The 115,343-nt window shown below is 59.9% G+C and carries 98 protein-coding genes, 6 tRNA genes and 1 pseudogene (1 of these 105 running past the window's edge); 52 read left to right on the top strand and 53 right to left on the bottom strand.

The genetic code is table 11. The features are described 5' to 3' along the window. Positions 1-2,776: the 5' portion of a nitrate reductase subunit alpha gene (locus tag IEX57_RS16405; protein ID WP_188705536.1), read on the bottom strand. The gene continues 977 nt to the left of window position 1, outside the view; the window shows 2,776 of its 3,753 coding nt (coding positions 1-2,776); it begins with the start codon at positions 2,774-2,776; the stop codon falls past the left edge of the window. Between the two features lie 136 nt (positions 2,777-2,912). Continuing rightward, the gene (locus IEX57_RS16400) at positions 2,913-4,313 is read right to left on the bottom strand and encodes a NarK family nitrate/nitrite MFS transporter (protein WP_229709069.1); all 1,401 of its coding nucleotides are present in this window, start codon (positions 4,311-4,313) and stop codon (positions 2,913-2,915) included. A 480-nt stretch (positions 4,314-4,793) separates the two neighbouring features. On the opposite strand from IEX57_RS16400, the gene IEX57_RS16395 reads away from it, so the two are divergent. After that, the gene (locus IEX57_RS16395) at positions 4,794-5,654 is read left to right on the top strand and encodes a DMT family transporter (protein WP_188705532.1); all 861 of its coding nucleotides are present in this window, start codon (positions 4,794-4,796) and stop codon (positions 5,652-5,654) included. Here the strand turns inward: IEX57_RS16395 and IEX57_RS16390 are convergent, their stop codons facing one another. The 3 genes from IEX57_RS16390 to IEX57_RS16380 all read right to left on the bottom strand — a co-directional run bounded on the left by IEX57_RS16390 (position 5,655) and on the right by IEX57_RS16380 (position 8,900). Then, complete coding sequence (locus IEX57_RS16390) at positions 5,655-6,194, bottom strand: methylated-DNA--[protein]-cysteine S-methyltransferase (protein ID WP_229709068.1); 540 nt, start codon at positions 6,192-6,194, stop codon at positions 5,655-5,657. 8 nt (positions 6,195-6,202) lie between these two features. Beyond that, on the bottom strand, positions 6,203-6,634 hold the full coding sequence (arsC, locus tag IEX57_RS16385) for an arsenate reductase (glutaredoxin) (RefSeq protein WP_188705529.1): 432 nt from the start codon (positions 6,632-6,634) through the stop codon (positions 6,203-6,205). A gap of 79 nt (positions 6,635-6,713) precedes the next feature. Beyond that, a complete protein-coding gene (locus tag IEX57_RS16380) occupies positions 6,714-8,900 on the bottom strand; it encodes a prolyl oligopeptidase family serine peptidase (protein WP_188705527.1) in 2,187 nt (728 codons plus the stop codon). 369 nt (positions 8,901-9,269) lie between these two features. Here IEX57_RS16380 and IEX57_RS16375 point away from each other — a divergent pair, with 369 nt between their 5' ends. The 5 genes from IEX57_RS16375 to IEX57_RS16355 all read left to right on the top strand — a co-directional run bounded on the left by IEX57_RS16375 (position 9,270) and on the right by IEX57_RS16355 (position 14,566). Next, on the top strand, positions 9,270-10,610 hold the full coding sequence (locus tag IEX57_RS16375) for an NHL repeat-containing protein (protein ID WP_188705525.1): 1,341 nt from the start codon (positions 9,270-9,272) through the stop codon (positions 10,608-10,610). A 400-nt stretch (positions 10,611-11,010) separates the two neighbouring features. Continuing rightward, positions 11,011-11,085, top strand: a tRNA-Arg gene (locus tag IEX57_RS16370). A 210-nt stretch (positions 11,086-11,295) separates the two neighbouring features. Further along, positions 11,296-12,735 (top strand): pyruvate kinase, encoded by a 1,440-nt coding sequence (gene pyk, locus IEX57_RS16365; RefSeq protein WP_188705523.1) that lies wholly within the window; start codon positions 11,296-11,298, stop codon positions 12,733-12,735. A 116-nt stretch (positions 12,736-12,851) separates the two neighbouring features. Further along, entirely contained in the window at positions 12,852-13,493 is a 642-nt protein-coding gene (locus tag IEX57_RS16360; protein WP_188705521.1) for a DUF1007 family protein, read from the top strand. Next, positions 13,493-14,566 (top strand): nickel/cobalt transporter, encoded by a 1,074-nt coding sequence (locus IEX57_RS16355; protein ID WP_188705520.1) that lies wholly within the window; start codon positions 13,493-13,495, stop codon positions 14,564-14,566. Before IEX57_RS16360 ends, IEX57_RS16355 begins: the two co-directional genes overlap by 1 nt. Before the next feature lie 11 nt (positions 14,567-14,577). Here the strand turns inward: IEX57_RS16355 and IEX57_RS16350 are convergent, their stop codons facing one another. From IEX57_RS16350 to IEX57_RS16295, 12 genes are all read right to left on the bottom strand, one after another. Continuing rightward, entirely contained in the window at positions 14,578-15,171 is a 594-nt protein-coding gene (locus IEX57_RS16350) for a hypothetical protein (RefSeq protein ID WP_188705518.1), read from the bottom strand. After that, positions 15,164-17,362: a RelA/SpoT family protein gene (locus tag IEX57_RS16345; protein ID WP_188705516.1), complete on the bottom strand. Its 2,199-nt coding sequence runs from the start codon at positions 17,360-17,362 to the stop codon at positions 15,164-15,166. The genes IEX57_RS16350 and IEX57_RS16345 overlap by 8 nt, the downstream gene beginning before the upstream one ends. Positions 17,363-17,511: 149 nt before the next feature. Continuing rightward, a complete protein-coding gene (locus IEX57_RS16340) occupies positions 17,512-18,123 on the bottom strand; it encodes an ABC-type transport auxiliary lipoprotein family protein (RefSeq protein ID WP_188705514.1) in 612 nt (203 codons plus the stop codon). Then, positions 18,120-19,172 carry an MlaD family protein gene (locus IEX57_RS16335; protein WP_188705512.1) on the bottom strand — a complete coding sequence of 351 codons (1,053 nt, stop codon included), beginning with the start codon at positions 19,170-19,172 and terminating at the stop codon, positions 18,120-18,122. Before IEX57_RS16335 ends, IEX57_RS16340 begins: the two co-directional genes overlap by 4 nt. Further along, a complete protein-coding gene (locus tag IEX57_RS16330) occupies positions 19,169-19,912 on the bottom strand; it encodes an ABC transporter ATP-binding protein (RefSeq protein ID WP_188705510.1) in 744 nt (247 codons plus the stop codon). Before IEX57_RS16330 ends, IEX57_RS16335 begins: the two co-directional genes overlap by 4 nt. Then, entirely contained in the window at positions 19,913-21,019 is a 1,107-nt protein-coding gene (locus IEX57_RS16325; protein WP_188705507.1) for an ABC transporter permease, read from the bottom strand. Positions 21,020-21,036: 17 nt separating this feature from the next. Beyond that, a complete protein-coding gene (locus IEX57_RS16320) occupies positions 21,037-21,930 on the bottom strand; it encodes a MinD/ParA family ATP-binding protein (protein ID WP_188705506.1) in 894 nt (297 codons plus the stop codon). Further along, complete coding sequence (flhF, locus tag IEX57_RS16315; RefSeq protein ID WP_188705504.1) at positions 21,923-23,470, bottom strand: flagellar biosynthesis GTPase FlhF; 1,548 nt, start codon at positions 23,468-23,470, stop codon at positions 21,923-21,925. Before flhF ends, IEX57_RS16320 begins: the two co-directional genes overlap by 8 nt. 228 nt (positions 23,471-23,698) lie before the next feature. Further along, positions 23,699-24,721 carry a lipopolysaccharide heptosyltransferase II gene (waaF, locus tag IEX57_RS16310; RefSeq protein WP_188705502.1) on the bottom strand — a complete coding sequence of 341 codons (1,023 nt, stop codon included), beginning with the start codon at positions 24,719-24,721 and terminating at the stop codon, positions 23,699-23,701. A gap of 137 nt (positions 24,722-24,858) precedes the next feature. After that, on the bottom strand, positions 24,859-25,065 hold the full coding sequence (locus IEX57_RS16305) for a zinc-finger domain-containing protein (RefSeq protein ID WP_188705757.1): 207 nt from the start codon (positions 25,063-25,065) through the stop codon (positions 24,859-24,861). 11 nt (positions 25,066-25,076) lie between these two features. Further along, complete coding sequence (locus IEX57_RS16300) at positions 25,077-26,000, bottom strand: branched-chain amino acid transaminase (RefSeq protein WP_188705500.1); 924 nt, start codon at positions 25,998-26,000, stop codon at positions 25,077-25,079. A 150-nt stretch (positions 26,001-26,150) separates the two neighbouring features. Further along, positions 26,151-26,768: a hypothetical protein gene (locus tag IEX57_RS16295; protein WP_188705498.1), complete on the bottom strand. Its 618-nt coding sequence runs from the start codon at positions 26,766-26,768 to the stop codon at positions 26,151-26,153. Between the two features lie 519 nt (positions 26,769-27,287). On the opposite strand from IEX57_RS16295, the gene IEX57_RS16290 reads away from it, so the two are divergent. Then, on the top strand, positions 27,288-28,694 hold the full coding sequence (locus IEX57_RS16290; protein WP_188705496.1) for a DEAD/DEAH box helicase: 1,407 nt from the start codon (positions 27,288-27,290) through the stop codon (positions 28,692-28,694). Positions 28,695-28,698: 4 nt separating this feature from the next. Further along, entirely contained in the window at positions 28,699-29,145 is a 447-nt protein-coding gene (locus IEX57_RS16285; protein WP_188705494.1) for a YiiD C-terminal domain-containing protein, read from the top strand. A 19-nt stretch (positions 29,146-29,164) separates the two neighbouring features. On the opposite strand, the gene IEX57_RS16280 is transcribed toward IEX57_RS16285, so the two are convergent. After that, a complete protein-coding gene (locus IEX57_RS16280) occupies positions 29,165-29,893 on the bottom strand; it encodes a GNAT family N-acetyltransferase (protein ID WP_188705492.1) in 729 nt (242 codons plus the stop codon). An 89-nt stretch (positions 29,894-29,982) separates the two neighbouring features. Between IEX57_RS16280 and pdxR the strand changes: the two genes are divergently transcribed. After that, positions 29,983-31,419, top strand: coding sequence for a MocR-like pyridoxine biosynthesis transcription factor PdxR (gene pdxR / locus IEX57_RS16275; RefSeq protein WP_188705490.1), 1,437 nt, complete (start codon positions 29,983-29,985; stop codon positions 31,417-31,419). A gap of 368 nt (positions 31,420-31,787) precedes the next feature. On the opposite strand, the gene IEX57_RS16270 is transcribed toward pdxR, so the two are convergent. From IEX57_RS16270 to IEX57_RS16245, 6 genes are all read right to left on the bottom strand, one after another. Continuing rightward, positions 31,788-32,678, bottom strand: a complete 891-nt coding sequence (locus IEX57_RS16270; RefSeq protein WP_188705488.1) for a metal ABC transporter solute-binding protein, Zn/Mn family — start codon at positions 32,676-32,678, stop codon at positions 31,788-31,790. A gap of 16 nt (positions 32,679-32,694) precedes the next feature. Continuing rightward, entirely contained in the window at positions 32,695-33,564 is an 870-nt protein-coding gene (locus IEX57_RS16265; RefSeq protein ID WP_188705485.1) for a metal ABC transporter permease, read from the bottom strand. Further along, a complete protein-coding gene (locus IEX57_RS16260) occupies positions 33,561-34,277 on the bottom strand; it encodes a metal ABC transporter ATP-binding protein (protein WP_188705483.1) in 717 nt (238 codons plus the stop codon). Before IEX57_RS16260 ends, IEX57_RS16265 begins: the two co-directional genes overlap by 4 nt. After that, a complete protein-coding gene (locus IEX57_RS16255) occupies positions 34,278-34,448 on the bottom strand; it encodes a hypothetical protein (RefSeq protein WP_188705481.1) in 171 nt (56 codons plus the stop codon). It abuts the gene before it with no gap. 430 nt (positions 34,449-34,878) lie between these two features. Continuing rightward, a complete protein-coding gene (locus IEX57_RS16250) occupies positions 34,879-35,574 on the bottom strand; it encodes a helix-turn-helix transcriptional regulator (protein WP_188705479.1) in 696 nt (231 codons plus the stop codon). A 12-nt stretch (positions 35,575-35,586) separates the two neighbouring features. Further along, on the bottom strand, positions 35,587-35,970 hold the full coding sequence (locus tag IEX57_RS16245) for a VOC family protein (protein ID WP_188705478.1): 384 nt from the start codon (positions 35,968-35,970) through the stop codon (positions 35,587-35,589). Between the two features lie 925 nt (positions 35,971-36,895). Between IEX57_RS16245 and IEX57_RS16240 the strand changes: the two genes are divergently transcribed. Next, positions 36,896-37,096: a helix-turn-helix domain-containing protein gene (locus IEX57_RS16240; protein ID WP_229709081.1), complete on the top strand. Its 201-nt coding sequence runs from the start codon at positions 36,896-36,898 to the stop codon at positions 37,094-37,096. Positions 37,097-37,995: 899 nt separating this feature from the next. Here IEX57_RS16240 and IEX57_RS16235 read toward each other — a convergent pair. The 3 genes and pseudogenes from IEX57_RS16235 to IEX57_RS16225 all read right to left on the bottom strand — a co-directional run. Next, positions 37,996-38,175: pseudogene (locus tag IEX57_RS16235) on the bottom strand (IS21 family transposase); the annotation flags it as partial. Positions 38,176-38,496: 321 nt separating this feature from the next. Continuing rightward, entirely contained in the window at positions 38,497-39,327 is an 831-nt protein-coding gene (locus IEX57_RS16230) for a hypothetical protein (protein ID WP_188705474.1), read from the bottom strand. Positions 39,328-39,899: 572 nt separating this feature from the next. Then, positions 39,900-40,538: a TetR/AcrR family transcriptional regulator gene (locus tag IEX57_RS16225; RefSeq protein WP_188705472.1), complete on the bottom strand. Its 639-nt coding sequence runs from the start codon at positions 40,536-40,538 to the stop codon at positions 39,900-39,902. Between the two features lie 85 nt (positions 40,539-40,623). Here IEX57_RS16225 and IEX57_RS16220 point away from each other — a divergent pair, with 85 nt between their 5' ends. After that, on the top strand, positions 40,624-41,505 hold the full coding sequence (locus tag IEX57_RS16220; protein WP_188705470.1) for an aldo/keto reductase family oxidoreductase: 882 nt from the start codon (positions 40,624-40,626) through the stop codon (positions 41,503-41,505). A gap of 79 nt (positions 41,506-41,584) precedes the next feature. On the opposite strand, the gene IEX57_RS16215 is transcribed toward IEX57_RS16220, so the two are convergent. After that, positions 41,585-42,196 (bottom strand): putative pterin-binding protein, encoded by a 612-nt coding sequence (locus IEX57_RS16215; RefSeq protein ID WP_188705468.1) that lies wholly within the window; start codon positions 42,194-42,196, stop codon positions 41,585-41,587. A 249-nt stretch (positions 42,197-42,445) separates the two neighbouring features. Here IEX57_RS16215 and IEX57_RS16210 point away from each other — a divergent pair, with 249 nt between their 5' ends. Then, the gene (locus tag IEX57_RS16210) at positions 42,446-43,831 is read left to right on the top strand and encodes a NarK family nitrate/nitrite MFS transporter (protein ID WP_188705466.1); all 1,386 of its coding nucleotides are present in this window, start codon (positions 42,446-42,448) and stop codon (positions 43,829-43,831) included. A gap of 65 nt (positions 43,832-43,896) precedes the next feature. Here IEX57_RS16210 and IEX57_RS16205 read toward each other — a convergent pair whose 3' ends face one another. Next, the gene (locus IEX57_RS16205) at positions 43,897-44,091 is read right to left on the bottom strand and encodes a hypothetical protein (RefSeq protein ID WP_188705464.1); all 195 of its coding nucleotides are present in this window, start codon (positions 44,089-44,091) and stop codon (positions 43,897-43,899) included. 258 nt (positions 44,092-44,349) lie between these two features. On the opposite strand from IEX57_RS16205, the gene IEX57_RS16200 reads away from it, so the two are divergent. Beyond that, positions 44,350-45,213, top strand: a complete 864-nt coding sequence (locus IEX57_RS16200; protein ID WP_188705462.1) for a hypothetical protein — start codon at positions 44,350-44,352, stop codon at positions 45,211-45,213. On the opposite strand, the gene IEX57_RS16195 is transcribed toward IEX57_RS16200, so the two are convergent. Beyond that, entirely contained in the window at positions 45,210-46,811 is a 1,602-nt protein-coding gene (locus IEX57_RS16195; protein ID WP_188705460.1) for a phospholipase D family protein, read from the bottom strand. The genes IEX57_RS16200 and IEX57_RS16195 overlap by 4 nt on opposite strands. Positions 46,812-47,074: 263 nt before the next feature. On the opposite strand from IEX57_RS16195, the gene IEX57_RS16190 reads away from it, so the two are divergent. From IEX57_RS16190 to IEX57_RS16150, 9 genes are all read left to right on the top strand, one after another. Next, positions 47,075-50,770, top strand: a complete 3,696-nt coding sequence (locus tag IEX57_RS16190; protein WP_188705458.1) for a nitrate reductase subunit alpha — start codon at positions 47,075-47,077, stop codon at positions 50,768-50,770. Beyond that, complete coding sequence (gene narH / locus IEX57_RS16185) at positions 50,767-52,323, top strand: nitrate reductase subunit beta (RefSeq protein ID WP_188705456.1); 1,557 nt, start codon at positions 50,767-50,769, stop codon at positions 52,321-52,323. The genes IEX57_RS16190 and narH overlap by 4 nt, the downstream gene beginning before the upstream one ends. Continuing rightward, positions 52,320-52,979: a nitrate reductase molybdenum cofactor assembly chaperone gene (gene narJ, locus IEX57_RS16180; protein ID WP_308433877.1), complete on the top strand. Its 660-nt coding sequence runs from the start codon at positions 52,320-52,322 to the stop codon at positions 52,977-52,979. The genes narH and narJ overlap by 4 nt, the downstream gene beginning before the upstream one ends. 15 nt (positions 52,980-52,994) lie before the next feature. Beyond that, positions 52,995-53,672 carry a respiratory nitrate reductase subunit gamma gene (narI, locus tag IEX57_RS16175; RefSeq protein WP_188705454.1) on the top strand — a complete coding sequence of 226 codons (678 nt, stop codon included), beginning with the start codon at positions 52,995-52,997 and terminating at the stop codon, positions 53,670-53,672. Positions 53,673-53,823: 151 nt separating this feature from the next. Beyond that, complete coding sequence (moaA, locus tag IEX57_RS16170; protein ID WP_229709080.1) at positions 53,824-54,798, top strand: GTP 3',8-cyclase MoaA; 975 nt, start codon at positions 53,824-53,826, stop codon at positions 54,796-54,798. Beyond that, complete coding sequence (mobB, locus tag IEX57_RS16165; protein WP_188705450.1) at positions 54,798-55,307, top strand: molybdopterin-guanine dinucleotide biosynthesis protein B; 510 nt, start codon at positions 54,798-54,800, stop codon at positions 55,305-55,307. Before moaA ends, mobB begins: the two co-directional genes overlap by 1 nt. Positions 55,308-55,378: 71 nt before the next feature. Further along, positions 55,379-57,304 carry a type IV pili methyl-accepting chemotaxis transducer N-terminal domain-containing protein gene (locus tag IEX57_RS16160; RefSeq protein WP_188705448.1) on the top strand — a complete coding sequence of 642 codons (1,926 nt, stop codon included), beginning with the start codon at positions 55,379-55,381 and terminating at the stop codon, positions 57,302-57,304. Beyond that, positions 57,297-57,971, top strand: a complete 675-nt coding sequence (locus tag IEX57_RS16155) for a response regulator (protein ID WP_188705447.1) — start codon at positions 57,297-57,299, stop codon at positions 57,969-57,971. The genes IEX57_RS16160 and IEX57_RS16155 overlap by 8 nt, the downstream gene beginning before the upstream one ends. A gap of 97 nt (positions 57,972-58,068) precedes the next feature. After that, entirely contained in the window at positions 58,069-59,400 is a 1,332-nt protein-coding gene (locus IEX57_RS16150) for an NCS2 family permease (protein WP_188705445.1), read from the top strand. Between the two features lie 105 nt (positions 59,401-59,505). Here the strand turns inward: IEX57_RS16150 and IEX57_RS16145 are convergent, their stop codons facing one another. The 4 genes from IEX57_RS16145 to rluD all read right to left on the bottom strand — a co-directional run bounded on the left by IEX57_RS16145 (position 59,506) and on the right by rluD (position 62,423). Continuing rightward, a complete protein-coding gene (locus IEX57_RS16145; protein ID WP_188705443.1) occupies positions 59,506-60,153 on the bottom strand; it encodes a peptidoglycan DD-metalloendopeptidase family protein in 648 nt (215 codons plus the stop codon). A 275-nt stretch (positions 60,154-60,428) separates the two neighbouring features. Beyond that, positions 60,429-60,617 (bottom strand): Lar family restriction alleviation protein, encoded by a 189-nt coding sequence (locus tag IEX57_RS16140; RefSeq protein WP_188705441.1) that lies wholly within the window; start codon positions 60,615-60,617, stop codon positions 60,429-60,431. 29 nt (positions 60,618-60,646) lie between these two features. Beyond that, positions 60,647-61,384, bottom strand: a complete 738-nt coding sequence (gene pgeF / locus IEX57_RS16135; protein WP_188705440.1) for a peptidoglycan editing factor PgeF — start codon at positions 61,382-61,384, stop codon at positions 60,647-60,649. Further along, complete coding sequence (gene rluD / locus IEX57_RS16130) at positions 61,371-62,423, bottom strand: 23S rRNA pseudouridine(1911/1915/1917) synthase RluD (protein WP_188705438.1); 1,053 nt, start codon at positions 62,421-62,423, stop codon at positions 61,371-61,373. Before rluD ends, pgeF begins: the two co-directional genes overlap by 14 nt. Between rluD and IEX57_RS16125 the strand changes: the two genes are divergently transcribed. From IEX57_RS16125 to IEX57_RS16085, 9 genes are all read left to right on the top strand, one after another. Beyond that, the gene (locus IEX57_RS16125) at positions 62,422-63,222 is read left to right on the top strand and encodes an outer membrane protein assembly factor BamD (RefSeq protein ID WP_188705435.1); all 801 of its coding nucleotides are present in this window, start codon (positions 62,422-62,424) and stop codon (positions 63,220-63,222) included. The two genes, rluD and IEX57_RS16125, sit on opposite strands and share 2 nt — an antisense overlap. 70 nt (positions 63,223-63,292) lie before the next feature. Beyond that, positions 63,293-63,368: transfer RNA gene (locus tag IEX57_RS16120), tRNA-Ala, on the top strand. 59 nt (positions 63,369-63,427) lie between these two features. After that, positions 63,428-63,503, top strand: a tRNA-Glu gene (locus tag IEX57_RS16115). Between the two features lie 84 nt (positions 63,504-63,587). Next, positions 63,588-63,664 (top strand) — tRNA-Arg (locus IEX57_RS16110). Positions 63,665-63,702: 38 nt separating this feature from the next. Beyond that, positions 63,703-63,778: transfer RNA gene (locus tag IEX57_RS16105), tRNA-Glu, on the top strand. A 6-nt stretch (positions 63,779-63,784) separates the two neighbouring features. Continuing rightward, positions 63,785-63,860, top strand: a tRNA-Ala gene (locus tag IEX57_RS16100). A gap of 505 nt (positions 63,861-64,365) precedes the next feature. Further along, positions 64,366-66,663, top strand: a complete 2,298-nt coding sequence (locus IEX57_RS16095; RefSeq protein ID WP_229709067.1) for a hypothetical protein — start codon at positions 64,366-64,368, stop codon at positions 66,661-66,663. Positions 66,664-66,799: 136 nt separating this feature from the next. Beyond that, positions 66,800-68,173, top strand: coding sequence for a cytochrome-c peroxidase (locus IEX57_RS16090; protein ID WP_188705434.1), 1,374 nt, complete (start codon positions 66,800-66,802; stop codon positions 68,171-68,173). 68 nt (positions 68,174-68,241) lie between these two features. Continuing rightward, positions 68,242-68,892, top strand: a complete 651-nt coding sequence (locus IEX57_RS16085; protein WP_188705432.1) for an SEN1982 family lipoprotein — start codon at positions 68,242-68,244, stop codon at positions 68,890-68,892. Between the two features lie 69 nt (positions 68,893-68,961). Here the strand turns inward: IEX57_RS16085 and IEX57_RS16080 are convergent, their stop codons facing one another. The 6 genes from IEX57_RS16080 to IEX57_RS16055 all read right to left on the bottom strand — a co-directional run bounded on the left by IEX57_RS16080 (position 68,962) and on the right by IEX57_RS16055 (position 75,017). Beyond that, positions 68,962-69,837 (bottom strand): 2OG-Fe(II) oxygenase, encoded by an 876-nt coding sequence (locus IEX57_RS16080; RefSeq protein WP_188705430.1) that lies wholly within the window; start codon positions 69,835-69,837, stop codon positions 68,962-68,964. A gap of 99 nt (positions 69,838-69,936) precedes the next feature. Further along, positions 69,937-70,344: a YkgJ family cysteine cluster protein gene (locus IEX57_RS16075; RefSeq protein ID WP_188705429.1), complete on the bottom strand. Its 408-nt coding sequence runs from the start codon at positions 70,342-70,344 to the stop codon at positions 69,937-69,939. 139 nt (positions 70,345-70,483) lie between these two features. Continuing rightward, on the bottom strand, positions 70,484-72,136 hold the full coding sequence (gene ettA / locus IEX57_RS16070; RefSeq protein WP_268238363.1) for an energy-dependent translational throttle protein EttA: 1,653 nt from the start codon (positions 72,134-72,136) through the stop codon (positions 70,484-70,486). 454 nt (positions 72,137-72,590) lie between these two features. Beyond that, positions 72,591-74,066, bottom strand: a complete 1,476-nt coding sequence (locus tag IEX57_RS16065; RefSeq protein WP_188705427.1) for a multicopper oxidase family protein — start codon at positions 74,064-74,066, stop codon at positions 72,591-72,593. A gap of 73 nt (positions 74,067-74,139) precedes the next feature. Further along, the gene (locus IEX57_RS16060; RefSeq protein WP_188705426.1) at positions 74,140-74,574 is read right to left on the bottom strand and encodes a DUF411 domain-containing protein; all 435 of its coding nucleotides are present in this window, start codon (positions 74,572-74,574) and stop codon (positions 74,140-74,142) included. A 104-nt stretch (positions 74,575-74,678) separates the two neighbouring features. Continuing rightward, the gene (locus IEX57_RS16055; RefSeq protein WP_188705424.1) at positions 74,679-75,017 is read right to left on the bottom strand and encodes a hypothetical protein; all 339 of its coding nucleotides are present in this window, start codon (positions 75,015-75,017) and stop codon (positions 74,679-74,681) included. Positions 75,018-75,164: 147 nt separating this feature from the next. Here IEX57_RS16055 and IEX57_RS16050 point away from each other — a divergent pair, with 147 nt between their 5' ends. The 5 genes from IEX57_RS16050 (at position 75,165) to IEX57_RS16030 (ending at position 79,011) form a co-directional block, all read left to right on the top strand. Further along, complete coding sequence (locus tag IEX57_RS16050; protein WP_188705422.1) at positions 75,165-77,510, top strand: heavy metal translocating P-type ATPase; 2,346 nt, start codon at positions 75,165-75,167, stop codon at positions 77,508-77,510. A 13-nt stretch (positions 77,511-77,523) separates the two neighbouring features. Continuing rightward, complete coding sequence (locus IEX57_RS16045; RefSeq protein ID WP_188705420.1) at positions 77,524-77,730, top strand: heavy-metal-associated domain-containing protein; 207 nt, start codon at positions 77,524-77,526, stop codon at positions 77,728-77,730. Then, the gene (locus IEX57_RS16040) at positions 77,717-78,046 is read left to right on the top strand and encodes a metal-sensitive transcriptional regulator (RefSeq protein WP_188705418.1); all 330 of its coding nucleotides are present in this window, start codon (positions 77,717-77,719) and stop codon (positions 78,044-78,046) included. The genes IEX57_RS16045 and IEX57_RS16040 overlap by 14 nt, the downstream gene beginning before the upstream one ends. A gap of 10 nt (positions 78,047-78,056) precedes the next feature. Next, a complete protein-coding gene (locus IEX57_RS16035; protein ID WP_188705416.1) occupies positions 78,057-78,365 on the top strand; it encodes a hypothetical protein in 309 nt (102 codons plus the stop codon). 130 nt (positions 78,366-78,495) lie between these two features. Then, complete coding sequence (locus IEX57_RS16030; protein ID WP_229709079.1) at positions 78,496-79,011, top strand: YgjV family protein; 516 nt, start codon at positions 78,496-78,498, stop codon at positions 79,009-79,011. Here IEX57_RS16030 and IEX57_RS16025 read toward each other — a convergent pair. Next, on the bottom strand, positions 79,008-80,159 hold the full coding sequence (locus IEX57_RS16025) for a methionine aminotransferase (RefSeq protein ID WP_188705412.1): 1,152 nt from the start codon (positions 80,157-80,159) through the stop codon (positions 79,008-79,010). The genes IEX57_RS16030 and IEX57_RS16025 overlap by 4 nt on opposite strands. Before the next feature lie 199 nt (positions 80,160-80,358). Between IEX57_RS16025 and IEX57_RS16020 the strand changes: the two genes are divergently transcribed. Further along, positions 80,359-80,958, top strand: a complete 600-nt coding sequence (locus IEX57_RS16020) for a short chain dehydrogenase (RefSeq protein ID WP_188705410.1) — start codon at positions 80,359-80,361, stop codon at positions 80,956-80,958. 80 nt (positions 80,959-81,038) lie between these two features. Here the strand turns inward: IEX57_RS16020 and lpdA are convergent, their stop codons facing one another. From lpdA to zwf, 7 genes are all read right to left on the bottom strand, one after another. Then, positions 81,039-82,814: a dihydrolipoyl dehydrogenase gene (gene lpdA / locus IEX57_RS16015; protein WP_188705408.1), complete on the bottom strand. Its 1,776-nt coding sequence runs from the start codon at positions 82,812-82,814 to the stop codon at positions 81,039-81,041. A gap of 111 nt (positions 82,815-82,925) precedes the next feature. Beyond that, positions 82,926-84,578 carry a dihydrolipoyllysine-residue acetyltransferase gene (gene aceF / locus IEX57_RS16010; protein WP_229709065.1) on the bottom strand — a complete coding sequence of 551 codons (1,653 nt, stop codon included), beginning with the start codon at positions 84,576-84,578 and terminating at the stop codon, positions 82,926-82,928. Between the two features lie 115 nt (positions 84,579-84,693). After that, complete coding sequence (gene aceE, locus IEX57_RS16005) at positions 84,694-87,354, bottom strand: pyruvate dehydrogenase (acetyl-transferring), homodimeric type (RefSeq protein WP_188705406.1); 2,661 nt, start codon at positions 87,352-87,354, stop codon at positions 84,694-84,696. A gap of 174 nt (positions 87,355-87,528) precedes the next feature. Then, complete coding sequence (pgi, locus tag IEX57_RS16000; protein WP_188705405.1) at positions 87,529-89,175, bottom strand: glucose-6-phosphate isomerase; 1,647 nt, start codon at positions 89,173-89,175, stop codon at positions 87,529-87,531. 173 nt (positions 89,176-89,348) lie between these two features. Beyond that, positions 89,349-90,194, bottom strand: coding sequence for a transcriptional regulator HexR (gene hexR, locus IEX57_RS15995; protein ID WP_184102198.1), 846 nt, complete (start codon positions 90,192-90,194; stop codon positions 89,349-89,351). Positions 90,195-90,304: 110 nt separating this feature from the next. After that, positions 90,305-91,003: a 6-phosphogluconolactonase gene (pgl, locus tag IEX57_RS15990; RefSeq protein ID WP_188705403.1), complete on the bottom strand. Its 699-nt coding sequence runs from the start codon at positions 91,001-91,003 to the stop codon at positions 90,305-90,307. 134 nt (positions 91,004-91,137) lie between these two features. After that, entirely contained in the window at positions 91,138-92,589 is a 1,452-nt protein-coding gene (gene zwf, locus IEX57_RS15985; protein WP_188705401.1) for a glucose-6-phosphate dehydrogenase, read from the bottom strand. Positions 92,590-93,102: 513 nt separating this feature from the next. Here zwf and edd point away from each other — a divergent pair. From edd to IEX57_RS15940, 9 genes are all read left to right on the top strand, one after another. Further along, positions 93,103-94,938: a phosphogluconate dehydratase gene (edd, locus tag IEX57_RS15980; RefSeq protein WP_188705399.1), complete on the top strand. Its 1,836-nt coding sequence runs from the start codon at positions 93,103-93,105 to the stop codon at positions 94,936-94,938. Between the two features lie 126 nt (positions 94,939-95,064). Further along, positions 95,065-95,688 carry a bifunctional 4-hydroxy-2-oxoglutarate aldolase/2-dehydro-3-deoxy-phosphogluconate aldolase gene (locus IEX57_RS15975; RefSeq protein WP_184102194.1) on the top strand — a complete coding sequence of 208 codons (624 nt, stop codon included), beginning with the start codon at positions 95,065-95,067 and terminating at the stop codon, positions 95,686-95,688. A gap of 251 nt (positions 95,689-95,939) precedes the next feature. Then, positions 95,940-96,938 (top strand): glyceraldehyde-3-phosphate dehydrogenase, encoded by a 999-nt coding sequence (gene gapA, locus IEX57_RS15970; RefSeq protein ID WP_188705397.1) that lies wholly within the window; start codon positions 95,940-95,942, stop codon positions 96,936-96,938. A 686-nt stretch (positions 96,939-97,624) separates the two neighbouring features. After that, entirely contained in the window at positions 97,625-98,710 is a 1,086-nt protein-coding gene (locus IEX57_RS15965; protein ID WP_188705395.1) for a porin, read from the top strand. Positions 98,711-99,021: 311 nt separating this feature from the next. After that, on the top strand, positions 99,022-100,107 hold the full coding sequence (locus IEX57_RS15960; protein ID WP_188705393.1) for a porin: 1,086 nt from the start codon (positions 99,022-99,024) through the stop codon (positions 100,105-100,107). Between the two features lie 384 nt (positions 100,108-100,491). Beyond that, positions 100,492-101,736, top strand: a complete 1,245-nt coding sequence (locus tag IEX57_RS15955) for an ABC transporter substrate-binding protein (protein WP_188705391.1) — start codon at positions 100,492-100,494, stop codon at positions 101,734-101,736. 148 nt (positions 101,737-101,884) lie between these two features. Then, complete coding sequence (locus tag IEX57_RS15950; protein WP_188705389.1) at positions 101,885-102,790, top strand: carbohydrate ABC transporter permease; 906 nt, start codon at positions 101,885-101,887, stop codon at positions 102,788-102,790. Then, positions 102,783-103,637, top strand: a complete 855-nt coding sequence (locus IEX57_RS15945) for a carbohydrate ABC transporter permease (protein ID WP_188705387.1) — start codon at positions 102,783-102,785, stop codon at positions 103,635-103,637. Before IEX57_RS15950 ends, IEX57_RS15945 begins: the two co-directional genes overlap by 8 nt. Positions 103,638-103,758: 121 nt before the next feature. Next, positions 103,759-104,850, top strand: coding sequence for an ABC transporter ATP-binding protein (locus IEX57_RS15940; RefSeq protein ID WP_188705385.1), 1,092 nt, complete (start codon positions 103,759-103,761; stop codon positions 104,848-104,850). Between the two features lie 134 nt (positions 104,851-104,984). On the opposite strand, the gene recR is transcribed toward IEX57_RS15940, so the two are convergent. From recR to IEX57_RS15915, 5 genes are all read right to left on the bottom strand, one after another. Continuing rightward, positions 104,985-105,587: a recombination mediator RecR gene (gene recR, locus IEX57_RS15935; RefSeq protein ID WP_188705383.1), complete on the bottom strand. Its 603-nt coding sequence runs from the start codon at positions 105,585-105,587 to the stop codon at positions 104,985-104,987. An 87-nt stretch (positions 105,588-105,674) separates the two neighbouring features. Further along, entirely contained in the window at positions 105,675-106,004 is a 330-nt protein-coding gene (locus IEX57_RS15930; RefSeq protein ID WP_188705380.1) for a YbaB/EbfC family nucleoid-associated protein, read from the bottom strand. Positions 106,005-106,082: 78 nt separating this feature from the next. Further along, positions 106,083-107,987, bottom strand: a complete 1,905-nt coding sequence (gene dnaX, locus IEX57_RS15925) for a DNA polymerase III subunit gamma/tau (RefSeq protein WP_188705378.1) — start codon at positions 107,985-107,987, stop codon at positions 106,083-106,085. A 106-nt stretch (positions 107,988-108,093) separates the two neighbouring features. Further along, positions 108,094-109,026 carry an acetylglutamate kinase gene (gene argB / locus IEX57_RS15920; RefSeq protein WP_188705376.1) on the bottom strand — a complete coding sequence of 311 codons (933 nt, stop codon included), beginning with the start codon at positions 109,024-109,026 and terminating at the stop codon, positions 108,094-108,096. An 11-nt stretch (positions 109,027-109,037) separates the two neighbouring features. Beyond that, the gene (locus IEX57_RS15915) at positions 109,038-109,493 is read right to left on the bottom strand and encodes a PTS sugar transporter subunit IIA (RefSeq protein ID WP_188705374.1); all 456 of its coding nucleotides are present in this window, start codon (positions 109,491-109,493) and stop codon (positions 109,038-109,040) included. Positions 109,494-109,813: 320 nt separating this feature from the next. On the opposite strand from IEX57_RS15915, the gene IEX57_RS15910 reads away from it, so the two are divergent. The 6 genes from IEX57_RS15910 (at position 109,814) to IEX57_RS15885 (ending at position 114,991) form a co-directional block, all read left to right on the top strand. Beyond that, positions 109,814-110,008: an oxidoreductase-like domain-containing protein gene (locus IEX57_RS15910; protein ID WP_188705372.1), complete on the top strand. Its 195-nt coding sequence runs from the start codon at positions 109,814-109,816 to the stop codon at positions 110,006-110,008. A 112-nt stretch (positions 110,009-110,120) separates the two neighbouring features. Continuing rightward, positions 110,121-111,581, top strand: a complete 1,461-nt coding sequence (gene dacB, locus IEX57_RS15905) for a D-alanyl-D-alanine carboxypeptidase/D-alanyl-D-alanine endopeptidase (RefSeq protein ID WP_188705370.1) — start codon at positions 110,121-110,123, stop codon at positions 111,579-111,581. A 52-nt stretch (positions 111,582-111,633) separates the two neighbouring features. Continuing rightward, positions 111,634-113,190 carry a glutamine-hydrolyzing GMP synthase gene (gene guaA, locus IEX57_RS15900; protein ID WP_188705369.1) on the top strand — a complete coding sequence of 519 codons (1,557 nt, stop codon included), beginning with the start codon at positions 111,634-111,636 and terminating at the stop codon, positions 113,188-113,190. Positions 113,191-113,334: 144 nt separating this feature from the next. Continuing rightward, a complete protein-coding gene (locus IEX57_RS15895; protein WP_229709064.1) occupies positions 113,335-113,715 on the top strand; it encodes an ArsR/SmtB family transcription factor in 381 nt (126 codons plus the stop codon). Continuing rightward, a complete protein-coding gene (locus IEX57_RS15890; RefSeq protein WP_188705367.1) occupies positions 113,712-114,200 on the top strand; it encodes an SRPBCC domain-containing protein in 489 nt (162 codons plus the stop codon). Before IEX57_RS15895 ends, IEX57_RS15890 begins: the two co-directional genes overlap by 4 nt. A 113-nt stretch (positions 114,201-114,313) precedes the next feature. Further along, positions 114,314-114,991, top strand: a complete 678-nt coding sequence (locus IEX57_RS15885) for a 2'-5' RNA ligase family protein (RefSeq protein WP_188705365.1) — start codon at positions 114,314-114,316, stop codon at positions 114,989-114,991. Positions 114,992-115,343 lie beyond the last annotated feature (352 nt).

Genomic DNA, 115,343 nt, shown 5'->3' with positions numbered 1-115,343 from the left:
CATCAACCTCATGCTCGGTGTTCCAGTTGATGCCCTTGCCGCCATTGCCCAGCTTTTTCATCAAAGGGCCCAGGGCGGTGAAGCGCTTGTAGACGTTGGGGTAGTCGCGTTCGACCACCACCATATTGGGTGCGGTTTTGCCGGGGACCAGTTCGCACTCGCCCTTTTTCCAGTCCAGCACGTCAAAGGGTTGCGCCAGTTCGCCCGGGGTGTCGTGTTGCAGCGGGACCAGCACCAGGTCTTTTTCCAGACCCAGGTGGCCGGGGACGAGTTCTGAGAATTTCTTCGCGAAACCCTTGTAGATTTCCCAGTCGCTACGGCTTTGCCAGATCGGGTCAACGGCGGCTGACAGCGGGTGGATAAACGGATGCATATCGCTGGTGTTGAGGTCGTTTTTCTCATACCAGGTGGCGGTGGGCAGCACGATGTCTGAATAAAGACAGGTGGTGCTCATGCGAAAATCCAGCGTGGTGATCAGGTCCAGTTTTCCTTCTGGCGCCTTGTCGTGCCAGACCACTTCTTCCGGTTTTTCGCCGCCGGTTTCGCCCATGTCACCTTGCTGGATGCCATGCTGCGCGCCGACAAAATGCTTGAGGAAATACTCGTGCCCCTTGCCCGATGAACCAAACAGGTTGGAGCGCCAGACAAACAGGTTGCGCGGGAAATTCTCCGGCGCATCCGGGTCTTCGCACGCCATGCGGGTCTGGCCGGATTGCAGTTGTTGCACCAGCCAGTCTTTGGGCTCGACCCCGGCCGCGGCGGCTTTGGCGGCCACGCTGAGCGGGTTGGTGTTGATCTGCGGCGATGAAGGCAGCCAGCCCATGCGTTCGGCGCGCACGTTGCAGTCGATCAGCGTCTTGCCATAACGGCCGGTGTCGGCCAGCGGCGAGAGCACTTCGGCCGTGGTCAGGGTCTCGTAACGCCATTGATCGGTATGGGCGTAAAAGAACGACGTGCTGTTCATATGGCGTGGCGGGCGGGCCCAGTCCAGCGCAAACGCCAGCGCGGTCCAGCCGGTTTGCGGGCGCAGTTTTTCCTGGCCCACGTAATGCGCCCAGCCGCCGCCGCTTTTGCCAATACAACCGCACAGCATCAGCATGTTGATGGCGGCGCGGTAGTTCATGTCCTGGTGATACCAGTGATTCATGGCCGCGCCGATGATCACCATGCTGCGGCCTTCGGTTTTCTCGGCGCTCTGCGCAAACTGGCGGGCGACTTCGATCACTTTTTCCGGCGGGACACCGGTGATCTTTTCCTGCCACTTCGGGGTGTAGGCAATGTCATCGTCGTAGCTGCCGGCGGCCTGGCCACCCAGACCCCGATCCACCCCGTAATTGGCGCACATCAGGTCAAACACCGTGGTGACCAGGGTCTCGCCCACGCGTTTGACCGGCACATGCCGCACCAGGACGTCGCCACCCTGATCGTTGTGGGTAAAGTATTCGTGTTCCTGTGCGCCAAAGTAGGGGAAGGCCACGCCAAGGACGTCATCCCTGTGCGCCTGCAAACTCAGCGCCAGTTTTACCTCGGCCCCGGCGCCGTCTTTTTGCTCCAGGTTCCATTTGCCCAGATCGCCTTCTACCTGCTGACCCCAGCGATAACCAATCGAGCCTTGCGGCGCGACAAAACGCTGGCTGGTTTCGTCAAAACCGACTGTTTTCCAGTCCGGGTTATTGGCCTGGCCCAGATGATCAGCAAAATCAGAAGCCCGCAAGAAGCGGTCTGCCACCCAGTGTTCGCCCTGTTTTTTTAGCTGCACCAGCATGGGCAGATCGGTCAGGCGGCGGCAGTAGTCATCAAAGTAGGGCACGGTCCGCTGCACGAAAAACTCGGTCAGGATGACATGACCCATGGCCATGCCCAGCGCGGCATCCGTGCCTTGTTTGGGGTGCAGCCAGATATCAGACAGCTTGGCGACTTCAGAGTAATCCGGCGTCACCGCCACAATCTTGGTGCCGTTGTAGCGGGCCTCGACAAAGAAATGGGCGTCCGGCGTGCGCGTTTGCGGCACGTTGGAACCCCAGGCAATGATGAAGGCAGAGTTGTACCAGTCGGCCGATTCCGGCACATCGGTTTGCTCGCCCCAGGTTTGCGGGCTGGACGGCGGCAGGTCGCAGTACCAGTCGTAAAACGACATCAGCGTGCCGCCCAGCAGGCTCAGGTAACGGCCGCCAGCGGCATAGCTGACCATGCTCATGGCCGGAATGGGCGAGAACCCGACAACCCGGTCTGGCCCCCAGGTCTTGATGGTGTGGATATTGGCGGCGGCGACGATCTCGTTGGCTTCTTCCCACGTTGCCCGCACAAAGCCGCCCCGCCCGCGGATTTCCTTGTATTGCTGCGTTTTGGCCGGGTCTTCCACGATGGATTTCCAGGCCTCTACCGGCGCCAGTGTTTTGCGCGCCTCGCGCCACAACCGCAGCAAGCGGCCACGGATCATGGGGTATTTGATGCGGTTGGCGCTGTACAGATACCAGCTGTACGACGCCCCGCGTGAGCATCCGCGCGGCTCGTGATTGGGCATATCCGGGCGCGTGCGCGGGTAGTCGGTCTGCTGGGTTTCCCACGTCACAATCCCGCCCTTGACATAGATTTTCCAGGAACAGGAGCCCGTACAGTTCACGCCATGGGTAGAGCGCACGATCTTGTCGTGCTGCCAGCGCAGGCGATAGGCCTCTTCCCACTGCCGGTCTTCGGCACGCAACTCGCCATGGCCATTGGAAAACGGCTCGCGCTTCTGGCTGAAATAGGTCAGGCGATCAAGAAAATGACTCATGACTTGCCCCGGTAGAACAGTGGGTGGGGAGTGTGAAAAGCCGGTGTGAAGGGTGAACAATGAACCGGAAAACCGCGCATGCACGGGTTTGCTTTTCACCGTTCACATTTCACGTTTCGCTTTTCGCAGCTCCTGTTCAGCACGGCATGGCTGCGCCCTTGCGGGCGTAGCGCCACCAGCACAGCAACACGCAGGTGATGTAGAACACGATGAAGGCGTAAAGGGCTGCTTCGGCCGAGCCGGTGGCATCCATCGACACCCCGAAACTTTGCGGGATGAAATACCCGCCATACGCGCCGATCGCGCTGATAAACCCGCCGGCAGCGGCCGCTTCGACTGCACCATCCAGCAAGGCTTTTTTCTGCGCGGCTTCGTCTTTGCCTTCGGCCGCTTTTTTGGCCAGGCGCGGAAAGATCACCGGGATCATCTTGTAGGTCGAACCATTGCCAATGCCAGAGAGCAGGAACAGCGCCTGGAACATCAGGAAAAAACCCCAGAAACTGCCACCGACCGGGTTGCCATCGGCCCCGGTGTGCGGCAGGAAAGACAGCACGCCAAAAATGGCGGCGGCCATCAGCACAAACACCCACATGGTCACGCGCGCGCCGCCGCCCAGTTTGTCGGACACCGTGCCGCCCACCGGGCGGATAATGGCGCCGATCAAGGGGCCGATAAAGGCGTAGTCGGTGACGTTGATCTCGGGGAACTGGGTTTTGGTCAGCAAGGCAAAGCCAGCGGAAAAGCCGATAAAGCTGCCGAACGTACCCAGATACAACCAGCACATCAGCCAGTTATCCAGCCGTTTGAAAATGACCGCTTGCTCAGCCACCGTGGCTTCTGCCACGGCCAGATCATTCATGCCGAACCAGGCCGCCAGCGTGGCGGCAATCACCAGCGGTACCCAGATGAAACCGGCGTTCTGCAGCCACATCTGATGCTCGGCGCCGTTCTGGGTATACGTTTGCGGCTGGCCGCCCAGCGCGCCAAAGATGCCCATGGTGATGACAATGGGCACCAGAAACTGCATGACCGACACCCCCAGATTACCCAGGCCCGCATTCATGCCATTGGCCCAGCCTTTGCGCTCTTTGGGGAAAAACCACGCAATGTTGGCCATGGAACTGGAGAAATTGCCGCCGCCAAAGCCGCACAACAGCGCAATGATCAACATGACCGAGAACGGCGTGTTCGGATCTTGCAGCGCAAAACCCAGCCAGATCGAGGGGATCAGCAAACTGGCGGTGGAGAGGGTGGTCCACTTGCGCCCGCCAATGAGCGAGGGCATAAAGCTGTAGAAAATCCGTAGCGTGGCGCCAGACAGATTGGGCAGGGCAGTCAGCATGAACAGCTGGTTTTTGGTGTAGTGAAAGCCCACTTGCGGCATTTTCAGGACCACCACGCTCCACACCACCCAGGTGGAAAACGCCAGCAACAGACAGGGGATGGATATCCACAAATTGCGCTTGGCAACGCGTTCGCCTTCGCTTTCCCAGAAGGCGGGGTTGTTGGGTTCCCATCGCGTGATCCGGTGTGCCACAGCGCCCCCTGTCAGAAGTGTCAATGTCAGCCAAAGCGTTTCTAACAATAGCCAGCATTACCCTGATTGCAAGCTGGCAAGTGGCATGGTGTTGGCACTTGCAAGCAGCGGTCAGACTCTTTGCCTGCAGGATTGCACCGACAGCGTTGCACAGGGGTTGAACCGCCACGCCGGAATTCTGTTAGCATAAGCGCACTGGATTCATCCCCGTTTCAAGAGACTTCTTCATGTTTGCAACCGCCCAGCGCATCGCAGCACAACCGGCCCCGCAGCCGGCGCATGCGCTTGCGCGTGTGAACATGTCCCCGCCGTCTGCAGTGGCTGTCGTTGCAGTGGCCGCAGTGCTTGCCCTGGCACCACCACGTGCCGTGGCAGTGCGCTGATCCGCGCCGCTTCTTTCCCCTGACCCTTGTGTTGTTCTAACAGCGCCCGCTGTGGCGCGGTCTGGGGCTATCCGACTTTTTGCAGACGGGATTTCCCATGAATATCCGTACTTTGTCCTGGGCCGCGCCCATGACTTTCTTTGTGCTGCTCTGGAGCAGTGCACCCCTGTTTACCCGTTGGGGGCTGAATCATGCCTCTGTGATGGCCTTGCTGGCGCTGCGTTTTGCGCTGGCGCTGGGCGCTTTGCTGGTACTGGGCTGGCGCGACAGGCGCTGGCTGCCGGCGCCAGGCACGCGCTGGCGGGTAGCCGGTGGCGGCTTGCTGATGATGAGCTGCTACTCGGTATGTTATTTCCAGGCCATGGCCCACGGTATGACGCCCGGGGTGCTGGCCACCGTGCTGGGCACGCAACCCGTGCTGACTTTGCTGGTGACCGAACGGCATTTTGCGCCGGCACGGCTGGCCGGCTTGCTGCTGGCACTGTCCGGGCTGGCGCTGGTGGTGTGGCAAAGCCTTATCGTGGCGCACTTGTCTGCGGCGGGCGTGGTGTTTTCACTGGGCGCGCTGGCATGCATGACCCTGGGTGCGCTGGTGCAAAGCCGGGTCAAGCAATCGCCGGGTGTGGTACTGCCCTTGCAATGCGCCATGAGCCTTGGCGTGTGCCTGATACTGGGTGCCGTCCAGCCCATGCATGTTCAATGGCACTGGACGGTGCTGGTCTCGGTGCTGTGGTTGGGGCTGGTGGTATCGGTCGGGGCGCAGATGCTGTTGTACCGCATGATGGCCAGCGGCAATCTGGTGAACGTGACCAGCCTGTTTTATCTGGTGCCCGTGGTGACTGCATTGCTGGATTACCTGGTGCTGGGTAATGCGCTCACCGGATGGGCCATGCTGGGCATGGGCATCATCATTGCCGGTTTGCTGGTGGTGTTCCGGGTGAAAAAGCCGGGCGGTTGATCAGCGCTGAATTTGCTGGCGCGCCAGGCCGCTTGCCTCGTGCGCCAGCAACCAGCGTTTGCGTTCAATACCGCCGCCATAGCCGGTCAGATTGCCATTTTTGGCAAACACCCGGTGGCAAGGCACGATCACCGCCAGCCGATTCTGCCCGTTGGCGGCGCCCACTGCACGGGCGGCATCGGGCCGGCCGATCCGTTCGGCCTGTTGCTGATAACTGGCCGTGCTGCCAAAGGGCAGGGCCAGCAGGGCTTGCCAGACCTGCTGCTGAAACGCGGTGCCAGGCATATCCAGCGGCAGATCAAAGTCCAGCCGCTGGCCGGCAAACCAGGCGTTGATCTGCTGTTCTGCTTCTCGCGTGTAGTCGTGCGGGGCGTCGATCACCGGTGCGGTCAGCAGGCGGCTCAGGTCCGCGTATTCTTTGGCCAGCGTCGGGCGCTCGATGAATTCCAGCAAGCACAAACCGCGGTCGGTCGCGCAGGCGATCATCGTGCCCAGACGGGTTGCAAAGGTGTGACGCGCAATCGGCCCGTGCTGACCCATGCGGACAATCAAGCTTTAGGGGCCACGCGGCGGCCGTCGGCGTCGATGACCACTTCGCCATCTTCTTTGGCAAACGGCCCTTGTTGCGCGGCGGGCAGGATATCAAGCACGCGTTCAGAGGGCCGGCACAGCCGCGTGCCCAGCGGTGTGACCACAATCGGCCGTTCAATCAGGATCGGGTGCGCCAGCATGGCGTCCAGCAATGGGTCGTCGCCAAGGGCCGGGTTGTCCAGTTGCAGCGATTCGTACACCTCACCCTTTTTGCGCAGCAAGGCGCGCGGTGTCATGTCCATGGCGGCCAGCAGCGCAGTCAACTGGGCGCGGTCCGGCGGGGTTTGCAGGTACAGGATCACTTCGGGTTCGATCCCGGCGTTGCGGATCAGCGCCAGCGTATTGCGTGAGGTACCGCAGGACGGGTTGTGATAAATGGTGACGGTCATGCTGCGGTTACCCCGGTAGAAATGAAAAACGCCTGCCAGGCATTACACCGGCAGGCGTGGGTGATGCTACCGCAACTCGTCAACCTTTGCGTGGCTGGAACGCCTTCACGCCGGTCTGCCAGAAGATAAAGGCGTATTCGTCGGCCATTTGCTCATCAATCTGTTTGCGCGACGACCCCAGGCCATGGCCGGCATCGTAATCCACACTCAGAATGACCGGCTTGCCGGAGGTTGTCGCTTTTTGCAGGCGCGCCGCCATCTTGCTGACTTCCCACGGTGCCACGCGTGGATCATTCACACCCGTGGTCAGCAGCACCGCCGGGTATCTGACGCCGTTTTTCACATGCTGGGTGGAATCCATGGCCAGCAAGTCCTTGAAACCGGCTGCGGTTTTGATGCTGCCAAATTCGTCGATATTGTCCGGCCCGTTGGGCGAGAACTCCATCCGCACGGGATTGGATGAGCCGACATCAGACACCACCACGGCAAACAGCTCCGGTGCTTCGGTCATTGCTCTGCCCACTGTAATGCCACCGGCAGAGCCACCCTCAATCGCCAGATGCTGCGGGTCTGTCCAGCCATCCTTGATCAGGCTTTTGCAGCAATCGATCAGATCGCGCCAGGTATTGGGTTTGTTGGGGCCCTTGCCGGCTTGCCACCAGCGTTTGCCGTACTCGCCACCGCCACGCACATGCGCGGCCGCCATCACGCCGCCTTGCTCCAGGAAAGAGATAAACCGGGTAGAGAAATACGGCGAACTGACGATCTGGTAAGAGCCATAAGCCTCTACCCGCGTCGGGTTCTTGCCATCGCGCTTCAGACCCTTTTTCGACACGATCGACAGCGGCACGCGCGTGCCGTCGCGGGCGATGGCAAAGGTGCGGTGGGCCTCATAAGGCGAGAGATCGACATCCGGCTGCGATACGAGGCCGGTATCGCTGGTCTGGCCCGTCGCGGGGTCGTAACGGAACACGGTGGGGGGCACCAGCCAGCTGGAGCCGAGAAACCACGCGCCATCCATGGTTGAGAGTGTACTCAGGCCATCAACCGAGCCCTCGTACGGCAGCTTGATTTCCAGACTCTGGCCGGCATCATCAATGCGGATCAGGGTGTTGTAACCGCCATCCATCAATTGCAGATACAGGCCATCCCGCGCCAGGGTCATGGCGCTGACAACCACATCGCCAGCGGGGCGGACAACCTCGGCGGCCTTGATATCCGGCGCTGCTGCGCTGGTGCTGAGAATCTGGCCGTTCTGCGCCGCACCGTGCGTGCTCAGCATATACAGTCGATCACCGCGCTGGATCACGTTGTTCACGTCGTCGCCGACATCGCAGACCTTGCGCCAGCCCGGGTTGCCAGCCAGCACATCTGCCAGTTTTGCGCAGTACCAGGGATTGGCCAGGCGCACACCCCCCATCGACGCCGCTAGTACATAGTCAGAGGCCGGATCAGTCTGAATGAACGGGAACTCGATCGGGTCCACATCCACCCCCGGCCATTGCTGGCCAGCCAGCATGCGTTGATCGCTGCTGACGGGCGTGCCCAGTTTGTGCAGCCAGTTGGCGCTGTCTTGCTGGTAGTTCAGATCAGTGGGCTGGCGACCTGGCGCAAAGCGGTTATAGAAAAAGCCGCTGCTGTCGGGCAACCAGCTGGGGCCGGCCTGGTGCGTGCGGTCTATTTCTTCCGGCAGATCGGTGTGGGTCTCGATCTCCAGCACGCGCAGCACAGAATTTTCTGAACCGGCTTTGGAAATGCCATAGACCACGTATTTGCCGTTGGGGGAGGGCAGCCACCAGTCCAGCGCCGCGTGCGAGCCTTCAATCTGGATGGTGGTCGGGTCAATCAGCAAATGCTCGGTGGCGTCCCCGTCATTGCGCATGAACAGTTTGAAGTTACTGCCGTTTTTGGGGCGCTTGGAATAAAAAAGCCGGCCTGCCGCAGGAATGATCGCTTCAGGCGCTTCCGCCCCCGCGGATAGTTCAGATAAACGCAGCGCCAGCGCCGCCCGGCCCGGAATCCCATCCAGCACCTGCCGCGCGTATTGCGCCTGACCCTTCAACCACTGTTGCCATTCCGGGGAGGCGGTGTTTTCCATCCAGCGGTACGGGTCGGTGATGTGCTGACCCCACAAGACTTCAGTCACCGGCTTGACCCGCGCCGCAGGCGGCCGCGCAATGGCGGCCCACGTCGGCAAACTGGTCAGCAAAGGCATCGCGCCCAGGATTTTCAGAACGTCTCTACGCTGCCAGCCTTGACTTGCCATTGTGTACTCCTGGGTGACGGGGTGTGCGTATCGGGGAAGACCGGATAAATAAAGCAAAGCAATGCTTGCGGTATGCCATTAACGGGCAAGGCGTGGCAAGGATGACGGCGATGCCACTCAGACCACTTGTTTTCAATGACAACGGTATGTGTGCCGCTGTGTTTTGCCCTGGATCTGCCCGTCACCGTGCCGTCCTGACAACGATTTCATACATAAATCGATACAACCCCCGTACGCGTTGGATTCAAACACCCGTTTACTGCTAGCGTTACCGCCTTGTTACGCAAGGGTAGGGAGCCCGCTGCCTCCGGCACAACTGGAGAGCGGCCGTGACAAATAAATACATCACCAGATAAAACGGATTGAGCAATGATGAAAACAATAAAAAAACGCACACGGGTTTTTTGCGTTGTCAGCCTTGCGGGCTTGCTGGCGGCTTGTGGCGGTGGAGGTGGTGCCGACACGCCGGCACCAGCGTACAAGATAGGCGGCACCATCAGCGGTTTGCCGGACGGCGAACCGGTGATCTTGCAGAACAGCAATGGCGACACCACTACGGTATCGGCCAACGGCGGTTTCAGTTTCCCGGCGACCATGGGTAAAGGCGCGGGTTATGCAGTGACAATCACCAGACAACCGGTCTGGGCCAGTTGCAGCCTTGGCCAGCAAAGCGGTACGGTCAATGCGGATGTCAGCAGTATCCAGCTAAGTTGTGTTGCGGCCAGGGCGCAGGTCTCTACCCTGGCACCGCAATATGCCATGCAAAATCCGGTTGGTATTGTGAGCGCAACGGATGGCACGTTGTATATGTCTGATGCAACGGCCAACACCATCATGTCGCTATCCGCGGGCGGTTCGGTGCAACTGTGGGCCGGCGGGTATCAGAACTACACCTATATCCAGCCGGGGGTCATGGGCTGGACGAACAAGGGTTTGATCAACGGTCAAAGACTTCAGTCCCAGTTTTCTTTCCCGGTGGAGATCGCGCTGGACAAGCAGGGCAACATCTATGTTGCTGATGACGGCAATCAGGTTGTCCGAAAAATTGCGGTCGACGGGACAGTGTCTACGCTGGCGGGCAGCGGCGCCTCGGCCTATCAGGACGGACCGGCTAGCAGCGCTGCGTTTGCCTGGCCCCACGGCGTTGCGGTTGATGACGCTGGTAACGTCTATGTTACTGATCCTGGCAATTTTCGTATTCGCAAAATCGGCGTGGATGGCATGGTCAGCACGGTCGCCGGGTCTGGCACTTCGGCCAGCCAGGATGGCACCGGTGCCGGCGCATCGTTTATCTATCCCAAAGCCATTGCCATCGGGCCTGACGGCAATCTGTATGTTGGTGATACGTCAGCCTCGCAAGTACGCAGGGTGACCCCGGCGGGCGTGGTGACCACATTGGCTGGCAGCGGAGTGAACGGTTTTTCTGACGGGAACGGAACCCAGGCCACATTCAATGGTGTGACGGGCGTGGCGGTGGACCAGAACGGCACTGTTTATGTCTCGGATTACGGCAACAATGCCATCCGCCGTATCTCGCGCAATGGCGTGGTCACTACACTTGCTGGAGGCACGACTGCAAGCACCGTGGATGGGATTGGCAGCGCCGCAACCTTCAACGGCCCGCAGCAGCTTACCCTTGATGCACAAGGTAATTTGTATGTGGTCGAGAGCGGCAGTGGCGCCGTGCGCAAGATTTCGCCGGTGCAGTAATAACGGCCGCCTCACCTGATACGCAAAAAACTGAAAAGCCCGGCATGTCTCCCGGGCTTTTTTCATGGCTGTTTCATGTCATCGCGGCCCGCATCACGCGTGCTCAACAGATTGCCTTTCTGCAAGGAACCCGGCATTTGCCACGGGGTTGGCTGCCTGAAATCACAATCCGGCAGCTTTGACCCTTGTACTTGTACGTCTTTTTGGCCCATGTCGGTATAATGCGGGCCATCGCCGGGTGCTGCGGCATGGATAACACGCCAGTACGCAGCGCGCGATATGAGGAAACGACCAGAAAACGACGGGTGGCAAAGATTGGCAATGCCCCCGCAAGCATCCCCGTTTTATCTGCTTTTTGCCTGAAAAATGATGGAGATAGCGGGTTTTGGTTGTCTGGCATGTCTCCATAGTTAAATGGATATAACGAGCCCCTCCTAAGGGCTAGTTGCAGGTTCGATTCCTGCTGGGGACACCACCTGACCATTGATCGCGCCGATATGCGGTGCGTGCCCACACGCCACAAGCGACATAAATCAATATGGGTATTGCATACCCCTTCAGCTTCGTATTGACTAGCCATGCCGGACAGGGGTGCCAAACCTGTCCCAGCGGCTAGCCTGACTATCCCGATTGCAACAGCAGCAGAACAACAGTGATCTCTCGATCAGAGACAGGAGTGAATTGCATGCAACGCAGCACAAAAATCGTGGCCACGCTGGGCCCGGCTTCCAACGACGCAGCCACGCTGGGCCGCCTGGTCAACGCCGGTGTGAACATGGTCCGGCTCAACTTCTCTCACGGGACGGCGCAAGACCATATGGATCGTGCCGATCTGGTCCGCCAGGAAGCCGCCAAGGCCAATTCGCCGCTCGCCATCCTGGTTGACCTGCAAGGCCCCAAGATTCGCGTGCGCAAGTTTGAAGACAACAAGGTGGATCTGCAGAATGGCGCCGCGTTCATTCTGGATGCCGCTTTTGACGGTCTGGGCAACATTGACCGCGTCGGTCTGGATTACAAAGAGCTGCCCAACGACGTATCGCCGGGCGCCATCCTGTTGCTGGACGACGGCCGCATTGTGCTGGAAGTCACCGAAGTCTTGGGCAGCGAAGTGCACACCCGCGTGAAAGTGGGCGGCATTCTGTCCAATAACAAGGGCATCAACCAGCAAGGTGGCGGCCTGACCGCGCCGGCGCTGACAGCCAAGGATATGGAAGACATCAAGACCGCTGCCGTGATCAAGGCGGATTACGTTGCTGTGTCTTTCCCCAAGAGCGGTGCTGACATGTACATGGCCCGCACCCTGCTGCGCGCTGCTGGCAGCAAGGCGTTGCTGATTGCCAAGATCGAACGGACCGAGGCCATCACCAACCTGGAAGAAATTCTGGATGCATCGGACGGTATCATGGTTGCCCGTGGTGACCTGGCTGTTGAAGTGGGCGACGCTGCCGTGCCGGCCCTGCAAAAGAAGATGATCAAGGCTGCCCGCCGCAAGAACAAGCTGACCATTACTGCCACGCAGATGATGGAGTCCATGATTTCCAGCCCGGTGCCGACCCGTGCGGAAGTCTCTGACGTCGCCAACGCGGTACTGGATGGCACCGACGCCGTGATGTTGTCGGCCGAATCGGCCAGCGGCAAGTTCCCGGTTGAAACCGTGGAAGCCATGGCACGTATCTGTCTTGAGGCAGAGAAATCCCAGGATACCCGCATCAGCGATGAAGTTCTCAAGCAAGGCGACTTCACCCGTATCGACCAGTCTGTGGCCATGGCTGCGCTGTTTGCTGCCGGTCACCTCAAGGTCAAAGCCATTGCCGCGCTGACCCAGTCGGGCGCTTCGGCGCTGTGGCTGTCGCGCTTCATCAGCGGCGTGCCGGTGTATGCCCTGACCCCGGAAGCCGACACCTACGCGCGTCTGGCGCTGTTCCGTGACGTCTACCCGTTCATCATGTCGTACGAAAACGCCAATCAGGAAGCATTGCTGATTCGTGCCGAGCTGGAACTGATCCAGCGTGGCGTGGTCCAGCAGGGCGATCTGGTGGTGTTCACTTATGGCGATGTGGTTGGCCTGGGTGGTAGCACCAACAGCCTGAAGATCGTGAAGGTGGGCGAGCGCCGTACCCGCTAAGGGCCTGGCATTGCACGCAAAAAAGCGGCCTTCGGGCCGCTTTTTTATTGGCCCGCGCCCGATGGCGCTACACTGGCGCGCCGGTTGTGTCATCGCCCGGCGCGACTGGCCGTTAAATGCCCACCGCTTGCGGTTTTGTTGATGTTCTCTGGTTGATCAAACACGCCATGTTGCACTCGTTCCGTTGCTGGCCGCTGGCCACCTTGTTGCTGCCTGCGCTGGCCCAGGCCCATCCGCATGTCTGGGTAACTTATGACGTTGCCGTGCAGTTCAGGCAAGGCAAGATTGAATCGCTCAAAGAACGCTGGGTGTTTGATGAAGACTTCACCACGGCGGTGCTCAGTGATGTCGCCAAAGACCATAAGGCTGGCAAACCACTGACCCGCGCAGAAGCGGCGAAGGTGAAGAAGGGCGGTTTCGATAATCTGCAGAACTACGGTTACTTTCAGCACGTGTTTATCGAGAAAACGCCCGTCAACGTCAAAGCCCCCACAGACTTCGTGGCAAAGCTGGAAGGCAACAAGATGGTGTACGAGTTCACGCTGCCGCTGGAACGCCCGGTCGATCCGCATCAGGGCCGCGTGACGCTGGGGTTTTACGATGAGTCGTTCTTTGTGGATTACGAGCCGACCAGGCCGACCTCGGTCAGCCTGACCGGCGACGGGGTGGGCAGCTGCAAGCTGGAATCTTTTGAAGACCACGCCCACCCGATCTTTTACGGCTCGGTAAACCCGCTGGTATGGAAGGTGATTTGCTGATGTCCGCGCTCAAACCCATGTACTGGCTGCTGACCTTGCTGGCGCTGTGTGCGATCACCCTGGCGCAGCCAGCCATGGCGGTGGATTACTTTGGCCGGCCGGTGGTTCAGGCACAGGCGGCATCTGCCCCTGCGGCCAGCGCGGCCGCCGCCGTGGCGGCGCCAAGCCCGACACAGACGCTATCTGCCTTGCCGGCGCCGGTGCGGGCGGTCATCGGCCAGCTGGTGGTGTGGCAAAGCAAGCTCAACGCCATCCTGCGGGATGCCTTGCAGCAAAGCCGGCAGGGCAGTCATTCGACTGCGCTGTGGCTGATCGTGCTGGTGTCTTTTGTCTACGGCGTGCTGCATGCCGCCGGGCCAGGCCACGGCAAGGTGGTGATCGGCAGTTATTTTCTGACGCAGCGCGCGCGCATTTTGCATGGGGTGGCGCTGAGCGCCTGGGCCGCTACGGTGCAAGCGCTGTGCGCGATTGTGCTGGTGGGCGGACTGGCGGCGCTGCTGGGGAATACCTCGCTGGCGATCCTGAACCACGCCGCCACGCTGGAAACCGTCAGTTACGCCATTCTGGGCGGCATGGGCCTGCTTATGCTCTGGCGGCTGGCGCGCGGTCTGGATACCTGCGGTTGTGAACCAGACCAGCCGCAGGCGCCCAAGGCCGGCGCCATGCATGCGCCGCTGCGGCGCAAAACGGGTGGGGCAGCCCATGGCAAAGTGACCTATCGCGCGACCGGGCAGGCCCGGGCGGCCCGCAACTGGCGGCAAATGGCGCTGGCTGGTGCGGCCGTGGGGTTGCGGCCGTGTACCGGGGCAATCCTGGTGCTGATTTTTTGCCTGGCCAACGGTATTTTCCTGACCGGCGTGTTATCAACCTTTGCCATGGCGGCGGGCGTGGCCATCACGGTCTCGCTGATCAGCCTGGGCGCCATGGGGGTGAACCGGCTGGCGCCGGCACATGGCCGGCGCAGTGGCTGGCAACGGGGTTTGTCCTGGGCGGGCGCGGGGGCGATTGCGTTGTTCGGGGTACTGCAGACGGTGCTGCTGGTGACGGGCGTCATCAGCCCGACCCTGGGCTAAGCACGCTGGCCTTATCGGGACGTCACAACGCGGTTGGCATCAAACCGCAGCGCGCCATCGGGCAGTGCGCTTAAACGGTACTCGTCATTACCATCCTGGACCGTACTGGTTTGTTCCGTGGCCATGCCGCGCATCAACTGGACAGCCAGTTTCTTGATGTCGTCGCTGTTGCGTTCCGGATGAAAGAAACTGATGGTCCACATCACCGCCGGCGCAACCCGGCCCGGGCCCAGTTGTGCTGCGTTGATCGGCGTTTCAATGGTGACGTGGGTGAGCGGCGAGTCTGGCGTGGCTGCCGTCAGTGTCACGCGGTCACCATCGCCACAGCGCGCCAGCCAGGCGCTGTCCTTGCCGCCGGCTTCTGGCGTCATTTCACCCAGCATCAGCGTTTCACCCAGTTTCTGGGCCTGGTCCGCACTGCCCATGGCGGCGATCTGGCTGACCACCCCGTTCCAGCTATTCCTGAATTTCACCGGCGTCAGCGGCCCGGAAGCCGCCAGTTGCTGCGCAGCAGTGGCCGGGGCCGATGCGGTATCGGCAGCCCCTGCGGCCACGGGCAGCAGGGCGGTGATGAACAAAGCCAGGGTTGCGAGTGGTTTAGACACGTTCCACCTTCAAGACGCCGGGGACATCAGACAAGCGCACAAAAATGCGCGGCAGGTCGGCAACGCCCCTGATTTCGACGGTAAAGCGCATGCGCGCGAGGGTGTTTTTCGAGAGCGTGTTCACGCCGGTGACGTTGATTTTCTCGCGTGACATCACGTCAGAGAGGTCGCGCAGCAAGCTGGGCCGGTCATGCGCTTCCACCATGATATCCGTGGCGAACACATTGCCGGTCTGCTTGCCCCAGTCCGCCTTGATCAGGCGCTCGGGGGAGGCCGCGGCAAGGCGCTTGAGCGTGATGCAGTCAGAACGGTGAATCGAAATCCCCCGGCCCTTGGTCACAAAGCCGACTACCGCATCGGGCGGCACCGGTTTGCAGCATTTGGCCAGCATGGTCATCAACTGGTCCACGCCTTCAATCAGGATGCCTTCGCCGTGCTGGTCGGCACGGGCGCGCTTGACCACGTCTTCCGGCGCAACCGGCTCTTCCACAGGCTGCGGGTGCACCACAAAGGCGTCGGCCAGTTGCCGCAGCGAGACATCATCGTGCCCCAGCGCCACGTACAACTCGTTGACGGTCTTGTAGCCCAGCCGTTGCGCTACTTCGTCCTGATTGGCTTGCGTGGCGCCAGCGCGGGCGGCTTCCTTGTCATACAAGGATTTGCCCTGGGCCACGACGACATCCAGGTTTTGCTGCCGCACCCAATAACGGATTTTCTGCGCGGCGCGGTGGCTCTTGACGTAGCCCTGATGCAGCCAGTCCAGACTGGGGCCACCTTCCTTGGCGGCCAGGATTTCCACGCGCTGGCCGTTTTCCAGCGCGGTGTTCAGCGGCACGATCTGGCCGTTCACCTTGGCGCCGCGGCAGCGATGCCCCAGATCACTGTGCAAGTGATAGGCAAAGTCCACCGGCGTAGAACCCTTGGGCAGGGCGATCACGCGGCCCGCCGGGGTCAGCACATAAATGGTGTCGTCGAACAATTCTGCCTTGAAGGCATCGGCCAGATGCGCTTCTTGCGCCATGTCTTCGCGCCAGTCCAGCAACTGGCGCAGCCAGGCGATTTTCTCTTCGTACTTGCTGTCGCCCTTGCCGCCTTCCTTGTAGCGCCAGTGCGCGGCTACGCCGAATTCGGCATGCTCGTGCATGTCGAAGGTGCGGATCTGGACCTCCACCGCCTTGTCGCTGGGGCCGATCACGGCCGTGTGCAAGCTGCGGTAGAAGTTGCCCTTGGGGTTGGCAATATAGTCGTCAAACTCGCCGGGAATGGGCTGCCACAGGTTGTGGATGATGCCCAGCACCGTGTAGCAATCCTTGACGTCATCGACCAGCACACGCACCGCGCGGATGTCATACAGCTCGGAGAAATCCAGCTTCTTTTTCTGCATCTTTTTCCAGATGCTGAAAATGTGCTTGGGCCGGCCCATCAGGTCGACGTGCTTGATACCGGCGGCGGTCAGTTCGGTGCGCAGGGTGGCCAGCACGTTGCTGATGAAGTTCTCGCGATCAACGCGGCGCTCATCCAGCAGTTTGGCAATCTTCTTGTAGGTTTCCGGCTCCATGTAGCGGAAACCCAGGTCTTCCAGTTCCCACTTGATCTGCCAGACGCCCAGCCGGTTGGCCAGCGGGGCGTAGATATCCAGCGTCTCCCGCGCAATGCGGCGGCGGTCTTCGTCAGGCACCTTGCCCAGCGTGTGCATGGTTTGCGTGCGCCAGGCCAGGTTGATCAGCACCACGCGCATGTCTTCGACCATGGCCAGCAGCATTTTGCGCAGCGCTTCAATCTGCTCGGCGTGATCGGCACCGCGGGCTCGGCCTTGCGCCAGCGAACGGATCTTGCGCACGCGCCAGACGCCTTCGACCAGTGTGGACACCGCTTTGCCGAAATGCGTTTCAATGGCGACTTCCGCATCCGCCAGGCTGTCGGGGATCGCAAACAACAGGGTGGCGATGACCGCGTCTGCGTCCAGATTCAGATCAGCGACGATCGAGGCCGCGGCAACTGCGTGCGGGAACAGCGGCTCTTGGGTGTCAGGATGGGTCTTGCCCTGGTACAGCGAGGCAGACCACTCCAGCGCCTGCTCAAGGCGGCGGACATGCTCGGCCGGATAGCGGCTGGAGAGCGCGGACAGCCAGCGCGCCGGATCGGCGGCTTCGGCAATGGACTGGGCAAGCGGGCGGGTAACGGCGACCATATCTTTCTCGAAATACGCAGTGCTGATTTTGCCTCAACCAGCCTTGGCTTGCTGGCGGATAAATTCAAAATCAGGCTTATTTTAAGAAAAGAAAGGGCAGCGTGGGTGGCAATGCTGCCTGTTCACCGGGCAAAGGGCGGCGCGCACGCTTATTGCGCCGGTATTTGCACCTTGCGCAGCGCGGTTTCCAGTTGCGTCAGGGCCTCGCCCAATGCTTGCGATTGCGCGGCGGCAAAACTGTCGCCATTGGCCGGATCAGCCACGCGCGCAGCGCCGGCCACTTCACCATCGTAAACAAAGGTGTTGGTTTCGGTGTCACGCACCCGCGCGCCCAGGCGCACCTGCGCGGTACGCGGTTGATCCGGGCGCAGGTCTATGTAGAACGCGCGGATATCACTTTCCAGCACGTAACGCGTGCCCCACGGCGAGCGGCCCGGAATGACGTGTGTGAACAGGTTGCTGCGATTCAGCCAGTCGGTCATGCGGTCTGACACAAACAGCGGAATCGGGGAGGTATAACCACGATACGGATCGCGTGCATAGCGCTGCGCGGTTTCCCGGTAGATAAACCGCGTGCCGTCCAGCCCGGCGACTGCATTGGGCAGCATGACCTTGAGCGTGTCGGCAAAGCGCGGCGCAGTGGTCGCGCTCTCGGGCCGGTTGGCATCCAGTTCATAGCGCGATTCCGCCGGCGGCGGGCTGGAGCAGGCCGCCAGGAGCGCAAACAGCGGGGCAATCAACAGATACGGGGCTCTGATCATGGCGTGGGCAGCGGGTAAGGGGTAGGCATGCTGCCAAACAGCAGGCTACCGGGGTTGTTGTTGGCGCGATCGGTCAGCCGGCGCAGGTCTTCGCTGGCCGAGTGCAGGTTCATCAGCGTTTCAGACAACTGGCCTTCATTGCCGGCGGTCAGGCGGTCCAGACGGGCCATGGTCTGATCCAGGTGTTTGATCGAATCAGCCAGTTGCGGGTCGTCCAGCAAGGCACGCAGTCTTTCTGTGCTGGCCGCCAGGTTGGCCGGGGCGCTGGCCATACCCGGAGCGTTAAGCATGGCGTGCAGGCTGGCGGACGTGGCGCGCACTTCGTTGACCATGGCACTTGTGTCATCGGCCAGCCGGCCGACCTGGATCTTGTCCAGCTTGGCCGCCAGGCTATCGATGGAACGGGCAATGTGCTCGACTGGAATGGCGCTGAGCGCGTTATCGGTGGTGGCCAGCAGGTGATTGAGTCGATCCACCGTGGTTTCGATATCCAGCTTTTGCATACGCGTGATGACGTCCTGGGTGGCGTTCATTAGTTGCGATACCGCGCTGTGGGCCGACGGGATGTACAGATCCTGCGGTTTCCAGTTGATCACCAGCGGCTTGTTGGCATACGGGTTGTAATAATCGATTTCCACGTAGCTGGTGCCGGTCAGGCCTTGCGGTGTCAGCCGCACCCGCAAACCGCGGTCGATTTCACGCTGCAGGTTTTCCTGGCTGGGAATCTGCATGGCGCGGCCGCCAAACACATCGGGCCGGAAGCGCATTTCCACCAGCACGTACTGCAAACGCTCGGACGGCGGTGAGTCTTGCTGGTATTTGGTATAGGTAAACGAAATCTTGCTGACTTCGCCCACCGTGACGCCGCGATAGCGCACCTTGGAGCCGACATCGAGCCCCTGCACGGATTCGTCAAAATACGTTTCCATGGTGACGCGCTTGCCCAGCCAGCGGTTGGCGCCAAAGGCCACAAACAGGATGGCGGCGGTGACGACGGCCAGCACCACAAACAGGCCAAGGCGGAAATAATGTCGGTTGTGAGTCGTCATACGGCTCCACGTCTGAAAAACCGGGTTACGCGTTCATCCGGATGATGATCGCGCAAATCGGCGGGCTTGCCTTCGGCAATGATGCCCTTGTTCCTTTTATCCAGCATGATGGCCCGGTCGGCAATGGCAAAGATGCTGGCCAGTTCGTGCGTGACCACCACAAAGGTCAGCCCCAGTACGCGCGCCAGCCGGATGATCAACGCATCCAGCTCGGCCGAGGTGACCGGGTCCAGCCCGGCGGAGGGCTCATCCAGAAACAGGATGGCCGGGTCCAGCGCCAGGGCGCGGGCAATGGCGGCGCGTTTTTGCATGCCGCCCGACAACGCCGACGGCAGATAATCGGCAAACTGCTCCAGCCCCACCTGCCGCAGCTTGAGCCGGGCGACCAGGTCTTGCGCATCCGGTGTCAGATGCGTGTACGACTGCAGCGGCAGCATGACGTTTTCCAGCACGGTCATGGAGCCAAACAGCGCGCCAGACTGATACGCCACCCCGAACTGCGACAAAATGCGGCGGCGTTCATCGCCGGCGGCGCGCATCAGGTTCTCGCCTTTGATCAAGACATGCCCGGTGCGCGGTTTTTCCAGCCCGATCATATGCTTGAGCAGCGTGGATTTGCCGCAGCCAGAGCCGCCCAGAATGGTCAGGATTTCGCCCTCGTGCACCGAGAGGTTGATGTCCTTGAGCACCACATTGCGGCCGTAGGCGCAGGTCATGTTGTCTACCTGGATGACATCCATTTACCACCCCAGATAGTAAAAGGCGACGGCGAACAGACCATCCGCCACCACCAGCATGACAATACTGCTGACCACTGCCTGTGTGGTACTGGCCCCCACGGCGCTGGCGCCCGCGCCCGTGTTGAGCCCGCGCCGGCAGCCAATGACCGCAATACCAAAACCGTACACGGTGGCTTTGGCCAGACCGCCGATATAGTCCGCGAAACCGACCGAATCCATCACCTGGGTGGCGGTGGTCTGCAGCGGAATATTGAATGTGAGCAACACAAGGCCGGCACCGAGAATGCCAATGACTTCGGCCAGCACGGTCAGCAGCGGGGCCATCAGCGTGACGGCCAGAATGCGCGGCAGCACCAGAAAGCGCACGGGCTCCAGACCCAGCGTGATCAGCGCGTTGATTTCTTCATTGACCTTCATGGTGCCGATCTCGGCGGCAAAGGCCGCACCGGTGCGGCCTGCCAGCAAGACGGCGGTCATCAGCGGCGCCAGTTCACGCACCAGCGACAGACCGACGAGGTTGGCCACAAACAGTTCTGCGCCAAACTGCCGCATTGGCACGGCGGACTGGAACGCCAGGATCACCCCGAACAAAAACGCCACCAGCAGCACGATCGGCGTGGCGTTCACACCGGCCTTGATGCATTGCTCCAGCATGTCGCCCCAGCGCATGATGCCGGGCTTGCGCAACCACACGCCCCACGCGGCGGTCAGTTCGCCGGTGAATGACATCAGGTCATAGAACGAGGTCCAGATCGCTGCGGCACGCGCACCCAGGCGGATCAGGAAGGCCGGCCGTTTCTCTGGCGGCGTGGTTTGCAGGGCCTGGGTGGGGTTGAGCTCATTGAGCAGTGCGCCGTAGCGCTGCGGCAGGTTCTGCACCTGGGCGCCTTGCTGGATCAGCGCGTAGATCAGCGCCAGACCGGCGCCGTCGCAATAGTCCACCGCGGCGGCATCGACATGCAGATCGTGCCGGGCGAGCTGGCGCGCTTTGTCCCAGATGGCGGCCGTGCCGTCTGCATCCAGCCGGCCGGCCAGATACAGGTGCTCGCCCTGGGCGTCCTGGCGAAGGTCAGCAACGGCAGTGATCGGCGGCTCGGTGTGGGCCATGGGCGGGTGTGGTCGGCTCAGTTCTGCAGTCGGTCAGTAAGAATGCGGCTGGATTCAACCAGCCGGTAAACAAAGTGGCCAGGTGTTTCGTGCGACTGGCTGGGTCGCTTCCAGCGTAGCATGGCATCGGCCAGTTGCCGGAACGCGTGGCTGGCTTCGGCATCCGGAAATGCGTCGATCACCGTGCGTCCCAGGCGCGTAGCACGCTTGAGTTTGTCGTCTTCCGGCACATAACCCACCAGCCGCAGCTGGATTTGCGTACCCAGATACTGCATGGCCACGCTGCGGATGCGCTCGAACAGTTGCGTAGCGTCTTCCAGGCTGTTTACGCGATTGACCAGAATGCGGAAATCGCGGCGCGCGTATTCGTTATGCAGCACCTTGATGGTGGCGTAGGCGTCGGTCATCGACTCTGCATTGTGCGAAACAATAATGAGTACGTCATCGGCCGCCAGAGAGAGGGACGGCACACCGGCCAACGTGGTCGGACGCGTATCAAGCAGCAGAAAATCAGTACTGGTGACGAGGTTCTCGAACTCCTGGGCCAGCCAGGTCAGTTCACGTTCATTGAGATTGGCCAGGATGGTGGGGCGCGCTGACACCGGCAGGATGGAAAACCCCGCATCGGTCTGGACCAGCGCGTCATGCAGAGTGACTTCACGCCGCAGCACGGACTCGAAATGCCAGGCCTGGTTGCGGCGCAGCCGGTGCAATGAGTTGGACAAGCCTTCAAACTCATCCAGCAGCAAGACTTCACGCTGGCGTTCGGCCAGCGCGGCGGCCAGGTTGATGGCCAGTGTGGTGGCGCCTGTGCCGCCACGCCCGCCATTCAGGCTGATGCTGCGACACGGCGTGGGGCTGAGCAGGGCACGTAACCCGGCGGCCTGATCCAGCCGGCCCTTGTTAGCCACGACGATCTCTCACCGACAAATCCAGCGGGACATCACTGGCCGAGTTTTGCGAGCCCATATAAAGCGGGTATTCGTCCTTGCGCAACTGGTACACCGGGTTGTCGCCGGCGGCGGTGCGGAAGGCGCGGTCGATCAGGTAATCCACATTGGCGTGGTGCAGGTCTTCCGGCACGCGCTGCCCGTTGGTCACAAACTGCAGGGCCAGCCGGTGGCGGATGGCCACATCCAGGCAACCGCCCTGGCTCATGGCTTCGTCCAGCTTGGTCAGAATGCAGCCGGCCAGCGTCGGGTTCTTGTAGCGGCGGGCGACGTCATCAAGCGTCGCGGGCGCGGCATTGGCGGCCAGCAGCAAGATGGTTTGCACGCGGTCACGGCCAAACAGCGCCAGTTGTTCGGTAATGCGTTGATCGCGCTGACCCATGCCGACGGTATCAATCAGCACCAGATGGCGGTCAGAGAGGTCTGCCAGCGTCAGTTCCAGATCAGTCTGGTCTTTGACGTCATGTACCGGAATACCAATGATGCGGCCGTAAATACGCAGTTGATCCTGCGCGCCGATCCGGTAGCTGTCAGTGGTCAGCAATGCCACCGAATCCGGGCCATGCAGCAAGGCACAACGCGCCGCCAGCTTGGCGACGGTGGTGGTTTTGCCCACGCCGGTAGGGCCGATCAGCGCGTAGGTGCCGCCGCGTTCAATCAGGTCGCCCGCGCTGGAAGGCAGGTTGTGCACCAGCGCGGCCTTGATCCAGCGCATGCCGGCATCCAGCGCCAGGTCTGGCATTTTTTCGACCAGCTGGCGGCTCAGCGCGGGGGAGAACCCACCGGCCAGCAACTGGCGCAGGACTTCCAGTTTTTCCGGCTTGTGGCGTGACAACTCGCCCCAGGCCATGCCGGCAATCTGGCTTTCCATCAGGCCGCGCAGCAGGCGGATTTCCCGGGCGATGTCTTCCATCACCTCTTTGTTGGCCGAGGGCTGTTTTTGCGGCTGGCCCAGATCATCTTCGTAGCGAAAATGCGTCGCGGTGTGCAGCGGTTCTTCGCGGCGCGGTGCCGGGGCAGTTTGTTTGAGCCCCATCGACGGCAACGCCGGTGGGGCCGGTTGCGGTGCGGGCTGGGCGGTCGCGGACTGGCGCGGCATGGGCTCGTCCAGCAGGCTGGTATAGCCGGGTGCGGGCGCCGGCGGATCATAAGCCGGCGCGGGCGGATTGATGTCGGCCAGCGAGGGTTCGCTGTCGTCATCTTCATGTTCTTCGTCGGGGATAGCGTAAGAGCGTTCCAGCGCGCGCGTGGCCGGGGAGTTGTTATCCGTATGGATGTTGCGCATCAGGCGTGCGCCGTTGGCACGCGAGGGCGTGCGCGAGCTGCTGGGGCTGGGGACGCCCGTCAGCGAGGCCACGTCAGAGTCGGCCACTGCCATGATTTCCACGCCGCCGCCCGCAACCTGGCGGTTGGACAAAATCAGGGCATCCGGGCCCAGTTCGTCCCGCACCTGCCGGAGCGCGTCCCGGGTGGTGGCGCCGTAGAATTTTTTGACAACCATCGCGGTGGCGTTTCTTCTTAAAGTGACTTGTTAATAACGCTCATTATGCGGGCACCTGGGTATTCAGCCAAGTCGGTGCAGCGGATCACCCCGCTGTCAGGGTGACACAGGCTTGCCAGCATGGCCAGGCGGGGCAGGGCCTGGTGCCCCGGGCCCGGTTTGGCAGCGGCGGGTTTTCTCCGTTGCGCGGTGCCGGGTTCCCGCCAGGCGTGCTGTTCCGGGCCCCGTTCAGGTGTGTGCGCCCAGCAACAACAACTTGTTGATGGCCCGGTTGGCGCGGCCGGCTTCCAGCTGGTTGAGGCAATTCATGTGGCCCAGCGGACACACCCGCTCAAAACAGGGGCTGCATTCCAGATCCAGGGTGACGATCTCTGCCCGGTTGGACAGCGGCGGGGTGAACTCTGGCGAGCTGGAACCATAAATGGCCACCAGCGGGCGATCCAGCCCGGCTGCGACATGCATCAGGCCAGAGTCATTGGCGACCACCACCTGGGCCAGCGACATCAGATCAATCGCCTCCGCGAGACTGGTCTGACCGCACAGATTGACCGTACCTGGGGCCAGCGCTGCGATCTCGCTGGCGATTTCCTGGTCTTTGTTGGAGCCAAACAGCCAGACTTGCTCGCCCAGCGACATGCGGTGATTGGCCAGATCGGCAAAATGGTTGGCCGGCCAGCGTTTGGCCGGGCCGTATTCCGCGCCAGGACAACAGGCAACAATGGGTTTGTCCGCAGTCAGACCCAGTTTGGCCAGCGCGGCATCACGCGCAGCGGAATCAATCTTCAGGCGCGGGTGCGGCACCGGGCGGGCCAGCGGCACGTCGGGCGCGTCAGCCAGAGCGGCAAAGCGCTCGACCATTTGCGGCAGGGCAATCGGATCAAGCGTGCGCGTGTCGTTCATCAGGATGAACCGCGCTTCGCCCACCCAGCCGGTGCGTTTGGGAATATTGGCAAACCACGGAATCAGCGCCGATTTGAGCGAGTTGGGCAGGACGATGACCTGATCGTAACCGCGCTTGCGCAACTGGCGGCCCAGCTTCATGCGTTCCATCAAACGCAGCGAACCATGGCCAAACGGGTTGTCGATGGTTTCGCTGATTTCAGGCATGCGCGCATGCACCGGCCGCGTCCATGGCGGCGCCAGCACGTCGATCTTCACGCCGGGCCAGCGCTCGGCAAGGCGGCGGTATAGCGGTTGGGCCATGATGGCATCGCCCACCCAGGCCGGAGCCACGATCAGGATTTTATTCATGCAGTGTTCAAAGTTGGTCTGCAAAGTGCCGCAATACTAAACGGTCTGTTATTGCTTGATACAACAGATACAAATACGGTGCTGCGTAAACGACAAAACGGCGCAATGCGCCGTTTTGTCTACAGCCAGAGCAAAGCTCAGTGATGACCTTTGATGACTTCGCCTGCCTTCAGGCGATATTGCGTGCCGCAGTACGGGCACAGCGCTTCGCCGGTGCGGTCGATGGGCAGGAACACGCGCGGGTGGGCGTTCCATTTCATCATGTCCGGCATCGGGCAGTGCAGCGGCAGGTCGGCAGCGCCGACTTCGATCACGCGTTGGGTGTTTTCTTTGAGTTCGCTCATGTTCTTGTCGCTCACTTGACAGGGGTCAGCCATTCGCTGCGCGAGCCTTCCTGGCCCTTGACGCAAGCAAAGTAGCGGCTTTGCAAGAGTTCGGTAATCGGGCCACGGGTGCCGGCGCCGATGGTACGGCCATCCAGTTCACGGATCGGGGTGACTTCAGCGGCAGTACCGGTAAAGAACGCTTCATCGGCACTATAGACTTCGTCACGGGTGATGCGTTTTTCGATGACCGGAATATTGTGTTCTTCCGCCAGTTGCACGATGGTGTCGCGCGTGATGCCTTCCAGCGCGCTGGTCAGGTCCGGCGTGTAGATCTTGCCCTTGCGCACGATGAACACGTTCTCGCCCGAGCCTTCAGCCACGTAGCCTTCGTTGTCCAGCAACAGGGCTTCGTCGTAACCGTCGCGGGTGGCTTCGGTGTTGGCCAGGATCGAGTTCATGTAATTGCCGTTGGCCTTGGCTTTACACATGGTGATGTTCACGTGGTGGCGGGTGAAGCTCGATGTCTTCACGCGGATACCCTTTTCCAGGCCATCCGTGCCCAGGTAAGCACCCCACGGCCAGGCGGCCACGATGATATGCACGTCATCAACCGGCGGGGCTACGCCCAGCTTGCCAGCGCCGTAGAAAGCCATCGGACGCAGGTAGCAGGACTTCAGACCGTTTTCTTTCACCACGGCCAGTTGCGCTGCGTTCAGTTCTTCTTTGGAGAACGGCAGCTTCATGCCCAGGATGTGGGCAGAGCGGAACAGGCGGTCGGTGTGATCCTGCAGGCGGAAGATGGCCGGGCCGTTCGGGGTTTCATAAGCGCGGACGCCTTCGAATACACCAAGGCCGTAATGCAGCGTGTGGGTCAGTACGTGCGTGGTCGCAGAGCGCCACTCAACCAGTTTGCCGTCGTACCAGATGACGCCGTCGCGGTCAGCCATCGACATGGGTGTTTCTCCTGCCTGGATCGGTGATGGAAAGTCGATGATTGTAACCGAACAGGCCGCACTACCTCTAGCCAATCTGCAAGAGCTTCGACGTGCGGTGCAACAAGACCGGGCTGGCAAATGTTGCTGCCTGCAAGGTTTGGCCGCCGTTTACAGCACAGAAAATGGATCTTGCTCTGTTTCCTGCGTGGCGCGGTCGGTGGCCTGGGTGACGCTGAATGCCTTGAGGAAGGCTTCGGCGCGGGCCGGGTCCAGCCGGGTGCTGGCAATGTGGGTCAGGCCGCTGTAGAGCGCATCCAGCAAAAGACTTTGTTCTCGGGTGCCCAGACGCTCGGCCAGCCGGCTGATGGCTTCCAGCGTGCGCGGGTGCCGGGTCTGGATGACGATCTTGCCGTGCTCCATGATCTCGCCGGGCTGATGTTTGCGTCGTGCCGGCGGAAACGCGCGGAACCCGTCACGCCGCACTTGCACGCCTTCTTTGGCATTGTGCCAGTACACGCCGCTGATAAACCCGGCCGGTGCCACGGTTTTGGCGGGCGCGGCAATGGCCTCTGTTACCCGGAAATTGAGCCGCGGCAAATACTGGGTGTCACGTGACAGCCAGGCTTCGCCATCGCGATAAGCCTCTGGATGATCGCCACTGCGGGCGTTTTCCCAGTCATTGGTCAGGACAAAGCTGCGGCCCAGGGCGGGAACCACCAGGATCTGGCCGTGGGTCCAGCGTTTGAGGGTGTCGTTGTCAGGCAGATTGAGCGGCGGGGTAGGCATGATCTGTTTTTATATGATGGACTGACTCAATGTTATCAGATTGAGTCATTGGTCCAGCAAAAAAAATGGCCCCGGCGTTATGCTCGGGGCCACGGCTTCAGTGCGTCCCGCCAAGAACCAGGCCATGCGGGGGCACGGGCCCGGTCAGCGGTTTGCAACCCGCCAAACGGAGAATTGTCTGGGTTCAGACCGACCGTATAACGTTGCTCTCTGCCTTTGCGCAACCGGTCGTTCAGGGACAACGCCATTATGGCGGGTGGCAAATTCTATGTATGTGTCATAGTTGGCCTCAATCACCGTAACTCTTTACTATTTGTCAGTCATATATCATTGAGTATCTGTTTGACGTGGGGTTGTCCGGCATGGACGTAAGCAAAGCGCTGACAGACAAGCGGGCAAATAAAGCGCGCGTGCGGGGAACCGTGATAAACTCTTTGATTATCCAGAGGTTTGCATAACGCTCTGGTGTCTGACTACCGGCGACAAGCCGGATCTTTTGTTTGGTGGAGTAAGCGCAGGATGACTTTTGCAACGCTGGGGCTGGCGCCCGCAGTACTCAAAGCAATTGAAGAACAAGGCTATGAGAGCCCGACCCCGATCCAGGCGCAAGCCATTCCTGTCGTGCTGGAAGGCAAGGACGTACTGGGTGCTGCCCAGACGGGCACTGGCAAGACCGCAGCCTTTACGCTGCCGATCCTGACCCGCCTGGCCCCGCACGCCAATACCAGCGTCTCGCCGGCCCGCCATCCGCTGCGCGCGCTGATCCTGACCCCGACGCGTGAACTGGCAGACCAGGTGGCCGAATCGGTCAAGGCCTACAGCAAGTATCAAACCTTGCGCAGCCACGTGGTGTACGGCGGTGTTGATATCAACGGCCAGATTCCTGCACTGCGCGGCGGTGTTGAAGTGCTGGTTGCCACGCCGGGCCGCTTGCTGGATCACGTGCAGCAAAAAACCGTGAACCTCTCGCAAGTCGAAATCCTGGTGCTCGATGAAGCCGACCGCATGCTGGATATGGGTTTCATTCCCGATATCCGCCGCATCATGGACATGCTGGTCAACCGCAAGCAGACCTTGCTGTTCTCGGCCACGTTCTCGCCGGAAATCAAAAAGCTGGTGGCCGACTTCCTGCATGAGCCCGTCACGGTGGAAGTGGCCCGCCAGAACGCCACCAACGACAACGTCGAACAGATTCTTCACCCGTGCGAAACGCACCGCAAACGCGCGCTGCTGGCCCATTTGATCCGCACGCAAGATATGCAGCAGGTGATTGTGTTCACCCGCACCAAGCAAGGCGCCGATCAACTGGCGCGTGATCTGAAGCGTGAAGGTTTTGCCTGCGAGGCCGTGCACGGCGATCGCGACCAGAAAGCCCGGATGGAAGCCCTGGCCTCGTTCAAGGAAGGCCGGATCAAGGTCATGGTGGCGACGGATGTGGCCGCCCGTGGTCTGGATATCACCGAACTGCCGTATGTGGTGAACTTTGAACTGCCAGGCAACCCGGAAGATTACGTGCACCGTATCGGCCGTACCGGCCGCGCTGGCGCCAAGGGCGTGGCGATTTCGCTGGTTGATCCGGGCGAAGAAAAAGCCTTTGTCGGTATCCAGAAGCTGATCAAGAAGAATTTCCAGCTCACGCCGGTGCCGGGTTTCTCGCCGGGTACGCATGTTGAGCCGCCGGCCCGCGCCGAGCGGAGCGAGCGCCCTGAGCGCAATGACCGGGGCGATCGTCATGAGCGCAACGGGGATCGCCGCGGCAACAAGCCGGGCATGGCGCCGGTGCGGAACCAGACGCCAGCGCTGGGTGGCAGCGCCCGTACTTCGCCGGCTGAAATGCCGGATGCGCCGCTCACCGGTCGCAACCGTCCCAAGCAGATTGCCGCGCTGTTCCTGCCCCCGCGCACCCCGGTGAATTCGGGTTCCTGAGCGCGTGAGCGGCTTTGCATCGTCCTGGCAGCAGCGGTTACATACAGGGTTTCCGCTGCTGGCGGCCATGCAAGTGGCCGTGCTGGGCGATGCCGCAGCCTGGCATTTGTCTGCCCCGTTTGAACCCAACCGCAATGATCACGCCACCGCGTTTGGCGGCAGCATCTCCACGTTGGCGACCATTGCTGGCTGGATGGCGGTCAACGTCGCCGCGGGTGAAGGGGCAGATGTGGTGATCCAGTCAGGCGCAACCGATTTTATCCTGCCGATTGCTGCTGACTTTACCGCCCGCGTTCTGCCGCCGGATGCGGCTGATCTGGCGGCGTTCGAGCGCATGTATGCCCGCCGGGGCAAAGGGCGCCTGGCGGTCGCTGTAGAAGTGATAACGGCCAGCAATGCGCTGGCCGCCACATTCCACGGCGTTTATGTCGCCGTGCGCCTTCCCGCTTAACGGTTTTTACACCTTGCCCTCACGCTGCCGCGTCGGCTAATGCTGCCCGCGTCAGCGCAGAAAGGCTGACCCGCTGCCGGCCAGCGGCATCAAAATTGTCTGCATCCAGCCACTGCAGATAGGCCGGTTCCAGCCTGGCCCATTCCTTATCCAGCATCGACAGCCAGGTGGTATCGCGATTGCGGCCCTTGTTGATGGTGGCCTGGCGGAAAATCCCTTCAAAAGTAAACCCCAGGCGTTCTGCCGCCTTGTGCGACGGGATATTGAGCACGTTGCACTTCCATTCATAGCGCCGGTAGCCCAGCGCAAACGCATTGCGCATCAGCAAAAACTGGGCTGCCGTGGCCAGCGTGGTCTGTTGCAGGAGCGGAGAGAACGTCACCCAGCCCACTTCAATGCTGGCCGATTCCGGCGCAATGCGCAGATAGCAGATCAGACCGTGCGTCTTGCCGGTTTCGGCGTCGACAATGGCGTACGGTTGCGGATCGGGCTTGCTGGCCAGTTGTTGCAGCCAGCCGTCCAGGTCGGCCTGGCGGGCAAACGGCCCGACCGTGAGATACGTCCACATCCGGCCGTCGGTATCGGCGCTGAAGGCTTCCCACAAATCATTGCCGTGTTTTGCCGGGTTCAAGGGCTCCAGCCGGCAGCCAAAACCGCTAAGGGTCTGCTGCGGCGGGAACGGCGGCATGGTCCAGCCTGGCAGGGGCTCGCCCAGGGGCTGACCCAGATCGTTTTGCCATGTTTGCATTGTTTTGGTCCGCGGGGTTGGTGACGGCATCAGTTTAGGGTGAAAATGGTCTTTCATATGATGCCATTAACCATGAATGGATAAGGCCAATGTCGCTACTCACCCAGAACGCCGCCGGCGTGTCGTTACAAGAACTGGTTTGCCGCCAGGTCAGGGCGCAAATCCTGCAAGGCAATCTTGGTGTAGGCCAGCGTTTGCCGGCGTCACGTGCGCTGGCGACCGAGCTGGGCGTGGCCCGGGTGACCGTAGAGGCCGCCTACGCCAGGCTGGAGGCCGAAGGCTATGTCAGCCGCAAGGTTGGCGCCGGCACGTTTGTGGCGATTGATGTGCTGGCGCGCTTTCCGGCCAGACCCTCTGGCGGGGCCGCTATCGCCGGGCCGTCGCAGCGCGGTTTGTCCATGCAGCGCACCACCCTCAAGGCAGAAGGCAACGCCGGGCTGCGGGCGTGTATTCCGGATATGCGCGCGTTTCCCCATGAGATCTGGAACGGCCTGCAGGCCCGCGTCTTGCGCCTGTCCGGCCACAACGCGCTGATGGAATACGGCGATCCGCAAGGCTATCTGCCCTTGCGTCAGGCCATTGCTGCGTATCTGGCGCAATCGCGCGGGGTGCGTTGCCATGCCGGGCAAGTGATGATCCTGGCCAGCTCTCAGCAAGCCTTGCAGTTGCTGGCACTGACCCTCCTGGATGCCGGCGACACCGCCTGGGTGGAAGACCCGGGCTACCACGGCGCGCGGGCGGCACTGCAGGCGGCCGGGGCCAGATTGCAGCCCGTACCGCTGGATGAAGAAGGTCTGGCCTGGCAAGGCGACCGCAGTTTGCCGTCACCGCGCATGATCTACGTCACGCCATCGCACCAGTACCCGCTGGGCATGCGGCTGTCGCTTACCCGCCGGATGGCGCTGCTGGCGCTGGCACGCCAGCACAAGGCCTGGATTGTGGAAGACGACTACGACGGTGAATACCAGTACGACCACAAGCCGCTACCGGCGATGCAGGGGCTGGATGACGCCGGTTGTGTGCTGTACGTGGGGACGTTCAGCAAGGTGCTGTTCCCCGGGCTTCGGCTGGCGTACGTGGTCGCGCCAGAATCGTTGATGCCCGCACTGACCAGCGCCCGCCGCGCGTGTGACGGTCATAGCAGCTATGTGCAGCAAGCCGTGACCGCCGACTTTATCAGCCAGGGCCATTTTGGCGCCCACTTGCGCCGCATGCGCCTGCTGTACCGCAGCCGCCGCGATTGCCTGCTGGAAGAGCTGGCGCCGCTGGCGGATAAATTGCAACTGGTGGGCTATGACAGCGGCCTGCAATGCGCCGGCTTGCTGCCAACCGGCCATGAAGCCCTGCTGACCCCGGCGGTGCGGCAAGCCGGCACACAACTGCGTGATCTGCACAGCGCTCATCTGGGGCCGCAAACAGTAGAAGGCTGGATGCTGGGTTTTGCCGGGCTCAATCATGAAGAGATCAAGTTTGAGGCCAGGCGGCTGATCGGAACGGTGCGTGGGGTGTTGCGGGATGAGGAGTGAGGAGTGAGGAGTGAGGAGTGAGGAGTGAGGAGTGAGGAGTGAGGAGTGAGGAGTGAGGAGTGAGGAGTGAGGAGTGAGGAGTGAGGAGTGAGGAGGGGGAGGCGTGCATACCTTTGACTCGTCATTCCTGCGAAGGCAGGAATCCAGGCGCAAATAGGTGTGCCGAAGGCACTGAAACTGGTTTGCCAGGTAAAGCCCACCTGCGGTGGGCGTGTTGGATTCCTGCCTGCGCAGGAATGACGAAGTTGCGGTGTGGGTAAAAGAGTAGTTGCACTTGGCAGACCGGCATTTACACTCTGCACACCTCACACCTCACACCTCACACCTCACACCTCACACCTCACACCTCACACCTCACACCTCACACCTCACTTGTTCAGCTTCATCCCCGCCACCAGCGCAGTCACATTGTGCCGGTACATTTTCAGATAAGTATCTGCACTGCCGTCTTTGGACAGCGCATCTGAATACAGCCGGGCCGTGGCGGTGGTGCCGGTTTCAGCGGCAATCTGCTGCACCATTTTCGGATTGCTGATGTTCTCCATGAACACCGCACGGATGCCGCTGCTGCGGATCTGGCGGACCAGATCGCCCACTTCTTTGGCGCTGGGTTCAGCGTCGGTCGAGACACCTTGCGGGGCCAGAATTTTCACGCCAAAACGGTGGCCCAGATAACCAAAGGCATCATGCGAGGTCAGGATCACGCGCTTGCCGGCGGGGATGGTGTTGAACTGGGTGGTGGCCCAGCTGGCCAGGTCATCCAGTTGTTTTTGATACGCATCAGCACGCTGGCGGTAGTAAGCGCTGCCGGCCGGGTCGGCACTGGCCAGCGCCTTGGTGATGACCTCTACCATGCCTTTCACGCGGGCCGGGTCTTGCCAGGTGTGCGGGTCGGTAACGCGTTTGCCGTCTTCAGTCATGGTCAGCGCTTCGCCGCCCTGGTTGACGGTGATCACCTGGCCTTTATAACTAGCGGCCTGTTGCAGGCGGGTCAGCCAGCCTTCCAGGCCCAGACCATTCACAAAGAACAGCTTCGTGCGTGAGACATCGGCAATGGCGCCAGGTGTGGGCTGGTAAACGTGCGCGTCTTCATCCGGGCCGACCAGTTGCACGGTGGTGATGCGCTCGCCGCCAACCTGCCGCACCAGATCGCCCAGTACCGAGAAACTCACCGCCACCGGCAGGCGATCTGCCGCGCCAGCCAGGCCGGACAAGGCCATCAGGCAGAGCAGGGCAAGACTACGGAACAGACGCGGCATGGGGTTTCCTTGAAGCTTAATGTTGCAGATGAGTCTTGCTGGCGCGGCGGCCCAGCCAGCCATGCGGTGCCAGCCACAACGACAGCAGATACAGCACGCCCGCCACCAGCACAATGGCCGGGCCGGACGGCAGGTTAAGGTGATACGACAACAACAGCCCGACCACGCTGGCAGCAAGGCCAGACAACCAGGCGGCCAGCAGCAAACCGGCCAGGGTGTCGGCCCACAAGCGGGCGATGGTGGCGGGCAGCATCATCATGCCCACGGCCATCAGCGTGCCCATGGCCTGGAAACCGGCGACGAGGTTGAACACGGTCAGCACCATCAAACCCAGGTGGTAACGACTGCCGCGCCCGCCATTGACGGCCAGATAGCCGGGATCAACGCATTCCAGAATCACGCCGCGGTAATTGATGGCCAGCCACAGCAGGGTGAGGGTGGTGATGGAGGCCAGCAGCAGCAGCGCCGGGTCATCAATGGCCAATACGGAACCAAACAAGAGATGGATCAGATCGACATTGCTGCCCCAGCGTGACACCAGCACCACGCCAACCGCCAGCGATACCAGATAGAAGCCGGCAAAACTGGCGTCTTCATTCAGGCTGGTAAAACGGCTGGCCAGACCCGCCAGCAGCGCCACCAGCAAACCGGCCGCAATACCGCCACCGGCCAGCCAGGGCAGGGCGAAACCGCCAAAAATAAAGCCGACCGCCGCGCCTGGCAGCACGGCGTGAGAGAGCGCATCGCCCATCAGGCTCATGCGGCGCAACACCAGCATCACGCCCATGGGGGCGCAACCCGTGGCCAGCGCCACGCAACCGGCCAGTGCGCGGCGCATGAAGGCAAAGTCCGTGACCGGTGCAATCAACAATTCATTGAGGGTCATGGGCGGGCACACCAGGGGGCATCGTTTTGCCAGTATTCGGTCATTTGCTGCGCGCGATCCAGATTGGCCGGGTCCAGCGTGGTGGCGGTCGGGCCCCAGGCAATCACTTCATGCGCCAGCAACAGGGTTTCAGGGAAATGCGAGTGCGCGATGCCCATGTCGTGCACGACCACGGCCACGGTGCGCGATTCATCGCGCCAGTGTTCCAGGATATGCAGCAGCGTATCGCGCGTGCGGGTATCGATATTGTTGAAGGGTTCGTCCAGCAAGATGATGGGCGTGTCCTGCACCAGAAGGCGCGCAAAGCGGGCGCGTTGCAACTGGCCGCCAGACAGCGTGCTGATCGGACGCTCGCCAAACCCGGAGAGGCCAACCCGATCCAGCGCCGCTTGCGTACGGGTGGATTCATCGCCCGCCAGGCTGGAGAACCCGCCCTTGCGTTTCCACGCGCCAGACAGGACCAGCTCATTGACCGTCAGCGGAAACTGGCGATCCAGCTCTGCCAGTTGCGGCAGATAGGCAATCGCCCCGTCTGCGGTGATCTTGCCCGTGGTCAACGGCTGCAAACCGGTGACTGCCTTGAGCAGCGTAGTCTTGCCTGCGCCGTTGGGGCCCACCACGGCGGTCAGCCCACCGGCTGTGAACGTGCCACTGACATGATGCACTGCCGGGTGTTTGCGATAGCAAACGGTGATGTCATCCAGCCGGATCATTTACATGGCCCACCAGGTCATCAACCACACCAGCGCCAGCGGCACCAGCGCAATCAGCAATCGCTGGCCAGCGCTGGAAGCAAACAGACGGGCAGGCAGGCCCGGTCTGGCGGGCGCAGCATGGCTATGCGCGTGGGCATGCGAGTGATCGTGGGTATGTTGGTGGGACATCGAACCGGAATGGCTTAATTGCAATAATGTTGCATTATGCGGGATTGAGGCCGGGCGGGGCAAGGGGAGCGGGCGGGGATGTGAGGAGTGAGGAGTGAGGTGTGAGGTGTGAGGAGTGAGGAGTGAGGAGTGAGGAGTGAGGAGTGAGGAGTGAGGAGTGAGGAGTGAGGAGTGAGGAGTGAGGAGTGAGGAGGGGGAGGCGTGCATACCCCTGGTTCGTCATTCCTGCGAAGGCAGGAATCCAGCACGCCCACCGCAGGTGGGCTTTAGCTGGCAAACCATTTTCCGTGCCTTCGGCACACCTATTTGCGCCTGGATTCCGGCCAAGGGGGCCGCCGAGGTCAGGAATGACGAAGTGGTGGTGTGTGTAAAAGAGTAGTTGCATCTGGCAGACCGGCATTTGCACTCTGCACACCTCACACCTCACACCTCACTCATCCACATCCGCCGGCACGCCCGCAGACTTGAAATACGCATCCAGATCGCGTTCCCGGTGCGGGATGAACGCCCGGTCCGCCGGCTGCAAGGCGGTAATCCGGTCCAGCCGGAATGTGCGGAAATCCACCCGCTTTTCACACCAGGCCACCAGCGTCCACTTGGCACCCCAGAAGAACAGGCCCAGTGGCCAGATATGGCGCTGTTCGCTTTCCTCGCTATCGAGCCGGCAGTAATCCATCTGCAGCACCTGGTTGGTGCCGATCGCGGCGTGGATCAGATCAAAGAACTCACCCGAAAACGGTTTGGTCCAGCCCGGCGAATACAAAGACACCCGGCCAAAGCGGCGGCGCAAATCCAGTGGCAGGGCGCCGTTGATCTTGGCCTGGGCGCGGATGGCGGCGCGTTCCAGCCGGTTGCCGCCCCAGGAGCGCACCATCCGCAGGCCGATGGTGACGGCTTCGATTTCTTCCTGATCAAACATCAAGGGCGGCATGTCGTACGTTTTATGCAGCACGTAGCCCATGCCGGCCTCGCCATCAATAGGCACGCCAGAGGCCATCAAATCCTGGATATCGCGATAGATTGTGCGCTCCGAGACTTCCAGTTTCTCTGCCAGCCAGCGTGCGGTGGTCAGCCGCCGGCCGCGCAGGAACTGCACAATCTGGAAGAGTCTGTCTGCGCGGCGCATGGGGTGCCCTGGTTAACCCGCGTGAGAGAAAAGGCCAACGCGGTTGCCTTCTGAATCAACCATGCCGGCAATGTAACCAATGCAATCGCCCAGAAACACCACCGGGAAATCCATCTTGCCGCCCGCGCGTTCCACCCGGCCCAGCACGGTGTCGAGCTTTTCCGTGCCCACGTTCAGATAAGCGCGTGTGCCGCTGGCGCCCGGCTGCATGTGCGCCGCCTTGAACAGCGCACCGCCCGGCTGGTCTTCGGCATGCGGGAAAATGGCCTGGTCAGAGTCGCCAAAGCGTTCACGCTTGAGATGGGTGTTGAACACGGCTTCGTAAAAACGCACGGCACGCTCCATGTCGGCAACAGCAATTTCAGTCCAGCAGAACGGATTTTGAATGGTGTCCATGATCGAGTCTCCTGAGTGCATTGGTATGACGCCGGGGTGGCGTGAGGTGCAATGTACGCGGGGGCTACTGACACCATTCTGTCAGTAGTGTGGAGCCAGGTCATCTTTTGCGCTGAATGTACTGTTTATTTCCGGAGATGTTGGGATTTTTAAGCCAAAAGATGAGATTTATCGAAGCCTAAAGTTGAGACTGGAAATCGGGCCTGGGGCGCTTGGAGCAACGGCACCGACTGGCGCGTGATCCAGGGTTTTAATCGACGCTCTGGAAGCGAGAGGAGAAGCGAGGGAAAAAGGGAGCAAAACACCCTGAGCTAGTCCAGGTCATCCCATATTGGAAGGGGTTTGCCTAGGCTTTGACCTGTTATCTCGCTCGTCCTTGAAAAATGACCGCCTGTCGAATGCCAGTTTGTTTCGCAAAGTGATGCAAGATCAGCTGGTAGCAGTGACTGATGCTTTCAGTATCTGTCAAATTTTCTCGTGTGCGAAATAAATTCTTGCACTGATTTTATGTATTTAATTGAATACATTGCAACTTACCTGCAACCAGTAACAAAAGAAAAACATTTGTAATTCGGACTAAAAGAGTTAATGTTTATGGGGGTTTTAGCCGTAAATGGCAATTTGCTATTTAGGAAAAAATGTAACGCAGAAAATTGCCGCTATTATGGTTCGAATTTGTTTGTTACTTGTAAGGATTTTTGAGAGATGCTGCGACATAATGGCATATTGCTATTTAGAAAATGATTCTATGACTTGCAAGAAAATAGTGTAAGGGCAATTTTCCTTAAATTAAATCGGTAAAATTGATTGATTTAATGATTTTAAAATAAAAGCATTGTTTGACAGCGGGCATCCCCGGCGCGTTTAATTTGCGCCACAGGACGTCCATTTCCGTTTCTTTCGGGAGGACTAAGAGTTGACCGACATGTTCATGGAAGCCAAAGATGTGGCGCAGCTGCTCTGCATCAGCGTAAAAACGCTCGATAAAATTATTGGCCAGCACGAAGGCCCGCCGTTCCTGCGTGTCGGCCGCATTCGGCGCTGGCGGCGCGAGGACGTTCTTGAGTGGATTGAACAGCAAACCCGACAACACGGAAAACAATCAAAGGCAATGAATGGCAATTGATTCATCAGCGATAGCCCTTCGGGGCTGTCACTATCATCAATGTGTATTGAATTGAAACAGGAGAATGATTTAACGGGATAAAACCAGGTGACCTAGTAGTAAAGCGCAACGGTCAGGGTGGGACCCCCTCAGCCAAGTATTGCTTTGGCCGAGGGAGAACGATCTTTTGGACGGGATCAAGTCTCATTCTGTCGCCGTACTAATCCAATGGCAACATTAACGTTTGATATCGGACGTACGGTTGCGCTCCATCGTTTGTGGCTTCCTCGCGAGCCACGAATTACCCATGGAGACAAAGACATGAGTGCTTTTGTTCAGGGCATTGTTACGCCCAAAATTTGCCAGCTGCAATCCAATTGGCGACCTGTGGTATGGGGAGGTGTCCCATGCTGAAGGCCGGTCTTCGTATTATCAGTAATACCAATTCCATGAAGTACATCGGCGAACATCACTCATTTAAAACCGGACAAAGGCTGGTATATGAGTCGAAATCCGAGCGGGATATGTTGCTTGCTCTTGAAGGCAATCCCGACGTCGCCCGTCTGAATGTGCAATGCAGGGAATTTGTGATGTGGTTTGACAACGCCGCGCACACCTACATCCCGGACATCGAGGTCATTTGGCGGGATGTCTGGCGGCCGCGTTTGTACATAGAGTGCAAATCGGTTGACGGGGGCCTGAGTGATGAAGCCCGGCAAAAATACAATTCGGTGGCTGACCAGCTAGACCTTCTCGGCCTTCGCTTTTCCTTGCATCGTCATCCGGACATTGTCGCGTCACCTGCTTTTATCAATGCTCGCAACCTGCGCCAGAATGCGGCACATCGTTACAGCCGGAGCGAGTGGTTAACCATCCGAGAGAAGGTACCCTGCACCCTTGCCACACTGTACGCCGATCCGCAAGTTGAGGATGGTCTGCTTGGAGGGAATTCCGGCTTCCAGGGCCAGCTCGACCGCCGTCAACACGGCGGCTTCATCATGCATCAGCACCAGGGCGAGGATGTCGACCATTTCCCGATCGCCGCCGGGCCGTTTGAGCAGGATCTTCTGGAGTTGCCGGAAGCCTTCCGGCAATTCGCTGACCCACCACTGCCACATTGTTGAAACCGGGAACGACAGCTACCGTTTCAAGAACAGCACGTTTCCACCGGAAAAGGAGAAAAAAGCCCCCAGGCAGCCCCAACCCACCCCCTGAAAAGGGTCCATCAGGTGGGTCAGAATTCGATGCAAAAGGTGGGTCAGGATTCAGTGCAAATCAACACTCTCACTGAAGAGAGCATCGTGAACAGTGGGTTTGGCTTGTACTTTCACTTATTAAAATGGATTCGGTTGTCCTGGGTTTTTCCAACCCAACTTACGGCTATTGTTCTCATACCAATAACTCGTCGTGTGTTTGTATGATTAGTCCAGATCAGTCCGGTCTCTTCGGAGTGGCCTGAAGTTGGATGGACGATTCTCCAGCAATTCGTCACGGCGCTTCTTCTCTTCTATTTCTGCCTTCTTGATCTCTTCATACAAGCTCGGGCAGTAAGCCGTCAGTGTTGGAGGATCCCTCAAAAGGTTTGAAAGGAACAGCCAGATCAGAAGGAGCAACCCTAGCCAGATCAGATGAATGTTTCCCGCATGGATGGCGAGCTGGTACGCCAGCGAGTTACTTGCCCCCCATCCCAGATAAAGATTTATCGCAAACATGGTCAGGCAGTAAAAGCTATTGACCTTGTCCTCCCTCCATTTACGAATCAGCTTGGCATAGTCGTCTTCATATTGGTCCAGAAGGTCCAGGTAATACTTTTCCCGAGTTTTATGGGCATGTTGGAGCAATTTATACCCAGAAACATGCCCACGCGGACGTTCCGGTACCTGCTCATTTACGTTGAACCAGTTGCTTACCAAAGAAAATGGATTGTCGAAGATCCAGTCGAGCATCGTGAATAGATCACTCGTGATCCGCGGAAAAAGGATGCCTGTGAGAAAGGAAAATCCAACAAAGTAAAGAATGCCTTTAGTAGCGAGGTTGGACTGGTCCATCAAGGCCTTGCTACGGGCCAGGTCGAATATTCCTGGTTGCCCAGACCCGATAAAGCAGTTGTCCAGGAACAGAATAAAAGTAGCGGCCAGAAAGAAGAATTTTTCTTCCGTTGCAGCTTGGAGAACGGAAAAGATTCCTATGTTTTTAAGAGTACTATCGCTTTGATCGCTCATTGGAATGCCTTGGAGAGGTTCCCGCTTCATGTAGCGGTACCAGGGAATTCTACGGTCGCATCGTCTGGTCAGTCTCAAACGCTTGCAGACGCAGAGCAAGGCGCACCGGAAACTGACCTGTCTGGCCATGTCTTTGGGGTTAGGGCGGCGCTACCGAGTGAGCCAATCAATTGTCGGACGTTCTTGAATGAATAGATGGAAAATTCCGATCCCACTTTTAGACTTAAAACCTAACTAATCCCATTTTTTGGCTTCGATCGGTCTCAACAATTTTTAGAAAGACTCCCCAGGAAGCCTCAATAGTGCTGAAAGGGAAATCTCATTTATTCGGAAGAAAACATGTACCCAGGCGGTAAAACACCTTGTCGGGTCATTACTTTGGTCATAACCTGGTTTGTGACGGATCAACCCGTTTTGGCTTCCCGCCGAGGGTGACTCATGCCTGCTGCAAATCGTGCAACACCAGTCCGTGCTGATCAGCGCACACAAGACCAGACACAACAGCATCATTATCCGGGCGGCGCCTTGGGGTTGCTGGTGGCGGGGCTGGTGACGTCTTTCCTGCGCTGGCGCGTCCGGGCCAGCCTGGCTGAAACCGGCGTTCAGGCCGGGCGCAGGGCTTCGCGTTCCAGATACCCCAGACACACCGACACCAGTTGCTCCGGCAAGAGCTTGAGCATTTCCGGGGTGGGTTCGCCTTCCAGCAAAACCTGGATCGGGCCGATCATCACGCCGGCAAACATGAAGGTGACGGTGCTGATATCAGCAAACCGCGCGTCGGAGGCCGTCCTGAGCATGGCTTCCAGCGCGGCGCGGTTGCGTTGTTTGATGCTCTGCACGTACTCGCGTGAGTCAAGTTCAGTGGCCACGGCGTACAGCGCGCGGGATTCGGCCAGGTTCTGCGTTTTGATTTTCACAAACGCGGTGACGATGGTTCTGACCATCTGCGCCAGCGTGGCGCCGTGCATGGACAACGCGGCTTCATCTACCGTGCGGGCGACCTGTTCCAGGTGCCGTTGCAGCACGGCAAACAGCAGCGCCTGCTTTTGCGGGTAGTACTGGTATAGCGTGCCGACCGAGACACCAGCGCGCTCGGCCACGCGGATGGTAGTCAGGCGTGGCAGCCCTTCTGCCAGCAAAACCTGAATAGTGGCTTCGAAAATGGTATCGACGGTGGCTTGCGATCGGGCCTGGCGTGGCCGTTTGCGGGCGTCGAGTGTGGGGAGGGAGTCTGTGCGCATATGCGAATACAAATTCTGAAGGATTATTCGTATTCTAGATGTATCCCGCTTTACCGGATACCACCGTTCAGAAGGAGTAGTTTCAATGACTGATGCAAGCCGCGCCGGCACATTTACCCTGGGCAGCCGTACCGTGAACCGTATGGGCTATGGCGCCATGCAACTGGCTGGCCCGCAGGTTTTCGGCCCGCCGAAGGATCGCGCCGCCGCACTGGCCGTTTTGCGCACCGCAATCGAAAGCGGCATTAACCATATTGATACCAGCAACTTCTACGGCCCGCACGTCACCAACCAGATCATCCGCGAAGCGTTGCACCCGTATGCCGATAACCTGACCATTGTCACCAAGGTGGGTGCCAGCCGCGGGGCAGATGGGGCGTGGAATGTGGCCAACTCCCCGGCCGAGCTGGAAGCCGCCGTGCACGACAACCTGCGCAATCTGGGGCTGGATGTGCTCGACGTGGTCAATTTGCGCTTGATGTTCAGCGTTCACGGCCCCGCTGCGGGCGACGTGGAGCCGCAACTGACGGCACTGGCCGAACTGCAGGCGCGCGGGCTGATCCGGCATATCGGCCTTAGCAACGTGTTGCCGGAGCAAGTGGCGCAAGGGCGCGCGATCGCCGAGATTGTGTGCGTGCAGAACATGTACAACCTGGCGCAACGGCGTGATGACGCGCTGATCGACAGCCTGGCGGCCGAGGGCATTGCGTACGTGCCGTTCTTCCCGCTGGGCGGGTTCTCGCCTTTGCAGGCCGATGCGCTCAGCCACGCTGCCGAGCAATGTGGCGCCACGCCCATGCAGGTGGCGTTGGCCTGGTTGTTGCAGCGCTCGCCCAATATTCTGCTGATTCCGGGGACGTCATCCGTGGCGCATTTGCAGCAGAATATCGCCAGCCTGGCGGTACAACTGCCGCCGCAGATGCTGGCGGCGCTGGATCAGATTGGCGCGGGCAACGTACCCGCCTGATGGCATGGGGAACTACGCAGCAAAAACAAAACCCGGCGCAATGCCGGGTTTTGTTTGTTCCGCAGGCGGCGCCCGGTGATCAGCCCGTCAGCACTTCAATGTGATACAGGCCCCACGGGCACGAAGCGTAGCGGTCAGGCAGCGGCTTGGCGGTCATTTCCGGAAAACTGTCGGGGGAGTACACCGCCCAGAGCGGGCCGAGGCCACCCAGCGGAATCGGCTTGCCGTCGATGTGGGTGGCGACGATATAGCGGTACTTGCGCAGGTCACCCAGCGAGACGCCCGCGGCGTAGCCGTCAATCGCGCGCAGCAGCACTTTGGTGCCGTCACGGGTGGGGGCGCCGGCCGTAGCTAGCAATTGCGCCAGATACGGCCCTTTGAGCAGGTGCGGTTTGCCGTCGTATTCCAGCGTGGCGCTGACTTCTACCGCCGGCATTTTCAGCAGGTCGGCAAAGGTCAGGGTCCAGGCCGAGTTGAAATGCACGTTCTGTTTTTTCAGTAGCTGATCAAACACCGGGTCCAGCGGGCCGCGATTGCTGCGGGTAATGGCGCCAGAGACTGTCAGCAGGGTCGGGGCAGGTGCGGCGGGTTCGGGGGCAGGGGCGGCTTTTTCTTTTTTGCGGGCCAGCGCCGGGGTGGCGACACCCGCAACCAGTGCCGCGCCAGCAGTCAGAAACGCTCTCTTGTCCATATTGCCCCTGTATCCCTTATTGGTGTTGCCTGGTCGCACGCGGGCCGGCCGGTGCGCCAAACCCGTTATTAAACCATGTTCTGGCGCATGATCCTGACTTTTTGCCAGGGGCGAACTAGTCCATTTGGTCTAGTGCGCATGGTTCTAATGCAGTGTTTGCGGCGTGCTTGTGGCCAGTTATGCCACTGGCTTGCTGGTCGTACCCTTGGCGGTGTCTATCCAATACTCCATCGTCACAGGCCAGTCATCATGTCAACGTCTGCTGTCATTTCCCGCTGGGAGCCTGAAAACCAGGCTTTCTGGCAACAATCGGGCGAGCAGATTGCCAAGCGCAATTTGTGGATTTCCATCCCCTGTCTGCTGCTCGCGTTTTCGGTCTCCATCATGTGGAGCATCGTGGTGCTGAAGATGCCGCTGATCGGCTTTCAGTACACCAAGGATCAATTGTTCCTGCTGACCGCGCTGCCCATGCTTTCGGGCGCTACGCTGCGCATTTTCTACAGCTTTATGCCGTCGATTCTGGGCGGCCGCAAATGGACCACCATTTCCACGGCGTCCTTGCTGATCCCGGCAGTCTGGCTGGGCATGGCCGTGCAAGACCCGACCACGCCGTACTCGGTGATGCTGGTGATTGCACTCCTGACCGGTCTGGGTAGCGGCAACTTTGCCAGCTCCATGGCCAATATTGCGTACTTCTTCCCCAAGAGTCAGAAAGGCTACGCCAATGGCATGAACGCCGGTCTGGGTAATCTGGGCGTGTCGGTGGCGCAGTTCGTGATGCCGCTGGTGATTACCGGCGGCATGTTCGCGGCCTTTGGTGGCGATGCGCAGACCTTTACCAAGGATGGCGTTGAACATCAGATCTGGCTGCAAAACGCGGCGTTTATCTGGGTGCCGTTCATTATTGCGTCCAGTGTGGCGGCCTGGTTCGGCATGAATGATCTCTCCAGCGCCCGTGCCTCGTTCTCTGAACAAGCCGTGATTTTCCGTCGCAAGGATAACTGGCTGATGTGCTGGCTGTATCTGGGCACGTTCGGCAGCTTTATCGGTTTTTCGTCCGGCTTTGCCTTGCTGGCCAAAACCCAGTTCCCGAGTATGGATGTCACCAGCTTTGTGTTCATTGGCCCGCTGATTGGCGCGCTGGTGCGGCCCATGGGCGGCTGGGTGTCCGACAAGATGGGTGGCGCCCGCGTCACCGCCGGTATCTTCGCCGGCATGATCGTGGCCGTGCTTGCGGTGCTGTCTTTCCTGCCCGCACAAGGGCAGGGCGGCAATTTCTGGGGCTTCTTCATCGCCTTCCAGTTCTTGTTTGTGCTGGCCGGTATTGGTAACGGTTCCACCTACCGCATGATCCCGACCATTTTCCTGACTTGCGCCCAGCGCGAGGCAAAGGAAAAAGGCATGGCTGCCGCTGAGGCTGAACATAACGGCACGCGTGAATCTGCTGCGGCCGGTGGCTTTATCAGTGCGATCGGCGCTTATGGCGGCTTTTTGATCCCGCAACTGTTTGGTTTCTCCATGAAAACCACGGGTGCGGCAGAAACGGCGTTGTATGTGCTGCTGGTGTTCTATGTCAGTTGCCTGCTGCTGACGCTGTGGCGCTACGCCCGCAAGGGTGCTGCCATGCCGTGCTGAGTCCGGCATTGGCACAGACAAAAAAAGCGCCCGTGGGGCGCTTTTTTTATTGGCGTGGCAGCGCATTACTGATGCTGTTGCACCACTTCCTCACCGGCTTTGGTGATCTGGAAGCCATAAATAGGCTTGGCCTCGATCAGCGGCGGTTCCACATCAAGCAAGTTGCGCACATGCTGGAAATCCAGGTTGATGGATTTGCCGGCAGCGGCTTCACGCAGGATTTCGAGGTCCGTATTGGTCAGGTCGGCCAGAGTCGTCATGGTGTTCTCCCGTGCAAGTTGAGTGGCAGGTCGGGGCGCTTGTTTTCAGCCCCGTAACCGGCTCAGGCGAAGTCATTTAACCGCATCATGCGTGGCAGCAATGCCAAGGGCATTCTCATTTGCCTGTCGGACAAATGCCGACGGCCATTTGGGGCAGCCCGTATTCTGCCGTCCGGCCTGTCGTGGCATGATCAAAACAGACAAACTGCTATCAATTCAAAGACCTGGCCTGACAACGCAGCACAAGGAGGGGACATCATGCGCAAGCATCATCGACACGCCGGCAAAGCCTGGTTACTGGCCATCTTGTTGTTGCTGGCCGCATTGGCGGCGGCGCAAACCCCGGGTGAGGCGCTGCTGGGGCATTACCAGAGCCTGACCGCGCAACTGGAACACAACCAGTTTGGCCAGCCGCTGGTGCTGGCTTCCACCCAGACCGACAAAGAACTCAAAGGCGAAATCTACGCCGTGGTGGATCACCCGTTCGCGCAGTTCAAGGCCGGCGTGAGCGATCCGGGCAACTGGTGCGACATCCTGATCCTGCATCTGAACATCAAGTACTGCCATCAAGGCGCCCGACCAGACCAACTGGTGGTGTTCATTGGCCGCAAGTTTGATCAGCCGCTCTCTGATGCCCATGAACTGGATTTCGCCTGGCGCGCCCAGGCCGGGGACGACGGGTATTCACAGATCAACCTGGTGGCGGGCAACGGCCCGCTGGGGACGCATGATTACCGCATCAATCTGGAATCTGCCCCGCTGGATGCCGGACACACCTTTGTGCATCTGTCTTATGCCTACGGTTATGGTCTGACCGCCAGGCTGGCGCTGCAGACCTACCTGAACACGCTGGGTAGCGACAAGGTGGGCTTTACCACGGTGGATGGCGCGCCGGTGGGCGGTATCCGCGGCCTTGTGGAGCGCAATACCATCCGCTATTACTTTGCGATCGAGTCCTGGTTGTCGGCGCCGCAGCCCGAAGCGCGCATGCGCAACTGGTTTACCGCCACCGAGCGCTATCCGCGCCAGCTGCATGAAATGGATGCAGATGAATACATGGCCATGAAACGCAGCGAGTATCGCCGGCAGCAAAAACCGCCCAACAGCCAGGCCAGCGCCTAGAGTTCGTCATCGGCCGGGAACAGGGTGACCACGCCGCTGAGCATGCGTCGCCACAAGCCGGCGTCAGGATCGCTGGTCCAGGTTTTGTCCTGGCCGTCTTCCTGGCCAACCCAGCGCAACTGGCGGCTTTGCGCGGTGTCATCGGGCCGGTGCGGCGGGGCCAGTTCCAGCAGGTAACTGTATTTGGGCGTGGCGGCCAGGTCATACAAATGCGCTACCTGTTCGGCCAGTTCCGGGCTTTTGATCAGCACGGCCTGTTCGGTATTGAGATTGACCGAGCGCGGGTCCAGGTTGAACGAGCCGATCATGAGAATCTGCCGGTCTACCACATAGGCCTTGGTGTGCAGGCTGGCGCGGGACGATCCGGTGGAGAGCGCCGCACCGTGCACCCCGGCCACCGGGCGGAATTCGTGCACTTCCACGCCGCTGGCGACCAGTTGCTTGCGGTATTTGCGCCAGGCCGAATGCACGGCGGCGACGTCGGTCGAGGCCAGCGAGTTGGTCAGCACTTTCACCGCCACGCCGCGCTGTTCCAGGTCTGCCAGCATCTGCGTGCCGCCATCCCGCGGGACAAAATAAGCCGACATGATGATGAACTCATGCTGCGCCCGCCGGGCCGCCATGAACAGCCCGGCACCCGGCTTGCTCATGGCCGGTGCGCTGGCATTGTCCGCTTCTACCTTGTCCGGGTTGTCTGCTGCCAGCCAGGCATGGGCCCAGATCAGGTGACTGGTGGCGGTGGCGAGCAAGGCATCGGCGCTGGCTGCATCCGGAATCTGCATTTGCGCCGGTTCTTTGTTGTCGGTGGGCGGCGGCGGGGCGTTGCTGGCGGTTTGCCAGGCGTTGATCGCCTCCGGGGTTGGTGGCCGGGATTCCAGCGCCTGCAGCGGGTAGCTTTCCTTGCTGTTCCAGTAGTGGTCAAAACTGGTTTCCAGCTTGCCGGGCAACTGGCCGGCGGCCAGTACATCCAGATCCCGGAAATTCATGTCGGGCCGCGCGTCAAAGTACTGGTCGGCCAGATTGCGGCCGCCAACAATGGCCAGCACGCCATCGGCAATCAATGACTTGTTGTGCATGCGCCGTTCCAGATGATCGTAATCCGCAAACAGCGCACCGGCCCGCGCAAACATGGAGCGATCGCCAGTGGTCAACGGGTTGAACACCCGCACTTCAAAATTGGGTTGCACCGCCATGATGGCGAGCATGCTGTCCGGGTGGCCCAGATTGAGGTCATCAAGCAGCACGCGCACGCGCACGCCGCGGCGGGCGGCGGCGGTCAGGGCGTTCAGGATGACTGTCCCGGTATGGTCTTGCAGCGCGGTGTAGTACTGCAGATCAAGCGAGGTGCGCGCTTGCTGGATCAGCGCCAGGCGCGCCTCAAAAGCCTCCTGGCCGTGCACCAGCAAATAGAACCCGGATTGATCCGGATGCGCGATGCCGGCCGCCGTCACGCTCTGGCCCAATGGCCCGCCAGGATCGGCCGGCAGGGCGTGACTGGCAGGACGATCAAACTCGGCCAGTGGCGCGCGCGTGGCGCACCCGGCCATCACGATAGAGATCAGTAACAGCAAAGACCAGCGGCGGGCGATCCAGTGCATGGACAAGGTCCGGAGGAGATGGGTCATCAGAACGGGCAGCGTGCTCTGAACCATAGCCGCTCCTGGCCTGGTTTGCTGTCAGCGCGCAACGCGGCCGCGTGTGGGCCGCCACCCTGGCCAAAAGAACTAGTCCGCCCAGTTCTTTTGATCACCTCACGCTCACCCGTTGACGAATATCGGCCAGTCACCCCGAAGCCTAGCATTGGCTGCAATAGGCGCGATCCGTTTGCCGCGCCCGCAACCATCAAAAAAACGGGGTTCGCATGAGTCACCTGATCGACCGCTTGAAGTTTTTCTCCCGCACCCGCGAGACCTTTGCCAACGGCCACGGCGCCGTGGTGAACGAGGACCGCAAATGGGAAGACGGCTACCGCAACCGCTGGACGCACGACAAGGTGGTGCGCTCTACCCACGGCGTGAACTGCACGGGCTCCTGTTCCTGGCGCGTGTTTGTGAAGAACGGGCTGATTACCTGGGAGTTGCAGCAGACCGACTACCCGCGCACGCGGCCTGATCTGCCTAACCATGAACCCCGCGGCTGTCCGCGCGGCGCGTCTTATTCCTGGTATGTGTACTCCGCACAGCGCGTGAAATACCCCATGCTGCGTGGCCGCCTGGCCGTGCTGTGGCGCGAGGCGCGCAAGACGCTCGGCCCCATTGATGCCTGGCATTCGATCGTGTCTGACAAGGCCAAAGCAGACAGCTACAAACAGGTGCGCGGGCAGGGCGGCTTTGTGCGCAGCAACTGGGATGAAGTCACCGAACTGATCGCCGCCGCCAACGCCTATACCGCCAAAGAGTACGGCCCGGATCGCGTGATCGGCTTCAGCCCTATCCCGGCCATGAGCATGGTCAGCTACGCCGCCGGCGCCCGTTACCTGGGCCTGATCGGTGGCGTGCCGCTAAGTTTTTACGACTGGTACTGCGACTTGCCGCCGGCCAGCCCGCAAGTGTGGGGCGAACAGACCGACGTGCCGGAGTCGGCCGACTGGTACAACTCCACCTATCTGATGGTCTGGGGTTCCAATATCCCCATGACCCGCACGCCGGACGCCCACTTCTACACCGAGGTGCGCTACAAGGGCACCAAGACGGTGGCGGTCTCCAGCGACTTTGGCGAAATGGCCAAGTTTGGCGATCTCTGGCTGGCGCCCAAACAAGGCACCGATGCCGCGCTGGCGCTGGCCATGGGCCACGTGGTGCTCAATGAATTCCACAAAACCGGCAAGTCTGACTACTTCACCCGCTACGGCAAGCAGTACACCGATTTCCCCATGCTGGTGACATTGCGGGAACAGGGCGAAGGCTATACGCCGGATTATTTCCTGCGCGCGTCCATGCTGCCAGACGATCTGGGTGAGGCGAAAAACCCGGACTGGAAAACCGTCCTGATCGACCAGAACACCGGCGCACTGGCCGTGCCCAACGGCACCATCGGCTCGCGCTGGCATGAAGAAGGCGACCGCAAGGGCAAGTGGAATCTGGAACTGAAAAACCTGGCCGATGGCGCCGGGCTTGATCCGCTGCTGAGCCTGAAAGACCGCGCCGACGACATCGTCAGCGTGGGTTTTGATTACTTTGGCGGCGACAAGGATGACCTCTTGTTCCGCAACGTGCCTGCCCGCCGGGTCACGCTCAAAGACGGCAGTACCGCGCTGGTCGCCACCGTGTATGACCTGATGCTGGCCAATTATGGCGTTGATAACGGCCACGGCGGCGGCAATGTCGCCACCTCTTACGCCGATGACATTGCCTACACGCCCAAATGGCAAGAACGCCATACCGGCGTGAAAGCAGCGGACGTCATTACCGTTGGCCGCGAGTTTGCGCAGAACGCCCACGACACCCATGGCAAGAGCATGGTGGTGGTCGGCGCGGCGCTGAACCACTGGTTCAACAACGACATGACCTATCGCGGCATCATCAACTTGCTGATGATGTGCGGCTGTGTCGGCCAGAGCGGTGGCGGCTGGGCGCATTACGTGGGCCAGGAAAAACTGCGCCCGCAACCGGGCTGGACACCGCTGGCATTTGGTCTGGATTGGCAACGGCCGGCCCGGCAAATGAACGGCACCAGTTTCTTTTACGCGCATACCAGCCAGTGGCGGCACGAGAAACTCTCTGTGGCCGAAATCCTTGGCCCCAAGGCCGGAGCAGGTCAGTACGACAATATGGCGCTGATTGATTTCAACGCCAAAGCCGAGCGCATGGGCTGGCTGCCCTCAGCCCCGCAACTGGAAACCAACCCGTTCGACATCACCCGCCAGGCTGATGCCGCCGGGGTTGATCCGGTGAAGTTTGCCGTAGAGGGCCTGAAAGCCGGCACGCTCAACATGAGCTGTGAAGACCCGGACAACCCGAAAAACTTCCCGCGCAATCTGTTTGTGTGGCGCTCCAACCTGCTGGGTTCGTCCGGCAAGGGTCATGAGTATTTCCTCAAATACCTGCTGGGTACGCAAAACGCGGTGTTCGATGACGAAACCACGTCGATCAAACCGGGCGAAGTGAAAGTGCGTCCGGCGGCAGAGGGCAAACTTGATCTGCTGACGGTGCTGGATTTCCGCATGTCTACCACCTGTCTGTACGGCGATATCGTGTTGCCGACCGCCACCTGGTATGAAAAAGATGACCTGAACACGTCTGACATGCACCCGTTCATTCACCCGCTGAGTGAAGCGGTGCAGCCCTTGTGGCAATCGAAGACCGACTGGGAAATCTACAAGGCCATCGCGAAGAAATTTACCGAGATCGCCGGCCCGTATCTGGGCGTGCAAAAAGACCTGGTGCTGACCCCGCTGATGCACGACAGCCCGGCCGAACTGGGCCAGCCGTTTGCGCCCAAAGACTGGAAGCACGGCGAGTGCGATCTGATCCCTGGCAAGACCGCGCCGAACATGACGGTAGTCGAGCGCGACTACCACCGCATCTACGAGAAATTCACCACCATCGGCCCGCTGTTGAAGAACGTGAACAACGGCGGCAAGGGCATTTTCTGGCAGACCGGGCATGAGATCGACGAACTGGCCGCGCTCAACGGCGTTGCAGCCAACGGCCAGCCCAGACTGGATACCGCCATTGATGCGGCGGAGATGATCCTGACCCTGGCGCCGGAAACCAATGGCCATGTGGCGGTGAAGTCCTGGACGGCGCTCTCTGCCGTGACCGGGCGCGATCACACGCATCTGGCCAATGGCCGCGAGCATGAAAAAATCCGCTTCCGCGACGTTCAGGCGCAACCGCGCAAGATCATCAGTTCGCCCACCTGGTCTGGCATTGAAAGCGAAGAAGTCAGCTACAACGCCGGTTACACCAATGTGCACGAGCTGATCCCCTGGCGCACGCTCACCGGCCGCCAGCAGTTCTACCAGGATCACCGCTGGATGCTCGATTTTGGCGAAGGCTTTTGCGTGTACAAGCCGCCAGTCGATCTGAAAACCGTTGCGCCCATGCTGGGCAAGGTGCCCAACGGCGAGCCGGAGATCGTGCTGAACTTCATCACGCCGCACCAGAAATGGGGCATTCACTCGACCTATTCCGACAACCTGCGCATGTTGACGCTCAGCCGCGGCGGCCCGCACGTATGGCTGTCTGAGGCCGATGCCAGAAAGGCCGGTATTGCCGACAACGACTGGATCGAAGTCTTCAACAGCAATGGCACGCTGACCGCCCGCGCGGTGGTGAGCCAGCGCGTGCCGGACGGCATGACCCTGATGTACCACGCCCAGGAAAAGATCGTGAACGTGCCGGGCGCGGAAACCAGCGGCAAGCGCGGCGGTATTCACAACTCGGTCACCCGTACGGTCACCAAGCCCACGCACATGATCGGCGGCTATGCGCAGCAAGCCTACGGCTTTAACTACTACGGCACCGTCGGCGCTAACCGTGATGAGTTTGTGATTGTCCGGAAGATGAAGCACGTGGACTGGATGGAAGCACCGCTTGAAGGAGACAAAAAATGAAAATCCGTGCCCAAGTCGCCATGGTGCTCAATCTGGACAAATGCATCGGCTGCCATACTTGTTCTGTCACCTGTAAAAACGTCTGGACCAGCCGCGATGGCGTGGAATACGCCTGGTTCAACAATGTCGAGACCAAACCTGGCATTGGTTACCCCAAGGAATGGGAAAACCAGAAAAAATGGAATGGCGGCTGGAAACGGCTGCCTTCGGGCAAGATCGAACCGCGTCAGGGCGGCAAGCTGCGCATTCTGGCGCAGATGTTTGCCAACCCCAACCTGCCGGAAATCGACGACTACTACGAGCCGTTTACCTACGATTACGAGCATCTGCAAAACGCCAAAGAATCGCAAACACCGCCCACCGCGCGCCCGGTGTCGGTGATCACCGGCAAGAAGATGGAGAAAATCCACTGGGGCCCGAACTGGGAAGACGATCTGGGCGGCGAGTTTGCCAAACGCAGCAAGGACGTCTTGTTCGAGAACGTGCAAAAAGAGATGTACAGCACGTTCGAGAACACCTTCATGATGTATCTGCCGCGCCTGTGCGAACACTGCCTGAACCCGGCCTGCGTGGCGTCGTGCCCGTCCGGCTCGGTCTACAAGCGTGAAGACGATGGCATTGTGCTGGTTGATCAGGACAAATGCCGCGGCTGGCGCATGTGCGTATCGGGCTGCCCGTACAAGAAGATTTACTACAACTGGCAGTCTGGCAAAGCCGAGAAGTGCACCTTCTGCTTCCCACGGATTGAAGGCGGCCAGCCCACCGTGTGTTCAGAGTCTTGCGTGGGCCGTATCCGCTATCTGGGCGTGATGCTGTATGACGCCGACCAGATCGAAAATGCCGCGTCAGTAGAGAACGAACAAGACCTCTACGCTGCGCAACTCAAGGTCTTTCTTGACCCGCATTCGCCCGAAGTCCAGGCCGAAGCGCTCAAGCAGGGTATCCCGCAATCCTGGCTGGATGCCGCCGTCAAATCCCCGGTCTACAAGATGGCGATGGAATGGAAGATCGCCTTCCCGCTGCATCCGGAATACCGCACCTTGCCCATGGTCTGGTACGTGCCGCCGCTCTCGCCGATCCAGTCGGCCGCTGAGTCTGGCCTGCTGGGCAAGCACGGCATCTTGCCGGACGTGAGCGAGTTGCGGATTCCGCTGCAGTATCTGGCCAACCTGCTAACCGCCGGGGACGAAAAACCGGTGCTGGCTGCGCTGGAACGCATGCTGGCGATGCGCGCTTATATGCGTGACAAGTCGGTACATCAGACCGAAAACCTGGAGGTGCTCAAGCAGGTCGGGCTGACGCAGGCGCAGGTGGATGAAATGTACAAAGTGATGGCGATTGCCAATTACGAAGACCGCTTTGTCATTCCGTCCAGCCACAAGGAACAGGTGGAAGACAGCTTCAACGACAAGGCCGCCTGTGGTTTCACCTTTGGCAACGGCTGCTCGGGCGGCGCTTCAACCGAAGGGTTGTTTGGCCAGCGTAAACAAGGCAGCACCATCTTTGTGGATATGCCCAAGTCCCGCAAAAACAAATCGGAGGTGCAGTCATGAACATGCGCATTCCGCAAACCGTACATTTTCAGGTGATGTCCGCGCTGTTGCAGTACCCGGAACAAGACCTGCTGGATGCGCTGCCAGAACTGGATGGCTTGCTGGCGCTGGCGCCGGCCGGCCTGCGCGTCAAGCTGGCGCCGCTGTTCGCGCACTTGCGCGCGCACTCGCTGATTGCCGCGCAGGAAGTGTATGTCGATACCTTTGACCGCGGCCGCAAGTATTCCTTGCACCTGTTCGAGCATATTCACGGCGAAAGCCGCGATCGTGGCCCGGCCATGGTTGACCTGATGGATGCCTACAAAGAACACGGTTTCCAGGTCGAGGCCAGCGAGCTGCCGGATTACCTGCCGTTGCTGCTGGAGTTCCTGGGCGGCGTGGATCAAGCCACCGCGCAATCGTTCCTGGACGAAGCCATTCACGTGATCGCGGTCATTGGCGAACGGTTGGCAGAGAAGAACTCACCCTACGCCTGCGTATTCAACGTGCTGGTGAGCCTGGCGACGGTAAAACCGCTGCCGCTGGTGCAACCGCCCGTGCGCGACATGGATGAAGCCATGGAAATGTTCGGGCCCAGCGCAGACGGCGTAGAGCCGCTGCTCAAGCCAGGTGCGCCGCAGACCATCCAGTTTTACCCACGCAACCAGGCCGCATAAGGGGAGGGCATCGACATGAATCAGTTTTTCTTTGGCATCTACCCCTATATCGGGCTGACGGTATTCTTGTTTGGCAGTCTGGTGCGCTTTGAGCGTGAGCAATACACCTGGCGCAGCGAATCCACACAATTGATCCGCCGTGGCCAGTTGCGCCTGGGTTCGTACCTGTTTCACATCGGCATCCTGATGGTATTTCTCGGGCATCTGGGCGGTTTGCTCACGCCCATCTGGATCTGGGATGCCCTGGGCGTGCCGCACAGCGTGAAGCAGATGATCGCCATGGTGGCCGGTGGTGTGTTTGGCAGCATGGCGCTGGTTGGCCTGCTGGTATTGCTCCACCGCCGCTTCAGTGATGAACGGCTGAAAGCCTTGACCCACTGGCGCGACAAACTGACTCTGGGCTGGATCCTGGTCACGCTGCTGCTGGGCCTGTCGACCATTGTGGTGTCCAGAGAACATCTGGACGGCCACATGATGACGCTCTTCATGGAATGGGCGCAGCGTATCCTGACCTTTCGGGGCGGTGCGGCAGAGCTGATCGCCAATGCGCCGTTGATCTTCAAGCTGCATATGTTCATGGGCATGACGCTGTTTGTGATCTTCCCGTTCACGCGTCTGGTGCATGTCTGGAGCGGCCTGGGTGCAGCGGCCTACGTCACGCGCGCCTGGCAGGTTGTGCGGCCGCGGAGTTAAACCAGTCCGGATATCCGGGTGCCTTATGATGTACGCATTACCAGATCAGGCACCCGGCATATCAATCTGTATCTAATAGTCATAAAATGGACGCTTGAGAGCAGGGAATTTCATGAACGCACCATTGCGCCAGACCCAGACCAGCACCCCTATCCTGACCGACCGCTTTGGCCGGACGGTGGATTACGTGCGGCTCTCGGTGACGGATCGCTGTGATCTGCGTTGTTCCTACTGCATGCCCAAGGGTTTTCAGGGCTTTGAAGAGCCGGAACACTGGCTGACCTTTGCCGAGATCGAACGCCTGATTGGCGCCTTTGCGCGCGTGGGGGTAGGGCGGGTGCGGCTGACCGGGGGCGAGCCCCTGCTGCGCCGTAATCTGCCTGATCTGGCTGCGCGCCTGAAAGCGCTGCCGGGCCTGTTTGATCTCTCCCTCTCGACCAATGCCACGCAACTGGCCCGCCACGCCAAAGCCTTGCGCGCCGCCGGTGTGGACCGTCTGAATATCAGTCTGGATACGCTGGATGGTGCCTGTAACGCGCACATCACCGGCCGCGACACCTTTGATGCCGTGATGCAAGGCATTGCCGCCGCGCAGGCCGAAGGCTTTGCGCCGATCAAGCTCAACATGGTCGCCATGAAAGGCGTGAACGACCATGAGATTGAACGCATGGCCGAATACGCCATGGCGCAAGGCTTCATCCTGCGGCTGATTGAAACCATGCCCATGGGGCAGACCGGGCGTAACGCGCAGTATCTGGACCTGGGCCCGGTGCGCGAGCGTCTGGCGGCACGCTTCGGGCTGGTGCCGGAAGCGCGTGAACTGGGTGGTGGCCCGGCGCGCTACTGGGCTACGCCGGATGGTGCCGGGCGCATCGGCTTTATCACCCCGATCTCGCAGCATTTCTGCGCGACCTGTAACCGCGTACGGCTGGCAGTGGATGGCACGCTGTATATGTGTCTGGGTCAGGAAGAGCGCTTTGAATTCCGCCCGCTCTTGCGTGACGGTGCCTCGGACGCAGAACTTGAAGCGGCCATTCGCACGGCGATTGAACTGAAACCGGAACGGCACGAGTTTCGTGAACAGCCTGGCAAGATTGTGCGTTTCATGTCCCAGACGGGTGGTTGATGACCCGACGCGTTTTTGGTCTGGTTGGCAGCTCGGGCAGCGGCAAGACCACCTTGCTCGAAAAGCTGATTGGCATATTCACTGCCCGCGGCGTCAGCATTAACGCCATCAAGCACTCGCATCATGACATCATGCTGGAACCGCCCGACAAAGACAGCGCACGCTTTCGTGCTGCGGGTGCGGCAGAAGTCATGGTGGTGTCGCCCTACCGTTACGCCATTTTTCATGAATTGCGGGACGCGCCAGAGCCGGATATCCATACGCAGCTGAACAGGCTGGCACCGGCTGATCTGACACTGATCGAGGGTTTCCGGCAGCATCCGTTTCCCAAGCTGGAAGTCTGGCGCGACGCCAACGGCAAGCCGCCGCGCTTTATCGATGATGCCTCCATCATTGCGCTGGTCAGTGACGACATCGCGCCACAGCCGCATGCGCTGGCCTTGTTCGGGCTGGATGACCTCGACGCCATTGCCGACTTTATTATGCAATCGGCCCAGGATATCGGATAACACCGGCAAGGCCGGTACGTACCGTGAGAGCAATCGTGCCGGACACGAAACCAGACCATGTAACAGGCGCCTTGCGGCTGCCGCGAACCCGCCAGTTATCCATGCGGGTGCTGGCGCTGCTGCTGGCCACGCTCGCCGTCGGCCTGATGGCGATCGGCATCACGCTTTATCTTTCCTGGCAACTGGAAGGCGGTGGTGCCGCCATTAACGCGGCTGGCAGTCTGCGTATGCGCACCTATCGCATGGCCCTGACGCTGGAACACTACGCCAGCACGCACGGCCCCCAACTCAATGCCCGCCTGCGCGAAGAAGACGCGGATTTTCGGCAGACGCTAGACCTGTTGCGCAAGGGCGATCCACGCCGGCCGCTGTATCTGCCAGATACCCCGGCCGTGCGCCAGCGCTTTGCCGAGATCGAACAAGACTACGCCCGCCTGAGCCGTCACTGGTTCTTGCCCATTGAATCGGGCCAGCGCCTGCAAGACTGGCAGGCTTTTCGCACGGATGCCGACCAGTTTGTCGATCGCATCAATGACCTCGTGTTGTCGATCGAGCAACTCAATACCCGCCGCACCCTGTGGCTGCGCTCGTCGCAGATGTTCCTTGTGGCCATGGCCATTGCCGGCGCGTTTGCCCAGATCTACCTGATGTTCTTGCTGATTTTCCGGCCGCTGGAACGCTTGCGCGGGGGGATTTCGCGCATGACAGAGAAAGACTTCACCGTGCGGCTGCCGGTGGAATCGCGCGATGAATTTGGCGAAGTGCAGCACAGTTTCAACCGCATGGCCGACCGGCTGGAAGAGGCGTATGGCTCGCTGGCCCAGCGGGTGGAAGAAAAAACCGCCGCACTGAACGCCCAGAATGGCGAGCTTTCCTTGCTGTATGACGTCGTCGCATTCGTGAACCGCCCGCAGACCTCACAAAACCTTTGCCAGGGCGTGCTGGAGCGACTGGTCACCTGGTTTGGCGCCGATGCCGGCAGCGTGCGCGTCATTGATCCGCTGAACCAGTCGGCCTGGCTGATGACCAGCGTGGGCTTGCCCGAATCACTGCAAGAAGCGGAAGTCTGTCGCCGGCATGAAGGGTGCCACTGCGCCCCGGCGCGCGAGGGCGAAGTGGTGATTGTGCAGATGCGGCCGCACCCGCTGCAGCCGCAATCCATTTGTGCCGAAGCGGGCTTCCTGCAGGTGAGCGCTTTTCCGATCAGCGCCGGTGATAACCACCTGGGCGTGATCACGCTGCATTTTGCCGACAAGCGCGATGTCTCCGAGCGCGAAACCCAGTTGTTGACCACGCTGGGGCAGCATCTGGGCATTGCGCTGGATAACCTGCGGCTGGCCGCGCGTGACAAGGAACTGGCGGTATCGGAAGAACGCAATCTGATGGCGCAAGGTTTGCACGACAGCATCGCCCAGGGGCTGAGTTTTCTGAACCTGCAAGTGCAGATGCTGGATGACTCGCTCAAGCGTGATGCAACGGCCGAGGCGCAAGAGATTGTCCCCTTGTTGCGGGCCGGTATCACCGAAAGCTATGAAGATGTGCGCGAGTTATTGCTCAACTTCAGAACCCGTTTGCAAGAAGGCGATCTGCCCGGGTCCATGCAGACGGTGATCGATAAATTCCGCAAGCAGACAGGCATTGCCACTTCGCTCAAACTGACGGGTCAGGGCCGGCCCTTGCTGGCAGACCAGCAGCTACAACTATTGTTTATCCTGCAAGAGGCGCTCTCTAACGTGCGCAAGCATTCGCAGGCCACGCTGGTTGAAGTGACCTTGCACAACGACACCCCGCTGGAACTGATGATCCGTGACAACGGGCGCGGGTTTGACGAAGCAGAGATGGCCCGCCGGGCCGAACGCCATGTGGGGCTCAATATCATGCGCGAACGGGCGGAGCGTCTCGGGGCGCAGCTTGATCTGATCAATGACAAAGGCGTGAGCGTGGTGCTGACCATGCAACGCGCCGCAGTAACCCAGGGAGAGGGCGCCAATGTCTGACACGGTTCGCGTATTGCTGGTGGATGATCACACGCTGTTTCGCAGCGGTATCCGCTTGTTGCTGGGGCGACAGCCGGATTTTGAAGTCATCGGTGAGGCTGCCGATGGCGCTGAGGCGGTCAAACTGGCGCATGCGCTCAGGCCCGATGTCGTGCTGCTGGATCTGAACATGCCCGGGCTCTCTGGCGTGGAAGCACTTAGCCTGATGCTGCAGGACGCGCCCACGCTGGCGGTGCTGATGCTGACGGTGTCAGAAGACGCCGATGACCTTGCCACCGCCTTGCGTGCCGGTGCGCGCGGCTATTTGCTCAAGAATATTGATGCCGATTATCTGGTCAGCGCCATCCATCGTGCCCGCGCTGGTGAGGCGGTGGTGGCCGAGCCGATGACAGCCAAGCTGGTGCAGCAGTTCCGCGTGGCCAGTACCACCCCGCCGGCGCTGCGTGAGGAAGACAAGCTCACCCCGCGTGAACGCGAAATCCTGGGCTATCTGGCGCTGGGCGAGGCCAACAAGGTGATCGCCCGCCGGCTTGATCTGGCCGAAAGCACAGTCAAGATTCATGTGCAGAACATCCTCAAGAAACTGGGGCTCTCCAGCCGGGTGCAGGCGGCCGTGTACGCGGTCGAACACGGTCTGGGCGCCAGCGAAGGCAACCATTTGTCCTGACATTGGTGCGAAACCGGCCACGCCGGGTTAACGCCGTTGCGCGGGCCGCGTATATTGCGCACGCCTTTTAAAAACAGAAACGAAACCGGAACCACCCATGCAGCAAAACACCTCCGCCGCGAACGGCGGCCTGTTCGAGCGCGTGTTCAAACTGCGCGAACATGGCACCGATGTGCGTACCGAGCTTATTGCCGGTGCCACCACCTTTTTGACGATGGTGTACATCATCTTCGTCAATCCGCAGATTCTCTCCGCCGCCGGTATGGATACCCAGGCCGTGTTTGTGGTGACGTGCCTGATCGCCGCCATCGGCAGTATCGGCATGGGGCTGGTTGCCAATTTGCCGATCGCGCTGGCGCCGGCCATGGGTTTGAATGCCTTTTTTGCCTTTGTGGTGGTCGGTGGTCAGCACCTGACCTGGCAAGTGGGCATGGGCGCCATTTTCTGGGGGGCGATCGGGTTCTTCCTGCTGACCGTGCTGCGTGTGCGTTACTGGCTGATTGCCAGCATTCCGTTTGCACTGCGCGCGGGCATTGGCGCCGGTATCGGGCTGATGATTGCGCTGATGGGCTTGCACAATGCCGGTATCGTTGTCGCCAGCCCGGCCACCATGGTAACCGTTGGCAAGCTGACGTCGCTGCCGTGCGTGCTGGGTACGCTGGGCTTTTTCATCATTGCCATCCTGGCCTCACGCGGGATTCACGCCGCCGTACTGATCGCCATCCTCGTCACCACGGTGCTGGGCTATCTGTTTGGCGATGTCACCTTCCACGGCGTGGCTTCGTTGCCGCCGTCGATTGCCAACGTGTTTGGCCAGCTGGCCATCAAGGACTCGTTCAGCCTTGGTATGGGCGCGGTGATTTTCTCGTTCATGCTGGTCAGTCTGTTTGATTCTTCCGGCACGCTGATTGGGGTGGCCGGCAAGGCTGGCCTGGCGGATGAGCACGGCCGTTTCCCGCGCATGAAACAGGCCTTGCTGGTCGATAGCACGGCCTCTGTGCTGGGCGCGTTCATGGGCACCTCGGCGATCTCGACTTACATCGAAAGCTCGGCCGGCGTGTCTGTGGGCGGGCGCACCGGGCTGACCGCGGTGGCGGTCGGCGTGCTGTTCTTGCTGGCGATCTTTTTCTCGCCGCTGGCGGCCATGGTGCCGGCTTATGCCGCTGCAGGTGCGCTGATTTTTGTGGGCGTGCTGATGACGGCAGAACTCAAGCGCATCAACTGGGATGACATGACCGAAAGCGTGCCGGCCTTCATTACTGCGGTGATGATGCCATTCTGCTTTTCGATTACCGAAGGCATCGCCGGCGGTTTCATTGCCTATTGCGTGATGAAAGCGGGCACGGGCCGCTGGCGCGAAATTCGCCTGCCGGTGCTGGTGGTGGCAGTGCTCTTCCTGATCAAGTTCATCATGGATGGCAGCCACTGATCTGGCATCTGCCCCAGGCTGGTAACAGCAAAAGCAGCATGGGGCAGCCGGGTAGTACCTATCAGCAAAAAGGGCGGAGATTCCGCCCTTTTTTGTGGCTGCCGTTTACGGCAGGAAGTCCGTCGGGTCGACGGCCTTGCCCTTGTAGCGCAACTCGAAATGCAGCATCACACGGTCCGCGCCGCTGTCGCCCATGGTGGCAATTTTCTGGCCCTGGCTGACCTGGTCACCTTCGTTGACCAGCAGATTGTTGTTGTGGGCGTAGGCGGTCAGGTAATCCTGATTGTGCTTGATCACCAGCAATTTGCCGTAACCACGGATGCCTTCTCCGGCATACACCACCTTGCCGGCGGCAGCGGCCACCACGGGCGAGCCCTTGTCGCCACCGATATCAATACCGTTATTGCGGGTGGCAGAGGTCTTCAGTTCCGGCCCTTTGGCGGGCCAGATCAGGGCGATCTTCGGTGCCGCCGTGGGGACAGGGGTGGGCGTGGTCGCCTGCGCAGTAGCCGGCTTGGCTGGCGCGGGCTTGCTGCTGGCGGTGGTGCTGCCCGGCGGTTTTACCCGCAGGACCTGGCCGACTTCAATCGCCGTCGCATCTTTCAGGTTGTTCCAGCGCGCCAGGTTGTTCACGCTCTGGCCGTTGTTGACGGCAATACGATAGAGCGTGTCCCCTTTTTGCACGCGGTAATAACCGGTGCCGACGGGTTCTTCGGGGGTACTGCTGCATGCGGCCAGTGTGGCGGCAAGCATGCCGGTGCAGGCCAGGCGGAGAATACAGGCAGAAAAGGAAGTCACGGCGCTGAAAATGGGTTGTGATTGCCGCAGATTGTAATGGCAGGCGCGGGATAATCCCAAAGCTTGTTCCTGGTAATACCTGGCCTGTGGCTTGCATCTGCTCGGCCCGGGCGTTGCGAGGCCTGGTGATACGGCGGCTGACGGGGCGGATCGCAACAGATATGCCGGTCAGCCAGTTGGCACTGCATATAACAGGCGAGGCGGGCCGCCCGGGGCCGCGGCAGCGGCGTTTACTTGAGCTTGTTCCAGGCGGCAATCGCTTCTTTGCGATTGGGCTGCGGCGTGCTGATCATGCTGCAATTGCCGTTGCGGCCATATTTGCTGCACTCCAGCCAGACGCGGTTGGCGCCGGCCTTGCGGACTTCGGCGTGGGCGCCGCAGCGCGGGCAGGGCTGGATTTCGGTGGTGGTGCCGGACATGAAAATTCGCTTTGTTCTTGATGAATGGATCAGGACGTCAACCAGATCAGCGCCGCCATGCGGCCGGTCTGTTTGTCGCGCCGGTAAGAAAAGAAATTGCGGCTGTCGCTGACGGTACACAAACCGCCGCCGTGAATGCTGCCAATGCCCGCTGCCGCCAGCCGCTGGCCGGCCAGGGCGTAGATATCGGCCAGCCATTTGCCATCGGTGGCGCCAGGCTTGAAGGCGCTGGCCGCTTGCGGATCATGTGCCATGAACGCCTCGCGCACTTCCGCGCCGACCTCGAACTGATCGGGGCCAATGGCAGGGCCCAGCCAGGCCATGATCTCTTCGGCCGGGCACTGCATGCTCTCCAGCGTGGCCTCCAGCACCCCGTTGCACAGCCCGCGCCAGCCGGCGTGGGCGGCGGCAACCACGGTGCCCGCGCGATCACAGAACAGCACCGGCAGGCAGTCAGCCGTCATGATCACGCAAACATCATCGGCCGCCCTGGCCACGCTGGCATCAGCGTCGCAATGGCCGGTCAGCGATACCGCCGTGCCGTGCACCTGATTAAGCCACTTGGGCTCGGCAGGCAGGTGCTGGCGCAAGAGGGCTCGGTTGGCGGCGACCGCCTCGGGGTGGTCGCCCACATGCGTGCCCAGATTGAAACCGTCCCAGGGGGCGCTGCTCACGCCGCCATGACGCGTCGTCATCAACGCCATGACGTTGGCTGGCGCGGGCCAGTCCGGCATCAGGAAAAAGGGATCGGTTCTAGTCTCTGACATAGATGACTTCCATATCGTGTTCGTCATCGCCCCAGTCTTCTTCTTCATCCCAGGTCTCATCAAGACCCGCCTGGGCGCGCATGACATTGAGCAGCGATTCAAAATCAAGCGGAATGGGCGAGCGCCAGCTCATGACCTTGCCGGTGACCGGATGCGTCAACGACAGCTTGCGCGCATGCAGGGCCTGACGGCTGAAGTCTTCCAGCGCCAGCATGATTTCCGGTTCCAGCCGCTTGGCACGGCCACTGTAAACCGGGTCTGCCGCCAGCGGATGGCCCAGGTGCGACATGTGCACGCGGATCTGATGTGTGCGGCCGGTTTCAAGGCGGCACTCAATCAAGGTAAAGCCGTCGAACTTCTCCAGCACCCGGTAATGCGTTACTGCGTGCTTGCCGGTGCCTACCACCGCCATGCGCGTGCGTTCTTTGGGATGACGGCCAATCGGGGCGTCAACCGTACCGTCGCGCTTGACCAGGCCCTGGGCAATCGCCAGATAATGGCGCTTGACGGTATGGGCTTGCAGTTGTTTGACCAGGTGGTTTTGCGCAACCAGCGTGCGCGCCACCACCATCAAGCCGCTGGTGTCCTTGTCCAGACGGTGTACGATGCCGGCTCTGGGCACGGTTTTGAGTTCGGGGTAGTGGTGCAGCAACCCGTTGAGCAAGGTGCCGGACCAGTTGCCGCTGCCGGGATGGACGACCAGCCCGGCCGGTTTATCGATCACAAGGATGGCGTCGTCTTCGTAAATGACGTCCAGTTCAATGTTTTCCGGCTGGAATGCCACTTCCTCCGGATCAGGCTGGATATCGACAGACAGCGTCTCGCCGCCCCACAGCTTGGTCTTGGGTGTGGCAGGCTGGCCGTCAACGGTGACAAGGCCATCCTTCACCCAGCCGGCCAGCCGGTTGCGTGAATAATCAGGTAACAATTGCGCCAGCGCGGCATCCAGTCGGGACCCAGCACATTCCTGGGGTACGGCCAGGATACGCGGCTGCGCGAAATCGCTATAATCGTCGGGTTCTAATTCGGGATTCATCATGAACAAGATTTTACCGCGAATCGCCGCATTCGCAGTGGCTGCTTTGTTGCTGGCCGGTTGTGCGTCCACGCCGGACGAGCAGGACGAGACCAAAGGCTGGTCGGCCGAGAAGATCTACAACGAGGGCAAGAACGAGCAATCGAGCCATAACTGGGACCGCTCCACCAAATTGTTCGAGGCGCTGGAAGCGCGTTATCCGTACGGCCGTTTCGCGCAGCAGGCCTTGCTGGAAATGGCGTACAACCAGTACAAGAACATGGATGCCCAGCCCGCACTGGCTTCGCTGGATCGCTTCATGAAGCAGTATCCGGCTCACCCCAGTATGGACTATGCGCTGTATCTGAAGGGACTTGTCAACTTTAACGAGACGCAGGGTTTCCTGTCTGCGCTGGCCAAACAGGATATGGCCGAGCGTGACCCGAAAGCCGCCCGTGACTCGTTCGACGCCTTCAAAGAGCTGGTCGACCGCTATCCGGACAGCAAATATGCCGAGGATGCCCGCAGCCGCATGGCTTACCTTGTCGGTGCGCTGGCCAACCATGAACTTTATGTTGCCAAGTACTACTACCGTCGTGGCGCCTACCTGGCTGCAGCCAATCGCGGCAAGGGCCTTGTGGAGAACTTCGGCAACACCAAGATGGTGGAACCGGCGCTGGGCATCATGGTGCGTTCCTACGACAAGCTGGGGCTGACCGAACTGCGTGACGACGCCAAGCGCGTGCTGCTGCAGAACTACCCCAATACTGTCGTCCTGGAAGACAGCTACTGGAAGACCGGCTCGTGGTGGACCCTCTGGTAACAAAAAATTAAAAAAATGCGCTTGGGGGTTTACAAGCATCATATCGTCACCTACAATGCGCATCTCTTTCGGGGCTATAGCTCAGCTGGGAGAGCGCTTGCATGGCATGCAAGAGGTCAGCGGTTCGATCCCGCTTAGCTCCACCAAACAGATGCGGCTGCTCAGGAATGCAGTAACTCTTGAGTAGCCGCATAAATGTTTAGACGTCCCCATCGTCTAGAGGCCTAGGACACCGCCCTTTCACGGCGATAACCGGGGTTCGAATCCCCGTGGGGACGCCACTACACCAGTGGTGTGCAGTAGCAGTAAAGTAGCAGTAAAGTAGTAGAAGTAGAAAAACAGTTGTATCAGTTGTGAAGTCTAGTGCGCCCGTAGCTCAGTTGGATAGAGTATCTGGCTACGAACCAGAGGGTCGGGCGTTCGAATCGCTCCGGGCGCACCATTTCTTCCTTGCTGTAATCTTCTGTTTACCCAGATCCTGTCCCCATCGTCTAGAGGCCTAGGACACCGCCCTTTCACGGCGATAACCGGGGTTCGAATCCCCGTGGGGACGCCATATTTCGGGGCTATAGCTCAGCTGGGAGAGCGCTTGCATGGCATGCAAGAGGTCAGCGGTTCGATCCCGCTTAGCTCCACCAAAATGAATCGGCCACCTGCTTGCAGGTGGCCGTTTTCATTTCTGCTCCCATTCCCGTCCACCCCTGTTTTCCTTCCTGTTGTTGTCCCTGTGTATCTGGCGCCCGCCAGAGCGCCGCTCTCTGTTCCAGACCGTACCCCCAAACACCATTTTTACCCGATGCGACCGGAAAACACGGCCCGTTTTGCGTTTTTAGCCCGTGGTTTTGAGGGCATGGCGTTGATTTGAAAGGTGTTTTCAGAATAATTGCAGGCTTTCCGACTGGCTTTCAGCAAAGAATGAGTTTGCCTGGATTGCGCTGACCACACTTAGAAAAAACTTAGAGAAACGCGTTTGAATCGTGTTGGGTTGACGTAAAAAAATATATTTTTTCTTACCCCTGTAACCACGTGTAGCGTCACATCCCTTTCATTTTTCCCTCCCAGGATAGCGGGGTTTTTCGGGACTGGCAGGTCTGGTTTGCACCAGCACTTGCCGGTCAACAACAAACTCCTCGGGAGATAGATGTGGCAAACCTTCAGTACGTCGGTTTCACGACATCGCTGACAGCCATTGCGGCGGCCTGTATGTTGGCCGGTTGCGGCGGTAGCGATTCCGGAACCTCAACTTCGGCCCCCAACTCGCAATCCAGAATCAGCGGCGTGGTCAGCAGCACCGCCTACACACCGGGCAGCGCTGGCAACCCCACCCTGACCGCCGGCTACATCAAGGGCGCGACGGTCTGTATTGACAGCAATAACGACGGTATTTGTGAATCGGGCGAAAACCCGGTGACAACCGACGCCAACGGCAAGTTCACGCTGAACACCGCGACGCCGGGCCCGATCATTGCCGACATCAGCACCAGCGCCATCAACACAGCCACTGGCACTGCCGTGACTGCCCACGAGATCCTGCGTGCCTCGCTGGCCCAGGTGACCGAGCAAGCAGCGGGCCTCGTTGTAGTCAGCCCCATGTCCAGCGAAGTGCAGCGCATGGTGGAAGACAACGGCACTGATTACCAGACCGAGAAGGGCAATCTGGCCGCCCGCGTTGGCGTGACCAGCGCCCAGGTGCTGGGTGATCTGGCCGCGCTGACCGGCACGGCCCAGTCGCTGGCCGTGGCCGAAGCCAACGCCCTGAACAACCGTTACGTCTACGCCACCAAGAAGTTCGACAACAAGGAACTGTATCCGGATGCGCTGGCCGTCCCGGGTGGCGATCCGGAACTGGCCAGCCTGGCTGTGAGTTCCGCGACCAACACCGTGAAGACTGATCCGCGTCAGCCGATCACCTTCCTGCAGGCGCAGCAAGCCGCGTTCAACGTGGAAGGCATTCCGCGTTATGACAGCGTGTTTATCGTGATGCTGGAAAACAAGGGCACGACCACCATCCTGGGTTCGGCTTACGCACCCAAGATCAACGGTTATCTGCAAGCCAACAACCAGTTCACCAGCTACTACGCCACCAGCAACCCCAGCGAGCCGAACTACACGGCCCTGGGCGGTGCGGATGACTGGGGTATTACTGACGACAGCCAGTGGAACTGCGATGCGACCGGCGCCAACGCCGTGCAGGATCTGCCGGTTCCGGACAACACCCAGCCGGGTCTGGCCAATTCGCCGTTTAGCACCACCTGCACGCAGGCTGCCGGTATCAACCACAACATTACCGGCCGCGCCAACCTGTTTAACGCGCTGACGAGCAAGGGTCTGCGCTGGCGTACCTACAGCGAGTCGATGAACCCGGGTCAGGATTTCCGGACCGACAGTATCGCTGACAGCGCCGTCACGGCCACCGACCACGTTTACCCGCCGGGCACGCTGGGCAACAACACCACGGCCATCGGTAACGCCAACCTGACCCTGCCGATGCCGGCCGGTCTGTACAAGACCAAGCATCACCCGGGCATGGCTTACCAGAACGTGCGTAGCGCGCCGGAATGGAAGTTCAGCAACCGTACGCTGGGTGGCGGTCAATGGGATGCCGCGCTGGCTTCGGGCAGCAAGTACACCGTACCGGCTGGCTATAACGTCGACCAGTTCAGCACTGACTTGCAAAGCGGCGATGTGGGCCAGATCAACTTCCTGATGCCTGACCAGTGCGATGACATGCACAGCATTTCCGTCACCGGCACAGTGTCCGGCGGCGGCACGGGTACGGCCAGCGATTGCGCTTCGGGCAACAACATCATCACCCGTGGCGACAACTACGTGGATTACCTGGTCAAGAAGATTCAGGCTTCGCCGCTGTGGGCCAATCGCCAGAAGCGTGTTGCCATTGTGCTGATGTTTGACGAAGGCACGGCAACCACGGGTCACAACGCATGTTGCGGCTGGGTACCGGGCTCCTCGGGCGCTGCGGCTTCGACCAACACCAACCCGCTGGTGAAGGGTACTAATGGCCAGTTCGCCCAGGATACCTCGATCCACAACTACAACTTCGGCAACCATGGCCACGGTGAATCCATCTTCGCGGTGATCACCAACCAGACGGGCGCGCCCAAGCAAGTGTCTGACAGCGATGCCTACAGCCACTTCTCGTTTGTGCGCACGCTGCAGGACATGTTCCAGCTGGCCGATCCGGCAGACGATTCTTCGTACATGAACCGCTCGAAGTACACCGAGAAGTTCATTGCGCAGAACATTCTGAACCTGCCGGAATACCAGAGCAGCGCCGATACGCACTTTGATGCGGTTCGTCCGATGAACCACGCCTACGTGATTCCGAAGACCTACACGCAGATCCAGTCCGCTGATACGCAAAGCCTGACCCCGCAAGTAGGTCCGGATGCAACGCAGAAGGGCGTCTGGGCTGTGAAGTAAGCCGCTTAAAAAAAAGAAGAAAGGGCGGTCTGGCCACGTGAACCGGGACAGACCGCCATGGGGATGGCAGTTGCACACGCTGCTGCCATTTCTGCAGCCGTACAGAAGCGCCGCTTCTGTGAGGGAGACTTGTCAAATGCAGCACTTGATCCGGATTGCCGTTTGCCTGTTGCCTATCGTGCTCGCCGCTTGCGGCGGGGGTAGCGACAACGCCACCACAACAACCAGTGCGCCGACCACGACGCCTACGCCTGCGCCCAGCGCAGCCACTGCTTCGGCACCCCTGAGCCTGTCGGCCCAGGTAGGCCACAAACTGTTTTTTGATGCCACGTTATCGGGCTCGGGCAAGATGTCCTGCGCCACGTGTCACGACCCCAATTTTGCCTATGCGGCGCCCAACAACCTGGCCGTACAGCTGGGTGGCACCGACCTGCTGCAAGCCGGCACGCGCGCCGTGCCCTCGTTGCGCTACAAGGAATTCACCCCGGCCTATGCCGATTTGCTGGATAACCCGGACGGCGTGAGTGTGCCTGGCCCCGGCGGCGGTTTTACCTGGGATGGCCGCTCGCCCACGCTGGCCGACCAAAGCAGCATTCCGCTGTTGTCGGCCAACGAAATGGCCAATGCCTCGCCGGCAGATGTAGTGGCCAAGGTGAAGGCCGCGGCGTATGCGCCGTTGTTCCTGCAGGCGTTTGGCAACGATGCTTTCACCGATACCAGCAAGGCCTTTGCCAATATCCAGGCGGCATTGCAGGCCTATCAGATGGAAGACCAGAGCTTTCACCCGTTCTCCAGCAAGTTTGATCTGTATGTCGCCAACAAGATTGGCGGCAACATGACGGCGGCGGAGCTGCGTGGTCTGACGGTCTTTACCGATGCCAACTCGGGTAACTGCGCTTCTTGTCACTATCAGGGTGCCGGTCTGAACGGAAGCTCTGCGCTGTTCACCGATTTCTCTTACGAGACCATCAGCGTGCCGCGCAATATGGATATCCCGGCCAACCAGAACGCCGCCTATTACGATATGGGCGTGTGCGGCCCGCTGCGTACCGACCATCTGCCGGCCTCGCCGGGAGCAGCCAACAGCTTCTGCGGCCTGTTCAAGGCGCCGACTCTGCGCAATGTGTCCTTGCGTGGCGCGTTCTTCCACAACGGCGTGATTCACTCGCTGTACCAGCTGGTGCACTTCTACAACACGCGCGATACCAATCCGGAAATCTGGTACCCGACCGTGGGAGGCACGCCCAAGGCCACGCCGGACGCCAACTTCCCCACCTACGGTTTGATCACCACGCAATATACGGGTGGTACGGTGCAGAAGTTCAACGATTTGCCGGCTGCCTACGTGGGCAATATCGACCCGCAAATGCCGCTCGACAGCCGTGCGCCGGGCGCCACGCCACCCATGACCGAAGCGCAGATGTCTGACCTGATCTGCTTTTTGAATACGCTCACTGATGGCTACCAGGCCCCGGCCAACCCGCCGGCGCATGGCACCTGCGTTGATTAACCCGTGATCTGGCGATGGCGCTCTCTGGCGTCATCGCCCGTGTTGACCGAATCTGAACAAGCATCGCCATGAAAAAACTGATCCAGACCCTGAGCCTGACCGCGTGCGCCACCCTGGCGCTGAGCGCTTGCAACAAACCTGCCGAGAAACCCTCCGCCGAGGTGTTTACCAGCGGCATGAACCAGTACCTGGCCCAGAAGGGCCATTTCTGCCTCGACAAGACCGACTGGCCGATCAATATCACGCCGAACCAGGCCGCCGCCGCAGAACGCGATGCAGTACAACTGCCGGTACTGCAGCAGATGGGGATCGTTGCCGAGAAAGACGTGATGGTCCGCTACGACAGCCCGGGCAAATCAGAAGTGATCTCGACGCATCAGTACTCGCTGACGCCAGAAGGGCAGAAGTACTACCTCAAGCAGGATTTCACCTATGCCCGGCCGGATGGCAGCAAGGCCACGCGCCATGGGGATCTGTGCGCAGCCTCGCTGACGCTGGACCAGATCGTCGGCTGGGAGCCGCCGCATGACGAGAACGGCCACCCGACCACTGCAGTCACCTACACCTACAAGGTGGATGCCGCGCCGTGGGCCAAAGACCCGGCCATGGTGCGCGTGTTTCCGATGCTGGCCCGCATTGTCCAGGGTGATCGCCAGATGCAGTTGAAAGAGGTCTTCACCTTGACCGACAAGGGCTGGAAGTCGGTTGATCTGATGTAAGTACGGCAGGGTGCAGACAGCAAAAAAGCCGCCATGACTGGCGGCTTTTTTTCCGGGGTGACCGGGCACTTAGCGCGAGATAAACCGCCGCTCGCGTATCCATTTGGTCGCCACCCATTTCTCGCCCTTCAAAACCGGCGCACTGGCATGCAGTGAGGCCGGATCGATCTGCCCGGCTGCGTTGCCATATTCAAAGTAAATGGCATTGCCCAGTTGCGGCGTAATGGCCCAGCCGGTATCGGGAAACACCGTTTCGCCGCCGGCCAGTACATCGTTCAGGTAGATCACAATGGTGATGATGCGCTGCCCGCTGCGGGTAATGGATTCGGCATTGGCCACGTTGCTGGGCGTCAGATAATCATAATGCGGCGCGCTGCCGGCGCCGGTGCGGTAATGCAGAATCTGGAACCCTTCGCCGTTCTCTACCGGCAGGCCGGTCAGCGTGGCCAGGCGACGGTCCAGTTTCTCCAGCAACGGCGTTTCCATCAAACGAAAGAACATGCCTTCACTGCTGCGATGATCGGCCACGACATCCATGCCGGTGGCCGGGTCAACCACGGTGGACGGACGCAGGCGCGGGCGGGCCAGGTCGATCAGTTGCTCGGCCTCACGTGCGCTGACCACATTGCCTAGCACGGCAGAGGTCGGCTTGCTCATGCGCGACAAAATGCGGATTTCACGATCGCCGCACGTCACCACCGGGCAGGCCGGCAAACGGCACGGATCGGCCTGATACGCCGGCGGCGCCAGCAACAACTGCCCGTCAGGCAGCGGGGAGCCCGCAATCAGCGCCTGCATGACGGCGTTGACCATCGCACTCGCCAACTCCTCGGTCACATTGTTGCTGGTCAGTTCGCGCACAACATCCGGCGCGGCGCAGCCACGCTGCAGATTACTGATGATCCAGTCACGCACCGGATTGGGAAAAGGAACCGTCAGGGACATAAAGCGCGCATCCAGTGCTCAGGCAAACCAGCATATGCTGGCGATGCGCCATTTTATGAACCCTCCATGACAACTTTGAGAAACCGTCAGCCAGTGTGGTTAACGGTTGCGATAAGCGCAAAAGCCGGGTTTGGGGCCGATCTTGGGGTGATTGCGGCAAGTATTGGGGCGCCGGTCATACACGGTGCACAGGCGGGTTTCGGCATCCAGATAAATGCAGTCGCCGCTGCTACGCTGAGCCAGGGTAAACACGCTGGTCTTGAAGTTGAAATGCCGGATGACCCGCGCTTTCTCCAGCCGTTTGGCAATGTTCTTGGGCGCTTCATGCTCCGCCTCAAACGGATCAACCACTCCGATACGCACCAGATCCGGCAGCTTGACTTCAACCGGCATGGTGCAACAGGTGGCCTGGCAGTCCATGCACATGGCCTGCTTGTAGCGGGCCCAGGTGTCCAGGTTTTCCAGGGTAGAGATGTGGTAGAGCTTTTTGTGAGGTACGACGGGCATGACATCGGCACAGTGAATCGCAAACGGGCGTCACGATAGCATGCGGCGGGCAGGGGCGTGGTGCGGAGTGCCGAAAGGTATCAGCCAACAAAAAACGGGAAGCCAGGCTTCCCGTTTTTTGTTGCAACCACGCCAGCGATCAACGCGTGACCGGCTTGTAGCGGATGCGCTTGGGCTTGGCGCCTTCTTCGCCCAGACGCTTTTTCTTGTCGGCTTCGTATTCCTGATAGTTGCCGTCGAAGAATGTCCACTGGCTGTCGCCTTCGGCCGCCAGAATGTGCGTGGCGATCCGGTCCAGGAACCAGCGATCGTGGCTGATCACAAACACGGTGCCGGCGAATTCCAGCAGCGCGTCTTCCAGCGCACGCAGGGTTTCCACGTCCAGATCGTTGGACGGTTCATCCAGCAGCAGCACGTTGCCGCCCTTCAAGAGCGTCTTGGCCAGATGCAGACGGCCGCGCTCGCCACCGGAGAGCATGCCGACTTTCTTCTGCTGATCGCCACCCTTGAAGTTGAAGCGGCCCAGGTAGGCGCGGCTGGACATCTCGAACTTGCCGACCTGGATGTTTTCCAGACCGCCAGAGACGTCTTCAAACACGGTTTTCTCGGCTTCCAGACCTTCGCGCGATTGCTCGACAAACGCCATCTGCACGGTCTGGCCGATCTCGACTTCACCGGTATCCGGCGCTTCTTTGCCGGCGATCATCTTGAACAGGGTGGATTTACCGGCACCGTTCGGGCCGATAATGCCGACGATGGCACCTGCCGGCGCAGCAAAGCTCAGGTTGTCGATCAGCAGACGATCGCCAAAGCCTTTGGATACGCCCTTGAATTCAATGACCTTGTCGCCCAGACGCTCGGCCACAGGAATGAAGATTTCCTGGGTTTCGTTACGCTTCTGGTGCTCAAAGCTGGAGAGTTCTTCAAAGCGGGCAATCCGCGCCTTGGACTTGGCCTGACGGCCCTTGGGGTTCTGGCGAACCCATTCCAGTTCTTTGTTCAGCGCTTTCTGGCGGGCCGATTCAGTGGCTTCTTCCTGCTTCAGGCGGTCTTCCTTTTGCTCCAGCCAGCTGGAGTAATTGCCCTTCCAGGGAATGCCGTGACCACGGTCCAGTTCCAGAATCCACTCGGCCGCGTTGTCCAGGAAATAGCGATCGTGGGTCACGGCCACGACAGTACCCGGGAAACGCACCAGGAATTGTTCCAGCCATTCCACCGATTCTGCATCCAGGTGGTTGGTCGGTTCGTCCAGCAGCAGCATGTCCGGCTTGGACAAGAGCAGCTTGCACAGTGCGACGCGGCGCTTTTCACCACCGGAGAGATTGCCGATTTTTGCATCCCACGGCGGCAGGCGCAGGGCGTCAGCGGCCAGTTCCAGTTGCAGCGCGGTGTTGTCGCCGGCACCGGCAGAGATAATGGCTTCGAGGCGGGCCTGTTCTTCGGCCAGCGCGTCAAAGTCGGCATCGGGTTCGGCGTAGGCGGCGTAGACCTCTTCCAGACGCTTTTGCGCGTCCATCACTTCGCCCATGCCGCTTTCCACTTCCTCGCGCACGGTTTTTTCGGCATCCAGCTTCGGTTCCTGTTCCAGATAACCGATCTTCACGCCGGCCAGGTGTTGCACCTCGCCGTCATATTCCTTGTCCACGTTGGCCATGATGCGCAACACGGTGGACTTACCCGCACCGTTCAGACCCAACAGGCCGATCTTGGCGCCAGGAAAGAAAGAGAGCGAAATATCCTTGATGATCTGACGCTTGGGCGGAACGATTTTGCTCACGCGGAGCATGGACATCACATATTGGGCCACGGGTTACGACTCGCTGATTGGCAAATGCGGCAAGTTTAACATTGTGCGCGAGTGAGGAGTGAGGAGTGAGGAGTGAGGAGTGAGGAGTGAGGAGTGAGGAGTGAGGAGTGAGGAGTGAGGAGTGAGGAGTGAGGAGTGAGGAGTGAGGAGTGAGGAGTGAGGAGTGAGGAGTGAGGAGGGGGAGGCGTGCATACCTTTGCCTCGTCATTCCTGCGCAGGCAGGAATCCAGCACGCCCACCGCAGGTGGGCTTTCTCAGGCAAACCATTTTCCGTGCCTTCGGCACAATCGTTTACATCTGGATTCCGGCCAGAGGGCCGCCGAGGTCAGGTATGACGAAGTGGTGGGGCGCATGAACGTGGTGCGGTGTGTGAAACAGCAGTTGCACCCGGCAAACCCCGCCATACACTCTGCACACCTCACACCTCACACCTCACACCTCACACCACGCTCAATATCCCCATCATGCCGCGGTCTTCGTGCTCCAGAATATGGCAGTGGAACATGCGCGGGCCGGCTTGTTGCTGCACCACGTGGATCAACACCGTTTCGTTGGGCCGCAGGTTGATGGTGTCGCGCCAGGCCAGGAAGGGCTCCGGGATGGTTTGGCCATTACGGGTGCGGCTGGCGACCTGGAACTGCGTGCCATGCAAGTGGAAGGGGTGATCCATGTCAGAGTCATTGACCAGCGACCAGGCTTCGACTGCGCCGCGCTGGCTGAGCAGATCAACGCGGTTCATGTCGTAGCTTTTGCCGTTCACCAGCGGTGTCATGCTGTGTACGCCGCCGGCCATGCTCATCTGTTCGCTGAACACCACGCGCTTCTGGACGCCACCCGGGGTGAGCGGGGTGATCTGGCGCAAGTGTGACGGAATGGGTCGTGTGGCGCCGCCGCTGAGCGCGATTTTGGCCAGGGTCAGTGCCTGTGGCGCCGGCGCGTCGCCCATCAGGCCGCGATCATAAGCAAGTGCCTGCAGATCAACCGGGCCGTCGCCCATCACCACAATTTCGGCCCGCTCGCCCGGCGCCAGCAACAGCTGGGTAATGGCGCGCGCATGTTCCAGCAGGCCGCCATCCGTACCCACCAATCTGAATGGCTGACCACCCAGCGACAGGTTGAGATAACGCGCATTGCACATATTCCACAAGCGCCAGCGCTGCATGCCGTCAGCGGTGATGACGGGCTGCAAGGCCCCGTTGATCAGCACAAACTGGCCCTCACGCCCGTTCATCCAGTCCATGTCGTTATTGCCGGCAATCTTGCCATCAGCCCCCAGCTTGAGATCGGAGAACACCAGATGCTGCTCGGGCATGCCCACCAGCGGGTCGCGCCGCGAACGGACAATCAACGGGCCGGCCAGGCCCATATAGGCTTGTTCGGCGGTGTGGCCATGCGGGTGCGGGTGATACCAGTACGTCCCCGCGCTGCCGGCGGGCAGAACAAAGCGGTAAGTGCGCTCGGTCCCGGGGGCGACTTCATCGCCCGGATTGCCATCTTGCGCCGGCGGCACCGGCAAGCCGTGCCAGTGGATGGTCGTGGGCTGGGTCAGCTGATTGACAAGGCGGATTTCCAGCACATCGCCTTCATAGACTTCGATCAGCGGGCCCGGTGTCTGGCCGTTGTAGGCCCAGACCACGGTATCGAGCCCCGGCTTGAATTGCACGGTGCGCGGGGCGGCGGTCAGGGTGGCCTGGAACTGCCCGGCCGGATTGGACTGGTTTTTCAGTTTCTGCAAAGCGGGCAAAGCGCGGCCGGCCGGCATGTCCGCCACGGGCAGTAGCGGCGTGTTGTCGGCGGGCGCCATGGGCATGCTCATGTGCCCGGCGTGCGGGTCTTCTGCCGCCCAGGTGTGTGGGGCGAGTGCCAGCGTGCCTATGGTGAGACCACCTAACCGCAAAAAGCTTCGACGATCCATTCTTTTACTCCGTCGGGGCAGGTTCATATCCGCCCCGTGATGGTTCAAGACAAAACGGGTTAAAGGCGCGCGATCAGAAGCGGCCGAACTCGGTGGTCGGCTGGCTGTTCGCTGTTTTAAGCGTGTACACCGGCAAGGTGCCCGGTTTTTCTTCACCCATGCCTGGCGAATTCATCGGCATGCCGGGCACGCTGATCCCGACAATGGCGGGTTTCTTTTGCAGCAACTGTTTAATGGCCGCAACCGGCACGTGGCCCTCTACGGTATAGCCGGCTATGCGCATGGTATGACAACTGGCGGCATTGGCCGAGCCATAACGCTGGCGGATGGCGCCCATGTCAGCAGCGTTTTCTGCCTTGACGCTAAACCCGGCCGATTTCAGATACGCAATATAGGCTTCGCAGCAGCTGCAGCCGGCATTTTTGTAAAGGGTGACAGCGGTACCGGCTTGCGCCAGTGCGGTGGCGCTGGCCAGCGCCAGAACCAGAAGATGTTTTTTGAACAACATGATGACTCCTTGTCACCGGCGCACAGCAGCGCCGGCAAGCTGAACCGGCACGCACGGATTACGCACGTGCAGCAGAACAATCGAACGACTTGATTGAGACAGGTTCAGACCAGAGTACGGGGAGGGGGTAAGGGCGGCGCGATGTACCAGCTGACCCGCACCAGCAGCAGCGAAGACTGGCGCACGGCAGTGCCAGACCAGAGTGGCGCGGTCAGCGCCGGGCTGGTCAAGGCGCCGGGCGTCATGCTGCAGAAGGTGTTGTCGCAGCACGGGCTGCTTGTGGCGTGGTGTTCTGGCGCTGCTGGTGGCGCAGCGTCATGGCAATGGCTGCATGGATCTGCCGCCTGGATCATGGGCACGGCATGCGCTGGCGCAATGCGCGGCTGTGCCGGTGCAAAACCGGAAACCAGCAGGCAGAACGTCAGCAAAAGCATGCGCCACATTGTGCATACACCCAAGGGAGAATGCGCGTCACTGTATACCCCACCACCGTACCGGTAAAGCCGGCTGTGAAATAGTGGCATTCGGGTTTACAGATACCCCCTTGGGGCATAATATACCCCCTATAGGTATGTAAAGCGGAGACCACCATGGATGTATCACTCCCCATCAGCGGCATGACCTGCGCCGCCTGCGCGGGCCGGATCGAGAAAGTCATCGGCCGGCTGGAGGGCGTGAGCGCCGAGGTGAATCTGGCCACTGAAACCGCCAATGTCTCGCTGGCAGATGGCAAAGCCGTCCCTGATGTGATCGCCGCCATTCGCAAGGCCGGCTATGACGTCAAACCCGCCCAGACACAACTGGCGCTGCAAGGCATGACTTGCGCCGCCTGCGCCGCACGGATCGAGAAAGTGCTGAACCGCCTGCCCGGGGTGAGCGCGAGTGTGAACTTTGCGACGGAAACCGCGCTGGTCGAGCAACCCGCTGGCCTGTACCCCACCGAAGCGCTGATCCAGGCCGTGCGCAAGGCCGGTTACGATGCGCACGAAATCAAGGCCGACACCGACCCGCATCCCGCCGGCAACGGCGCTTCGTTCTGGCAATGGCTGGCGCCGGCGCTGCTCACTGCCCCTTTGTTATGGGAAATGCTGGCCATGACCGCCGGTTGGCACGCGCTGATGGTGCCGCGCCTGTGGCAAATGGGGCTGGCTACGCTGGTGCAGTTCGGTTTTGGCTGGCGCTTTTATCGCAGCGCCTGGCACACGATCAAAGGCGGCGGCGCCAATATGGATGTGCTGGTGGCGCTGGGTACCAGCGTTGCCTGGCTGTTCAGCGTGGTTGTGGTGCTGCAAGGGCACACTGATCTGCCGGTGTATTTTGAGGCCAGCGCGGTGGTGATCACGCTGGTGTGTCTGGGCAAATGGCTGGAAGCACGCGCCCGGCACAAGGCATCGCAGGCCATGGGCGAGTTGCTGCAATTGCAACCGCGGGATGCCCGGGTAGAGCGCGACGGTCAATTGCTTGAGGTCCCGGTTGATCAGGTGAAGGCGGGCGAGATTGTGATCGTGCGCCATGGCGACGCGATTCCGGTAGACGGCGAAGTCATCAGCGGCGAGGCCGTGGTGGATGAAAGCATGCTGACCGGCGAAAGCGTGCCCGTGGCCAAATCGGCGGGCGCCCAGGTGTTTGCGGCCACTCGCAATCATGATGGCATGTTGCGTATTCGCGCTACCGGGGTGGGCCAGCAAACCCAACTGGCAGAGATCGTACGGCTGGTGGCGGCAGCGCAGGGTTCCAAGGCCCCGATCCAGCGGCTGGCGGATCAGATTGCCGCCGTGTTCGTGCCGGTGGTGTTGCTGATCGCGCTGGGGACTTTCCTTGTCACCTGGTGGCTGAGCGGCTTCACCCCCGCCATGCTCAATGCCGTGGCAGTGCTGGTGATTGCCTGCCCGTGTGCGCTGGGCCTGGCGACGCCGTCGGCGGTCATGGTCGGCGTGGGCCGCGGCGCGCATCTGGGTTTGCTGTTCCGCAATGCCGCCGCGCTGGAACACGCCGCGCATCTGGATACCCTGGTGCTCGACAAGACCGGCACGCTGACTGAAGGCAAGCCGGGTGTACGCTCGGTTCACGTACTGGCCGGGCAGCTTGATGAGAACACCTTGCTGCAATGGGCCGCCAGTCTGGAAGCCGGCAGCGAACACCCGCTCGCCCGGGCCTTGCTGAGTGAAGCCGCACAGCGCCAGCTTGCGCTGCTGCCGGTGACCGGATTTGCGGTGACGGCCGGGCAGGGCGTGACGGCCACCTTGCCGGATGGCACCACCCTGCGTGTGGGCCGGGTGGACTGGGCTGGCGATACGGATGCAACCATCCCCCCGGCACGGCAGGATGAAACGCTGATCGGCATCGGGCGCGATCAACAATTGCTGGGCGTCGTGGCCCTGGCCGACACCGTGCGCCAGACCTCCAGCGCTGCCGTGGCTGCTTTGCAGGCCCAGGGCATTGACGTAATCATGCTGACCGGCGACAACCAGAGCACGGCGCAATGGGTGGCGCAGGCCACCGGCATCAAGACAGTACATGCCGAGGTCTTGCCGGCCGGCAAGGCGGACGTGATCCGCGCGCTGGCGGCCAGCAACAAACACGTGGCGATGGTGGGCGATGGCGTCAACGACGCCCCCGCGCTGGCACTGGCCGAGGTCAGTTTTGCCATGGGAGCCGGCAGCAATGTGGCGATTGAAGCCGCGGATGTTACCCTGATGCGCAATGATTTGATGGCCGTATCGCACGCCGTGGCCCTGGCGCGCGCCACCTTGCGCAAGATCAGGCAGAACCTGTTCTTTGCCTTTATCTACAACACGCTGGGTATTCCGCTGGCCATGTTCGGCCTGTTGAACCCGGCTATTGCCGGCGCCGCCATGGCGCTCAGTTCGGTGTCAGTGGTCAGCAACGCGCTGCTGTTGCGGCGCTGGCAGGCACCCCGTTCTTCTCAACAATAAAGGAGTTCTGATCATGCAAACCGCAATCCTCAAGATCAATGGGATGAGCTGCTCGGGCTGCGCAGGTACTGTAAGCCGCGTGCTCAAGAATATCGAAGGCGTGCAAAGCGCCGCCGTCAATCTGGATGCCGGCAACGCGCAGGTTGAGTTCGACCCCGCGCTCACCGGGCCGGATGCATTCAAGACCGCCATCGAGGACGCTGGCTATGACGTCGTCTGACCTGAACGCGCCGCATTGTCATGCGGTGCCGGAGGCGGGCGACAAGACCGCCGTGCAACCAGACAAAAAGCGTCTGGTCAGCCGCCTGAACCGCATTGAAGGCCAGGTGCGCGGCATTGCCCGCATGGTGGATGAAGACCGCTACTGCGTGGATATCCTGACCCAGTTGGGGGCGATCCGCGCCGCGCTGGATGGCGTGGCCATGCAATTGCTGGAAAACCACGCCAACGGCTGTGTGGCCAAGGCCATTGGCGCCGGCAAGGGCGAGGACGCCATTGCCGAGCTGATGGACGTGGTCCGCAAACTGAAAAGCTGAGGAGCCCGCGATGGATCGACCACTCTGGCAAGTAACCCGCAGCGTGTATCTGGCCGGGCCGGCCACCGAACCACAACTGGCTGCGCTGCGCAGTACACCAGGCGTGAGCAGTGCAGAGGCGGCAGGCAAGCGTCTTGCCGTCACCTATGACGTGCGCGCTGTGCATTACGGCGCGCTGGTCGCGCTGGCCGGGCAAAGTGCAGGTGGCTGGGTCACCCGTATCCGCACTGCATGGTTTGGCAATCTGGACCGCAACCTGGCCGATACCTTGCAAGCCAAAGCCGGTGCCTGCTGCAACCAGCCGCCGGTAAAGCGTTGAAATCTAGGTGATATATATCATGCCGCCAGTCGGTCACCCCCACGGCAAGGGCACAAGCGCGTAGGATTGCGTTTTTTGTGTCCGGCCGCCCGCCTGAGGCGGCCTTTTGGGTGGAGTGGCGGTTTTGGCTGTGTTTTCGCTGGCGCAGTGCCTGGGTTATCTGGTTTTTGCTTTTTCCATAGCCGGTTTCCTGCAAAAAAAGGATCAACGCTTCAAGCTGTTGATGACCTTGCAGTCCGCGACGTATGCCATCCACTTTGCCTTGCTGGGCAACCCGGCGGCGATGACCAGCGCGGGTATTTCCAGCGTACGCATGCTCACATCCATGCGTAGTCAGTCGCCCTGGCTGGCCGCCGTGTTTGTCGCACTCAATATCGGGCTGGGTCTGTATGTGGCCAGCGGCTGGCACAGCATTGTGCCCATTCTGGGCGGCACGCTGGGCACCGTGGCGGTGTTCCTGTTCAAGGGCATTCCCATGCGCCTTTTGATTCTGTGCAGCACGCTGCTGTGGCTGGGCAATGCGTTTTTGTCCGGCTCGATTGGTGGCGTGATGCTGGAAACCACCTCCGCCACGCTCAACATCATCACCATCTACCGCTTGTTCGCCGCCCGCCGCGCGGCCGTGCCGGTGGCTGAATCCGCTTAAGCGGCCAGCGCCGACAACCGGGTCAGCGCGGCATTCAGCGTGCTGTCTTGCTTGGCAAAGCAAAAGCGCACCAGCTTGTGGTCACGCCCGTCGCCATAAAACGCCGACACCGGAATGCTGGCGACGCCATGCGTCACGGTGAGCCAGCGAGCGAACTCGACCTCTGATAAATCCGGCCGGATCTGCCGGTAATCTGCCAACTGGAAATACGTGCTCTGGCTGGGCTTGAGCAAGAACCCGGCACGCTGCAAACCCGCCGCCAGCAGATCGCGCCTGGCCTGGTAGAACGCGGGCAATTGCTGCCAGTGCGCGGGCTCGGCCAGATACTGCGCCAGCGCATGCTGCGTGGGCGTGTGGACAGAGAACACCAGGAACTGGTGCAGCTTGCGGAACTCTGCCGTCAGCGCGGGCGGTGCCACGCAATAACCGATCTTCCAGCCCGTGGCATGGAAAGTCTTGCCGAAGGAATACACCGCAAAACTGCGCGCCCGCAGTGCCGGATGTGCCAGCACGCTACGGTGTTCAATGCCGTCGTAAACCAGATGTTCGTAGACTTCATCGGCCAGCACGATCAGGTCATGCGCCTTTGCAATGGCGGCCAGCGCGTCCAGATCGGCCCGGCTGAAGACGCTGGTCGCCGGGTTGTTAGGATTGTTGACGATGATCAGCCGCGTGCGCGGCGTGACTGCGGCGCGCACCTGATCCCAATCCACCACAAAGGCGGGTGCGGCAAGGCTGATGCGCACGGGCAGCGCGCCCTGGGCACGGATGGCGGGCGCGTAGCTGTCATAAGACGGATCAAGAATGAGGGCCTCATCGCCCGCATGCAGCACGGTGGCAATGGCGGTAAACAGCGCTTGGGTTGCCCCGGCGGTGATGGTGATCTCCGTATCCGGGTTCACTGTCACGCCCCGGCTTTGTGCCAGTTTGGTGGCCAGCGCCTGACGCAATGCCGGCAGGCCCGGCATGGGCGCGTACTGGTTGTGGCCGGCCAGCATGGCCTGATGCACGTCTTCCAGCAGTTCAGGCGCGCAAGGGAAGTCCGGAAAACCTTGCGAGAGGTTGATCGCGCCGTGTTCGGCAGCAAGCTGGCTCATCACCGTAAAAATGGTGGTGCCGACATCGGGCAGTTTGGAAACAAGCGCCATGGTGCAGTCCGTTCAGTGGAACGGGCATATTAACCCGGCTTGTTGGAATGATTGGCGCTATGTGATGCGCAGTGTCTGAATCACGCAGCAACAAGCCGATTAACAACCCCAGCCTGGAAAAGAACCAAATCCGCAGTGGTTTATCCGCGCCTGGTTGCTAACCACAATGAAGTTTTTCAACCAGGCAGGGAGCAAGAGCATGAAAGTCATGGTGATTGGCGCGACGGGTACCGTCGGCAAGGCGGTGGTCGCGGCGCTGGAAACGCGGCATCAAGTGCTGCGAGTGGGCCACAGCAGCGGCACTGAGCAAGTGGATATCACCAGTGCCCAGAGCGTGCGCGCGTTGTTTGAGCGGGTGGGGCAGGTAGATGCCATTGTGGTCACCAGCGGTGAACTGCACTTTGGCCCGCTGGTTGAAACCACGCCGGAGCAGTTCCGCAAAGGCATCGACAGCAAATTGATGGGGCAGGTGAACGTGGCGCTGATTGGTCAGCATTATCTGCGCCGTGGTGGTTCTATTACGCTCACAAGCGGCATTGTGGCGGATGAGCCGATTGCGCAGGGCTTTAACGCCACCACGGTCAATGCGGCAGTGGAAGGCTTTGCCCGTGGTGTGGCGGTGGATGCCTGGGGCGCGTTCCGTATCAACGTGGTCAGCCCGACCATGCTGACCGAATCACAAGACGTGTTCGGTGCGTTCTTTCCCGGGTTTATCCCGCAAGATGGCGCGACCGTGGCACAAGCCTACGTGCGCAGCGTGGAAGGCCCGCAAACCGGGCGCGTCTACAAAGTATTCTGAGGGTCTGGTTGCGATGGCAGGCGCCACAAAACAAAACGCCCCGGCAGCACCGGGGCGTTTTTGTGTGCATCACACAGCGCTTATTTCTTGCGCTTGGGGATGTACAGATCGGTGATCGAACCATGGGCAATTTCTGCGGCCATGGCCACGGTTTCCGACAAGGTCGGGTGCGCGTGGACGGTGCCGGTGATGTCGCTGATGTCTGCGCCCATTTCGTAGGCCAGCACGGCTTCACCCAACAATTCACCCGCGTTCACGCCGACAATGGCGGCGCCGAGGATCTGGTGGCTTTCCGGATCGAACAGGATCTTGGTCAGACCGTCATCACGGCCATTGCCCAGCGCACGGCCAGACGCCGCCCACGGGAACACGGCCTTTTCATAGGCAATGCCCTTGGCCTTGGCTTCGGTTTCGGTCAGGCCCATCCACGCCACTTCCGGATCGGTATAGGCAATGGACGGAATCGCGCGGTAATCCAGATAGCTCTTTTCACCGGCAATGACTTCGGCGGCGCACTTGGCTTCATGCGTGGCTTTGTGGGCCAGCATCGGGTTGCCGACGATATCGCCAATGGCAAAGATGTGCGGCACGTTGGTGCGGCACTGGTTGTCGACCGGAATGAAACCACGCTCGTCAACGCTGACACCGGCGTTTTCTGCGCCAATCAGCTTGCCATTCGGACGGCGGCCGACGGCGACCAGCACCTTGTCGTAGGTTTGCGGCTCTTTGGGCGCCCAGTCACCTTCGAACGTGCAGCGCAGGCCCTCAGCGGTCGCTTCCACTTGCGATACCTTGGTCCGTACCATGACCTTGTAGCGCTTGCCGATACGATCGGTCAGCACTTTCACCACGTCACGGTCAGCACCCGGAATCAGGCCATCGCCCAGTTCCACCACGCTGATTTCAGTACCCAGCGCGCCATACACGCAGGCCATTTCCAGACCGATAATGCCGCCGCCCACCACCAGCATCTTTTTCGGGATGCCTTCGAGCTTGAGCGCGCCGGTCGAGGTAATGACGCGCGGATCATCATACGGATAACCCGGAATCTTCAGCGCGGTAGAACCGGCGGCGATGATGGCGTTCTTGAAACGCACGGTCTTCACCGAACCATCGGCCGCGGTCACGTTCAGGGTGTACGGGCCGGTAAACTGGCCTTCACCGGTCAGGACGCTCACCTTGCGTTGCTTGGCCAGGCCCGACAAGCCCTTGGTCAGACGGCTGACGACGCCATCCTTGAAGCCGCGCAGCTTGTCGATGTCGATCTTGGGCGCGCCAAAATCAATGCCGTGTTCGCGCATTTCTTCCGCATCGGTCAACACCTTGGCCACGTGCAGCAGGGCCTTGGACGGGATACAACCGACGTTCAGACACACGCCGCCGAGCGAGGCGTAACGCTCGACCAGCACCACGTTCTTGCCAAGGTCAGCCGCGCGGAAGGCACCGGTATAACCGCCAGGGCCAGCGCCCAGCACCAGCACGTCACACTCGACCACATCACCTGCCACAAGGGCAGGTTGGGCGCCAGCGGCGGGCTGCGAGGCCGACGAAGCCATTTGCGGCGACGGTGCAGCAGCTGCCGGCGCCGGGGCGGGAGCCGGGGCAGCAGCGGCTGCGCCAGCGGTCTCCAGCGTCAGCACAACGCCGCCTTCAGAGATCTTGTCGCCAACCTTGACGGCCACGGACACCACCTTACCCGCGTGGGTAGACGGCACTTCCATGGTGGCCTTGTCGGTTTCCAGCGTGATCAGCGATTGTTCTTTCTCGATCACGTCACCGGCTTTGACAAAGACTTCAATGATGTCGACGTTCTCATGACCGCCGATATCGGGAACTTTGATTTCTACAGTGCTCATGGGGACTCCCAGTGAGGGGTGAGGAGAGAGGAGTGAGGTGTAGAACCGCACTCCCCGGATGAGGTAAAGCGCGGGTTTTCACCTCACGCCCTACACCTCACGCCTCACTCATTACAGTATCAGGCGACGGATATCGGCCAGCAGCTTGCCAAGGTGCACGGTGAAGCGCGCAGCGGCGGCGCCGTCGATCACGCGGTGATCAAACGACAGTGACAGCGGGCACATCAGGCGCGGCTCGAATTCCTTGCCGTTCCAGACCGGCTTGATCTGGCTCTTGCACACGCCAAGGATCGCCACTTCAGGTGCATTGATGATCGGCGTGAAGCTGGTGCCGCCAATGCCGCCCAGGCTGGAGATCGTGAAGGTAGCGCCTTGCATGTCGGTCGGCTTGAGTTTGCCTTCGCGGGCCAGACCGGAGAGTTCGGTCAGTTCCTGGGCAATCTGTTTCAGACCCTTCTTGTCGGCATCCTTGATCACCGGCACAACCAGACCGTTCGGCGTGTCTGCCGCAAAACCGATGTGGTAGTACTGCTTGAGCACCAGGTTGTCGCCATCCAGGCTGCTGTTGAAGTTGGGGAACGCCTTGAGTGCTTCGGCGGCGGCCTTGATGATGAAGGCCAGCGGCGAAATCTTCAGGCCGCTCTTTTCCCATTCCTTGCCCACGGTCTTGCGGAATTCTTCCAGCTCGGTGATATCGGCTTCGTCGTTGAACGTGACGTGCGGAATCATCACCCAGTTGCGGCTGAGGTTGGCGCCGGAAATCTTCTGGATGCGCGACAGCGGCCTGGTTTCGATCGGGCCGAACTTGGCAAAATCGACCTTCGGCCACGGCAAGAGATCCAGACCCACGCCAGACCCACCGGCCGGGGCTGCGGCTGCCGGTGCAGCGGCTGCGCCAGACAGCACGTTCTTCACATAGCCACGCACGTCTTCATGCAGGATACGGCCCTTCGGACCGGTGCCCTTCACTTTGGACAGATCGACACCCAGTTCGCGCGCGAACGAGCGCACGGACGGGCTGGCATGGGCTTTGCGGAAACCTTCTTCATCAAACTTCACGCTGGCCGAGGCCGCCGGAGCCGGTGCGGGCGCGGCAACGGCAGGGGCCGGCGCGGGGGCTGCTTGCGGTGCCGGGGCCGGGGCGGCCGCAGCGGGGGCAGGCGCCGGTGCGGCAGCAGTTGCGCCAGCACCCTTGATGGTCAGGATCAGCGCGCCCTGGCCTACTTTCTCGCCCACTTTCACGGCAATGCTTTCCACCACGCCAGCGGCGGTGGACGGCACTTCCATGCTGGCCTTGTCCGATTCGAGCGTGATCAGTGAGTCATCCAGGGCGACGGTATCGCCCACCTTGACGTTCACTTCAATGATTTCAACGGCGTCGAAGTTGCCGATATCCGGCACGTGTACTTCGATGCTTTGCGCGGCAGCCGGTGCAGCAGCGGGTGCCGGTGCCGCTTGCGGAGCAGGCGCAGCAGGCGCCGGTGCGGCCGCTGCCGGAGCAGGGGCGGGCGCCGGCGCAGCGGCAGCAGCGCCACTGGCTTCGATCAGGACGATGACGTCGCCTTCGGATACCTTGTCGCCGACCTTGACCTTGACTTCCTTGACCACGCCAGCGTCAGTCGCCGGCACTTCCATCGTGGCCTTGTCGGTTTCCAGGGTGATGAGGGACTGTTCCTTCTCGACCACATCGCCCGGCTTGACCATCACTTCAATGACATCGACACCATCGTGGCCGCCGATATCAGGAATCTTCAATTCAATCATGAGATGAATCCTGTGAGGGGTGAGGGATGAGGAGTGAGGGGTACCCACTCCTCTTGAGCGCGTGGTGTGGGGGCGGGTTTGTCACCGCAGCCCTCACACCTCACGCCTCACGCATTTACACCGTCCAGGGCGCCGGACGATCCACTTCGATGCCGTACTTGGCGATCGCTTCGGCTACCTTGGTCAGCGGCAGCTTGCCTTCGTCGGCCAGGGCCTTCAGTGCGGCAACGGCGACGTGGTAGCGGTCCACTTCGAAGAACTTGCGCAGTTGCTGGCGGCTGTCCGAACGGCCAAAGCCGTCGGTGCCCAGCACGACGTAACGGCCAGGGACGTATTCACGGATCTGGTCGGCGTAGCTGCGCTTGTAGTCGGTCGCGACGATGGTCGGGCCAGCGGCATCTTTCAGGCAGCGGGTCACGTAGGCTTCGCGGGCCGGTTCGGTCGGGTGCAGCATGTTGTAGCGGGCTGCGGCCATACCGTCGCGGCGCAGTTCGTTGAAGCTTGGTGCGGACCAGATGTCCGATTCGACACCGAAGTCGTTCTTCAACAGTTCTGCAGCGGCGATGACTTCGCGGAAGATCGTGCCCGAACCCATCAGCTGAACGTGCAGATCACCCTGGGCTGCGGCCGGACGGAACTTGTACAGACCCTTGATGATGCCTTCTTCCGCACCTTCCGGCATGGCCGGGTGGGCGTAGTTCTCGTTCATCACCGATAGGTAGTAGTAGATGTTTTCCTGGTCCTGATACATCCGCTTCATGCCGTGCTGGACGATCACTGCCAGTTCATAGGCAAAGGTCGGATCGTACGACACACAATTGGGGATGAACTCGGCAAACTGGTGACCGTGACCGTCCTGGTGCTGCAGGCCTTCGCCGTTCAGCGTGGTGCGGCCAGAGGTACCGCCCACCAGGAAGCCGCGTGCGCGCAAGTCGCCTGCGGCCCAGGCCAGATCGCCAATACGCTGGAAGCCGAACATCGAGTAGTAGATGTAGAACGGGATCATCGTTACGCCGTGGTTGGCGTAAGCGGTGGCCGCGGCAATCCAGTCGGCCATGGCGCCGGCTTCGTTGATGCCTTCCTGCAGAATCTGGCCGGTGGTCGATTCCTTGTAGAACATCAGCTGGTCAGCATCTTGCGGCTCGTACAGCTGGCCGACGTGGCTCCAGATACCCAGTTGGCGGAACATGCCTTCCATACCAAAGGTACGGGATTCGTCCGGCACGATCGGCACCACGCGCTTGCCAATGTTCTTGTCCTTCACCAGCGCGGTGAGGATACGCACGAAGGCCATGGTGGTGGACATTTCGCGCTCGCCAGAGCTTTCCAGCAGCGTCTTGAAGGTGTCCAGCGCCGGCACTTCCAGCGACTCATTGACCGGGTTGCGCGACGGCAGATAACCACCCAGCTCGCTGCGGCGCTCGTGCATGTACTTCAGTTCCGGTGCGTCGGCAGCCGGCTTGTAGAAGGTGGCAGAGCGGGCTTCTTCATCCGACAGCGGAATGCGGAAACGGTCACGCAGATGCAACAGGTCATCCGGCGAGAGCTTCTTGGTCTGGTGCGCCACGTTCTGCGATTCGCCCGCAGCGCCCATGCCGTAGCCCTTGACGGTCTTCACCAGCAACAGGGTCGGCTGGTTCTTGTGCTCGGACGCGGCCTTGTAGGCGGCATAGACCTTGTGCGGATCATTACCGCCACGGGTCAGGCGCCAGATGTCGTCGTCGGACATGTTGGACACCATGTCCAGCAGTTCCGGATACGCGCCGAAGAAGTGCTTGCGCACGTAGGCGCCGTCTTTGGACTTGTACGTCTGGTACTCGCCATCGACCACTTCCATCATGCGTTTTTGCAGCAGGCCCTTCTTGTCCTTGGCCAGCAGGGCATCCCAGCCCGAACCCCAGACCACCTTGATTACGTTCCAGCCGGAACCACGGAAGTCGCCTTCCAGTTCCTGGATGATCTTGCCGTTGCCGCGCACCGGGCCGTCCAGACGCTGCAAGTTGCAGTTGATCACGAAAATCAGGTTGTCCAGCTTTTCACGGCCGGCCAGCGAAATCGCACCCAGCGATTCCGGTTCATCCATTTCGCCGTCGCCGCAGAAGCACCAGACTTTACGATCGCCTTGCTGCTTGAAGCCGCGGTCGTCCAGGTACTTCATGAAGCGGGCCTGGTAAATGGCCATCAACGGGCCCAGACCCATCGACACGGTCGGGAATTGCCAGAAGTTCGGCATCAGCCAGGGGTGCGGATAGCTGGAAAGGCCACCGCCGTCCACTTCCTGACGGAACTTCAGCAGTTGTTCTTCAGTAATACGGCCTTCCAGGAAGGCGCGCGAGTACATGCCAGGCGCGCTGTGGCCCTGGAAGTACACCAGGTCACCACCGTGATTGTCGCTGGCGGCATGCCAGAAATGGTTCCAGCCCACGTCGTACAACGTGGCTGCAGAAGCGAAAGAGGTAATGTGGCCGCCCAGATCGCCGTTGATCTTGTTGGCGCGAACCACCATGGCCGCTGCGTTCCAGCGGGTGTAAGAGCGAATGCGCTCTTCATAAGTGTGGTCACCCGGGCTACGTGCTTCCAGGTGAACCGGGATCGTGTTGATGTACGCGGTGGTGGCGGTGTAGGGGATGTTTACACCGTCTTCACGGGCGTGCCCGATCAGTTTTTCTACAAGATAGTGCGCGCGTTCGGCACCTTCGTTCTCAAGCACGCCATCCAGCGCATCCAGCCACTCACGGGTCTCTTGAGGGTCCTGGTCATGAATCTGCTCTGCCATTGCCATACCTTTTGATGGATGTAGTTAATGCTGCCCGGGTTTACGTATCCAGTCCGGTGCGTCGCCTGACTTATGGTCGGGCGATTCCACATTTCCGCGTTGCGGTGTAGTTATCTTTTGAATCGGAGGTGATACAGCGGCACCGGCCTTGGGCTGGTGCCGCCGTGCTACTGCTTAGCGCGGGTTATTGCGCTTGTAGTAGTTGATGAGACCGTTGGTGGAAGCGTCGTGGGTGCTAGTCAGGCCCGGGGTGGTCAGTTCACCCTCAATGGCTTTGGCCAGTTGCTTGCCCAGTTCCACACCCCACTGGTCGTAGGAGTTGATGTTCCAGACCGTGCCTTGCACCATGATCTTGTGCTCATAGAGCGCGATCAGCGCACCCAGACGACGCGGCGTCAGGCGCTGGATCAGGATGGAGTTGGTCGGGCGGTTGCCTTCGAAAATCTTGTGCGGGGTCAGCGCATCTTGCGCTTCGCCGGTGATGCCTGCCTTGGTCAGTTCGGCGCGCACTTCGGCTTCGTTCTTGCCGCGCATGAACGCTTCGGTCTGCGCAAAGAAGTTGGCCATCAGGATGGTGCTGTGCGGCTCCGGAATTTCCGGGTGTTCAATCGACGCGATAAAGTCGATCGGCACCAGTTGCGAGCCTTGATGCAGCATCTGGTAGTAAGCGTGCTGGCCATTGATACCTGCATCGCCCCACACTACCGGGCCGGTCGAGTAATCAACGCGGTTGCCGTCCAGGTCTACCGTCTTGCCGTTCGATTCCATGTCCAGTTGTTGCAGGTACGCCGGGAAGCGGTGCAGCGACTGGTTGTATGGCGAAATCAGGTGTGTGGCGGCGCCAAAGAAGTTGATGTACCACACGCCCAGCATGCCCATGATCACCGGCAGGTTCTGTTCGAGCGGCTTGTTCTTGAAGTGCTCGTCCATGGTGTAGGCACCATGCAGCAAATCCTGGTAATCGTGCTTGCCCAGGTAAATGGCAATGGGCAGACCAATGGCCGACCACAGGCTGTAACGACCGCCAACCCAGTCCCAGAACTCGAACATGTTGTCGGTGTCGATGCCGAATTCGGCAACCGACTTGGCGTTGGTCGACACCGCCACAAAGTGCTTGGCGATGTGGGCTTCGTTACCGACGCGATCCAGGAACCACTTGCGCGCAGTGCGGGCGTTGGTAATGGTTTCCTGCGTGGTGAACGTCTTGGACGCGATGATGAAGAGGGTGGTTTCCGGATTCAGCTTCTTGAGCGTGGACACCACCTGGTCGCCGTCAACGGTCGACACAAAGTGCATGGTCAGACGCTGGTGACCGAAGTCTTTCAGCGCATTACAGACCATGACCGGGCCCAGATCAGAGCCGCCAATACCGATGTTCACGATGTCGGTGAACGCCTTGCCGGTGTAGCCGACGCGCTCGCCAGAACGGATCTCGTCGGAGAACTTGAACATCTTCTCCTTGACCGCGTTGACCTTGGGCATGACGTCTTCGCCGTCGACCATGATCGGGTTCTTGTCGAGATTGCGCAGGGCAATGTGCAGCACGGCGCGATCTTCGGTGACGTTGATCTTTTCGCCAGAGAACATGCGCTCGATCCGCTTTTGCAGACCGGACTCACGCGCCAGGTTCAGCAACAGCGACATCGTTTTTTCAGTGACGCGGTTCTTGGAGTAATCGAAAAACAGACCACCCGATTCCAGCGAGAACTTCTCGAAACGCTGGGGATCGTTGGCAAACAAGTCACGCATGTGCAGCGGCGAGACTTCTTTGAAATGTTCCGCAAGGGCAAGCCAGGCGGGCGAGCTGGTCAGCTTGGACATCGTATTTCCTTTCTTCCTGTGGCTTCACGTCCGCTTGCCTTGAGGGTGGCGGACTCTGGTTTGAAGACCTGTTTTACACGCTAGGCGCTAGTGGGTACGACTAGTACTGCAAGAGTCGATTCTGTGACCGCCGCAGCCGGTTGGCACACCGGTTGCCGCAGCAGGTTCATGCATCAGTGATCGTGGCCGCGCACACGCTTTTCTTTCATGTTGCGCTTCATCTTTTCCAGCTGGTCGATCAGCTCCGGACCGCGCTTGAGCGCAACGCCGACAGCCAGCACGTCGATGATCACGAGGTGAACAATGCGCGTGATCATAGGAGTGTATAGGTCAGGATCTTCCATTGTGTCGGCATAAAGGCAAAGAGAGCAGCGTTTTGCCAGTGGCGACTTCGAATGGGTGATGCCGATGACATCAGCGCCGGCGTCGCGGGCGATCTCGACCGAGCGGATCATGTCCAGCGTACGGCCCGAGTTGGACACCGCCACAACGGCATCGCCCGGCTTGAGCATGGACGCGCTCATGCCGTGCATGTGCGGATCGGTATACGCCACGGTCGGAACACCGAGGCGGAAGAATTTGTTCTGCGCGTCAATGGCCACAGCGCCAGACTGGCCCTGGCCCCAGACTTCGATCTTGTGCGTGTTGGAGAGCACCTTGATGGCTTTTTCCAGCGCTTCGGTATCGAGTTCGTTACGGCAACGCAACAGGTGCGAGATGTTGTTGTCGAACAGCTTCTTGGCCAGATCGTGCGCCGAGTCGTCTGCCGACACCATGGAGTGCACATACGGCACGCCGGACACCAGGCTGCGGGTCAGGCGCAGTTTGAAATCCTGCAGACCCGAGCAGTTGAGCGAACGGCAAAAACGGATGACCGTGGGTTGCGATACGTCCGCGAGGTCCGCAATTTGCGCGATCGGCGCATTCGCCACCAGATTGGGTTGGGCCAGCACCAGTTCGGCTACTTTGCGTTCCGACCGGGACAAGCTGTCGATCATCGTTTTGATGCGTTCGAGCATAGGCGTCTCACTCCATCTCTTTGTAGGGCCATGGGCTGCCTTTTGGGTAACACCACTGCCGATTATGGATACGGGGCCCTGTTACAGGCCCCATATCGGAAAATGGCCGGTCAGGCCGTCCAGTAAACCAGTTTCTGGCCGGTTACTGCATCCAGCACGCGGCGGATCGGGTACTGTGCCGTGACGGGTTTGTCTTGTGTCAGGGCGGTTTGCAACAGGGTTTTCTTGCCTTCGCCGGTGATGTGGACGATCACTTCACGCGCTTTGGCAATGGTCGGCAGCGTCAGCGTGATGCGCTTGTGCGGCGCAACCGGCGGCGTCACCGCAGCGACCAGATCGGTCGACGCGCAAGCGGCTTCCAGTTCTGCAGCATCCGGGAACAGCGAGGCCGTATGGCCATCATCACCCATGCCCAGGATCAGCACGTCAAACGGCGCGGGCAGGGCGGCAAAACGGGCTTCGATCTCGGCCTGGCCTTCGTGCGGGGTGGCCGCAGAAGAAACCGGAGAGACGAAATGGGCAGCAGCGGCGTTGCCTTGCAACAGGTTCTGGCGCACGGTGCGCTCGTTGCTGTCAGCGTGATCAACCGGCACCCAGCGTTCATCGACGAGGGTAATCCAGACCTTGCTGAAGTCCACGGCGGATTCACTCAACGCCTTGAACATGCCAGCCGGGGTGCGGCCGCCGGACACAGCCAGCGATGCCTTGCCACGCGCAGCGATCGCGGCGTTCAGCGCCTTGGCGATATCGGCGGCGAGGCCTTGATCCAGTTCATCTTTGCTGGCGAATTCATGCCACTGCAGGGACATTGTTGTTCCTTTGTTTATTGCTGGTGGGCAGACAACGCACATACGTTGCACTGCACAAAATCATGCTGCCAGATACGGCAACCGGTAACCGGGCGTGAACCCGGTTACCGGCTATGCGGTGAACAGACCGCGAATTACGACTCTTCGTGCCAGGCTACGCCATCACGCGAAAGCAGGGCGGACGCAGCGGCCGGGCCCCAGCTACCTGCGTTGTACGGCTTGGGCGCTTCGGAACTGTTTTCCCAGGAATCCAGAATCGGCTCAACCCAACGCCATGCGGCACGTTGTTCATCACGACGCACGAACAGCGACAGATCGCCGCGGATCACGTCCATGAGCAGACGCTCGTAGGCTTCCGGCGAACGGGTCTTGAAGGTTTCCTTGAAGTCCAGATCCAGGTGAACCGGACGCAGACGCACCTGGTTGCCCGGCTCTTTGGCCAGCAGGTACAGGCGGACGGATTCATCCGGTTGCAGACGGATCACCAGACGGTTCGGGGTATGGGTACGGCCGAAGATGGCGGTCGGGGTTTCGCGGAAGTTGATGACGATTTCCGCCAGACGATCTTGCAGACGCTTGCCGGTACGCAGGAAGAATGGCACGCCAGCCCAACGCCAGGTCTGGATTTCAGCCTTCAGGGCCACAAAGGTTTCGCAGTTGGAACCTGCCGGTACGCCCGGCTCTTCCTGGTAGCCCGGCACCGGCTTGCCATTGATGGCGCCAGCGCGGTACTGACCGCGAACGACCTTGGTGTGTACATCTTCCGGCGACAGCGGCTTGAGCGCGCGCAGTACCTTCAGTTTTTCATCACGAACGGCATCGCCATCCATGGAGGCCGGCGGTTCCATGGCCACGATGGTCAGCAATTGCACCAGGTGGTTCTGGATCATGTCGCGCAGGGCGCCGGTCTTGTCATAGAAGTCGGCGCGGGTTTCTACGCCCACTTGTTCGGTCACGGTGATCTGGACGTCACGGATCCACTCACGGCGCCACAGCGGTTCAAGCAGCGTGTTGGCAAAGCGCAGTGCGATCAGGTTCAGCACCGGCTCTTTGCCCAGATAGTGGTCAATACGGTAAATCTGTTGTTCGGTAAAGAAGCGGGCGACGGCGTCGTTGATCTCGTTGGACGATTCCAGATCGTGGCCCAGCGGCTTTTCCAGCACCACGCGGGAGTTGCCCTTGTTCAGGTCAACCTTGGCCAGGTTCTCGGAAATACCGGCGAAGAGGTCAGGCGCGGTAGACAGATAGAACACGCGCGAACGACCCTGTTCCTGGTTCAGCGTATCGGCCAGCAGTTTGTAGTCGTCGGCATTGTTGGCATCCACGCGCAGGAAGTGGATGCGGCTGGCGAATTCGTCCCAGACCTTGGCTTCGTAATCGCTACCCAGGTAACCCTTGGCCAGGCCATGTGCCTTGTCGAGGTAAGCGGCGGTATCTGCGGCGCTGCGGCCCAGACAGATAATGCGGCCATTCTTGGGCAGATTGCCGTCACGGTGCTGGTGGTACAGGGCCGGCAGCAGCTTGCGCATTACCAGATCGCCGGTGCCGCCGAACAGCACCATGTCGAAAGCATCATTAGGGGTCATATCGGGCGTTCCTTTCCTTTTATGCGGAAGGCATGAAGGCCTCCCGTTGCTGTAAACAGACAAAGCTGTTTTCTGAAACAGAATCCTTGGTGTGCGCCTGGCACGGCGAAACAGACACGGCAGCCATGCTCAGTTGATGTCGGCAAACCGTTGCACCAAAGCTGATTCATGCTGCCGTTAATTGCGACTTTCCGGGGCGCGTTCTGTTCATCTATGCTGAAAATTACCAACGCGGCCATAGGAAATGCTTTGTAATCTTACTACACGCCCAAAGGGCCACGCAAACGGTATCTCAAGACCCGCCAGGAAGTCCTGAAATCCCGTCATGTCAAGGGGGTAAGGGCGCGGCTGAACTAGCTTATGCTGCGGTGCAGCAGCACCAATTTGTGTCATATTGGCGGTTGCCGCTGAAGGGTGATTGTAGTAAAACTACGCCTCGGCAACTATTTCAGTCCCGGCCTGGATTGCAACTTGATCCTGGTCCATGGCGTTCCCCATTTCCGGAGTCCTGCAATGCCAGCTGTCAGTTCAGTGCACCCTCGGCTCGCCGAAGTAACACGGCGTATTGTTGAACGTAGCCGCGAGTCCCGCGAGCGTTATCTGGCCCGTCTGGAAGCTGCCGCCAGCAAAGAACCTCTCCGCAAGGGTCTGGCCTGTACCAACCTGGCACACGCCTGGGCCGCCTCTCCGGAAAAAGACAAGATCATGCTGCGCGAAATGCGCCGCCCCAACGTGGCCATTGTGTCGTCTTATAACGACATGTTGTCCGCCCATCAGCCGCTCGAAACCTATCCCGCCCTCATCAAGAAAGCCGCGCTCGAAGCTGGTGCGACCGCACAGTTTGCGGGCGGTACGCCGGCCATGTGTGATGGCGTGACGCAGGGCCAGCCCGGCATGGAGTTGTCGCTGTTCAGCCGCGACGTGATTGCCATGTCGACCGCAGTAGCGCTGTCGCACAACGTCTTTGATGCCGTCACTTTGCTGGGTGTTTGTGACAAGATTGTGCCAGGCCTGTTGATCGGGGTGCTGCAATTTGGTCATCTGCCCGCCGTGTTTGTGCCGGCCGGCCCCATGACATCCGGGATTGCCAACAGCGAAAAGGCCAAAGTCCGCCAGTTGTTTGCCGAAGGCAAGTGTGACCGTACGGCGCTTTTGAGCTCTGAAGAACAGTCTTATCACGGCGCGGGCACCTGCACGTTCTACGGTACTGCCAACTCTAACCAGATGTTGATGGAAATCATGGGTCTGCATCTGCCTGGCGCCGCGTTTGTGCACCCCAACACTCCGCTGCGTGATGCGCTGACCGCCGCCGCCGGCCGCCGTGCTGCGCAAATTACCAACGTGGGTGATGAATACATTCCGGTCGGCCGCATGATTGACGAGAAAGTCATCGTCAACGGTATCGTCGGCCTGCTGGCCACGGGTGGTTCGACCAACCACACCATGCACCTGACCGCTGCGGCCCGGGCCGCCGGCATCATCATCGACTGGAGTGATTTTGATGATCTCTCCGCCGTGGTGCCGCTGATTGCCAAGATCTACCCCAACGGTACGTCGGACGTGAACCAGTTCCACGCTGCAGGCGGCATGCCGTTCCTGACTCGTGAACTGATCAAGGGCGGTTTCCTGCACGAAGACGTCCACACCATTATGGGCTTTGGTTTGAGCCGTTACGCCAAAGAGCCGTTCCTGATTGATGGTGAACTGGTCTGGCGCGATGCCGAGATCGAGTCGGGCGATGAAACCGTACTGCGCCGTATTGAAAAACCGTTCAGCGTGGATGGTGGCCTGCGTTTGCTCGATGGCAATCTGGGCCGTTCGGTGATCAAGATTTCTGCCGTCAAGCCGGAACATCGGCTGGTTGAGGCGCCAGCCATGGTGTTTCATGACCAGGATGAAGTGCTGGAAGCGTTCCAGCGCGGCGAAATGGAAAAAGACGTCATCATCGTGCTGCGCTTCCAGGGCCCGCGCGCGATCGGCATGCCGGAACTGCACAAGCTGACCCCGGTGCTGGGTGTATTGCAAGACCGTGGGTTCAAGGTGGCATTGGTGACCGATGGCCGTATGTCTGGCGCGTCGGGCAAGGTGCCGTCCGCCATCCACATCACGCCGGAAGCGCTGGCAGGTGGTCCGCTCTCCAAACTGCGTGATGGCGACATCATTCGTCTGGATGCAGAGGCCGGCGTATTGCAGGCCAAGGTTGATTCGCAAGTCTGGGCCGCGCGTGAGCGTGCCGAGGCTGATCTCTCCGCCCACCAGCATGGTATGGGGCGTGAACTGTTTGCTTCTTTCCGTCAGGCTGCCACCGGCGCGGAAGAGGGTGCCCTCTCACTGGGGCTGGCTCACTAAAAGTCACCAGGTCAGGGTAGTCGGGGGCGCAACCGCCGGGCTTCATCCCGTCGTGCCGGTTTTTCGGGAATGGCAGCTGCGCATTAAGGTGCTTAAACAAGCAACACTTATAAGAAAGTCAGGATCATGCAAATTCGTGAAATCATGCGTTCCTGCCCGGTGATGCCGGTGCTGATTATCGAAAAGACCGAACACGCTGTGCCGCTGGCCAAAGCGCTGGTCGCAGGTGGTATCCGGGTGCTGGAGGTGACACTGCGCACCGAAGCCGCACTCGAATCCATCCGCCTGATCGCCGAGGCAGTGCCCGACGCGATCGTGGGTGTCGGTACCGTTGTTCGTCCGGAGCAATTTGCCCAGGCCAAGAGCGCTGGCGCCAAATTCGCCGTGACCCCGGGTCTGACCGAAACGCTGGCCGCCGCTGCCCGCGCTGCAGATATTCCGCTGCTGCCAGGCGTGATGACCCCGTCAGAAGCCATCGCCGCGCTGGAAATGGGCTTTGACGCGCTCAAGCTGTTCCCGGCCGAGCAAGCAGGCTCTTACGGCATGCTCAAGGCGCTGGGCAGCCCGCTGCCGCAAGCCCTGTTCTGTCCTACTGGCGGCGTGACGCCGGAAAGCGCACCCAAGCTGCTGGCCCTGCCTAATGTGGGCTGCGTGGGCGGCTCCTGGCTGGCCCCGAAAGACAAAGTGGCCGCTGGCGACTGGGATGCGATCACCGCGCTGGCACGCGAAGCCGCTGCGTTTCGCAAGTAAGCCATTCAGGGCAATGAGCGGCACCGTGCCGGGTCCTTGATCCGGCGTTGTGCCGTCTGCGTGTAACTGTCATACACTTGCGACTATATTGAGCCGGTAATTGTGGCTGTCTATGCAACCTGCGGTTGTATTTACGGTCATGGCCTATACATATGACGCAAGAATTCCTGGCAGGGCAGGTTGGGCAAACCGGTTCGGACTGGTGCCCAACCTGTTTGTTTTATTAACAAATCAAATAGTTGGTGGAATATATGACTATCAAAGTAGGTATCAACGGCTTTGGCCGTATCGGGCGCATCGCTTTCCGTGCAGCACAGGAACGTTCCGACATCGAGATCGTGGCAATCAACGATCTGCTGGATGCCGAGTACATGGCTTACATGCTGAAGTACGATTCCACCCACGGCCGCTTCAATGGCACCGTGGAAGTCAAGGATGGCCACCTGGTCGTCAATGGCAAAACCATCCGCGTGACCGCCGAAAAAGATCCGGCAAACCTGAAGTGGAATGAAGTCGGTGTTGAAGTCGTTGCTGAAGCAACCGGCCTGTTCCTGACCGACGAAACCGCTCGCAAGCACATCCAGGCTGGTGCCAAAAAGGTCGTGATGACCGGCCCGTCCAAAGATGACACCCCGATGTTCGTGATGGGCGTGAACCACAAGTCCTACGCGGGTCAAGAGATCGTTTCCAACGCATCTTGCACCACCAACTGTCTGGCTCCGCTGGCCAAGGTGATCAACGACAACTTCGGTATCGTTGAAGCCCTGATGACCACCGTGCACGCCACGACGGCAACCCAGAAGACTGTGGATGGCCCGTCCCACAAAGACTGGCGCGGCGGCCGCGGTGCTTCGCAGAACATCATCCCGTCGTCCACCGGCGCTGCCAAGGCCGTGGGCAAGGTGATTCCGGAACTGAATGGCAAGATCACCGGTATGTCGTTCCGCGTTCCGACGCCGAACGTGTCCGTGGTTGACCTGACTGCACGTCTGGCCAAGCCGGCAACCTACAAGGAAATCTGCGCCGTCATGAAGGCTGCCGCTATTGGCGAACTGAAGGGCGTTGTGGGCTACACCGAAGACGACGTGGTCTCCACCGACTTCAACGGCGAAACCTGCACCTCCGTGTTCGATGCCAAGGCAGGTATTTCGCTGAACGACAACTTCGTGAAGCTGGTAGCCTGGTACGACAACGAAACCGGCTACTCCCACAAAGTGCTGGACCTGATTGCCCATATCTCCGCCAAGTAATCTGGCAGCGTTATGGCATGATCAAAAAGGCGACCGGAAGGTCGCCTTTTTGTTTTTGTATCCGTCGCACAGCGGGCGGGTGGATATATATATAAAGCACCTCTCCCTCGCCATGATCCCGGGGCGGCATCGCCCCTGGCCCACCTTGCCAGCGCGCGCTCTGGCAGCGGTTTCTGCCTCTCCCTTAGCCTTTCCTTGATTGCACCTACGGTATCTCAGCCGGATACGCCTCCGTCTTGAGGCAGTCCCTGGAGTACGGCCTGTCGCCGGTATGTATCGGTGTCTGCCCGGCTTTGGTGGGGGTGCTTGTGGCATGACAACAACATGGTTTTAATGGTCTGAAAAGGTGCTGTAAGCATTGAAGGGGGCTCAAGTGGTCTGCATGGACGCCGCTTCCGAATGTCATAAATCTATAGATAATTCTTTTCTTATCAATGCTTTGTTTGTCTTTCGTCAAGGAATGCAAAAGGGGTGGTATTGGGCCTGACTGGTATGCATGCCTGGCGTGCCAGCTCAATTGTTGTACTTATAAGACAATTCCTAGAATGCGGGCGGATACGGTTTGCGTCGCATAAATAAATTCACTTATGCTTTCCCCGAAGCAAGGTTCACGTCATCGTTCGTGCCGGTGCCTCGCTGTTACTCAAGCTGGTGAAAAACCAACTTCCAAACTAGGAGACCTATAAATGTTTAAGCGTGCTCTGATTGCTGCTGCGGTTACTGCTGCTGTTGCTGCCCCGGTGGCATTTGCGGATGTAACCATCAGCGGTTACGCCGAAATGGATTTGATCGCTCGTACCAACAACGCAACGACCGGCGGCAATGGCGATACCGCTCGCTACGGTGTTGAAAGCGATCTGATGATTTCGTTTGATGGCAAGGACAAGTGGGACAACGGTCTGTCCACCATCTGGCGCGTGTCGCAAAAGCCGGGCGGCGGTATCTACTCCCTGGGTCAACAAAAGTGGGGCGGTCGTGAAGCCTTCATCGGTGTTGCGGGTGACAGCTGGTCCGTCAAGGGCGGCCGCGTGTTCATGGACCAATACCTGCGTCACGACTGGCCGTACCTGACCGACGGTTCGGGTAACGTTGGTGAAGACTACGGTATCAGCGGTCAAGCCTTCTGGGACAACGCAGTTCAAGGCAGCATCACTTTCGGCCCGGCTACCCTGGTCGCTTCCTATGCTCTGCCGAGCGGCTACTCCAGCGGCAACCACAGCCAAAGCTATGAAGTTGGCGGCGGCGTTGACTTCGGTACCGGCGGTCACTTCGACCTGTCCTACCTGGCCATCCGCGGTGACGACGGCGTGAAGACCACTGATCCGACCACTGGCGCAATCACCTACCCGGGTCAATCCAAGAACCCGGACGGTACTGACTCCGTTCTGTTCACTGGTATCCGTTACCCGTTCGGTCCGCTGACTCTGTCTTTTGACTACACCCGTCAAAAGTTTGATGGCGCGACTTCCGGTGCTGTTGATGTTCACACCGATCTGTACCACGGCCTGATCAAGTACCAATTCAACGATCGCCTGGGTCTGCATGTTGGTGACACCGAAATCAAAGACAGCAACGACAACAAGGCTAACCAGTTCAACGTTGCGCTGCACTATCAACTGTCCAAGCAAACTGAAACCTACGCTCGTATCCGCTACCTGAAGCTGAACGACGAAGGCAAGGTTCCGGCTGGTCTGACCTGGCAAAACCTGGGCATGGCTTCCAGCAAGGACAACGCTACCGAATTCCTGATCGGTACCTGGACTGGCTTCTAATCTGGATATTTCCCGATTCAAAGCTTGAAAAAGGGCGACGCAAGTCGCCCTTTTTTTATTTGCTTTTGTTGTACTTTAATCAGTGGTCCCAAATTGCATTTTTGAGAATGTCTTTTTAATGTACTGATTTTGTTTGGTTATTTTTTAATTTTCAAACCGGCAACGACGAGTTGTCCGGTTTTTTTTCGCATTGTTCCTGCAAAACGGCAGCCCTTAATCTGCGGGCCAATCAGCAAGCCAACAACGTGCTGCAACAAAAAGCGCCTGGCTGATTTGCGTCCCTTTTTACAGCCGATTTACAGGAGAAAACAATGTTCTATCGTGCTCTGATTGCTGCTGCGGTAACTGCCGCATTTGCTGCCCCGGCCATGGCTGACGTTACGATCAGCGGCTCCGCAGAAATGGATCTGTTCTATCGTACCCATCAGGATTCTGCTGCTAGCGCCCGCAACGCAGATACGATGCTCAAGGATGGCGGGAGTGGCGCTTTTGGTAACGAAATCGACCTGATCCTGAACTTTGACGGCGTCGATAAACTCGACAGCGGTAACAAGCTGATCTGGCGTGTGTCGCAAAAAGTAGCTACGCCGGACACCGCTGAGTGGGGCTCCCGCGAAGCCTATATCGGCATCGTTGGCGACTGGGGTACGTTCCGTGCTGGTCGCGTGTTTGCACCGTCGTATCTGGCGCTTGACCAGTTCCAGTGGGGCGCAGGCAATCTGTGGGAAGACTACGGTGCCAACGCCGTGTGGTTCAAGGAAGCTGTCGCTTACGCAACGCCTGATTTCAACGGCTTTGGTGCTCAGGTTGCGTATGACCTAGGGAAGAAAAACCCGTCTGGCCAGACCTGGGCTGTTGATGCGATTGCCACCTACAAGGGCTATGGCCTGGATGTCGCAGGTGGCTATCAGCAGCAAAAGGGTCTTGACGCTGTGAATCAGGACGACGCATTTACGCCGAGTGCTACCAGCACCGATAACAAGCAAGAGTTCTACTTTGCCCAGGCTAACTGGGACATGGGCAATGGTGTCACCCTCCGCGGCGGCTACAAGCACAATAAATGGCAATTTGCGGAAAAGGTTGAAAACGACCAGTTCTTGCTGGCTGGTGCATACGCGTTCAACAAAAAGAGCTCGTTGGGGCTGGGCTGGCAGAACATCGTCAACAGCAAGGTCAATGGCAACAAGGACAATGATCACAATGCCAACCAGTTCTTTGGCCAGTACACCTATAGCCTGTCCAAAAACACCAACGCCTTCGTGCAAGCTCGCTACATGAAGTTCAAGGATGCCGATGTTCGTCCGTACAATGCTGAGACTTGGCAACTGGACGGCGTAGCCAGCAGCGGCACCGACAATGGTGCTCGTGTTCTGGTCGGTACCTGGACCGGTTTCTAATCCAGTCTGACTTGCTTGGTGCAGATAAAAAGGGCGACTTAGGTCGCCCTTTTTTTGTTCTGGATATTTGATATATCAAATTTTCCAGGCACGATAGCACTCGCTGGTAAAACCGGTATCAATCCGTCGTTTTTTCGGGATGATGAAATTCGCCAAACGGGGTTGAGCTTTCTGCCAGGAAGGGTTGCGCAAACTGTTTCATTTGCGCATCGCAAAATGGGTGAAAAGCCAGTATTCGCGCGGTTTTAAGCGAAAAACTAAGGTGATTGCCCTACATATCTGCCCTGGTCAGGAGTTCACCTGATTTCGGTCAAACCATCCCCCCAATAAATTCCTCTACGCGGGTTGCCATGGGGCTGCCCGTAGCCTAGGAGACCGAAGAAAATGAAAACTTTGCGTATGACGCTCTGCGCAGCGGCTCTGTCCGTTGCTTGCGCTGCCAATGCGGCTGAGGTGGAAGTGCTGCACTGGTGGACATCCGGCGGTGAAGCAAAGGCCGCTGGCGAGCTGAAGAAGATGCTCGAAGCCAAGGGCGACAAGTGGAAGGATTTTGCAGTTGCTGGTGGTGCAGGTGACAACGCCATGACCGCGCTGAAGACGCGCGTGGTGTCGGGTAACCCGCCGGCAGCAGCTCAAGTGAAGGGCCCGGCTATTCAAGAGTGGGGCGATCAAGGCGTTCTGGCCAACATCGATGATGTTGCCAACAAGAACGGCTGGAACAAGATTCTGCCGCCGGTTGTGCAAAACGTGATGAAGTATCAAGGTCACTACGTTGCTGCTCCGGTTAACGTTCACCGCGTGAACTGGCTGTGGATCAACCCGGATCTGCTGAAGAAGGCCAATGCCAAGGTTCCGACAACATGGGACGAATTCTTCAAGACTGCTGATGCCCTGCAAAAAGCTGGCATTCAGCCGGTAGCTTACGGTGGTCAACCGTGGCAAGACGCTACCGTGTTTGAAGATGTGGTTCTGGGTGTTGGTGGCGCACCGTTCTTCAAGAAGGCCTTCGTGGATCTGGATCAAACCACGCTGAAGAGCCCGACCATGGTCAAGGCTCTGGAAACCTACAAGAAGATCAAGCCGTACACCGACAAGAACGCCGCTGGCCGCGACTGGAACCTGGCTACTGCCATGGTTATCAATGGCAAGGCTGGTATGCAGTTCATGGGTGACTGGGCCAAGGGTGAATTCCTGGCTGCTGGCAAGGTTCCGGGCAAAGACTTCGTTTGCGCTCCGACTCCGGGCACTGCCAAGTCCTACACCTTCAACATCGACAGCTTCATTTTCTTCAAGCTGAAGAACGCCGATGCAGTGAAGGGTCAGAACGATCTGGCCGAAACCATCGTTTCGCCGGAATTCCAGCAAGTGTTCAACCTGAACAAGGGTTCCATCCCGGTTCGTCTGGGCGCCGACATGTCCAAGTTTGACGATTGCGGCAAGCAATCGGCCAAGGACTTCGAAGCCGACAACAAGGCTGGCACGCTGGTTCCGTCCTTCGCTCACGGTATGGCCATGCACTCGGCTACCCAAGGCGCCATGTATGACGTTATTTCCCAATTCTGGAACGACGACAACATGACCGCTCAGCAAGCCGCTGCCAAGCTGGCTGCTGCTGCCAAGGTTAACTAAGTTGCAATACCGGTTCGCAAGAGCCGGTTTGCCTGGTTAATCAGCATATTCGGTAGTACCTGGTTGTATCTGTTGTAACCCTTCCTCTCCGGCCCCGGAGGGGAGGGGGCTTCACCTGTTTTACCCCCCTGTTCATCGGAGATTTGTCATGATTCAGTCGACCCGGCCAGCTCAGTATGGCTTTGCGGAACGCTGGCTTCCGCGGCTTGTGCTTGCCCCGTCGTTCTTGCTTTCGCTGATATTCATTTATGGTTTCGTCGCCTGGAATGGTTATCTGTCGTTTACCGCTTCGCGTTTGCTGCCTAACTACACCTGGGTGGGTTTTGACCAGTACGCGCGCCTCCTTGACAGCGGCAATGATCGTTGGTGGGTTGCGGTCGAGAACCTGTTCAAATTCGGCTTTCTGTTTATTGGTGTGAGCATGGTTGTCGGCGTCTTGCTGGCCATTTTGCTTGACCAGAAAATTCGTGCCGAAGGTGCCTTGCGAACCATTTATCTGTACCCGATGGCGCTGTCGTTCATCGTGACCGGTACGGCCTGGAAGTGGATGTTGAATCCGGGGCTGGGTCTGGAAAAGATGGTGCACGACTGGGGCTGGACCAGCTTCCAGTTTGACTGGCTGGTTAATCCTGATATGTCGATTTATACCGTGGTGATCGCTGGTATCTGGCAGTCATCCGGTTTCGTAATGGCGTTGTTCCTGGCTGGTTTGCGCGGTATTGATGATTCGATCATCAAGGCAGCCCAGATTGATGGCGCCACCCTGCCACGCATCTACTGGAAGATCATTCTGCCGGCCATGCGCCCGGTGTTCTTCTCCACGCTGATGATTCTGGCGCACATCGCCATCAAGAGCTTTGACCTTGTGGTTGCACTGACTGGCGGTGGCCCTGGCTTCTCGTCCGACCTGCCGGCAACCTACATGTATGCCATGGCGTTTACCCGTGGCGAAATGGGCCTGGGTTCTGCCAGCGCCATGATGATGCTGTTGACCGTGTCTGCAGTGATTGTGCCTTACCTGTATTCCGAACTGCGCAGAGGTCGCAATGCCTAAGAATAACCTGTCCCGCTTTATTGTTTACGCGGTTCTGATTTACTTTGCGGTCTACTATCTCTTGCCGTTGTACGTCATGTTGACGACATCGGTGAAGAGCATGGATGAGATCCGTGCCGGTAACCTGCTGTCGTTCCCGATGCATATCACGTTTGCTGCTTGGTCCAAGGCCTGGAGCAGTGCGTGTACTGGCGTGGAATGTACTGGTCTGGCGCCGTTTTTCTGGAACTCCGTACGCCTGGTGGTTCCGGCCGTGCTGATTTCCACGTCGATGGGTGCGATCAACGGTTACATCCTGTCCAAGTGGCGCTTTCCGGGTTCGGAACTGGTGTTCGCGATGCTGATGTATGGTCTGTACATTCCGTTCCAGGTGCTGCTGCTGCCGATGGCCATGACTGAAGGCTGGATGGGCATTGCGTCCTCCACCACCGGTCTGGTGTTCGTGCACGTGGTCTGCGGTATCGCTTCCACCACGCTGTTCTTCCGCAACTTCTACGTGGGCATTCCGGATGAATTGATCAATGCTGCCCGTCTGGATGGCGCCGGTTTCTGGCGCATCTTCTGGCGCATCGTGCTGCCGATGTCGATTCCTATCCTGATGGTCACGCTGATCTGGCAATTTACCCAGATCTGGAACGACTTCCTGTTCGGTCTGGTGTTCTCTGCCGGTGGTTCGCAACCGATTACCGTCGGTCTGAACAACCTGGCCAACACCTCCACGACCGTCAAGGAATACAACGTTGATATGGCTGCCGCGATTATCGCCGCGCTGCCGACCATCTTCGTGTACGTGGCTGCAGGTAAATATTTTGTGCGCGGTCTGTCCGCCGGCGCGGTCAAGGGCTAAGTCCCGGGCCAAAGAAACATACACCGGTATTGCTACCTGCACGATGCGGGGCCGGGCTTGAACGAAACAAGCCGGCCACCGCGCAGTAGCCCGGTACCCGAACTCAGAAATGGAGAAAAAGATGGGCGCACTTGCCATCAAGAACGTAACCAAAAGCTTTGGCGACACGCATATCCTGAAAGGCATCGATATCGAGATCGATGACGGCCAGTTCCTGATCCTGGTTGGCCCGTCCGGTTGCGGCAAGTCCACGCTGATGAACATCATCGCTGGTCTGGAAAGCCCGACTACCGGTGAAGTGAACATTGGCGGCCGCGTTGTGAACAACGTGGCACCGAAAGACCGTGACATCGCCATGGTGTTCCAGAGCTACGCCCTGTACCCGACCATGAACGTGCGTCAGAACATTGCGTTCGGTCTGGAAACCCGCGGCGTTGCCAAGAAAGAACAAGAGGAAGTGATCAATCGCGTGGCCAAGATGCTGCAGATGGATCACCTGCTTGATCGCAAGCCGGGTCAACTGTCCGGCGGTCAGCGTCAACGTGTGGCCATGGGCCGTGCGCTGGCTCGTGACCCGATCCTGTTCCTGTTTGACGAGCCGCTGTCCAACCTGGACGCCAAGCTGCGCGTAGAAATGCGGACTGAAATCAAGCAACTGCATCATCGCCTGAAGACCACCATCGTTTACGTGACCCACGACCAGATCGAGGCCATGACGCTGGGCGACCGTATTGCGGTCATGAAGGACGGCATCATTCAGCAGTTCGGCAGCCCGCAAGACATCTACGAGCGTCCGTCCAACATGTTTGTGGCCAGCTTCATTGGCTCGCCGTCGATGAACTTCCTGGAATGCCATCTGGCTGAACAAAACGGCCAGGTCGGTGTGAGCCTGACCAGCGAAAGCGATGCACGTTTCATCCCGCTGAAGGATGGCGCCCGCTTCGCCAATCGCGTGGGTCAGGAAGTCATCATGGGTATCCGTCCGGAACAACTGGACGTGGCCCACGGCGACGAAACCGCACTGGGCTGCAAGGTCATGCTGACCGAGCCGACTGGTCCGGACACCATGATCTTCACCCGTATCAATGGCAAGGACGTGACTGCTCGCGTACACCCGCGCGATGCCAAGGGCCCGGGCGAAGTCATGCGCCTGGCACTGGACATGAGCAAGGTCGTGTTCTTCGATCCGAAGACCCAACTGCGCATCGACTGATTTGCCGTTGCGCAGCAAGGCGGCCGGTTGATCCGGCCGCGACGGTTCAAGCTTCTTCCGCAGGAGCAGCGACTTGGCCCCACTGTATGGTGGGGCTTTTCTTTTGTGGAGCGGGAAAGAGAGCGGGGCGGGCTTTAGCCCGTCAGGGTGCGGCGTTCAACCAGCGCCTGTGCCAGTGTGCTGGGGTCGGCGTGTTCCAGTTCGCCGCCTACAGGCAGGCCGCGGGCAATGCGGCTGACGGTCAGGCCACGGGCGCGCAGCATTTCGGCCAGATAATGCGCCGTGGCTTCGCCTTCTACCGTGAAATTGGTCGAGAGGATGACTTCTTTGACGATGCCATCGCTGGCGCGCTCCAGGAGGCGGCTGAAGGCAATGTCCTTGGGGCCGATGCCATCAAGCGGGCTCAAGCGGCCCATCAGCACAAAATAAAGGCCGTGATAGGCCAGCGTGTGCTCCACCATCAGTAGATCAGTGGGCATTTCCACGACGCACAGTTGTTCATGCGTGCGGTTCTCATCGGCGCAAATCTCGCAAATGTCCGACTCGGTAAACGTATTGCACAACTGGCAGTGCTTGAGTGTTGCCAGCGCGGTCATGATGGCGTGCGCCAGTTCACCCGCCCCGGCCTGATCGCGTTGCAGCAGGTGATAGGCCATGCGGCTGGCCGATTTGGGGCCAACGCCGGGCAAAACGCGCAAAGAATCGATCAAATGCTGGAGAGAAGAGGGAGTGCTCATGACGTCAGATCAGGCTGGCCAGAATGAAAAAAGGGGTGAACCTCACGCCGCCTCAGGCCGCGCGCCGGCTCACCCCGTTTTGTCCGCTTAGAACGGCATCTTGAAGCCCGGCGGCAGGTTCAGGCCAGCGGTAAAGCCGGACATCTTTTCCTGCGTGGTGGTTTCCACCTTGCGCACGGCGTCGTTCAGCGCGGCGGCGATCAGGTCTTCCAGCATTTCCTTGTCGTCTTGCAACAGCGAGTCATCAATGCTGACGCGCTTGACGGCGTGATGGCAGGTCATGACGACCTTGACCATACCGGCGCCGGCCTGGCCTTCAACTTCGACCTGACCCAGCGCTTCTTGCGCCTTTTGCATGTTTTCCTGCATTTGCTGGGCTTGCTTCATCAAGCCGCCCAGGCCACCTTTGTTGAACATTGTTCTGCTCCTTGTTGACTACAACGCCGGCCAGAGTGCGCCAGCATCAATACAAATCCGTAATACGCCGATTGTGCATCAACCCACCGGGTGAATCGAACCCGGCATGACGATGGCACCGAATTCCTGCACCATGCTTTGCACAAACGGATCATTCTGGATGGCCTGTTCGGCTTCATCCTGCCGTTTCTCACGGGCCCGCTGCATGATGGCGGCGGGCGTGTGTTCGACGGTCGCTTCAATCAATTCCGCCGTGACCTGCACAGGCTGGCCAAAGTGCTTGCCCAGCAGTTCACGCAGCTTGTCCTGGAAATCGCGGGTGGCTACGGCGCGGTTGCTGTCAGACACGCGCAGTTTGAAATGGGCGTTGTCCCAGGATACCAGCTCCGCTTGCGCCGCCAGCATGCCGGCTGCGCCCATGCGCAGATCAACGACCAGACCATGCCAGTCGCCGTTAAAGGTGGCCAGGCTTACCGCAGTGCCATCGAACGTACCCGCGCTGGTCGCCGGTGCTTGTGGCGGCATGGCTTCGGGCACGAAGGCGGCCGGTGGCGCAGGATCAAAATCGGGCTCGAAAACCGGTTCCAGATACTCGGCAGGCTCCGGCATGTCATTGCTGACGTCCTGAGCTTGCACAGTCGGCGCCACGGTTGCTTGTTCAACGACAGCGGCGGCCTCCCACGGGGCCGGTTCTGCCGCGACGGCAGGTGCCGGTGCAGGGATCGGGGCTGGTACTGGCGCAGCAATCGGTGCGGGGGCCGGAGCGGGGACAGGCGCCGCCACTGGCGCGGGTGCGACCGGTGCCACTGCCGCTACCGCAGCAGCGGGCGCAGCCATAGTCACCGGTGCCGGGCGGGCTGCTGACGCGCTGTTCAGAACCGGCAGATTGTCCGCCGCGGTGACTGGCGCAAAGGCCAGCATGCGCATCAGCGTCATCGAAAAGCCGGCGTATTCATCCGGCGCCAGCGCCAGATCACGGCGGCCATGAATGGCAATCTGGTAGTACAACTGGGTTTCTTCTGCCGGCAGCGCTTGCGCCATGGCCAGGATATCCGCACGCAGCGGCAGATCATCCGCCAAAGCGCCCGGAACCACCTGGGCGAGGGCGATCTGATGCAGCACATGCGCCAGTTCATGCAAGGCGGATTCGTACGACAAACCACGCGCCGAGATTGAATCGGCTGCGGCCATCATGGCCGCACCATCATGCGCGAGCAGCGCGCGCAAAATCTCGAACAGATAGCCTTGATCGACAGCGCCCAGCATGGCGCGCACGCCTTCTTCGCGCACTTCGCCAGAGCCATAGGCAATGGCCTGATCCAGCAAGCTCAGCGCATCGCGCATCGAGCCGTTGGCAGCGTGGCCCAGCAAACCCAGCGACGCCGGTTCAAAACTGATTTGTTCCGCCTGCAGCACATTGTTCAGGTGGCCGGCCACTTGCTGTGGCGTCATCTGGCGCAAAGAGAACTGCAGACAGCGGCTCAACACCGTGATCGGCACTTTCTGCGGATCGGTGGTGGCCAGAATGAATTTGACGTGGCCCGGTGGCTCTTCCAGCGTTTTGAGCATGGCGTTGAAGGCACTTTTGGACAGCATGTGCACTTCATCGATGATATAGACCTTGAAGCGGCCGCTGGTGGGGGCGTACTGGGCGTTATCGAGTACTTCGCGGATGTTGTCGATACCGGTATTGGACGCAGCATCGATCTCCAGCAAATCAACAAAACGGCCCGCGTCGATTTGCGTACAGGCGCTACAGACACCGCACGGCTCTGCCGTCACGCCGGTTTCGCAATTGAGCGATTTGGCCATGATCCGGGCGATCGTGGTCTTGCCCACGCCGCGGGTGCCGGTGAGCAGCCAGGCATGGTGCAGGCGGCCCGTGGCAAAGGCATTGGACAGCGCCTTGATGACGTGTTCCTGGCCTACCAGCTGGGCAAATGTGCGAGGGCGCCACTTACGGGCGAGTACTTGATAAGTCATGGCGCGATTCTATCAGAACAGGGCCGCTGCAACGATCAAGGCGTATCCATCTGGCCAGGTGATGCAGCCGGATGGATACGCCTTGGGTGTCGGCACAGCGTGGCGCTTATTCGGTATGGAAGTAGCGTTGCGTGTCGGTCAGAAAGTGCGGGCCTTCATTGCCCCGGATCAGTGTGCCGATCCCTTCGCTGGTCAGCAGTTCCAGCAGCAGCGCATTGGGCACGCGACCATCAATGATATGGGCCGACTTGACGCCCGTACGCACGGCATCCAGCGCAGAGCCGATCTTGGGCAGCATGCCGCCGGAGATCGTGCCATCGGCAATCAGTGCATCGACATCCGCCAGCGTGACACCGGCAATGAGTTTGCCGTTGCGATCAAGCACGCCCGAGGTATTGGTCATCAGGATCAGTTTTTCGGCATTGAGCGCGCGCGCCAGCGTGCCGGCCACCAGATCCGCGTTGATGTTATACGCCTGGCCATCTGCACCCACACCGATCGGCATGATCACCGGTACAAAATTGCGGGTTTGCAACAGGCTGATGAGTTCGGTATCGATTTTCTCGATTTCACCAACTGCGCCAATATCGACCGGCCCGCTGTCGCCCGGTTCTGGCGGCAGCAACATCTTGCGGGCCTGGATAAAGTAACCATCCTGACCATTCAGGCCAACGGCCTTGCCGCCACTGCGATTGATCAGGCCGACGATCTCCTGGTTGAGCTTGCCGGTGGCCATTTCCACCGCTTCCAGCGTTTGCGCATCGGTGACGCGCATGCCGCGGCGGAACTCGCTCTTCACGCCCATTTTTTCCAGCAAGCCGCTGATCTGCGGGCCGCCGCCGTGCACAATCACCGGCTTCATGCCTACCAGTTGCAGCAAGGCAATGTCGCGGGCGAAACCGGCTTTGAGCGCGTCATCAGTCATGGCGTTGCCGCCATACTTGATCACGAAAATCTTGTTATGAAAGCTCTGGATATAGGGCAGGGCTTCCGCAAGGATATTGGCCTTGTCGCCGGCACCAAGGAGGGCGCTGATCATGTGCATGCTCCTCAGGCGGTGGGGCTGGTGGCAAACAGCTGATGCACTTCCTGCGGCGTGGCACAGGTGCGCAGCTTGTTGCGGAATTCCTGATCGCTGAAAAGTTGCGCAATGGCGGCCAGGATTTCCAGATGCGCCTGGGTCGCACGTTCGGGCACGATCAGGGCCAGGATGTTGGAGACCGGTTTGCCATCGGGCGCATCAAACGGCAGGGCCAGTTCGGTACGCACAAAGACGGCAATGGCTTCATTCAGGCCTTTCAGGCGCGCGTGCGGCAACGCCATGCCCAGACCTAACGCCGTTGAACCCAGTTTTTCCCTGTCCTGCAGGCTTTTGACGACCAGATCGACAGACAGATTGTGCGTTTGCTGCAAACGTCGGCCAATCTCTTCAAACAGTCTGGCTTTGCTGGATACATTCAGATCCAGCACGATGTCTTCGGGTTGCAATAGCTGCGAAATATCCATGGAGGGTATACCGGTTCCTGTACGCAAAAAACATGAAATGGCTGAACCGTTTTAGCCCACCCCGGCTTGTGGCAACAGGGCAGCTTGGCGGCCTGGTCGGATTATACGAAAAACCCTGACGCGCATTGGCGTTTTTGCACGATTTTTATAGCGTTTTTACATACGCTCACAGAATCGCCGGTTGCTTGTTTCCGGCAAGGTATTCCAGCCTGGCCAGCCTGCGGGGCACGACAAAACCCACATGGCGTCCGGTCGGATGGATAATGGGGACGCACCGAACGTTTTGAACCCTTTTTTGTTGATTGGATTGATAAGCGGTTATGTCGCAAGACGAATGGAATGACCCTGCGGACCCCATGCCCGCCCCGCCGTACGAGCCCGCACTGGAAGAATGCTGCGGCAATGGTTGCGAGCCCTGTATTTTTGATATCTACAACGAAGCGCTGCATACCTATCGGCGTGAGCTGAAAGCCTGGCAGGAGCGCCATCCTGGCGCGCAAGTGCCGTCACACTGAAAAGTGCCGGCGCGGCAAGCGGCAGATTTGACAGCGGCAAACGCTGGCAAGGCCATGGTCGCGCGGGCACAATCGGCCAGTCTGCTGTTTTCTGCCAGGAATACGCCCCGCCATGTTGCTCTCTCGCTTCAAGTCTGCCCGCTCGCTGGGCGCCCTGTGTCTGACCTTTGCCATGGGCACGGCCGCAGCGGCCAGTGCATTGCCTGCACCTGTCGCCGCCGCCATGAATACAGCGCATCTGCCGGCCTCGGCCCTGTCGCTGGCGGTGGTGCCGCTGGAGCAGGGCGCGGGCGATTACTGGAATGCCGATGTGCCGGCCAACCCGGCCTCGACCATGAAGCTGATCACCACCTTTGCTGCGCTCGATATGCTGGGCCCGGCATTTGCCTGGACCACAGATTTATATAGCGATGGCACGGTGAGTGACGGCGTGCTGCGTGGCAACCTTTATATCAAGGGCTCGGGCGATCCCAAGCTGACCATGGAGCGTCTGTGGATGCTGCTGCGGGATGTCCGCGCCGCCGGCATCAAGCGCATCAACGGCGATATCGTGCTTGACCGCAGTTTTCTGAATATCCCCGCCAGAACCAGTTTTGCCGATGACGGCAATGATCCGGCCCGCGCCTATCTGGTGGGCCCGGATAGTTTGCTGGTCAACTTTCATGCCTTTCGCTTTCATGTGGTGAACGACGCGGCCGGCGCGCGCGTGAATGTGGACCCGCCGCTCCCGGAACTCGCCGTGGAGAGCGCCATCAAGACCGCGCCGACGGCGCCTTGTGCCAGCGGCAACCTGGCGTTTGTTGCGACGGGCGCCGGCAGCGCCGTGCGGGTCAAGGTCAGCGGCGCGCTGCCGGCTGATTGCGCGGTCGATAAATACCAGTCTTATCTGGATGCGGTGACCTACACCGGCAGCCTGGCGCGTTATCTGTGGCAGCAAACCGGGGGCGAAATCAGCGGCGGCATCCGTACGGGCGAGGTCCCGACGCAGGCCGTGCGCCTGGCGCAGTCGCAATCGGCCGATCTGGCCAGCAATATTCGCGACATCAATAAATACAGCAACAATCTCATGGCGCGGCAGTTGTTCCTGACGCTGGGGGCGCGTTATCGCCAGCCGGGTGAGGATGATATCCAGTCCGCCGCCCGCACCATCCAGAACTGGATTGCCCGGCGCGGCGGCAACTGGAGTGAACTGGTGCTGGAGAACGGCTCCGGCCTCTCGCGGGAAGAACAGATCTCCGCCCGCCACATGGCGCAGTTGCTGCAATGGGCGAGCCAGAGCCCGTATGCGCCGGAGTTCATCTCCTCGCTACCTATTGCTGCGGTCGATGGCACCATGAAGAAGCGTTTGAAAGACAGCGGGGTAGCCGGCGAGGCACATATCAAGACGGGCACGCTGAAAAACGTGCGCGCTGCGGCGGGGTTTGTCCGGGCTGATGACGGCCGCATGCTGGTGGTCGTGGCCATCCTTAACCACCCGCAAGCCGAGCGCGGTTTGCCGGTACTTGACGCTGTCCTGGCATGGGCACAGTCGGCCGGCGCAACGGCACTCGCGGGAAACGCCGTAACACGCTAAAATAGCTGGCTTTTTCCCGCCCGTGTTCTCGTGGGCTTACCAAAGGCGCGTCATGGACAAAATCCTGATTCTCGATTTCGGCTCCCAAGTCACCCAGCTGATCGCCCGCCGTGTGCGTGAAGCGCACGTTTACAGCGAACTGCATTCGTTCGACGTGTCGATCGACTTTATCCGCGACTTCAAGCCCACCGGCATTATCCTGTCGGGCGGCCCTAACTCGGTATACGAAAGCGACTATCAGGCTGATCCGGCCCTGTTTGAACTGGGCGTGCCGGTGCTGGGCATTTGCTACGGCATGCAATGGATGGCGCAAAGCCTGGGCGGCAAGGTCGATGGCGGTCATGTGCGTGAATTCGGTTACGCCGAAATCCGCGCCCGCAATCACAGCAAGCTGTTCCATGATCTGCAGGATCGCGCCAACGACCAGGGCCACGGCCTGCTGGACGTATGGATGAGCCACGGCGACAAGGTGACCGCGCTGCCGGAAGGCTTCAGCGTCATCGCAGAAAACCCGTCTTGCCCGATCGCCGCCATGGCCGACGAAAAGCGCGGCTTCTACGGCGTGCAGTTCCACCCGGAAGTGACCCATACCATCAAGGGTCGCGACATGATCAACCGCTTCGTGCTGGAAATCTGTAACGCCAAGCCGTCCTGGACCATGCCCAACTACGTGGACCAGGCTGTCGAGAAGATTCGCGAACAGGTTGGCGACGAAGAAGTCATCCTGGGGCTGTCGGGGGGCGTGGATTCGTCCGTCGCCGCTGCGCTGATCCACCGCGCCATCGGTGATCGCCTGACTTGCGTATTTGTGGATAACGGTCTGCTGCGCCTGAACGAAGGCGAGCAGGTCATGAACATCTTCAACAAGCATCTGGGCGTGAAGGTCATTCACGTGGATGCCACCGACCAGTTCATGGGCCACCTGGCTGGCGTGAGCGATCCGGAAGCCAAGCGCAAGATCATTGGTCGTGAATTCGTCGAAGTCTTCCAGGCTGAAGCCGCCAGACTGCCCAAAGCCAAATGGCTGGCCCAGGGCACCATTTACCCGGACGTCATCGAATCCGCCGGTGCCAAGACCAAGAAAGCGCACACCATCAAGAGCCACCACAACGTGGGCGGCCTGCCGGAAACGTTGAACCTCAAGCTGCTGGAACCGCTGCGCGAACTCTTCAAGGACGAAGTCCGCGAACTGGGCGTGGCGCTGGGCCTGCCGCATGAGATGGTCTACCGCCACCCGTTCCCGGGCCCGGGTCTGGGCGTACGCGTACTGGGCGAAGTCAAACGCGACTTCTGCGACCTGCTGCGCCGTGCCGATGCCATCTTCATCGATGAACTGCGTGCCGCTGACTGGTACGACAAGACCTCGCAAGCCTTCGCCGTATTCCTGCCGGTCAAGTCCGTCGGTGTGATGGGCGATGGCCGTACTTATGAATATGTCGTCGCCCTGCGCGCCGTACAGACCAGCGACTTCATGACCGCCAAGTGGGCCGAACTGCCGTACGACCTGCTGGGCAAAGTCTCCAACCGCATCATCAACGAAGTCCGTGGTATCAACCGCGTTGTTTATGATGTGTCGGGCAAGCCGCCGGCCACGATTGAGTGGGAATGATCTGGTAGCAGGTCTGCCTGTTATCAGTGTCAAAACAAAAAGCCCGTATAAAAACGGGCTTTTTGTTTTTCTGGCCCCCGTGCGCAGTGCCGTCGGTCGGGCTTCAATACTTAGTCATTGACCTAAGTATTGGTCAGGACCAGGATGATCAACATCAACCGTCCTGAAATCAAAGGTTCCTGCATGCTGCAATCCGCCGTCACTGATGATGTCTTTCTTGCTTTATCCAGTGCCACCCGGCGGCAGATTCTGCAACACCTTGCAACAGGCCCGGCCACGGTGAGTGAGCTGGCGGCGCCCTTCGATATGAAACTGCCCTCGTTTGTGCAGCATCTTTCAGTGCTGGAGCGCAGCCGTCTGGTGACCTCGACCAAGCAAGGGCGCGTGCGGACCTATGAAATTGCACCCGAGCCCTTGCAGGCCGCGGAAGACTGGCTGAGCGGGCAGCGGCGCGTGTGGGAATCCCGCTTCGACCGGTTTGATGATTACGTCAACCAACTCAAGGCAAAGGAGTCAGATTCATGAACAAGGTCTTCACGATCAATCCTGAAACAGATTTCGTGCTCGAACGGAATATCGACGCGCCGGTGCATCTCGTCTGGGAGGCATTAACGAAGCCGGAACATCTGAAGCAGTGGTACATGCCCAGGGATTGGGGCTCGGTTTCAGCGTGTGAGATGGATTTGCGGCCAGGTGGCGCATTCAGCATTGATATCACGACCGCAGACGGGCAGTCGTTTCCAAATCTGGGTTGTGTTGTCGAAGTCATCCCGCTGGAACGCCTTGTCTGGACCTCCATGCTGTTTCCCGGTTTTCGGCCCGCCGTCTTTGATGACATCCCGATCACCGCCATCATGACCTTGCAGCCCGCAGGTAAAGCAACGCGCTATGTATTCACCGCGCTGCACCGTAGCCCGTCTGATTTCCGGCAAAACAAGGAGTCGGGTTGGCAGGAGGGAACGGCCATCGCCATGGCCCAGTTTGTGGCGCATGTAGAATCGCTCAAATAGAACGTTCGTTCTACGTTCGTCGGGGGCTTTGTGCGATAGTGCGCCTGGCATGTTTTTCCGGAATGCGAAAAGACTAGTATCGAACTTCCAGATTGACGTGGATGGAGGTTCACATGGATCGCGGGCCAACTGATTTGTTTGCAGAGCAGCCCTCGCTTTTCGCGGGGCTGGGTGCGAGTCACTATATTCCGCCTCAGGCCAAGGGTTTGCCCGGCATCGTGCCGCGGCGGGGCGGTCTGGGCGGCATGCCCCTCGGCAATCTATTCTTTGCGATCTTCCCGAGTGCCGCCGCGATTGAACGCATTCATGAACTCGCGGTACATGAATGTCATGTCCATGCCCTCGCCGGATACTTCATCGGGCTGGAGCGGCTGCACATGTCGATCGCACCCTTGCTGACCTTTCCTGGTGAGGTCGCGCCGCGCTTATACATAGATGCGGGGATTTACCTTGGTAACCGGATTCAGATGAATCCCTTCATGATCACGCTGGACCACACGGCCAATTTTCAGGGGCGCAGTGGCCGGTCGCCTTATGTGATGACCGCAGGCGCAGGCAGGGAAGGGGCGATCAAGCTATCAACCTTGCTTGCCATGGAGCTGCGCCGGGTCGGCGTCAAATTCAGCGCCTCCTCAGTTAACCCGCACGTCACCATGCTGTATGACCGCAAGCGGCCGCCACCTTGTGGCGTTGATCCTGTCTCGTGGCTGGTCACCGACTTTGCACTGGTGCATAGCCACGTGGGCGAAAGCCGCTATGACATCCTGCAGCGCTGGACGCTGGGTGGCTGACCAAGCCCAAGGTGGCCTGAATGGCGCTTGCATATACATATAGATAAAGCCGGACGCAGTCCGGCTTTATCTATATGTGCTGTTGGCCGGTGATTTTTAAGGGCGCCAAAGGCCGGAATAAAGCTGGATAAGTAGTAAGAGCGGTGGCGAAAGCCGGGTGGTAAAACCAGGGAGAAAGCAAATTTCCTTACGGATCAGTCTCTTGTCGAGAAGACGGGAAATTTGTTGCAGGAAGGTGTTGACGGGTGTCGGGGAGGTCCGTATAGTTCGGTTTCTCCGCTGCAGACACAACAGCGAAACAGCGAAAACGAAGAGTCTAGCAGGTTTCGTAGTGGATGTGGCAAACGATCTT

Origin of the sequence: Silvimonas iriomotensis, assembly GCF_014645535.1 — a bacterium.
GTDB classification, from domain to species: domain Bacteria; phylum Pseudomonadota; class Gammaproteobacteria; order Burkholderiales; family Chitinibacteraceae; genus Silvimonas; species Silvimonas iriomotensis.
This window is presented reverse-complemented; position numbering and strand designations above follow the sequence as displayed.

Excerpts from the sequence above, each read along its gene's own strand:
- IEX57_RS16395 (WP_188705532.1), top strand. The coding sequence starts at position 4,794 with ATGAATATCCGTACTTTGTCCTGGGCCGCGCCCATGACTTTCTTTGTG.
- IEX57_RS16390 (WP_229709068.1), bottom strand. The coding sequence starts at position 6,194 with ATGGGTCAGCACGGGCCGATTGCGCGTCACACCTTTGCAACCCGTCTG.
- arsC (WP_188705529.1), bottom strand. The coding sequence starts at position 6,634 with ATGACCGTCACCATTTATCACAACCCGTCCTGCGGTACCTCACGCAAT.
- IEX57_RS16380 (WP_188705527.1), bottom strand. The coding sequence starts at position 8,900 with ATGGCAAGTCAAGGCTGGCAGCGTAGAGACGTTCTGAAAATCCTGGGC.
- IEX57_RS16375 (WP_188705525.1), top strand. The coding sequence starts at position 9,270 with ATGATGAAAACAATAAAAAAACGCACACGGGTTTTTTGCGTTGTCAGC.
- pyk (WP_188705523.1), top strand. The coding sequence starts at position 11,296 with ATGCAACGCAGCACAAAAATCGTGGCCACGCTGGGCCCGGCTTCCAAC.
- IEX57_RS16360 (WP_188705521.1), top strand. The coding sequence starts at position 12,852 with ATGCCCACCGCTTGCGGTTTTGTTGATGTTCTCTGGTTGATCAAACAC.
- IEX57_RS16355 (WP_188705520.1), top strand. The coding sequence starts at position 13,493 with ATGTCCGCGCTCAAACCCATGTACTGGCTGCTGACCTTGCTGGCGCTG.
- IEX57_RS16345 (WP_188705516.1), bottom strand. The coding sequence starts at position 17,362 with ATGGTCGCCGTTACCCGCCCGCTTGCCCAGTCCATTGCCGAAGCCGCC.
- IEX57_RS16340 (WP_188705514.1), bottom strand. The coding sequence starts at position 18,123 with ATGATCAGAGCCCCGTATCTGTTGATTGCCCCGCTGTTTGCGCTCCTG.
- IEX57_RS16335 (WP_188705512.1), bottom strand. The coding sequence starts at position 19,172 with ATGACGACTCACAACCGACATTATTTCCGCCTTGGCCTGTTTGTGGTG.
- IEX57_RS16330 (WP_188705510.1), bottom strand. The coding sequence starts at position 19,912 with ATGGATGTCATCCAGGTAGACAACATGACCTGCGCCTACGGCCGCAAT.
- IEX57_RS16325 (WP_188705507.1), bottom strand. The coding sequence starts at position 21,019 with ATGGCCCACACCGAGCCGCCGATCACTGCCGTTGCTGACCTTCGCCAG.
- flhF (WP_188705504.1), bottom strand. The coding sequence starts at position 23,470 with ATGGTTGTCAAAAAATTCTACGGCGCCACCACCCGGGACGCGCTCCGG.
- waaF (WP_188705502.1), bottom strand. The coding sequence starts at position 24,721 with ATGAATAAAATCCTGATCGTGGCTCCGGCCTGGGTGGGCGATGCCATC.
- IEX57_RS16305 (WP_188705757.1), bottom strand. The coding sequence starts at position 25,065 with ATGAGCGAACTCAAAGAAAACACCCAACGCGTGATCGAAGTCGGCGCT.
- IEX57_RS16300 (WP_188705500.1), bottom strand. The coding sequence starts at position 26,000 with ATGTCGATGGCTGACCGCGACGGCGTCATCTGGTACGACGGCAAACTG.
- IEX57_RS16295 (WP_188705498.1), bottom strand. The coding sequence starts at position 26,768 with ATGCCTACCCCGCCGCTCAATCTGCCTGACAACGACACCCTCAAACGC.
- IEX57_RS16290 (WP_188705496.1), top strand. The coding sequence starts at position 27,288 with ATGACTTTTGCAACGCTGGGGCTGGCGCCCGCAGTACTCAAAGCAATT.
- IEX57_RS16280 (WP_188705492.1), bottom strand. The coding sequence starts at position 29,893 with ATGCAAACATGGCAAAACGATCTGGGTCAGCCCCTGGGCGAGCCCCTG.
- pdxR (WP_188705490.1), top strand. The coding sequence starts at position 29,983 with ATGTCGCTACTCACCCAGAACGCCGCCGGCGTGTCGTTACAAGAACTG.
- IEX57_RS16270 (WP_188705488.1), bottom strand. The coding sequence starts at position 32,678 with ATGCCGCGTCTGTTCCGTAGTCTTGCCCTGCTCTGCCTGATGGCCTTG.
- IEX57_RS16265 (WP_188705485.1), bottom strand. The coding sequence starts at position 33,564 with ATGACCCTCAATGAATTGTTGATTGCACCGGTCACGGACTTTGCCTTC.
- IEX57_RS16260 (WP_188705483.1), bottom strand. The coding sequence starts at position 34,277 with ATGATCCGGCTGGATGACATCACCGTTTGCTATCGCAAACACCCGGCA.
- IEX57_RS16255 (WP_188705481.1), bottom strand. The coding sequence starts at position 34,448 with ATGTCCCACCAACATACCCACGATCACTCGCATGCCCACGCGCATAGC.
- IEX57_RS16250 (WP_188705479.1), bottom strand. The coding sequence starts at position 35,574 with ATGCGCCGCGCAGACAGACTCTTCCAGATTGTGCAGTTCCTGCGCGGC.
- IEX57_RS16245 (WP_188705478.1), bottom strand. The coding sequence starts at position 35,970 with ATGGACACCATTCAAAATCCGTTCTGCTGGACTGAAATTGCTGTTGCC.
- IEX57_RS16240 (WP_229709081.1), top strand. The coding sequence starts at position 36,896 with ATGTTCATGGAAGCCAAAGATGTGGCGCAGCTGCTCTGCATCAGCGTA.
- IEX57_RS16230 (WP_188705474.1), bottom strand. The coding sequence starts at position 39,327 with ATGAAGCGGGAACCTCTCCAAGGCATTCCAATGAGCGATCAAAGCGAT.
- IEX57_RS16225 (WP_188705472.1), bottom strand. The coding sequence starts at position 40,538 with ATGCGCACAGACTCCCTCCCCACACTCGACGCCCGCAAACGGCCACGC.
- IEX57_RS16220 (WP_188705470.1), top strand. The coding sequence starts at position 40,624 with ATGACTGATGCAAGCCGCGCCGGCACATTTACCCTGGGCAGCCGTACC.
- IEX57_RS16215 (WP_188705468.1), bottom strand. The coding sequence starts at position 42,196 with ATGGACAAGAGAGCGTTTCTGACTGCTGGCGCGGCACTGGTTGCGGGT.
- IEX57_RS16210 (WP_188705466.1), top strand. The coding sequence starts at position 42,446 with ATGTCAACGTCTGCTGTCATTTCCCGCTGGGAGCCTGAAAACCAGGCT.
- IEX57_RS16205 (WP_188705464.1), bottom strand. The coding sequence starts at position 44,091 with ATGACGACTCTGGCCGACCTGACCAATACGGACCTCGAAATCCTGCGT.
- IEX57_RS16200 (WP_188705462.1), top strand. The coding sequence starts at position 44,350 with ATGCGCAAGCATCATCGACACGCCGGCAAAGCCTGGTTACTGGCCATC.
- IEX57_RS16195 (WP_188705460.1), bottom strand. The coding sequence starts at position 46,811 with ATGCACTGGATCGCCCGCCGCTGGTCTTTGCTGTTACTGATCTCTATC.
- IEX57_RS16190 (WP_188705458.1), top strand. The coding sequence starts at position 47,075 with ATGAGTCACCTGATCGACCGCTTGAAGTTTTTCTCCCGCACCCGCGAG.
- narH (WP_188705456.1), top strand. The coding sequence starts at position 50,767 with ATGAAAATCCGTGCCCAAGTCGCCATGGTGCTCAATCTGGACAAATGC.
- narJ (WP_308433877.1), top strand. The coding sequence starts at position 52,320 with ATGAACATGCGCATTCCGCAAACCGTACATTTTCAGGTGATGTCCGCG.
- narI (WP_188705454.1), top strand. The coding sequence starts at position 52,995 with ATGAATCAGTTTTTCTTTGGCATCTACCCCTATATCGGGCTGACGGTA.
- mobB (WP_188705450.1), top strand. The coding sequence starts at position 54,798 with ATGACCCGACGCGTTTTTGGTCTGGTTGGCAGCTCGGGCAGCGGCAAG.
- IEX57_RS16155 (WP_188705447.1), top strand. The coding sequence starts at position 57,297 with ATGTCTGACACGGTTCGCGTATTGCTGGTGGATGATCACACGCTGTTT.
- IEX57_RS16150 (WP_188705445.1), top strand. The coding sequence starts at position 58,069 with ATGCAGCAAAACACCTCCGCCGCGAACGGCGGCCTGTTCGAGCGCGTG.
- IEX57_RS16145 (WP_188705443.1), bottom strand. The coding sequence starts at position 60,153 with ATGCTTGCCGCCACACTGGCCGCATGCAGCAGTACCCCCGAAGAACCC.
- IEX57_RS16140 (WP_188705441.1), bottom strand. The coding sequence starts at position 60,617 with ATGTCCGGCACCACCACCGAAATCCAGCCCTGCCCGCGCTGCGGCGCC.
- pgeF (WP_188705440.1), bottom strand. The coding sequence starts at position 61,384 with ATGTCAGAGACTAGAACCGATCCCTTTTTCCTGATGCCGGACTGGCCC.
- IEX57_RS16125 (WP_188705435.1), top strand. The coding sequence starts at position 62,422 with ATGAACAAGATTTTACCGCGAATCGCCGCATTCGCAGTGGCTGCTTTG.
- rluD (WP_188705438.1), bottom strand. The coding sequence starts at position 62,423 with ATGATGAATCCCGAATTAGAACCCGACGATTATAGCGATTTCGCGCAG.
- IEX57_RS16090 (WP_188705434.1), top strand. The coding sequence starts at position 66,800 with ATGCAGCACTTGATCCGGATTGCCGTTTGCCTGTTGCCTATCGTGCTC.
- IEX57_RS16085 (WP_188705432.1), top strand. The coding sequence starts at position 68,242 with ATGAAAAAACTGATCCAGACCCTGAGCCTGACCGCGTGCGCCACCCTG.
- IEX57_RS16080 (WP_188705430.1), bottom strand. The coding sequence starts at position 69,837 with ATGTCCCTGACGGTTCCTTTTCCCAATCCGGTGCGTGACTGGATCATC.
- IEX57_RS16075 (WP_188705429.1), bottom strand. The coding sequence starts at position 70,344 with ATGCCCGTCGTACCTCACAAAAAGCTCTACCACATCTCTACCCTGGAA.
- ettA (WP_268238363.1), bottom strand. The coding sequence starts at position 72,136 with ATGTCCATGCTCCGCGTGAGCAAAATCGTTCCGCCCAAGCGTCAGATC.
- IEX57_RS16065 (WP_188705427.1), bottom strand. The coding sequence starts at position 74,066 with ATGGATCGTCGAAGCTTTTTGCGGTTAGGTGGTCTCACCATAGGCACG.
- IEX57_RS16060 (WP_188705426.1), bottom strand. The coding sequence starts at position 74,574 with ATGTTGTTCAAAAAACATCTTCTGGTTCTGGCGCTGGCCAGCGCCACC.
- IEX57_RS16055 (WP_188705424.1), bottom strand. The coding sequence starts at position 75,017 with ATGTGGCGCATGCTTTTGCTGACGTTCTGCCTGCTGGTTTCCGGTTTT.
- IEX57_RS16050 (WP_188705422.1), top strand. The coding sequence starts at position 75,165 with ATGGATGTATCACTCCCCATCAGCGGCATGACCTGCGCCGCCTGCGCG.
- IEX57_RS16045 (WP_188705420.1), top strand. The coding sequence starts at position 77,524 with ATGCAAACCGCAATCCTCAAGATCAATGGGATGAGCTGCTCGGGCTGC.
- IEX57_RS16040 (WP_188705418.1), top strand. The coding sequence starts at position 77,717 with ATGACGTCGTCTGACCTGAACGCGCCGCATTGTCATGCGGTGCCGGAG.
- IEX57_RS16035 (WP_188705416.1), top strand. The coding sequence starts at position 78,057 with ATGGATCGACCACTCTGGCAAGTAACCCGCAGCGTGTATCTGGCCGGG.
- IEX57_RS16025 (WP_188705412.1), bottom strand. The coding sequence starts at position 80,159 with ATGGCGCTTGTTTCCAAACTGCCCGATGTCGGCACCACCATTTTTACG.
- IEX57_RS16020 (WP_188705410.1), top strand. The coding sequence starts at position 80,359 with ATGAAAGTCATGGTGATTGGCGCGACGGGTACCGTCGGCAAGGCGGTG.
- lpdA (WP_188705408.1), bottom strand. The coding sequence starts at position 82,814 with ATGAGCACTGTAGAAATCAAAGTTCCCGATATCGGCGGTCATGAGAAC.
- aceF (WP_229709065.1), bottom strand. The coding sequence starts at position 84,578 with ATGATTGAATTGAAGATTCCTGATATCGGCGGCCACGATGGTGTCGAT.
- aceE (WP_188705406.1), bottom strand. The coding sequence starts at position 87,354 with ATGGCAGAGCAGATTCATGACCAGGACCCTCAAGAGACCCGTGAGTGG.
- pgi (WP_188705405.1), bottom strand. The coding sequence starts at position 89,175 with ATGTCCAAGCTGACCAGCTCGCCCGCCTGGCTTGCCCTTGCGGAACAT.
- hexR (WP_184102198.1), bottom strand. The coding sequence starts at position 90,194 with ATGCTCGAACGCATCAAAACGATGATCGACAGCTTGTCCCGGTCGGAA.
- pgl (WP_188705403.1), bottom strand. The coding sequence starts at position 91,003 with ATGTCCCTGCAGTGGCATGAATTCGCCAGCAAAGATGAACTGGATCAA.
- zwf (WP_188705401.1), bottom strand. The coding sequence starts at position 92,589 with ATGACCCCTAATGATGCTTTCGACATGGTGCTGTTCGGCGGCACCGGC.
- edd (WP_188705399.1), top strand. The coding sequence starts at position 93,103 with ATGCCAGCTGTCAGTTCAGTGCACCCTCGGCTCGCCGAAGTAACACGG.
- IEX57_RS15975 (WP_184102194.1), top strand. The coding sequence starts at position 95,065 with ATGCAAATTCGTGAAATCATGCGTTCCTGCCCGGTGATGCCGGTGCTG.
- gapA (WP_188705397.1), top strand. The coding sequence starts at position 95,940 with ATGACTATCAAAGTAGGTATCAACGGCTTTGGCCGTATCGGGCGCATC.
- IEX57_RS15965 (WP_188705395.1), top strand. The coding sequence starts at position 97,625 with ATGTTTAAGCGTGCTCTGATTGCTGCTGCGGTTACTGCTGCTGTTGCT.
- IEX57_RS15960 (WP_188705393.1), top strand. The coding sequence starts at position 99,022 with ATGTTCTATCGTGCTCTGATTGCTGCTGCGGTAACTGCCGCATTTGCT.
- IEX57_RS15955 (WP_188705391.1), top strand. The coding sequence starts at position 100,492 with ATGAAAACTTTGCGTATGACGCTCTGCGCAGCGGCTCTGTCCGTTGCT.
- IEX57_RS15950 (WP_188705389.1), top strand. The coding sequence starts at position 101,885 with ATGATTCAGTCGACCCGGCCAGCTCAGTATGGCTTTGCGGAACGCTGG.
- IEX57_RS15945 (WP_188705387.1), top strand. The coding sequence starts at position 102,783 with ATGCCTAAGAATAACCTGTCCCGCTTTATTGTTTACGCGGTTCTGATT.
- IEX57_RS15940 (WP_188705385.1), top strand. The coding sequence starts at position 103,759 with ATGGGCGCACTTGCCATCAAGAACGTAACCAAAAGCTTTGGCGACACG.
- recR (WP_188705383.1), bottom strand. The coding sequence starts at position 105,587 with ATGAGCACTCCCTCTTCTCTCCAGCATTTGATCGATTCTTTGCGCGTT.
- IEX57_RS15930 (WP_188705380.1), bottom strand. The coding sequence starts at position 106,004 with ATGTTCAACAAAGGTGGCCTGGGCGGCTTGATGAAGCAAGCCCAGCAA.
- dnaX (WP_188705378.1), bottom strand. The coding sequence starts at position 107,987 with ATGACTTATCAAGTACTCGCCCGTAAGTGGCGCCCTCGCACATTTGCC.
- argB (WP_188705376.1), bottom strand. The coding sequence starts at position 109,026 with ATGATCAGCGCCCTCCTTGGTGCCGGCGACAAGGCCAATATCCTTGCG.
- IEX57_RS15915 (WP_188705374.1), bottom strand. The coding sequence starts at position 109,493 with ATGGATATTTCGCAGCTATTGCAACCCGAAGACATCGTGCTGGATCTG.
- IEX57_RS15910 (WP_188705372.1), top strand. The coding sequence starts at position 109,814 with ATGTCGCAAGACGAATGGAATGACCCTGCGGACCCCATGCCCGCCCCG.
- dacB (WP_188705370.1), top strand. The coding sequence starts at position 110,121 with ATGTTGCTCTCTCGCTTCAAGTCTGCCCGCTCGCTGGGCGCCCTGTGT.
- guaA (WP_188705369.1), top strand. The coding sequence starts at position 111,634 with ATGGACAAAATCCTGATTCTCGATTTCGGCTCCCAAGTCACCCAGCTG.
- IEX57_RS15895 (WP_229709064.1), top strand. The coding sequence starts at position 113,335 with ATGATCAACATCAACCGTCCTGAAATCAAAGGTTCCTGCATGCTGCAA.
- IEX57_RS15890 (WP_188705367.1), top strand. The coding sequence starts at position 113,712 with ATGAACAAGGTCTTCACGATCAATCCTGAAACAGATTTCGTGCTCGAA.
- IEX57_RS15885 (WP_188705365.1), top strand. The coding sequence starts at position 114,314 with ATGGATCGCGGGCCAACTGATTTGTTTGCAGAGCAGCCCTCGCTTTTC.